We start from the raw sequence: 97,565 nt of genomic DNA on the forward strand, positions 1-97,565 counted from the left end.
GCAACCTGCCCACCGCTCTGTCTTTGAATGCTTGTCCGTATCGTGCCAACTGGCTTCTCGCTCTTCGCCCCCGGGGTGAAACACACGGCAGCGGGCCGGCGCCTGAAGGCACCTGCAAGGCTGTGCATTTGTGGACGATGCGCTGCGCGCACCGGCCCGCTTGCCGTGGACAACGCTTCGCGTTGCCCACCACGCAGACCTTCGACCACAACTACACAGCCTCCTACTACCTTCATGAACTCCGAACACCGGAGTCCTATCGAGGCGACAACTATTCTGACGCGGGGGGGCCTGTTGCAGGCACTGCTACGGCATCGGCCATCAGTACCAGTACACGCTGGCGGAATACAACGCCAAGCGCGAGAAGTGGCTGAACGACAAGAAGGAGGCAGCCGATTTCCCGGAGCAGGGCGGCGTGGGGTACGACGCGCGGAAGCCGCCGAACCAGGAATGCCCCGAGTGCTTCGGTGCGGGGCAGTCGCGCACGGTGCTGAAAGACACCCGCCAGATGTCGCCCGGGGCACCGACCATGGGAAGCTGGAGGACGCCAGTGCCTGAGCGCCGTTCCAGAGTGCCAGATGCCTGCCAGGTGGGCACGCTCGTCGCGCCCATCCTAATCGGCGGGCTGCCGGGCTTCCTGGCGGGCGTCGCTGCCTTGGTCGGCTTGGCCGTGTCGCTCTGCCGGCACGACCGCGTGCAGGAGGCGCAGATGCGCAAGCGGATGGAGACCATCGTCACCAAGGCTGGAGAGGCAGCACAACTCGCCGCAGCCGGGGAGATCGCCAGGATCAAGCCCCGCAACATCACCATCCGTCAGGAGTTGGACCGTGAAATTCAGACTCGTGTGGAGTACCGCGATTGCCGCCATGGCCCTGACGGGCTGCGCCTCATCAACGAAGCGCTTACCGGTCGAGCCGAGCCGCTGGTGATGGTGAGTTGCCCGGAAACTCGCCCCGCTGTCCGATGACACTTTCGGGGCAACTTCTACAAAATTGGTAGAGGTGGCTGGGCAATATCGGCAGTGTCGCGCTGCCCGCTCTACACACCGGTGGACGCTAAGCAAGTCCACGGCAAGTGGTGGCAAGATGTTACGATCGAAGCAGACTCTACCTGCTACTCACGCCATGATGATCGATCGTAAAAAAATCCTCTATGTGCTAGCACCGATTTTGTTATCCATAGTGGGGGCGGCTATATGGGAGTGGGCGGTACGTCCTTTGTTTGCGGTTATCGGCCTCTGGGCACTCGATGTTGCGACATTAGGATTGGATTCTCTTAGAAATGCAATCTATGAAGATGCAGCGCAAGGTCTCTATGAGAAAGCAAGCGCGAATACTTTAATTTTGCTATGGTCCGTAATTGTTGCCGTTCCAGGCTATTTTATTTCGTACACGATGGGCAAAAATCGCGCTTCCAAGTTGTACGGAAACATGTCTCCGGATGACCCCGTACTGATAAAAACAGTTGCCTTGCATAAAAGAGTGCTAATGGTTTTGACTGCATTGCTATTTATCGCGGGATTTATCAATCTCATTCTTTTTCAGCGGATGCTGTATGTGAATCGCGTAATAGGTCATTTCAATCAATCGTTCGCAATCGCAGCGCCGGCGATGTCGGAAAAGGATCGCTTGGATATTATTTCAAATTTCGCTTCTATGAAAAAGAGAGGTGATTATATTGCGTTGATTGATCAACTAGCCGCGACCGCGGAACGACATAAAAAGACGCTCCCCAAATTTTCGATCTACTAGCTTTGGGCAGATTGTTCCCATTTCTGGTGTCCTCCATCGGGAGGTGAGGTCACACGCCGTCTCACGCTGGCCTATTTATGAGTTGGACACGGTTCTGGCTCACCATACCCACCGTCAGTTGTTGAAGAAAAAGTCCGGCCGGCTGTGCCCAGCGTCGTACCAAGCTTGCCAAATTTGTCCGGTCATAACCACGACAGGATGAAACCGTGAGCACAACCGATGAAGATCGCCAGCGCCTGCTGAGCCCCGAAGAGCTGGTCGTCATGGCCGAGGACGACTACGACGCCGACGAACACAACGCGGCCGCGATGCGTGAGATTGGCCGCGGCGATCTGGACGACGAGGAGGAAGACGACGAGGCGAGGGGCGACGATAAGAAGGGCCGCACTGCCGCGCCCGCACCTGCGCCTGCAACTGCTCCTGCCCAGGCCGCAGCCCCTTCGCCAGTACCGGCCCCTGCGGCCGCGGAGGCTGACGCGTCTGCACCTGCTGCAGCGCCTGCGTCCGCCGAGGGTGGTGCGGCAACCGTCGGCGCCCGGCCCGCACCGGCTCCCGCACCGCATCCCACCTACATGGCCGAACTGCCCGCGGATTACGACGCACAGGTGGCCGCGAACAAGGCCGCGCTGACGGACCTGCGCACGAAGTTCGACGACGGCGCGGTGGACGCCGCCGAATACCACGGCAAGTTGGACGAGCTGCAGGAGCAACGCGCGGATCTCCGCGAAGCCAAGACGCGGGCCCAGGTGGCAAGCGAGATGCGGGAGCAGGCTGAGGCGGGTGCATGGCTGTCGGCCATCAACACGTTAGCCGCCGACGCCGCTACGAAGCCGGAGCTGGGGCCTGGTGGACTACGCGAAGGACCATGCGAAGGCGGCCGACCTGGACATGTTCTTGAAGGTCTTGGCTGCCGCGCCGGAGAACGCCGCGAAGCCGTATCACTGGTTCCTGGAGGAAGGCCACCGCCGCGTGGTTGCACTGCATGGCATCGCCACCGCGAAGCCGGCGGCAGTAGCCCCTGCCACGCGCAAGCCTGACGCCAGTGCGGTGGTCACCAACCTGGCGGATCTGCCAGGCGGCGGCGGTGATGCCGATCCCGTCGGCGACGAGTTCGCCGAGCTGGACAAGCTGACGGGCCTGGACTACGAACGCGAGCTGGGCCGCCTGTCGTCCGAGAAGCGCGAACGCTACCCGCTGAACATCATCGCGGCCCACAAGCGGTGGAGGTGACGGAGCACGGCTGGAGCTCTGTCTTGTAGGCTCGACCTTACGGGCGCAGCCGGCATTGCCCCGCGATCGTCGCGGCCGGTACGTCCTACGATTTGGACCGAGGCAAGGAGCTTTCCCTCCCTGCCCGCAACCCATCACCGAAAGGACTTCATCATGAACACCGATCAAATCAAGGGCAGCCTGAAGGAAGCCGCCGGCAAGGTTCAGCAAAAGACCGGCGAAGTGTTCAACAGCCCGGAGCATCAGGCGAAGGGCATGGCCAAGCAGGTGGAAGGCAACGTCCAGAAGAACTACGGCGATGCCAAGGAAAACATCAAGGACGCCACGAAGTAATCCTTCGTGGGCGAGGCGGACACGGCTCCGCCGCGATGGCCGGACGAGGCCCCGGTGCACGCCGCAGACGGCGTGCCCGGGGCCTTTTCATGTCTTGCGTCCTCGATGCCCCTCCCTCATGCCGGACTCGCGATGTGTTCGCTCAGGCATCGACGGCACTGGCGGCCGCCGCACCTTGTCCTGAGGTTGCGCGGGAACATTGGGGCCGGTGCGTCGGCCCGGGGCGTGCAGTCAGGTCCTGCCAGGCCGACTGGCGCGGCCGTCACATGGGCAGGTCAGCGAAGGAGGGGGCCGCGGACGCTTCGGTCTTCGGCGGCTGTTCGGCGGGCTGGCGGCTCCAGCGCCGCAAGCCGTCCCGGCCGCCCGCGGAGCGCAGAAGCAGCGCGCCGCCGATGGCGGCATGCAGTACGGCACGCGTGCGGCTGCGGGATACCAGGGCCCAGAAAAGCAGGCCCGCGCCCGCGATGGCCGCTGCAGTGTGTTCATGCGGGGCGCTGGCGCGGCTGTCGTCGTAATCGATCAGGTGGCGCACGGAGTGGCGGAGTTCGTCGTTCTGCATGGTGTGGTGTTCCTTGGCTGGGCAAGTGGAACGATCACCTTAGGTGACCGGCCTCCCTGGCGGAGTCGGTCCTTGTGCCGTGGGGCCGTAGGCTTCCACGCACGCAACCACTATGCGCGACTCCGCCTTCGGGACCGCGCCATTGAAAAGGCCCACCGGGGGTACCCGGTGGGCCTTGGGGTGCGCATGCCCCGCGTCACCCGGAACTGCATCGACCCGTGGGGCGATGCGGTCCCGGCCTGCGGGCCGGCTCGGAGTGTCGCTCAACGGTCGTTCTTGTGGCTTTGGCGGCCGGCCTGCGCATGCTGTTCGCTGCTGCCGCCACGGGTACCGCCGCTGTTCTGGCTGTTGCCGCTGTTCTGGCTGCCGCCACTGCTGTTCTGCTGGTTGTTGTTGCCGCCGCCGCCGTGGCTCATGCTGCCTGCGCGGCGTGCTTCCTCGGAGGTGAACTCGTGGGCATTGCCGCTTGCGTGCGCTGCGCGTCCGCCTTCAGCGGCGATCTCGCGTTGGCGCTCGGGGTCCATGCCGGCGAATCCGCGGCCGGAACCGCCACCCTGGTTGCCTTGGTTATTGCCTTGGTTGCCTTGATTGCCTTGATTCGATGCCATGTGATTTCTCCTTTGGAACATAACGAATGGTGAGTTGGAAGTGACCGCGCAGTGCAGCGCTGTCGATGAGGCAGGGGGCAACGGACATGCCATGCGCCGGACCGGCAGCACGGCATTGGCCGCTCTGCGGGAGGGTGCAGCCGTGGCCTGTTACGAAGGCGCAGAGGGAAACCGCGGCGAATGCATGGAAACGAAACAAAGGGTTTTGTCGGGCTGCGCGTGACGTCGCGGCCATGCACTCCGGCGCCGTGCCGGTGCGAGCACGTCCGGACCTCGCTGGTCATTTCTTCCGGCCGTGCGCGTTTTGCGGCAATGCTTGCAAAACACCGTCGGCGGGCCGTGCGAACCACAACCCGGCCCTGGTGTAACGCGGCCCTGGTGTAACGCGGGCCGTATCTTGCGCAGCTTCCTACGCGGCGTGCAGGGGCGACGGCAAATCATGGATCGCTCTCTTTCCCCCGATGAACAGCACACTACGCAAGGAGTTTTTTCATGGAAGCCACCACCACGGGTATGAATCGCACGGGCGCTTCGGCGTCGCCGGCCGGTGCGCAGGCGATGGAAGACGCCGTCGAGCGGTACTCGCCGCCCGGCCCCATCGATTTGTCGCAGGCCAGGGAAGTCCTCCTGCTGTACGCGCAGGAGGCCGGACCGCTCGGCGCGGTGCCGCCGCCCACGTCCCTGGGCGGAATGGTGCGCACGGGCGTGAGCAAGCTCATGGGCGAGCATCCGGAGATCCTTCTGGACAAGATCGGCGAACGCATCGCCTTCGAGCGCGGCGGCACCCGGCTCTACGACGCGCTGATGGTGAAGTACGAGGCCGCCGTGAATGCCGGCGCGAAGATCCCCACGCCGGCGGACGCGGTGAAGGCGGCAGGTGCCGGTACGGACGATGTCGCGCTGCAGGCGGACGCCTCGGCGCTGGCGACGCTGCAGCGCATCCGTGCGGAGGAATTGCAGCACTTCCAGATGCTGTGCGATGCCATGCGGCAGCTCGGCGGCGATCCGACGGCGCAGACGCCGTGCGCGGACGTGATCGCCACTGCGTCGATGGGATTGATCCAGGTGGTGTCGGACCCGCGCACCACGCTGGCGCAGGCGCTGTCGGCCATGCTGACCGCGGAGCTCACCGACAACGCGGGCTGGGAACTGCTGATACAGCTGGCGGAGCAGGCGGGAGAAACCGACCTGATCAGCGAATTCGCCCAGGCGCTGACCGAGGAGCAGCGGCACCTGGCCACCGTGCAGGCCTGGCTCCAGGCTCTGGTGGTTTCCGGACCGCTGCCGAGCGATGCGGTGTGAACAAGACCGTCCGCATCTTCCTCGCGCACTCTCTCCCAATCCATCTTTTCAAAGGACAACCCCATGACGATCCATCTTTTCCAGGACAAGGGCACCGCCCTGGAGCGCCAGCGCCTGAGCTGGAAGGACATGGTGGGCAAGCCCATCAGCAAGCTCGACGATGACGCCTTCACGCGCGTGCGCGCCATCCTCATGAACGGCGTCGAGCTCGATGCGCTGCGCACCAAGCAGGTCCTGCTGCGCATGAACGCCGATGCGCGGGTGGAGATCGCGCAGCTCATGCGCGTGGAGCAGCACCAGGCCACGACGATCAACTGGCTGATCGGCGCCGACCATTCACCGCTGGAGACCACGATCGGCTACGAACAGACGGCCATCGAGGTCACCGCGTCGGTGGCGAAACTGGAGCCCGACAGTTATCTCGCGCAGGGCTACCGCTACGCGCTGCTCGAGGATTTCGACCATCTCTACCGCTACAGCGCGCTGCTGGACCGGCTGGAAGGCAAGGACGCCAACAACATTACCCAGGGCTACACCGACATCGTGCCGTCGCGGCCCACCTGGGTGCACCATCGCGCTCCGGAGCACGACCTGCTGGAGCCTTACGGGCCGGACGCGGTGCTGGCGACCAAGCTGCACGCGCTCACGCTGACGGGCGGCGAGTACCAGACGCACGACTACTACATGAACATCGGGCCGCTGTTCTCCGACCCGGTGGCCCGGCAGCTCTATGCGGAGATCGCGTCGGTGGAGTCGCAGCACATCACGCACTACGGCTCGATGCTCAACCCGCACGAGACGCCGCTGGAAAAGCTGCTGATCGCCGAGGCCTGCGAGGTGTGGAACTACGCGGGTTGCGCGCAGCAGGAGAGCAATCCCCGCGTGCGGGCGATCTGGGAGATGTTCCTGGATTACGAACTGGGGCATTTCCAGGTGGTGCAGGAACTGTTCAAGCGCCTGGAGCGGCGCGACCCCGCCGAGGTTCTCGGAGACGGCGCGCTGCCGGCCTTCATCCGCTTCGAAAGCCATCGCGACTACCTGCGGCAGGTGGTCGATGCCGAGACCGACTTCCGCAAGGACGGCACGCGTTTCGTACAGACCCCCCAGGAAGAGGGCGAATCCTCGCTGGCCTACCGCGAAGCGGTGAACCAGGACGGTTCGCCGTCGCGCGCCGCGTCCGCCTCGTATGCATGGACGGCCGGGACCGAACTGGTGCGGGAGGCCGAGGCCGTGGAGGTGGTGGCTGCCGCGTAGCGGGACCGGTGGCCTGCGGGCCGGGCTCGACCTGCCCGGCCCGCAGGGCTATGCGCGCGATGACCGCAGGTGGGCCTGGATGAGGCGCTGCAGTTCCCGCACGTCCAGTGGCTTGACCATGTACGCGTCGAAGCCGGCATCCCGCGCCTGCTCGCGGTTGTGGTCCTGCCCCCAGCCGGTTGCCGCCACCAGCAGCATGCGGTCGCCGAACGGCTCGGCGCGCAGTGCCCGTGCCACGGCAATACCGTCGATGCCGGGCATGCCGAGGTCCAGCACGGCCACGTCCGGCGTCAGTTCACGCGCCTTGCGCAGTGCCTCGTGTCCGTCGGCCGCCGTAACCACGGCGCAGCCTTCCAGCAGGTGGGAGATGGACCAGGTAACGTCCTCGTTGTCGTCCGCCAGCAGCACGCGGGGCGAGGCAACGCCCGCGCTCTCGCCGCTCTCCGGTGTCTGCGCATGGGCACGGCCATCGGTGGAGGACTGGACGGGCAAGGGCAGTTGCACGGTGAAGCGGCTGCCCTGACCGGGGCCCGCGCTTTCCCCCCGCACGGTGCCCTGGTGCATTTCGACGATGTTGCGCACCAGTGCGAGACCGATGCCCAGGCCCTGGGTGTGCCGCGAGCCGGCGTCGGGGCTTTGCGAGAACATGGTGAACATGTCGTCCACGGTGTCCGGGTCCATGCCGATGCCGTTGTCTTCCACGCACAGGTGGAACCAGCCGCCTTCCGTCCATGCCGACAGCCGGACGCGGCCGTGATCGGGGGTGTACTTGGCGGCATTGCTCAGGAGGTTCGCCAGTACCTGGGCGATGCGCACGGGGTCCGCGTGGAGCAGGACGGCCTCGCCCGGAAGATCCTGCACGAATTCATGGCCCGCGGCCTGGATGGCCCCCAGCGTGGCTTCCAGCGCGGCCTCCACGATCTCGTCCAGCAATACGTCACGCTGCTGCAGCACCATGCGGCCGAGCCGCAGCCGGGACAGGTCCATGAGATCGTCCAGCAGCACGGCCATGGCACGCGCCTGGCGCTGCACGATGCGCGCCGCCTGGTCGCGGTCGGCCGGCGCGGCCCCTTCGGTGGCCAGCACTGCCGATGCGCCGGCGATCGACGCCAGGGGGTTACGCAGTTCGTGCGACAGCACTGCCAGGAAGCGGTCCTTCGTGGCGTCGGCCGCCTGCAGCGCGGCGCGGGCCTCCTCGTTTTCGCGCAGGGCCGTGAGCAGGTCTGCGCGGCTTTGCTCCAGCGCCTGCTGGCTCGCGCGCTGGTCGCTCTGGTCCCGTAGGATCTTGACGAAACCGACGACCGCGTCCGCGCCGTCGTGCATGGGCATCAGCGCACCGCTGGCCCAGAAGCGGCTGCCGTCCTTGCGCTGGTGCAGGCGGTCGTCGAGCGCGCCGCCGGTGGCCAGCGCCGTGCGCGTCTCGGAAAGCGGAGCTCCGGCGGCGCGGTCCTCCGGCGTGAAAATCATGTCCGCGAGCTGGCCCACGGCCTCGTTTTCGCTGTAGCCGAGAATGCGTTCGGCGCCGCTGTTCCAGGTGGTGATGCGGCGGTCCAGGTCGGTGGAGAAAATGGCGTATTCCACGGCGTTCTCGATGACCAGGCGCAGGCGTTCCGTGCTCTCGCGCAACGCATTTTCGGCGCGCTTGCGCTCGCTGATGTCGTTGCACACCACGATCGAGGCCGTGGGCCCGCCGTGCGCGTCGGCCAGATAGCTCACGCTGTTGTGCAGCCACAGCGTGCTGCCGTCCTTGCGCAGGCACCGCTTCTCGATGTGGAAGGGTTCGCCGTGTTCGGCGAGGCGCCGCATGAGGTGGGCGCTGAGCTGCCGGTCGGCAGGGTGGATGAGGTCGAGCAGCTGCGTGCCGATGAGTTCGTCGTGGCCGTAGCCCAGCATGTGGCTGTAGTGCCGGTTGACGAAGGTGATATGGCCTTCCAGGTCCGTTTGCACCACGCCCACGACGGCCTGGTTCACTATGGCGCTGAAGCGGTCTTCGGAGCGGCGCAGTGCTTCCTGGCCCTGCTTGCGTTCGGAGATGTCCACGAAGGTCAGCACCACGCCCGCGATGCGGTCGTCCAGCGTGCGGTAGGGCAGCATGCGCACAAGGTACCAGTTGCCGTCGCTGGCGCCCACCTCTCGCTCCACGAGCGCCAGGCGCTCGAGTACCCGCCGGGCATCCTCCGCCAGCTCCGGATACTGCAATTGCGTGCGCAGATTCGACAGCGGCCGCCCCACGTCGGTGGAGATGAGATGGAAGAGGGTCACTGCCGACGGAGTGAAGCGGGTGATGCGCAGATCCCGGTCGAGGAACACCGTGGCGATCGCGGTGGCGTCCATGAGGTTCTGCATGTCGCTGTTCGCGTGCCCCAGCTCGTCCACCTTGCTCTTGAGCTCGTGGTTGACCGTGGTCAGTTCCTCGTTGATCGACTGCAATTCCTCCCGGTTGGTTTCCAGTTCCTCGGTCGCGGAGCGCAGCTCCTCGTTCATGGCCTGCAGCTCCTCGTTGCTGGCCCGCAGCTCCTCGGTGGAGGCTTCGTATTGCTCGATGGTGCTGCGCAGCTGCGCGTTCAGCAGTTCCAGTTCCCGGTCCAGCTGCTCCGCGGCCGTGTCCTGCGGCACCTCGGCGGCGAGTGCGGAAGACGGCAGATCAGGCAGCGTGTACAGCAGGACGAGCGAAAGGCCCGCGCCGAGGTCGGGGACGGGCCGCACCTCGGGCGCGACCCGCACCGTGCCGCCGGCCGTCTCCACCGGCACCGCCGTCAGCCGCATGGGCTGTCCGGTCCGGCCGATGCGGTAGAGCGCCGCCCGCAGTTCGATGCGCAGCGCAGGGTGGATCAGCCGCATCAGGTTGCGCGAGAGTTCGCCGCCATGGAAGGCCAGGAAACGGCCTGCGGAAGGTGACATGTGCAGTATGTTCTGCTCGCCATCCACCAGGATGGAGGGCGGTGCGAGCTGTTCCAGCAACCGCAGGTGGACCTCGCCCCAGGGCAGTGCCTTTTCGCCCATGGCCCGCACGGCGGGGCGTTCGGCATCCGCGAAGTAGGGAACCATCGCGCCGGAATGCACGACAGGTCCCTGGTGCGCGGTGTGCTGCGCATGCAGGGCGACAGCGGCCGGCCCCAGGCTGCCGGGCAGCAGCAGATCCGTGTGCGCCGAGCTCTGGTGGCCGAACAGGCGGTGCAGCTTGTCGATCACGGAGAACCGGATGTCGCCGTCGTCCACCGATTCGGCGGAGCCCAGGAACAGCAGCTTGCCGGGCAACAAGGCGAAGTGGAAGGTGTCGAGCACCCGATGCTGCGCCTCGCGGTTCAGGTAGATGAGCAGATTCCGGCAGGAAATGAGGTCGAGCCGCGAGAAGGGCGAATCCCTGAGCAGGTCGTGGACCGCGAACAGCACGCTTTCGCGCAACTCCCGCCGCACGCGGTAGCCACCGCGCTCGCGCACGAAGAAGCGCCGCAGCCGCTCCGCGGATACGTCGCTCTCGATCGCTGCGGGGTAGAAGCCTTCGCGGGCGGCGCGGATGGCGGCGTCGTCCAGGTCGGTGGCGAAGATCTGCAGCACCGGCGCCGTGTCGAGCGTCCGGGCGTATTCCGTCAGCAGCATGGCGATGGAATAAGCCTCTTCGCCCGTGGCGCAGCCCGCCACCCACACGCGCAGCGTGTCCGCACCGGTTTTGCCCTGGAACAGCAGCGGCAGGTGGCTTTCCAGTGCAGCGAACGCGACGGGATCGCGGAAGAAATTGGTCACGCTGATGAGGAGATCCTGCAACAGCGCCCCAGCTTCGCCCGGCCGGGTGCGCAGGCAGTCCAGGTAGCCGGACATCGTACCGATGCCGTTCACCTGCATGCGGCGCCCGACCCGCCGCACGACGGTGGCTCGTTTGTAATCGCCGAAGTCGCGGCCCGTGCGGTGGCGCAGCAGCGTCAGCACCTCGCGCAGCGCCGTTTCGTCATCCGTCGCATCGCCGGCCGGTGACGGCGGCTCGGTGCCGTGCAGCGCCTCCAGGCGCAGCCGGGGAGCCATGCGGTGGTATTCCATCATGCGCCCGGCCATCTGGGCCGCGGGCAGCACCCAGTCGATCATGCCGGTGGCGATCGCCGAGCCGGGCATGCCGCTGGCATAGGCTTCCCCCGGGTCCTGGGCGATGGTGAGGCCTCCGCGCTCCTTGACGCGCTTGATGCCGATGGCGCCGTCTCCGTCCGCGCCGGACAGCACGATGGCGGTGGCACGCGTGCCGTGCGAGTCGGCCAGTGTCCGGAACAGCAGATCCACCGCCACATGCTGCTGCCGGCCCGGTGGCAGCGGCGCGAGGGCAAGCACGCCGTCGTGGACTTCCAGCACCTTGCGGGGCGGCACGACATAGACGGTGTCCGCCTCCATGGACACCGAACCGGTCACCTGCTGCACGCGCAGCGCCGTCGCACGCTGGAGCAGCTCGGCCAGCATGCTTTCATGCTCCGGGGACAGGTGCAGCACGACCACGAACGCCATGCCGGGGGAAGCAGGCATGGCCGCGAAGAAGTCGCGCAGTGCCTGGATGGCGCCAGCCGATCCACCCAGTCCGACCACCGGCAGTGCGGCGTCGCCGGATTCGGCGGCGCAGCCGTCTGCCGCACCGGCCTCGGCCTCCTCGGCGGGGTCCGGGGTGATCTCGTCCATCTCTTGTCCTTGTGAGAGCGCACCCGCGGTGCGTGCAATACGGCTGGGCGACGATGCTAGCGCAATCCGCGGTGCCGGCCGGTCAAAAAACGGGACAGGTGTGCAGCCTGCTCATCCATACGGGTGCGTTGGAAGTTTTTACAGGAATTCCACACTGCAGGGTCGGCGGAAGTGGCCGAAGCGCCCGTAGTCCTGGGCATGCCGTTTGCCCCCGCCGGGACATGGAGACCCACACGACGCCCCGTTCCCTGGACGCGTACGCCCACGCGCCTGCTCCCTCCGTTCCCGTGGCCCGCGAACCCTTGCGGTATCGGGAGCATGCCGGGCGCAGGGTGGGAATCCTGGTGTGGCCCAGCGGAGACGGATGGCGCGGCGCATGGTCCATGGGCAGCGGTGCCTGGTACGCGGTCCGCGGACGCTGGGGCAGCGAAGACCTGGCCGCCGAGAAGACGTTCATCGCGGCGCGATCATCCCTCGGGCAGGATGGTCTGCGGCGCCGCCGTCCATCCGCTACTCCGGCACATCGGCCTGCCGCGCTCTGCGCGGAGACGGAAGAGGCCGGTGAAAGGGGGCAGGCGCCCGCTTTGCGCGCTGCGTCCGAGCAGTGGAGCGAATTGCGCCGGGACTGGCAGACCGCCGAAATGCGGCTGGCGAGGCGGCAGTCCGCCATCTGCCTGGGCGAGGGCCCTGCGGAGAATGCGGAGGATGCCAAAAGCCTGCGCGACCTCGAGCGGGAAGCCGAAAGCGCGCGCCAGCGGATGGACGATTATCTGAACGTGGTGCTGCGCATGCTGAGGCCTCAGGCGGGCAATGCCTCGTCCTGACCCGGCTCGCGTCTGTCACATACCTCACTCGTCGATTGCCGCGCTCCAGCGGCTGCCCCAGTCGCGCGCCTGGTCGATCTCGCGCCGGTCTCGCTTGGTGGGGCGGCCTTCCTGCAGGGTGGCGGCAGGCTCGGGTGCGAGCCTGCGCATTTCTGCGGCCTGCGCGCGCGCGGCGATGCTCTCGGCCGTTTCCTCATACAGCTGTTGCGCGACGGGCGCGGGGCCGCGCATGGCGCTGAGCCCGCGCACCACCACCGTGCGAGGCACATGGCCCTGGCGCAGCGCCACGGTATCGCCGCTGCGCAGTTCCCGCGACGCCTTGGCGGCCTGTCCGTTCACCACCACGCGGCCCTTGCCGATCTCTTCCGCCGCCAGGGCCCGGGTCTTGTAGAAGCGCGCGCACCACAGCCACTTGTCCAGGCGCATCGATTCGGGAGGGGTCATGGCGGTATTTTCCCAGAGAACCTGGGTGTTCCGTACCCGGCAGGCCATCGTTCGGCGAAGATGGCTGACATGGTTTCAGCGCGGCGGTGGCGAGACTGGCCGGCATCGCCCGCCACCTGCCGGCCTGACCGGCCTCCCGCCATGCGCCCTTCATTCCATCGCCTTGCCCTCCGAATCACCGGCCATGGCCGGGTGGCCGCGTCCCTGCTGGTGGTGGCCGCGCTGGCCGGCTGCGGAGATACCGCCCGCCTGCCTGCCGAGGCAGGCATCGGCCCCCGGCCCGCGCTGCCGGAACCGCACAGGTCCCTGATTCCCACCGTGCACATCGCGCCCGCCAAGGGGTGGCCGGACGGGGGCGCGCCGCAGCCCATGGCCGGCCTGTCCGTGACGCCTTTCGCCCGCGGGCTCGAACATCCCCGCTGGGTGGTGGTGCTGCCCAACGGCGACGTGCTCGTGGCCGAGAGCGACAAGCCGGCACCCGAAGGTCCGCCCCCGGACGACGGGTGGGTCAAGAAAGTGCGCAACTGGGTCATGGGCAAGGTCATGGCCCGTGCCGGCTCCGGCAACCCGTCAGCCAACCGCATCACGCTCCTGCGCGATGCCGACGGGGACGGCGTGGCGGAAACGCGCAGCGCGTTCCTGCAGGGGCTGCATTCTCCTTTCGGCATGGCACTGGTCGGCAGCGAGTTCTACGTCGCCAACACCGATGCCGTCGTGCGGTTTCCTTATGCCCCGGGACAGACCGCCATCGCGGCCGCGCCGGCCAAGGTCGTGGACCTGCCCTCGCGGCCGCTCAACCATCACTGGACCAAGAACCTCATCGCCAGCCCCGATGGTGCGAAGCTGTATGTCACGGTCGGCTCCAACAGCAACGTGGCCGAGAACGGCATGGAGGCGGAAGCCGGCCGCGCGGCCATCTGGGAAGTCGATCGCGCCACGGGCGCGCACCGCGTCTTCGCGAGCGGCTTGCGCAACCCCAATGGCATGGGCTGGGAGCCGGGCTCCGGCAGGCTGTGGACCGTGGTGAATGAGCGCGACGAGATCGGCAGCGACCTCGTGCCCGACTACCTCACCTCGGTGAAGGAGGGCGGCTTCTACGGCTGGCCCTACAGCTATTGGGGCGGGAACGTGGATGTGCGTGTCCAGCCTCCACGGCCGGATCTGGTCGAGAAGGCCATCGTGCCGGATTACGCCCTGGGCAACCACGTGGCGCCGCTGGGCATGGCTTTCGCGGGGGGCGGCAGCCCGGCCGCTCAACCCGTGGCTCCGCAGCTCGCGCAGGGTGTGTTTGTCGGCCTGCACGGCTCATGGAACCGCAAGCCGCGCAGTGGCTACAAGGTGGTGTTCGTGCCGTTCAGGAACGGCAAACCCGACGGCATGCCCCTGGATGTGTTGACCGGATTCGTGAGCGGCGATGGCGACGCCTGGGGCCGGCCCGTGGGCGTGGCGCTGGACGGGCGGGGCGGCCTGCTCGTGGCCGACGACGTCGGCAACACCCTGTGGCGCGTGGCGGCGGCGCGGCCGTGACCGTCGCGGACACGGGGCCGCCCCATCCGTCCTGCATCATCTGCCAGACCGGCAGCTCCACCGCTTCATGACCGGTTCCGAGAAGTTAGGGTCGTATTCCACCGTGCAGGCGGTCACGTCCACAGGAAGTGCGCGTGTGGCGATGGCGGAGGTGCCGCCATATTCGCAGGCAACCCAGTAGGGCTGGTCCCGGCGCTCCAGTTCCCAGGTCGCCGTGGACGACTTGCCCTTTTTGCTCTCCTTGGCAGGGACCAACTGGGCTTTCTGCTCGGGCGGCCCTGCAAAGAACGACACCGTCACCAGTGGGTGGCTCTTGCGGGTGCCTTGGACCTGCCAACCAGGTTCGGCGGCAGGGTCCGGTGTTTGCTGTACCTGAAGTTGTGCTGGGCAGAGCATTGATGGCATTGTTTCCTGCCCAGCTTTTACCGGCCGAGCTGCATGTACTGAAGCCCCGGGTATAGCGATGGAGGCTGCAGCGAGCAAGGTGGGAACGAAGCGCATATTGGGGAAAATCGTCAAGTTGCCACGAAATTTCATCATCATTCCACGACAGAGAAAGCGTCACCGTTATTGCTGGGGTCAGCCCACCCTCCATGTTTGTTTTTGCCGAGAAAGGGCAATTTCCGCGCCTGGATCTTATTCACTTTGGACCACTGATCTATGACATAAATCCCCCCTGCGTCCTGCCCTACATACAGAGCAGCGTGGTTGCCCGATGCGTGGTTGGGATATCTGCCATTCACAAAAGTCGCTATTGCCGTGCCCTCGCGCAGAAGCATGTTTCCTTTGACAGGCGCACCTTCCCGCCATAGCGATGATGCCGGGGCTTTGGCATAGAACTTCACCAAAGCAACGCATTGCTTGGTGCCTACAGATGGTTTACCCTCCAAAGCTTTGGGCTGTTGTATGCGTATGGCATAAAAGATAATAAAAATAACGGAATGATAAGGCTGCTCTTTGTCTCATCATTGCGCAGGAGATTCTATTAATGAAATAAAGGCCTAACGTTGTTTTGTGTACAAATGGTGTCTGATTGTTTCTATGGATTGCTAGATGCAGATTAACAATGGTGGCAGCACCTGCGCACGCGTCTCTTTGAAGCGCTGCCCTTCCTCCACCAGCCAGTCCCGCACGCGCAGCATGGCAGGCCCCGCCTGGGGCGAACTCACGAAGGCGTAGCGCGCCCGGGAGAGCGTGCTCCAGGAACACAGCGGTACGAGCCGGCCGGCCGCCACGTCTTCGAGCACGAGCGCGGCACGACCCATGGCGATGCCCTGGCCGGTGATGGCTGCTCCCACCGCCAGCTGGGACAGGTTGAACTGGGGGCCGCCTCCCCAGTCCGGGCATGGCGCACCCTGCGCGGCGAACCAGTGCTGCCACTCCTCGAAGGTGTCGGCTCCTTCCCAGGCGCTGCCGTCGTGCAGCAGCCATTCCGGCCGCAGCCTGGCCGGCGCATCCCGCAGGTCCGGGTGGGCCGCTACGAAAGCCGGGCTGGCCACGGGGACCAGCCATTCATCGAGGAACCCGGTGGCGTCCAGGTCGGTGTACTCCTCCGGGTCGAAGCGGACGGCCGCCTCGACCCCGTCGCGCACCATGCGGGTGCGGTCGATGCGGTGGAACTCTCCGAACACGCGCAGCCCGGTGTCGGGGTGCCGGCGGAAGAATTCGCCCAGCCGTGGCGTAAGCCACTGCATGGCGAACGAAGGTGAGCAGCTCAGCGTGGCTGCAGCGTGGGCCGGGGTGGAGCGCCGCATCTGCGCGAGCGTGCCCTCGATGGCCTCGAAGCTTTCGCGCAGCACCACGGCCAGCCATTTGCCCTCCGGGGTGGGCACCAGTAACCGCGGGGTGCGCAGGAACAGGGGACGTCCCAGCCAGCGTTCCAGTTGCTTCACCTTCTGGCTCACCGCGCCCTGGGTGATGCACAGCTCCGCGGCGGCGCGTGTGAAGCTGCCCTGCCGTGCGGCCGCATCGAAACAGCGCAGCCAGGCCAGAACCGAATTGGACAGGCGTGAATCCATCAATGAAACTAATGCTGTCGTCAATATAAATGCATTGCACGGCCCATGGGCCGGCACAAGAATGCGTGCAACGCTTTCTTTACCGTTCCATGACCGAACTCACCCGCTCCGCGCTTCCCGCTGGTATCGATGCCCAGGAAGCCGCCATGCAGGCGCTGCGGCGCGCCGAGCCATGCCTCTGGTTCAATCCGCAGCGCAGCGCGGACATTCCCGCCACCATGCATGCAGAGGGCCGCCACATTAGTCTGCATGATACGCAGGCCGCCTCGGACAGGTTCCGGCGCTTCGGGGGCCTCCTGGCCCGGCTGTTCCCCGAACTCGAGGCCACGGGCGGGGGCATCGAGTCACCACTGATCGAGGCAGGCGCGCTCTCGGATGCCATGGGGCTGGAGCCCGGTTGCGGCCGGCTGTGGATCAAGGCGGACCACGGCCTTCCCGTGGCAGGCTCGATCAAGGCGCGCGGTGGCATCCACGAGGTGCTGGAATTCGCGGAAACCCTGGCCGTGCGTGAAGGGCTGCTGTCCCCCGGACAGGATTGCCGGGTGCTGGCCGAGCCCGCCGCGCGCGAGGTATTCGGACGCCACCAGGTGGCGGTGGGCTCCACGGGCAACCTGGGCCTGAGCATCGGCGTGGCGGCCTCGGCGCTGGGCTTCCGTGCGGCGGTGCACATGTCCGCCGACGCCAAGGAGTGGAAGAAGGAGCGCCTGCGCCGCCGGGGTGTCGAGGTGGTGGAGCATGCGGGCGACTACGAGCGCGCCGTGGCTGCGGGGCGCAGCCAGGCGCAGGCCGACCCGTTCAGCCATTTCGTGGACGACGAACGCTCCCTTTCGCTGCTGCTGGGGTACAGCGCCGCGGCCCTGCACCTGCGCGGGCAACTGGCGGAGCAGGGCATCGTGGTGGATGCCAAACATCCGCTGTTCGTCTATCTGCCTTGCGGGGTGGGGGGGGCGCCGGCCGGTATCACCTTCGGGCTGCGCCAACTGCTCGGCCCCCACGTGCACTGCTTCTTCGCGGAGCCCGTGCAGTCGCCGTGCTTTCTCGTGCAGATGGCCGCGCCGGCCGGCACGCATCCGTCCGTGTACGACCTGGGCCTGACCAACCGTACCGAAGCCGACGGCCTCGCCGTGCCGAGGGCGTCGCTGCTGGCGGCAGGGCTGATGCAGCCCCTGCTGTCGGGCATCTTCACCGTCCGCGACGACACGTTGTTCGAGCACCTCGTGCGGGTGCTGGATGCCACGGGCGAGCGTATCGAGCCCTCCGCCGCGGCGGGGTTCAGCGGGCCGGCCCTCCTCACGGGGTCGGACGGCGGCCGCCTTTGGCTGCGGGCGCAGGGCCTGGACGTCCAGCTACCCCAGGCCACGCATCTCGTCTGGACCACGGGCGGGCTCTTCGTGCCCGAGGCCGAGCATCAGCGTTTCGAGGCCCGCGGCCGGTCTCTGCTGGAGGCCGCCGCCTGACCGGCGCCCGCCATCCATCCGATCTTCCATTCAACCCCCGGAGAGAACACCATGAACCGCGCCAAGAGGATGCTGCTGTCCACCATCGCCTGTTGCCTGGGAAGCGCCGCGCTGGCGCCCGCCTTCGCACAGGAGACCTATCCCAGCAGGCCCGTCACCCTTGTGATCCCGTTCCCGCCCGGTGGCGCCACCGACGTGCTGGGCCGTGTCATCGGCAAGAAGCTGGGCGATGTGCTCGGCCAGAGCGTGGTGATCGACAACCGCGCGGGCGCCGGCACCGTGATCGGGGCATCCTATGTCGCCAAGGCCGCGCCGGATGGCTACACGCTACTGATGAGTTCCGGCACCACCTTCACCGTCAATCCGGCCGTGCGCGCCAAGCTTCCCTACGATCCCGTGAAGAGCTTCGAGCCGATCGGCATCACCGGCCGCACCGGGCTCATCCTGCTGGCCGGCAAGAGCGTGCCGGCCAATGGCGTCAAGCAGTTCGTGTCCCTGGTCAAGGCCGCACCGGACAAGTATTCCTATGGTTCCTTCGGTTCAGGCACCACCTCGCAGTTCGCCGGAGAGGCCTTCTTCCACCTGGCGGGCCTGAAGATCCAGCATGTTCCGTACAAGGGCAGCGCCCCGGCCATGGTGGACCTCATGGGCGGCCAGATTCCCTTCACGGTCGATACGGTCTCGGCCGCGATTCCCCAGCTCAAGGAAGGAAAGATCAAGGCCATCGCCGTCACTTCCGCCAGGCGTTCCTCGCTGCTGCCGGACGTGCCCACGCTGGCCGAGAAAGGCTACGCGATCGACATGGATACCTGGCTGGCGATGGTGGCTCCGGCCGGCCTGCCGCCAGCCGTGAAAGCCCGCCTGGAGCGCGCGCTGGCCCAGGTGATGGAAGACCGCGAAACGCGCGAGAAGCTGCTGGCCAACGGCTTCGAGCCGTCCTATGGTTCGTCCAGGGAGCTGGCTTCGCTCATCGAGAAGGAACTGCCCCTGATGCGCGCCGTGGCCCAGCGCGCCGGCATCACCGTCGACTGACCACCTGACCGGTTTTTCCGGTATTTTCAAGCCTCCAGGAGACAACGCCGCCTTCCAGGGCGGCGCACCACATGACACAGACCGCATCTTCCTCCGCTTCCCTTGTCGAGCTGACCGCCCCCGAGCTGCGCCTGCGGATCGCCCGCCGCGAAATCTCGCCCGTCGAACTGCTCGAGGCCTGCATCGCACGCATCGAGGCCCTCAACCCCTATGTGAACGCCATCACCGCCACCTGCTACGACCGCGCCCGGAACGAGGCGCGCGAGGCGGAGCGGGCAGTGCTGCGCGGCGATGTCCTCGGACTGCTGCACGGCCTGCCACTGGGCGTGAAGGACCTGGAGGCCACGCAGGGCCTGCTGACCACCTATGGCTCGCAGATCTACCGCGAGCACATTCCCGCGGAAGACAACGTGCTGGTCGCGCGCCTGCGCCGCGCCGGTGCGATCGTCACGGGCAAGACCAACATTCCCGAGATGGGTGCCGGCGCCAATTCCCGCAACACGGTATGGGGTGCCACAGGCAACCCCTTCGATCCCCGCCTGAACGCGGGGGGCTCGTCCGGCGGCTCGGCCGCGGCCCTGGCCTGCGACATGCTGCCCGTCTGCACCGGTTCAGACACCGGCGGCTCGCTGCGCATTCCCGCCGCCAAGTGCGGCGTGGTGGGGTTCCGGCCGTCGCCTGGCGTGGTGCCGAGCTCCCGCAAGCTGCTGGGCTGGACGCCGATCTCCGTCGTGGGGCCCATGGGCCGCACGGTGGAGGAGGCCTGCCTGCAGCTCGCGGCCACGGCGGGCATGTCGGCGGGCGATCCGCTCAGCTACCCGCTGGATCCTGCCGTATTCCTGTCCCTGCCCGAGGTGGACCTCTCCACGCTGCGCGTCGGGTACACGGAGGATTTCGGTGCCTGTGCCGTGGACGACGGCATCCGTGAGACGTTCCGCGGCAAGATCGCCGCGATGCGGCACCTGTTCCGCAGTTGCGATCCCCTGTCGCTGGACCTGGGGGACGTGCACCGCTGCTTCGACGTGCTGCGCGCCGAAGCCTTCGTGGCGGGCACCCGCGAGGCCTACGAGCGCGATCCCGCCAGCCTGGGGCCGAACACCCGCGCCAACTACGAGATGGGCGCTGCCATGACGCTCATCGACAGCGCCTGGGCGCAGGCGGAACAGACGCGCATCCTCGCGCGGTTCCAGAAGGCATTCGAATCGTTCGACATCATCCTTGCCCCGACCACGCCGGTATCCCCGTTCCCGTGGACGGAGCTCTACGCCAGCCACATCAACGGCGAACCCCAGGCCAACTACTACCGCTGGCTGGCCCTGACCTACGTCACCACGCTGACCACCCATCCCGCCCTCAGCCTGCCTTGCGGGCGGGATGGCCGCGACATGCCGTTCGGCCTGCAGGTGGTGGGCCGCTTCCGGGACGACCTCGGCACCCTTGCCATCGGCCGTGCGATGGAACAGTCCTTCGCCGGCATCGAGGGACTGCAGCGCCCGCGGCCGGCGCTGGACCGGCTGGCCCCGGTCGAGCCGGCGCTGACTTCCCTCGTCACCACTGCACCCGACGCACGCGATGCACGCGGCGAGCCGCGCCCGGACGGCTCGGGCAGCCGGGGGGCCGCCGAGGCGTCGGCGGTCTGACGGATTGCGGTCGATCGGCAGGAAAGGAATCGACATGACCGAACGGGTGGACTTCCTCGTGGTGGGGGCCGGCATTGCCGGCGCCTCGGTCGGCTGGGAACTCGCGCATGCGGCGCCGGGTGCCAGCGTGCTCGTGCTCGAGCGCGAACCCCAGCCCGGCTACCACACCACGGGCCGCTCCGCGGCGCTTTTCATGGAAACCTACGGCACGCCCCAGATCCGGGCGCTCACCCGTGCCAGCAGGGCGTTCTACGACCATCCTCCCGAGGGCTTCGCCGACGGCCCGATCCTTTCGCCCCGGGGCGTGGTGTACGTCGCGGGTCCGGACCAGCTCGACCTGCTGGATGCGGCGCTGGTGGACGCCCTGCAGCGTTCGCCGAACGTGCAGCGCGCCACCCGCGAGCAATTGCTGGAGTGGCTGCCGTGCCTGCGGCCGGAGGCGGTAGCGGCCGGCATGCGCGAGCCCGGCGCGGCCGACATCGATGTGCATGCCCTGCACCAGGGCTATCTGCGGGGACTGCGCCAGCGCGGTGGCCGCCTGCTGCCGGATGCCGGTGTCACCGCCATCGAAAGGGAGGCCGGCGCCTGGCACGTGCATCTCGCGTCGGGCGCCACGGTGCGGGCGCGTGCCATCGTCAACGCGGCCGGGGCCTGGGCGGACGAGGTGGCCGCCATGGCCGGTGTCCCGGCCATCGGCCTGGAACCGCGGCGGCGCACGGCTTTCACTTTCCCGGTACCGCCCGGCATGGACGCGTCCGGCTGGCCTGCGGTGGTGGGAATCGACGAGAGCTTCTATTTCAAACCCGATGCGGGGCAACTGCTGGGTTCTCCCGCCAATGCCGATCCGACCCACCCCCACGACGTGGTGCCCGAAGAACTCGACGTGGCGACCGGCATCTGGAATATCGAGCAGACGACGACCTTCCAGATCCGCAGGCCTTCGCACACCTGGGCGGGGCTGCGATCGTTCGTCGCGGACGGGGACATGGTCGTCGGCTGGGACAACCACGTGGACGGCTTTTTCTGGCTGGCGGGGCAGGGCGGCTACGGCATCCAGAGCGCCGCGGGTGTGGCCCTGCTGGCGCGCAACCTGCTCCTGGCCGAGCCGCTGGCACCCGCCCTGTCTTCCCAGGGCGTCGAGGCGGCCGCCCTGTCGCCAGCGCGGCTGCGCTGAACGCCTGCCGGAGAGGAGCGCTCAGGCGTAGGTGTTCACCTGGGTGCCGATGGAACCGGACGTGGCCAGCCGGGGCTGGGGCAGGGCTTCCAGCAACTGGGCCGCGGACGTCTTCTGGATGTCGATGGCCTTCTTCAGCACCGTCATGTTCACGGCATCCGAGGTTTTCTGGCTGGCCAGGGCTGCAGCGGTGTCGACGAGGGATTGCGAGAGGCCGACATCCATGGAAATCTCCTGCGCAGCCTCCTCGGAGGCCGGGTTTGCAAATGCTTCCCCGTTATCGGACGCTTTCCAGGCCGCCTTGAGTACTGTTACATCTTGATGGGCCGGTCTGGCGCGATGCCGGGGCGTCAGTCCAGGGCGCTCGACCCATAGGCGTCGCAGGCGGAAAGATCGGAATCGCTGCCCTTGGGCAACTGGCTGGCGGCGTCTCGTAGTGCGCTCCGCAGTCCTTCTTCCAGTACAGGATGGTAGAAAGGCATCCGCAGGAGGTCATGCACGGTGAGTTCCCGGTCCATGGCCAGCGCCAGCAGGTGGGCCATGTGCTCGCCCGCCGGGGCGCACATTTCCGCGCCCAGCAGCCGGCCTGTGTCCCGCTGGGCGTAGAGGCTCAGGCGTCCCTGGTTGCGCTGCGCCACGCGAGCCCGCCCCTGGCGCGCGAAATCGACGGTGCCGGTCACCGATTCGTCCCGCTTCAGGTCCTTGTAGCGCCTGCCGACGGTCGCCGCGTTGGGCTCCGTGAATACGATGGACAGCGGCATACGGCGACGGAACCCCCGCACTTCGGGAGCCAGCGCATTCAGCCCGGCGATGTGCCCGTCGTCCGCCGCCTCGTGCAGCAGGGGCCGGAAGTCGTTCGCATCTCCGGCCATGAACACCGGCAGATCGCCGACCTGCACCGTGCGCCGGTCCACCGGCGGCATGCCGTCCTTGTCCAGTTCCACGCCCAGCGTTTCCAGCCCGAGGTGCTCCACGTTCGGGCGCCGTCCCATGGCTGCGAGGACCTGGTCCACCACGACCGTGGCGCTGCCATTGGTGACCTCGATGCCCCCCGGCACCTCGCGCAGCGTCACCTCCGCGCCCACGTTCAGAACGAACTCCGATTTCAGCAGCCCGAGCAGCGCGTCGTTCACGGCGGGGTCGGAGAGGCCGGCGATTTCCTTGCGGCTCGAGAAAGCCGCCACCTCCACGCCCAGCCGGGCGAGCGCCTGGGCGATTTCCGCCCCCAGCGGCCCCAGTCCAATGATCGCCATGCGCGGCCCCAGGTCGCGCTGCTCGAACAGGGTGTCGGTCGTGAGGATGCGGTCCCCGAAGGCCAGCCATTCTTCCGGCACGATGGGCCGGGAACCTGTCGCGATGATGATGCTGCGGGTGTCGTACACGCGGCCATCCACCTCTACGCGGTGCGGGCCCATGAGCCGCGCGTGCCCGGCAATGCCCTGGGCGCCGATGTCGGACGCCTTGCGCGTACCCGCGACGAAGTCGTCGCGCAGCGCGCGGACCCGGTCCAGCACGGCCGGGAGGTCCAGCCCCAGCGACCGTCCCCCGCGGATGCCGAACGTATCGAAACTGTGGCGGCGGTGGAATGCGTCGGCGGCCTCGATGAGCATCTTCGACGGCATGCACCCCACGCGGGCGCAGGTGGTGCCCCACGGTCCGTCGTTCACGATCAGCACCCGCTCCGTGCGCTTGCGCACTTCGCGCAACGCGGCGAGGCCGGCGGATCCTGCTCCGAGAATGATGACGTCCAGCGTGTCGCTCATGGGCCTAGGTCTCCTGCTCAGGTGTGTGGCTCGGCAGGAAAGTGTCTGCGCCCGCATGCATGGCGGCATGTAGGCGGAAAGGCTGTCTTGCCTCGCCGCCGGGCCGCGCACACCTTCAGGCGGCGGGCCAGCCGGCCCGCCCCTGGGCGGCGTCGTCGATGCGCTGCCGGAACGTCCCGGCGCGCGACGCGGGAATCGTCAGGCGCAGCAGGACCAGCGATCCGTGCTCCACGTCCTGCAGCCTGGCCCCGGCGGCCTCCACCTCGCGGCGCACGAGCCCTTCCAGCGCGTAAGGCACCAGGCACTGCAGCATGGTCATGCGCTCCAGGGGCACCTTGTCCGCCAGGAGCAGGGCCTGGGCCACCGTGTCCGCGTACGCCCGCACGAGTCCTCCAGCGCCGAGCTTCACCCCGCCGAAGTAGCGCACCACGGTGGCGAGAACGCCTTCCAGGTCCTGGTGGCGCAATACCTCCAGCATGGGCCGGCCCGCCGTGCCGCCGGGCTCCCCATCGTCCACCGCCGCCGACTGGCCGCCGGCCAGAAGGGCCCAGCAGACATGGGCTGCGCCGGGATGGTCGCGCCGCAAGCCGTCCACCACCTGTTGGGCGGCTCCCCGGTCGGCAACGGGTTGCACGCAGCCGATGAAGCGGCTCTTCTTGATGATGAGTTCGCTGTGCGAAGGCTCTCGAAGTGTGTGCGGCATAGGGGGCGCAAGTGTAGGCCGCCGCCGGAGCACGGGGCATCCCCCGGGGATTGATGCACGTCAATGGCTTCCCTGGCCGCCTTTCCTACGATAGGCCATCGCCGCATCCGCGGCACTGACCGAAGGAGAAACCCGACATGGCAACACATTGGAAGGCACTGGCCCTGGCCCTGGCTCTGGCTCTGGCGCTGGCGCTGGGCGCCGGGGCATCCGCCCACGCGGCAGACTGCAGCGCCGAAATCGAAGGCAACGACGCCATGCAATTCAACAAGACTGCCATCGCCGTGCCCCAGAGCTGCAAGCAGTTCACCGTCAAGCTCAAACATGCGGGCAAGCTGCCCAAGACGGCCATGGGCCACAACTGGGTGCTCACCAAGGCAGCCGACATGCAGGGCGCAGCCAGCGACGGCATGTCGGCCGGGGCGGAGAAGAGTTTCGTCAAGGACGGCGACAAGCGCGTGATCGCCCACACCAAGGTCATCGGTGGCGGCGAAAGCGACGCGGTGACATTCCCGGTCGCCTCGCTCAAGGCGGGCGAGTCTTATGCCTATTTCTGCTCGTTTCCCGGCCACTCGGCGCTCATGAAGGGCACGCTGGCGCTTTCGAAGTGAAGCACGCCATGGCGGGGCGGTGAATGCCCCCTCCAGTGGCGCGAACCGCCTGCACCCCGCGTGGCTCGGACGCCACGACGGGGTGTTTTGTCATGGAGGAGGGGCTCCGGCCTACAGGCAACCGGTGACAGCGCACCTAAGCTCATCCGCTACGTCCCGCATGAAGACCACGCGACGTTACTCGTCGCTTCAGGAAGCCCGCCATGCTGTTCTTCAACCTGAGCCCATTCGCGCTGCCCCGTCCATTTTCCGCACTGCCCCTGCTGGGCGATGCCTCGGGCGCTTCACCCACCCCGGCAACCGCGGCACCCTCCGCTGCAGGGGATGGCTGCCTCCTGGTGTCGGCCTATGAAGACCCGCCCGAGGACCTCGACCAGAGGGTGCGTGCCGTGGGCGAGTGGTGAAGGGCCAGGCGCCTCGCTCCGGGGGCGTTCACGGTTTCGCAGGGCGGCGCCCCCGGGGCGTCATCCCTGGATCGCAGCGAGCTGCATCGGCTGGGGCAGGGCCCCGTGCTGCGGCTGCAGCTTGAAGATCGAGACGGCCTGCACGAGGTCCTGTGCCTGTTGCTGCAGGCTTTTCGCAGCCGCCGAGCTTTGCTCGACCAGCGCGGCGTTCTGCTGAGTGGCCTCGTCCATCTGGTTCACTGCGATGCCCACTTGCGCCACACCGTGGCTCTGCTCGACGCTGGCGGCGCTGATCTCTCCCACGATGTCGCTCACCCGCTTGATCGACGCCACCACTTCTTCCATGGTCTGCCCGGCCCGGTCCACCAGGGCCGATCCGGCTTCCACCTGCGTCACGCTGTCGGTGATGAGGTTCTTGATTTCCTGCGCGGCCTGAGCACTGCGCTGGGCCAGGCTGCGCACCTCGCTGGCGACGACGGCGAAGCCGCGACCGTGTTCGCCCGCCCGGGCTGCCTCCACCGCGGCATTCAACGCGAGGATGTTGGTCTGGAAGGCGATGCCGTCGATGACGCCGATGATGTCGGAGATGCGCCGCGAGCTCTGGTTGATTTCCCGCATCGTGCTCACGACCTGGTTCACGGCCTCTCCTCCCTGTTGTGCCACCCCGGAGGCGCCTTGCGCCAGCTGGTTGGCCTGCTGCGCGCTGTCGGCGTTGTGGTGCACGGTGGAACTGAGTTCTTCCATGGTCGCGGATGTTTCCTGCAGCGCGCTGGCCTGCTGTTCTGTGCGCATGCTCAGGTCGCTGGCCCCCGTGGCGATCTCCGCCGAGCCGATGGCGATGGAATCCGACGCGCTGCGCACCTGGGTGGCAATGCGCGCCAGGCTGCTTTGCATCGTGGCCAGGGAGGCCATCACGCTGCCCGCCGCCACGCCGCCGGCTCCGTCCAGCGGGACCAGATCGCCCTGGGCCACCCGCTGGGCGGCCCAGCCCAGTTCCGAAGGCTCTGCGCCCAGTGCGCGTGCCAGGCGGCGCGTGATGGTCACTGCCGAGGCGACGGCCAGGGCCAGCGCCACCAGGCAGGCCGCGAGCAGGGTGTTGCGCTGTTGGGCGAAGCTCTCGCCGGCTTCATCTTCCGCGGCCACGGCGCGCTTTCCGGCGTCGGCGACGAAATCTCCGGCCTTTCCCGTGAGCTGTGCCAGCAGAGGACGGCATTCATTGTTGATCTTGGTCACGGCAGCCTCGCGCTGTCCGGCCATGGCCATCCGCACGATGTCCCGGGCCACAGGGCCGTACACCGCCTCGATCCGCTCCAGCTCGCCCAGCAGTTGCCGCGTCGATCCGGGGGCCGAGAAATCGGCCGCGACCATTTTCTTGAGCCCGGCCAGATCTTTCTGGACATCCTCGTCGGCTCGCAGCACCAGCGCAAGTTCCTTGTCCACCTCTTGCCGTTCCGTGACGAGCACCAGATTGCGTACAGCGATCGCCCTGCGGTTGACGGCTTCGCGCAGATCGTTCGCGATGTTCGATTGTGCGTCGATGCCTTGCACGTATCCCGTGAAACTCTGGTTCGCGTTGCCCAGCGAACGCAGGGACATGACCGAAACGATGAGCACCATGACCACCAGGGCCCCGAACGCGATGCCGAGTTGGTTCTTGACTTTCATTGTGGCTTTGCGCATTGAGGGGGCCTCTGTAGAAGATGGGGGTCGCCGTTGAAGTAGAAAATGTAATAAATTATTGTTTTAATCGATAAAAATGATTTCTATGGACTGGATTGACATTTTTTTGGAAGGGGCTTTTGTAGTGTTTCCGAGGCAGGCAGGCGTCCCGTCCGTCAGGGAAACCATTTCGTTCCCGTGGTGGAAGGGAGGGACCGGGTACCCCAAGGGCCGTGCCCCTCTAGAATCCAGGGCCCCGCCCCCACGCCATTCCAATGAACGCCCCTGTTGACGTTTCCTTTTTCGCGCGCGCCGCCAAGCCGCTGACGAGCTACCGCCCCTATTGGGCGAAGCGTTTCGGCACGGCCCCGTTCCTGCCCATGAGCCGCGAGGAGATGCAGCAACTGGGATGGGACAGCTGCGACGTGATCCTGGTGACGGGCGACGCCTATGTCGATCACCCGAGCTTCGGCATGGCGGTGATCGGCCGCACGCTGGAGGCGCAGGGCTTTCGCGTGGGCATCATCGCCCAGCCCGACTGGCAGAGCGCCGAGCCCTTCAAGGCGCTGGGCCGTCCCAACCTGTTCTGGGGCGTGACGGCGGGCAACATGGATTCCATGATCAACCGGTACACGGCCGACCGGAAGATCCGCAGCGACGACGCCTATACGCCGGGCGACGTGGGTGGCAAGCGCCCCGACCGGGCAGCCATCGTCTACAGCCAGCGTTGCCGCGAGGCATTCAAGGACGTGCCCATCATCCTGGGCGGCATCGAAGGCAGCCTGCGCCGCATCGCCCACTACGACTACTGGAGCGACAAGGTGCGCCGCTCCATCGTGGTCGATGCCAAATGCGACCTGCTGCTGTACGGCAACGCCGAGCGCGCGCTGGTCGAGGTGGCGCACCGCCTCGCCGCGCGCGAGCCGGTCGAGCAGATCACCGACGTGCGCGGCACGGCCTTCGTGCGCCGGCCGGGCGACGAGACGGCCGCCGGCTGGTTCGAGATCGACTCCACCACGGTCGATGAACCGGGCCGTGTCGAGGCCCACGTGAATCCCTATCTCACGACCAGCGAGCAGGCCTCCGCGCAGGGCAGCATCTGCAGCAAGGAGGAGGGCGCTCCTGCGGCGCAGGATCCGAACCCCGCGGTCCAGCCCATCCAGTTCGTCGCGAACCCGGCGCTCAAGGCCAAACTGAAAGTGCCCCCGCGCGAAAAGAGCGTCATCCGGCTGCCCAGCTACGAGCAGGTCAAGAGCGACCCGGTGCTGTACGCGCACGCCAACCGCGTGCTGCACCTGGAAACCAATCCCGGCAATGCCCGCGCGCTGGTGCAGGCGCACGGGGAGGGCGCCACGGCGCGCGACGTGTGGATCAACCCGCCGCCCATCCCGCTCACCACGGCCGAGATGGACCACGTCTTCGACCTGCCGTATGCCCGGGGCCCGCACCCCAGTTATGCCGACGAGAACGGCAGCCACGACGGCGCGACGAAGATCCCCGCGTGGGAGATGATCCGCTTCAGCGTGAACATCATGCGCGGCTGCTTCGGCGGCTGCACGTTCTGCTCGATCACCGAGCACGAGGGCCGCATCATCCAGAGCCGCAGCGAGGACTCGATCATTCAGGAGATCGAGGACATCCGCGACAAGGTCAAGGGTTTCACCGGCACCATCTCGGACCTGGGCGGCCCCACGGCCAACATGTACCGCCTGGGCTGCCGCAGCCCCGAGATCGAGGCCGCCTGCCGCAAGCCCAGCTGCGTCTATCCGGGCATCTGCCAGAACCTCACCACCGACCACGGCCCGCTCATCAAGATCTACCGCCGGGGCCGGGCGCTCAAGGGCATCAAGAAGATCCTCATCGGCTCGGGCCTGCGCTACGACCTGGCCGTGAAGTCGCCCGAGTACGTCCGGGAACTGGTGCAGCACCATGTGGGCGGCTACCTGAAAATCGCACCGGAGCACACCGAGCAGGGCCCGCTCACCAAGATGATGAAGCCGGGCATCGGCAGCTATGACCGCTTCAAGCAGATGTTCGAGCAGTTCAGCGAAGAGGCGGGCAAGAAGCAGTTCCTGATCCCGTACTTCATCGCCGCGCACCCGGGAACCAGCGACGAGGACATGATGAACCTCGCCATCTGGCTCAAGAAGAACGGCTTCCGCGCCGACCAGGTACAGACCTTCTACCCCAGCCCCATGGCCACGGCCACGGCCATGTACCACTCCGGCCGCAATACGCTGACCCGGGTGCGGCGCCAGATGCGCGACGCGGCCGAGGAGTCGGTGGACATCGTGCGCGGAGAGAAGCGCCGCCGCCTGCACAAGGCCTTCCTGCGCTACCACGATCCGAACAACTGGCCCCTGCTGCGCGAGGCGCTCAAGGCGATGGGCCGGGCCGACCTGATCGGCAACGGCAAGCACCACCTGATCCCCACCTTCCAGCCGATGACGGACGGCAGCTACCAGAGCGCCCGGCGCAAGAACAGCACCACGGCGCCCGCCAAGGGGCCGGCACCCGGCAAGCTGCTCACCCAGCACACGGGCCTGCCACCCCGGGCGGGTGTTCGCGCCGGGCCGCGCGCAGGCGGGCCGTCGTCGGGCAAGCCCGCGGCCGGGCCGCGTCCGGGCGGTGCGGGGCGCAACAAACCCCGCTGACCAAGGCCGGGGCGTCCCGGTTGCCAGTCCGCACCCTGCGTTACGGCCGGGGCTGCGGCCCGGGCAGGCAGCCCTCAGGCCGCAGGCTGGGTGATGAGGTCTTCGATGATGAGGCGCCGGTAGAAGAACGCGGCGCTCGCGCCCAGCGGTTCCAGGGACGCCTGCAGCGATTCCGGGCTGTCGTCGTCGCGAGGGCGGATCAGCAGCCCGTGGTGGCCCTGTGCCGCCAGATCGGCGATGCGGCGCACGATCACGCCTTCCGCCCCAACGCTCGGCAGGGGGGTATCCGCATTGCCCAGGGTGCGCACCACGTGCTGGTGGATCGCGTCCGGCGGCGCATGCGACACATCGGTGTAGCCCTGGTCCGCCAGGGCCTGCGCCGCGTCGCGGCCGGACTGCTCCCCTGGAAAGAGGGCGAATACGTAGCCCGTGGGATAGAACATGCCGGTGGGCGACGTCATGTCGGGGTCGAGTGCGAACGGCTTCATGGGCTCACCTCTTGTGGGGCAAAGGATGCGCGCACGTGGTGCCGCGCGACTCCAGCGATTGGGCAATGCCGCGTTGCTTCCGCCAGGTAGGGCAACCCAGCGGCGTGTTGTCGGACGGCGCCGATGTCCGGCAGCCCGCGCCGGTCAGTCGAGGGTATGCAGGGGGATGTCCTCCTGCCGGGCCCAGCGGTCCAGCTCCTCCCGGCGACGATGGCGCAGGAAGCCGGCGATGGCTTCCCGGGTGGACGCATCGCGCGGGCCGGCATCCGGCGGCAGGCCGGCCGCGGCGCACAGCCGGGCCATGAAATGCGGCTCCAGGGCCGCCAGCGCCACCCGCCCGTCCGCGCATCCATAGACGCGGTATCCCGCGTGGGCGCCCCCCACGTCGCCGGCAGGGAGGGCCAGCCCCCAGGTCCTGGGCAGCGCCAGCCACCGGGCCGCTGTGGCGAGTGCGATCTCGTGTTCCGTGCCCCTTCCCGTGGAATGCCTGGCGAGCAATGCACGCGACACCGCCTCGGACGCCAGTAGCGCGCCCGCCATGTCCGCATGCAGGCTGGCGGGGAGCAACTCTCCCGCGGGCAGAAGCCCTGCCTCCGCCTGGTAGGTGAGATCGTGGCCCGGCGCTTCCGCGGCATTGCCCGGGCCGCCCACGATCCGGACCAGCGACAGCGCAGGGTGGCGGTCCTGCAATGTGGGCCAGTCCAGCCCGAGCCGTTGCAGCGCCGAGGGGCGGAACGAGGTGATCAGCACATCCGTGGCCGCCAGTTCCTGGTGCAGCAGCGCCTGTCCCTCAGGCGTTTTCAAGTCGGCCTGGAGCACGCGGACGCCGGCATGCAGCTCCGCATAGGCCTGCGGGCAATAGAGCGCCATGGGATCCGCGCTGGGCCTGCCCGAGGGCGCGGGCGGCTCGAGCTTCGTGCACGAGGCGCCCTCGTCGCGGCACCGCGCCAGGGCCGCAGGTCCCGGAAGGTTCAGGGCGATGCTGAGAATGCGGAAACCGGCCAGCGCGCCGTTGGAGTGGGGTAAGGAGGCCATGCCCCAGTATCGCCCGGACAGGGCAGGGAGGCATGCCGCGCCGTGCGCCCATGAAAAAGCCGCCCGGAGGCGGCTTCCTGCCCATGCTGGCGCCCGCGGGCGGGGTCAGATCACCTTGGCGATCGACTGGCAGACGTAGTCGATGTTCTTGCTGTTGAGCGCGGCCACGCACATGCGGCCGGTGTCGGTGCCGTACACGCCGAACTCGGTGCGCAGGCGCACCATCTGGTCCTTGGACAGGCCCGAGTAGCTGAACATGCCGATCTGCTGCGTGATGAAGGACATGTCCTGCTGCACGCCGGCGGCCTTGAGGCCGTCCACCAGCTTCTGGCGCATGGCCTTGATGCGCACGCGCATCTCGCCCAGTTCCTTCTCCCACAGGGCGCGCAGCTCGGGGTTGCCCAGCACCGCGGCCACCACCGCGCCGCCATGCGTGGGCGGATTGGAGTAGTTGGTGCGGATCACGATCTTCAGCTGGCTCAGCACGCGGGAGGCTTCTTCCTTGTCGGCGCACAGCACGGACAGGCCGCCCACGCGCTCGCCATACAGGCTGAAGCTCTTGGAGAAAGAGGTGGAAACGAAGAAGCTCAGGCCGGCGGCGACGAACTTCTGGATCACCGCACCGTCTTCCTGGATGCCGTGGCCGAAGCCCTGGTAGGCCATGTCGAGGAAGGCCGTCAGGCCCTGGGCCTTGACCACGGCCACCACCTGGTCCCACTGCTCGGAGGTGATGTCGTAGCCGGTGGGGTTGTGGCAGCAGGCGTGCAGCACGACGATGGTGCCGGGCGCGGCGGCCTTGAGGCTGGCCAGCATGCCTTCGAAGTTCACGCCGCGCTTGGCCGCGTCGTAGTAGGTGTAGGTATCGACCACGAAGCCGGCGTTGGTGAACAGCGCGCGGTGGTTCTCCCAGCTCGGATCGGAAATCAGCACCTTGGCGTCGGGGCTGACCTTCTTCAGGAAATCGGCGCCGATCTTCAGGCCGCCCGTGCCGCCGATGGCCTGCACGGTCGCAACGCGGCCGGAGGTGACGGGCTCGCTGCCTTCGCCGAACACCAGCGACTTGACGGCGTTGTCATAGGCGACGATGCCGTCGATGGGCAGGTAGCCGCGTGCCGAAGGCTTGTCCATCATGGCCTTTTCCGCGGCCTGGACGCATTGGAGCAGGGGCAGCTTGCCGTTGTCGTCGAAATACACGCCCACCCCCAGGTTGACCTTGTTGGGGTTGGTGTCGGCAGCGTACTGCTCGTTCAGACCCAGGATCGGGTCGCGCGGTGCCATTTCGACGGCGGTGAAGAGAGACATGGAGTTTCCTTGGGGTATCGACGAAGGATGTCGGAACGGGAGACCCGGCCTGTTGTACTCTGCCAGGTCGCCCCGATTTTAAGGGCTCCACCCTGAGCCAGCCCATGCCAAAACCCATCGAAACCATGCCGGAGGCGCGAGGCGAAGGCACCCTCGTGCGCTTTCCCGATTCGCCATTCGAGCTCTACCAGCCCTATCCGCCGGCGGGCGACCAGCCCACCGCCATCGATCAGCTGGTCGAGGGCGTGCGCGACGGCGAAGTCTTCCAGACCCTGCTGGGCGTGACCGGGTCCGGCAAGACGTTCACCATGGCCAACGTGATCGCCCGGCTCGGCCGGCCGGCGATCGTGTTCGCCCCCAACAAGACGCTCGCCGCCCAGCTCTACAGCGAGTTCCGGGAGTTCTTCCCGAACAATGCCGTCGAGTACTTCGTCAGCTACTACGACTATTACCAGCCCGAGGCCTACGTCCCGCAGCGCGATCTTTTCATCGAAAAGGACTCGGCCATCAACGAGCACATCGAGCAGATGCGGCTGTCGGCCACCAAGAGCGTGCTCGAGCGGCGCGACGTGGTCATCGTGGCCACGGTGAGCGCCATCTACGGTATCGGGGCGCCCGAGGACTACACCAAGATGCGCTTCATCATGCGCGTGGGCGACGAGATCAGCCAGCGCGACGTGATCTCGCGCCTGATCCGCATGCAGTACACGCGCAACGAGCAGGATTTCGCGCGCGGCACCTTCCGTGTGCGCGGCGACACCATCGACGTGTTCCCCTCGGAGCACAGCGAACTGGCCATCCGCATCGAATTGTTCGACGACGAGATCGAAACCCTGTCGCTGTTCGACCCGCTCACCGGTCGCGTTCGCCAGAAGATCCCGCGCTTCACCATCTACCCCAGCAGCCACTACGTCACCCCCCGCGACAAGGTGCTGGCCGCCGTCGAGACCATCAAGCTGGAGTTGAACGAGCGGCTGGCCCAGTTCGTGGCCGAGGGCAAGCTCGTGGAGGCGCAGCGCCTGGAGCAGCGCACCCGGTTCGACCTGGAGATGCTCAGCGAGGTCGGCCACTGCAAGGGCATCGAGAACTACACGCGCCACCTGTCCGGCGCCGCGCCGGGCGATCCGCCGCCCACGCTCACCGACTACCTGCCTCCCGACGCCCTCATGTTCCTGGACGAGAGCCACCAGATGATAGGCCAGCTCGCGGCGATGTTCAACGGTGACCGCGCGCGCAAGACCACCCTGGTCGAATATGGCTTCCGACTGCCTTCCGCGCTCGACAACCGGCCGCTCAAGTTCGAGGAGTTCGAGCGGCGCATGCGCCAGGTCGTCTTCGTGTCGGCCACGCCGGCCGACTACGAGAAGACCCACTCGGGCCAGGTGGTGGACCAGGTGGTGCGCCCGACGGGGCTGGTGGACCCCGTCGTGGAGGTGCGCCCCGCCACCCACCAGGTGGACGACGTGCTGCAGGAGATCCGCGTGCGTGTCGAACGCAACGAGCGGGTGCTGATCACCACGCTCACCAAGCGCATGGCCGAGCAGCTCACGGACTACCTGACCGACAACGGCGTGAAGGTGCGCTACCTCCACTCCGACATCGACACCGTCGAACGCGTGGAAATCATCCGCGACCTGCGGCTGGGGGCCTTCGACGTACTGGTGGGGATCAACCTGCTGCGCGAGGGGCTGGACATCCCCGAGGTGTCTCTGGTGGCCATCCTCGATGCGGACAAGGAGGGCTTCCTGCGCGCCGAGCGCAGCCTGATCCAGACCATCGGGCGCGCCGCGCGCAACCTGAACGGCCAGGCGATCCTCTATGCGGACCGCATCACCGAGTCCATGAAAAAAGCCATCGGCGAAACGGAACGGCGGCGCGCGAAACAGATCGCACACAACGAAGCCCAGGGGATCACGCCACGGAGCATCGTCAAGCAGGTCCGCGACCTGATCGACGGGGTCTATAGCGAGAAGACCGGCCGGGAGGCCGAGCGTCTCGAGCAGGAGGCCCTGCGCCGGGCCCAGGTCGAGGACATGTCCGAAAAGGATGTCGCCCGCGAAATCAAGCGGCTGGAAAAGCAGATGCTGGACCATGCGCGCAACCTGGAGTTCGAACAGGCCGCCCGGGTGCGGGACCAGCTGAACCGGCTGAAGGCGCAGGCCTTCGGAGCCAGCGGGGCCGACCAGGCGGCCTGAACGTAAGAAGAGGGCGCCGCCTGGGCGAAAAGGTGACTGATGGGTTTTGTTACCCGACAAAAACAATAGGGTTTTGTGCTATACTTGGGCGCAACACTCAAGAAAACAGCCCACGAAGAAGGGCTCCTGTGCTCCCCGTCCATGGGGCTTCGTGCGGGAGTGTAGGGGCGGAGACGAGCCGGCGACCTCTGCGGTATGCCCAGTGCCATCGGGTTCCGGCATTTCTATAACGGACAAGCTAGCAAAGGAGCTTGCGATGCGTCTCACTACCAAAGGCCGTTTCGCGGTCACCGCAATGATCGACCTGGCCCTCCGCCAGAACAATGGTCCCGTCACGCTGGCGGCCATCAGCCAGCGCCAGCAGATTTCGCTGTCGTACCTGGAGCAGCTCTTCGGCAAGCTGCGCCGCCATGAACTCGTCGAATCCACCCGCGGCCCGGGCGGCGGCTACACCCTGGCCCGCAAGGCGGCCGACATCACCGTCGCCGACATCATCGTGTCGGTGGACGAACCCATCGACGCCACGCAATGCGGCGGCAAGGAAAACTGCCTGGGCGAGGCGGGCCGCTGCATGACGCACGAGCTGTGGGCCTCCCTGAACCAGCGCATGGTCGAGTTCCTGGACTCCGTCACGCTGCAGAAGCTGGTGGACGACCAGATCGCCAAGGGCGTGCAGATCGAGGACAAGCCGGTGGTCCGCCGCGCCATTTCCACGACGCCGGTGGTCAAGCCCATCCGCGTGAATGCACCCAACTCCGTGTTCGCCCTGGGCAACGCATTCGCCAAATCCTGAACCCGACGGCCCGGGCGACCCCGGGGTTCGGGGTCGGCTCGGTCAGGGCCGCTCCCGTCGCCACGATTCGCCAGCCAGACATTTACTGAGCCAGCCATGGACATGACACCGCATTTCCCCATCTACCTGGACTATGGAGCCACGACGCCGGTCGATCCGCGCGTGGTGGACGCCATGATCCCCTGGTTGCGCGAGCACTTCGGCAACCCGGCGTCGCGCAGCCATGCGTGGGGCTGGGAAGCCGAGGAGGCCGTGGAAAAGGCGCGTGCCGACGTCGCGGCGCTCATCCAAGCGGATCCCCGCGAGATCGTCTGGACCAGCGGTGCCACCGAGTCCAACAACCTCGCCATCAAGGGCGCAGGCCATTTCTACAAGGGCAAGGGCAAGCACCTCATCACCGTCAAGACGGAGCACAAGGCCGTTCTCGACACGATGCGCGAGATGGAGCGCCAGGGCTTCGAGGTCACCTACCTGGACGTGCAGGAAAACGGCCTGCTCGATTTCGAAGTGCTGAAGGCGGCCATCCGCCCCGACACGATCCTGCTGAGCGTGATGTTCGTGAATAACGAGATCGGCGTCATTCAGGACATTCCCGCGATCGGCGCGCTGTGCCGCGAAAAGGGCGTCATCTTCCACGTCGATGCGGCCCAGGCCACCGGCAAGGTGGAGATCGACCTGCAGACCCTGCCGGTGGACCTCATGAGCCTGGCTTCGCACAAGACCTACGGCCCCAAGGGCATCGGTGCGCTCTATGTGCGCCGCAAGCCCCGGGTGCGCCTGGAGGCGCAGATGCACGGTGGAGGGCACGAGCGCGGCATGCGCTCCGGCACCCTGCCGACGCACCAGATCGTCGGCATGGGCGAGGCCTTCCGCATCGCCCGCGAAGAAATGGCGCAGGACCTTGCCAAGGTCCGCGTGCTGCAGAAGCGCCTGCTCGACGGGCTGACCGACATCGAACAGGTGTTCGTGAACGGCGACCTCGAGCGCCGCGTGCCGCACAACCTCAACATCAGCTTCAACTTCGTCGAAGGCGAATCGCTGATCATGGGTATCAAGGGCCTGGCGGTGTCGTCGGGCTCCGCGTGCACCTCCGCGAGCCTGGAGCCCAGCTACGTGCTGCGCGCGCTGGGCCGCAGCGACGAACTGGCGCACAGCAGCCTGCGCATGACGATCGGCCGGTTCACCACCGAGGAAGAGATCGATGTCGCGGTGTCCTCCATCCGCCACAACGTCGCCAAGCTGCGCGAACTGAGCCCCCTGTGGGAAATGTACAAGGATGGCGTGGACATCAGCTCCATCCAATGGGCTGCCCACTGATCCCGGCAGCCACGAAGAAGTGAAAGGCAGGTAGAAATCATGGCTTACTCCGACAAGGTCATCGACCATTACGAAAACCCCCGCAACGTGGGTTCGTTCGACAAGAGCGACGATTCCGTGGGCACCGGCATGGTGGGCGCTCCCGCCTGCGGCGACGTGATGAAGCTGCAGATCAAGGTGAACCCGGAAACCGGTGTGATCGAGGACGCACGGTTCAAGACGTATGGCTGCGGCTCGGCCATCGCTTCCTCGTCCCTGGTCACCGAATGGGTCAAGGGCAAGACGCTGGACGAGGCGGCGGCGCTCAAGAACGCCGAGATCGCCCAGGAACTGGCTCTGCCGCCGGTCAAGATCCATTGCTCCATCCTGGCCGAGGATGCGATCAAGGCCGCCGTGCAGGACTACAAGGCCAAGCACTCGGCCCTGGCGGGAGCCTGACCGGCCATGGCGATCACTCTCACGGAAGCCGCAGCGCGGCACGTCAGCCGGTACCTGTCCCGCAGAGGCAAGGGCCTGGGCGTGCGTCTGGGGGTGAAGACCACCGGTTGCTCCGGCCTGGCCTACAAGCTGGAGTATGTCGATGAGCCCGAGCCGGAGGACGTGATCTTCGAGGACCACGGCGTCAAGGTGCTGATCGACCCGAAGAGCCTGGCGTATATCGACGGCACGCAGCTGGATTTCGTGCGGGAAGGATTGAACGAAGGTTTTCGCTTCAACAATCCCAACGAGCGCGACCGCTGCGGCTGCGGGGAAAGTTTCCGCGTCTGAGCCGTCCGGCCCTCCGGGCGTTTCTGCCGGTGTCGCCGGCATGGACCATGACGAACCGCCATCGCAGGTGTGCTGGCGGTTTTTTTCTTGACATGAATCTGCAATCCGACGATTTCGAGCTTTTCGACCTGCCCAAGCGCTTCGCCCAGGAGCGCCCGGCGATCGATGCCCGCTGGAAAGCCCTGCAGCGGGAGGCCCATCCCGACCGCTTCGCGGCGCAGGGCGCGGCGGCCCAGAGGGTGGCGATGCAATGGTCCGTGCGCATCAATGAGGCCTACCAGCGGCTGAAGGATCCGATCCGCCGGGCGGCCTACCTGTGCGAACTCCACGGGGCCCCCATCCAGGCGGAGGACAACACGGCCATGCCGGCGGCATTCCTGATGCAGCAGATGGAGTGGCGCGAAGCCCTCGACGATGCCGCCGACGGGGCCGCCATCGACCGGCTGGAGGCGGAGGTGCGACAGGCCCGTGGCGACGCACTGGATCGCTGCGGCGAACTGATCGACGTGCGCCAGGACTATGCGGCCGCGGCGGGGGCTGTCAGAGGCCTTATGTTCATTGAGCGCTTTGCGCTCGACATCGATCGCCGCCGGGAGCAACTGGAACAATAGCCCCTTGCTTCTTCCGCAGGCCCGCATGGCCTCGCGCGTTTTCCATTTTCCGGAGCAGGGCGCCTTCGCGACCCACTTTACCCTCCGGCTTGCACGTTACCACCACCATGGCGCTTCTGCAGATTTCCGAACCCGGCCAGTCCCCGAATCCCCACCAGCGCCGCATCGCGGTCGGTATCGATCTCGGGACGACCCACTCCCTGGTGGCCGCCGTGCGCAATGGTGCCGCGGAGTGCCTGCCGGATGCCGAGGGCCGGTTGCTGCTGCCTTCGGTGGTGCGCTACCTGCCCCAGGGACGCCGGCAGATCGGCTACGCGGCCATGGACTCCCGGTCGGAAGACGCCGCCAACACCCTGGTGTCTGTCAAGCGCTTCATGGGCCGCGGGCTCAAGGATATCGACCATCCCGAGCGCCTGCCCTACGCCTTCGTTCCCGGCCAGGAAGGCGACATGGTGGCGATGCAAACCGTGGACGGGGTGAAGTCTCCCGTCGAGGTGAGCGCGGAAATCCTGGCCGAACTGCGCCACCGTGCCGAAGACACCTTCGACGAGGACCTCTACGGCGCGGTGATCACCGTGCCTGCCTATTTCGACGACGCGCAGCGGCAGGCGACCAAGGACGCCGCCCGTCTGGCGGGCCTGAACCTGCTGCGCCTCATCAACGAACCCACGGCTGCGGCCATTGCCTACGGCCTGGACAATGCCAGCGAGGGCGTCTATGCGGTCTATGACCTGGGCGGTGGAACCTTCGACATTTCCATCCTGCGCCTGACGCAGGGGGTGTTCGAGGTGATCGCCACCGGTGGTGATTCCGCGCTCGGCGGCGACGACTACGATGCCGTGCTGGCGGAGTGGGCGCTGCAGCGGCTGGGCATCCGGGCCGAAAGCGCGCAGGACAAGGCGGCAGCGCGCATCGCGGCACGGGCGTGCAAGGAAGGGCTGACGGCCGCCGAGAGCGCGCTGTTTTCGGCGCGTATCGGCGGCAACGAGGTCCGGCTGGACGTGCTCCGCGGTGATTTCGATGCCATCACGTCGGCGCTGACGGAGCGCACGCTGGCGGCGGTACGACGTGCCTTGCGGGATGCGCGCCTGCAGCGGGAGGACATCCAGGGCGTCGTGATGGTCGGCGGGTCCACCCGCATGCCGCAGATCCAGCGCGCGGTGGCCGCGTTCTTCGGCACCGAGCCCTTGAACAACCTGAATCCGGACGAGGTGGTCGCCCTGGGCGCCGCCATCCAGGCGCACCAGCTTGCCGGCAATGACCCGGCGGGCGACATGCTGCTGCTGGACGTGATCCCCCTGTCGCTGGGCATCGAAACCATGGGAGGGCTCGTGGAGCGCATCATCTCGCGCAACGAGACCATTCCCACCGCCAAGGCCCAGGATTTCACGACCTACAAGGACGGCCAGACGGCCCTGGCCATCCATGTGGTGCAGGGCGAGCGGGACCTGGTCGCGGATTGCCGCAGCCTGGCCCGCTTCGAGCTGCGCGGCATCCCGCCGATGGCGGCGGGAGCGGCGCGCATCCGCGTCACTTTCACGGTGGATGCCGATGGCCTGCTGGGCGTGAGCGCGCGCGAGCAGAGCACGGGTGTCGAAGCGCGGGTGGACGTCAAGCCGTCCTACGGCCTGTCCGACGACCAGATCGCGCGCATGCTGCAGGAAGGTTTCGCCACGGCGGGCGAGGACATGCGGGCCCGTGCGCTGGTCGAGGCCCGCGTGGAGGCGGACCGCATGCTCATGGCGACCCGCACGGCGCTGGAGGCCGACGGCGATATCCTTCCGCCGGGCGAGCGCCAGTCCATCGACGTGCTCGTGCAGGCATTGGAGGCAGTGCGCGAGCATGAAGATGCCTCCGCCATCGATGCCGCGACCCAGGCCCTCGCCAGGGGCACGGAAGCTTTCGCCGCCCGGCGCATGAACCGGGGCATCCAGCAGGCGCTGGCCGGCAAGAGCGTCCAGAGCCTCTGAGGCACCAGAACATCCTTTCAAGCCAGCCCACGACATGCCTGTCATCAAGATACTGCCCCATCCCGAATACTGTCCTGCCGGCACGGAGGTAAGCGCGCCCGCGGGCACCTCGATCTGCGAAGCCCTGCTGGACAATGGCATCAAGATCGAGCACGCCTGCGACATGAGCTGCGCCTGCACCACCTGCCATGTGATCGTGCGGCAGGGCTACGAGTCGCTCAACGAGGCCGAGGAAGAGGAGGAAGACCTGCTCGACCGGGCCTGGGGGCTCGAGCCGCAGTCGCGGCTGTCCTGCCAGGCGATCCTTGCGCAGAAGGACGTGACGGTGGAGATTCCAAAGTACACGATCAACCATGCCAAGGAGAACCACTGATGCAGGCCCAGGCTGAATTCCGCCCGGTCGGTACCGCGGCATGTGCAGGAGGCCGGGCATGACGCGGCAGATCGTTCTCGATACCGAAACCACGGGCCTGTCCGCGGAGGGTGGCGACCGCATCATCGAACTGGGATGCGTGGAGCTGTTGAACCGCAAACTGACCGGCAACAACCTGCACCTGTACTTCAACCCGGAGCGCGACAGCCACGAGGACGCGCTGAAGGTGCACGGCATCAGCAACGAGTTCCTGAAGGACAAGCCCAAGTTCGCCGAGGTGGTGGACGAGATCCTGGAATACCTCCAGGGTGCTGAAATCATCATCCACAACGCGGCCTTCGACGTGGGCTTCCTGAACAAGGAGCTGGAGCTGACGGGTCGTCCCGCGTTCACCAGCTACGTCGAGAGCGTGACGGACACGCTGGTGATGGCCAAGGAGATGTACCCGGGCAAGCGCAACTCGCTGGACGCGCTGTGCGACCGGCTGGGCGTGGACAACTCCGGTCGTACGCTGCACGGGGCGCTGCTGGACGCGGAGCTGCTGGCCGATGTGTACATCAACCTCACGCGCGGCCAGGATGCGCTGCTGATCGCCGACGACGCGCAGGAGGGCGATGAAACCGCCGTGCGCCTGGCGCCCGTGGATCTTTCGGCCTTCACGCTGCCGGTGCTCCTGGCCAGCGAGCAGGAACTGGCTGCGCACGACGAAGTCCTGGCCCAGATCGACAAGGCCAGCGGCGGCAAAACTATTTGGAAAATTTCTTCGGACGGCCAAAAAGCTATGCCATAATCATGGGCTGCCGCAACAACGGCACTGGGGTGATTAGCTCAGCGGTAGAGCACTGCCTTCACACGGCAGGGGTCACATGTTCGATCCATGTATCACCCACCAGTTTTGATCCGGACGGGCTGCTTTCCAGGTGGTTCTTCCGTAAAGGGTGATTAGCTCAGCGGTAGAGCACTGCCTTCACACGGCAGGGGTCACATGTTCGATCCATGTATCACCCACCATTCCAGACCCCCTGCAGGCCCTGCCTGCAGGGGGTTTTTGCTTTGCGCGCGCTGGCGGCCAGGCGCTGCTCCCGGCGCCGGCGGCGGCGGCTCCTCGGCCACAATCCGGCTTTCTTCCTGCCAGACGCAAGGCTGCCGTGATCATCTACCACAACCCCTCGCACCGTCTCCACGCGCCGGTCCACGAGTTCTTCCGGGGCGAGCGTGTTCCCTGCTTCGAGAAGCCCGACCGCGCCGATTACGTGGAGGCCCGGCTGCGCCGGCAGGGTTACGCGCTGCGTGCTCCGGACACGGACAGCCAGGCCGTCCTGGCACGTGTGCACGCGCCGCGGTACCTGCGCTTCCTGCAGGACGCATGGCCGCAATGGCTGTCGCTGGATGAGCGCAATGCCGGCGTGCAGCCGTTTCCTTCGGTCTGGCCGGTGCGTACGCTGCGTGACGATGTCGAACCCGAGAACTTCGTCGCGCGGCTGGGCCTGTATTCCATGGACAACGGCTCACCCCTGTCCGAAGGCACCTGGGCGGCAGCCAAGGCGGGTGCCGATGCGGCCGCGAGCGCGGCGGCCGCGGTGGCGGCGGGAGCGCGTGCCGCGTTCTGCTGCACCCGTCCTCCGGGCCACCACGCCGGGCCCGACTTCATGGGCGGCTACTGCTTTCTCAACAATGCGGCCGTGGCGGCCCAGTGGCTGCTCGATGCCGGCACCGCCCGCCGCGTGGCCGTGCTGGATGTGGACTACCACCATGGCAACGGCACGCAAAGCATCTTTTACGATCGCTCCGACGTGATGTGCATCAGCATCCATGGCGACCCGCGGACCGAGTATCCGTTCTATCTGGGGCATGCCGACGAAACCGGCGCGGGCCCCGGCGCAGGCTTCAATTTCAATATCCCGCTGCCGGCCGGAACCGCCTTTCCCGACTGGCTCGGCGCGCTCGACCGGGCCTGCGCGCGTGTCGAGGAATGCGGCGCGCAGGCGCTGGTCGTGCCGCTGGGCCTCGACACGTTCGAGGGCGACCCCATCTCGCGGTTCACGCTGTCGTCGCCGGACTTCATCGAAGTGGGCGCCAGACTCGCAGGCCTCGGGCTGCCGACGGTCTTCGTGCTCGAAGGCGGATACGCGGCTGCCGAACTGGGGGTGAACGCAGTCAACGTGCTCGAGGGCTTCGAGCGCGTGGCGGGCGGTGCCGGACCGGAAGGGCGGCCATGAGCGACGCGGTCGAATGCGTCGTCATCGGAGCGGGTGTGGTGGGGCTCGCGGTGGCCAGGGCGCTGGCGATGGAGGGCCGGGAGGTGCTCGTGCTGGAGGCCGCAGGGGCCATCGGCACTGGCACGAGCTCGCGCAACAGCGAGGTCATCCACGCGGGCATCTACTATCCGCAGGGCTCGCTCAAGGCGCGGCTGTGCGTGCAGGGCAGGGAGCTCCTGTATGCCTACTGCGCGCAGCGCGGGGTACCGCATCGCCGGTGCGGCAAGCTCATCGTCGCCACGTCGTCTTCGCAGTTCGCATCGCTCGATGGCATCGCGGCGCGCGCGCGGGCCAACGGTGTGTCCGACCTGCAGCGCCTCGGCCGTGACGAGGCCGTGGCGCTCGAGCCGGCCCTCGCATGTGCCGGTGCGCTATTGTCGCCCAGCACGGGCATCGTGGACAGCCACGCGCTCATGCTGGCACTGCAGGGGGATCTGGAGCACGCTGGCGGCATCGTGGCACTCAACTCCGCTTTCTCCGCGGCGCAGTGCGGGTCGGACGGTATCCTGCTGCAGGCCGAGGACGGCACGAAGCTGCTCGCCCGCTGTGTCATCAACGCGGCCGGTCTGCAGGCGCCGGCGGTGGCTCGCCGTTTCGCGGGCATGCGGCACGACATGGTGCCGGCGGCCTACTACGCCAAGGGAAGCTACTTCTCGTACTCCGGCCGGGCACCGTTTTCGCGGCTGGTCTATCCCGTGCCCGAGGCGGCAGGCCTGGGCGTGCACCTGACCCTCGATCTCGGAGGGCAGGCCAGGTTCGGCCCGGACGTGGAATGGGTCTCGGAAAGCGGCGATCTGGCGGTGGATCCCGCACGTGGCCAGGCGTTCTATGCAGAGGTGCGGAAGTACTGGCCGGCTTTGCAGGACGGGGCGCTCCAGCCTGCCTACGCGGGCATGCGTCCCAAGATCCACGGACCGCACGAGCCGGCCGCGGATTTCGTGGTCCAGGGCCCGGGGGTGCATGGGGTGCCGGGGCTGGTGCATCTGTACGGCATCGAATCGCCCGGGCTCACCAGTTGCCTGGCGATCGCGGAATACGTCACGGCCGCTGCGCGCGGCTGAGGGCTCCGCGGCGGGCTGTGGCTTCGCGCTTCATCGTGGCCGGTAATATGGGACATCCGCCTACAGCCGACCTGGGAGGGGCGGATTACCTTTGGGTTCTGCTATGAAAGGCTTGTTTATGACCTCTGCATCCGAAACCTTCTCCAATGCACAACAAGAACTGGAAAGGCTGGTCACCGACCTGCGCGGCCTGCTGTCCAACAAGGACCTGGACAGCGTTCCGGAAATCCGCCAGCTGCGCCGCCGGCTGGACGATGGCGTGAACACGGTGCGTGACTCCGCCGTGCGCGCAGCGCAGGAGGCCGCCAACCAGGCGAAGGAAGCAGCCCGCGTGGCGGACCGCTATGCGCACGACGAGCCCTGGCGCGTTGCCACGGCGGCACTGGCCGCAGGCGCCCTGGTCGGCTTCCTGCTCGCCCGGCGCTGAGCGGGGCAGGCGCTCGCCACGCCGGGCGCCGCCATCTCTCTCCTTCTGGCTGGGCACGCACGGCACCCGGCCTTTTCACTGCATCGAAAGGTCCTCATGAATTGGTTGGCGCTACTGGGATTGGAAGGGTGGGTTGCGCGCATCCGTGCAGCCACCATTGAAGGTGCCATCGCCGCAGAGGACCGCTGGGATCTGGCCCGCCTGGAATGGGCCGAGGAAAAGCGCCGGTTGGCATGGATCGTGGTGCTCGTCGTCGCCGCTGCAGGGCTGACCGTGATCGCGCTCATCCTGCTTTCGCTCGCCATCATGGTCCATTTCTGGGATTCGCCGGACCGTGCCATGGTGGCGTGGATCGTGGCCGGCTCCTGGCTGGCGCTGTGGGCGGTCACGCTGATCAGTCTCGTGACCACCGCCAGGCAGGCCGGCAACGCTTTCGCCCTCACGCGCCGCGAACTGCGCGAAGACTGGCGGCAGATCAAGGAAAGGCTGTAATCCCGATGTCCGCACCGCACGCTTCCACGGCCGGCGAAACCGACTTCCGGCCGGCGCTCGGCGATCTGCACGCCACCCCCGAACAACGCAAGATCCTCGAGCGCATCGCGCTGCAGCGCGAGCGCCTGCACAGCCGCCGTCTCGCGCAGCAGCAGGCCGCGGCATTGCGCGCCCAGCAGGGGGCGGAAGGCGGCCCGCGGCCGCTGGACCCGGATGCTCCGCTGGTCGAGCGGGTCATCTGGTTCGCGCGGCAGCATCCGATCATGGTGGTGGCCGCCGCCGGGGCCGCGGCTGCCGTGGGCCCCAGCCGCATCATCCGCTGGGCGGGTGTGCTGATGCCCCTCGTCATGAAAATGAAGCGTTGATCGGCGGCGCTGGCTATTCGCCACGCGCGGTCTGCGGATGGGACAGGCCGCGGGCTACGCGGCCGCAGCCGGCCTGTTTCCGTGCGCTCAGGCTGGGCGCGGCATGGCGCGCAGCGCCTTGGCGACCTGGGGAACCAGCGCGGGGCCCCGGTAGATGAGGCCGGTGTAGATCTGTACCACGTCGGCGCCCGCGCGGATCTTCTCGACCGCGTCCTCGGCGCTGAGGATGCCGCCCACTCCGATGATGGGGAAGTCCTTGCCCAATGCATGGCGCAACTGGCGGATGACGCGGTTGCTGGCTTCCCGCACCGGCGCGCCGCTCAGGCCACCGGTTTCCTCCGCATGCCGCAGCCCCTGCACCGCATCGCGCGAAATGGTGGTGTTGGTGGCGATGACGCCGTCCATGCCATGGCGTTGCAGCGTGGATGCGATGACAGCCACCTGCTCCTCGGCCAGGTCGGGGGCGATCTTCACGAAGATGGGAACGCGGCGAGGGCGCCCCGTGGCTTTTTCAGGCTGCCGGGCCAGCGATTCCCGCCGCTCGGCGATGGCGCCCAGCAATCCGTCGAGGGCTGCGTCGCTCTGCAGCGCGCGCAGGTTCTGGGTGTTGGGGGAGCTGATGTTGACCGTGACGTAGTCGGCGTGCGGGTACACGCCTTCCAGGCACAGCAGGTAGTCGCGCGTGGCGTCCTCGATCGGCGTGGTGGCGTTCTTGCCGATGTTGAGGCCCAGCAGCATGGGGCGCATGCCGGGGCGTGCGTGGTGGTTCGACTGCCGCACGTTGTGCAGGAAGGCGTCCAGGCCTTCGTTGTTGAAGCCGAGGCGGTTGATGAGGGCGTTGGCTTCGGGCAGACGGAACATTCGCGGCTTGGGGTTGCCGGGTTGGGCGCGCGGAGTGACGGTGCCCACTTCGACGAAACCGAATCCCATGGCACCCAGGGCGTCGATGCAGCGCGCGTTCTTGTCCAGCCCTGCGGCCATGCCCACGCGGTTGGGAAAGGTGAGGCCCGCGAGCTGGACGGGATCGGACACCTGCTCGCCGCTCCATGCCCACTGCAGGGGCGTGCGCTGGCCGCGCGCGAGCATGTCCATGGTGAGTTCGTGGGCAGCTTCGGCATCCATGCCGAAGAGGAAGGGGCGGGTGAGGGCGTAGGGGATCAGGGACATGGGGATAATTCGGGCTTCACTCCGATTCTCTCCCATGACCACTCCCGCACCCCTTTCCCAAGATGAACTCAAAGCCCTGGTGGGCCAGGCCGCGCTGAAATACGTGGTGCCCGGCGACATCGTCGGCGTCGGCACGGGCTCGACGGTGAACCAGTTCATCCATGCACTGGGTTCGATGAAGGACCGCATCCGGGGCGCGGTGTCGAGTTCCGAGGCCAGCACGCAGCGGCTGCGTGCGCTGGGCATTCCGGTCTTCGACGCCAACGAGGTGGAGTCCCTGTCCGTCTATATCGATGGCGCGGACGAGATCGATCCGCGAGGCCACATGGTCAAGGGCGGTGGCGCTGCACTCACGCGCGAGAAGATCGTGGCGGCCCTGGCCCGGCAGTTCGTATGCATCGCCGACGTCTCCAAGCTGGTGGAGACGCTGGGCCGGTTTCCGCTTCCGGTCGAGGTGATTCCCATGGCGGCGCAGCAGATCGCGCGCCGTTTCGCCGCGCGGGGCGGGCAGGCGGTGTTGCGCCGGGGGGCGGACGGACAGCCGCTGGTGACGGACAACCAGCAGTACATCCTCGACGTGAAGGGCCTCTCGATCCAGGATCCGCTGGCGTTCGAGTCGGAGGTCAGCCAGTGGCCGGGCGTGGTGACGGTGGGCGTCTTCGCCCATCAGAAGGCCGACGTGGCGCTGATCGGTGCGCCGGAGGGTGTCCGGACTTTCACGTACTGAGAGGGGGGCAGCCGGCGCGTCCGGCCCACGGCCGTTGCGCACCGTTACCCATGCACGTCAGAACTGGATGCCGGCGGGGTTCGCAGGCGAAGGCGCAGGCGGCGCGGCTGGTCGTTGTACCGGAGCGGGCGGTGCGGCAGGTGGCGCTGCCGGGGCCGGCGTGGCAGGCTTGGCGCTGACCAGAGGCGTGGCAGGCGGCCGCCGGTAGTTCGGGGGCAGTTGCGACTGCTTGGGGTACGCCGCGGCATCGAGGTACTGTGTCCACTCGGTGTCGGAGAAGCCGCTGAGCTGCTGCGATCCGATGGTGGCGAAAGGCAGTGCGGTGGAGCCGCTCAGGCGCTGCAGGGCCTCGGCGTCCTCGTTGGTGTTCACGGTGCGCTCGGTGAAGGGCACGCCGCGGCTCGTCAGCAGATTACGCGCGCTTGTGCAGGGCGCGCAGTCGTTGCCGGTGTAGAGCGTGACGGGAAACCGCGAAGCGACCTGCTGCAATTCATAGGGCAGGCCGCTGGCAGAGGTACCGACAGGCTTGCCGTTCACCGTCGCCGGTCCCGATTGCGCGTCCGGCGCCCGGTCGGAGAAAGTCACCTTGCCGTCCGGGCCGACGATGCGATAGACGTTCTGGGCGGTAGCGGGCAGCGCGGCAGCCGCGCTGGCCAGGCACAGCGCAGCCAGGCGGACTGCGGGGGGCAGGGATGGCATGGGGGCGTGTCTCCTCGGGCGTGGGACGTTTCAGCGGGGTGTCAGGCGGTGGTCGTCAGGCGGGCTGGGCCATGCCCTGGTGGCGCAGCAGGGCGTCCAGGGACGGGGCCCGGCCGCGGAAGGCCTTGAAGGACTCCATGGCCGGACGGCTGCCGCCGGCTTCGAGGATGGCCTGGCGATAGCGCCTGCCGGTTTCCGTGCTCGGCAGGCCGTCGGCGCCGGCGGTTTCCTCGAAAGCGGCATAGGCGTCGGCGCTCAGCACTTCCGCCCACTTGTAGCTGTAGTAGCCGGCCGCGTAGCCGCCCGCGAAGATATGGCTGAAAGTGTGCGCACTGCGGCTGAAGGCCGGCGGCTGCAGCACGGCGACTTCCTCGCGCACCCGGTCGAGCAGGGGCATGAAATCCTCCGAGGGATCGTGCTCGGTGTGCAGCAGCATGTCGAACAGCGCGAACTCGATCTGCCGCAGAGTGGCCATGCCGCTCTGGAAGTTCTTGGCGGCCAGCATCTTGTCGAAGAGCTCGCGGGGCAGGGGGGCGCCGGTGTCCACGTGGGCGGTCATGTGCCGCAGCACGTCCCATTCCCAGCAGAAGTTCTCCATGAACTGGCTGGGCAGCTCCACCGCGTCCCACTCGACGCCGCTGATGCCGGATACATCGCGCTCGTTCACCTGCGTGAGCATGTGGTGCAGCCCGTGGCCGAATTCGTGGAACAGGGTGATCACGTCGTCGTGCGTGAGCAGCGGCGGCTTGCCTTCCACGCCCGCAGCGAAGTTGCAGACCAGGTGGGCGACGGGCGTCTGCAGCCGGCCGGTGTCGGGGCGCAGCCAGCGCGTGCGCACGCCGTCCATCCAGGCGCCGCCGCGCTTGCCGGTGCGGGCCGGCTGGTCCAGGTAGAACTGGCCGACGAGCTCGGTCCCGCGCTCGATGCGGTAGAACTCCACAGCCGGATTCCAGACCGGGGCGGTGTCGCGCCGGATGGCCACGTCGAAGAGCGTCTCGACGATCTTGAAGAGGCCGGCCAGCACCTTCGGCGCGGTGAAGTACTGCTTCACCTCCTGCTCGCTGAAGGCGTAGCGCGCTTCCTTGAGTTTCTCGGAAATGTAGGGCCAGTCCCAGGACTGCGGATCGGCGATGCCCAGATGCTTCGCGGCGAAATCGCGCAGGTCGGCGACGTCCTTTTCCGCATAGGGCCGCGCGCGCCGGGCGAGGTCGCGCAGGAAGTCGATGACTTCGCGGGGGGAGTCCGCCATCTTGGCGACGACCGACACCTCGCCGAAATTCGCGTAGCCCAGCAGTCGGGCCTCTTCCTGGCGCAGGGCGAGGATTTCGCGGATCAGCGCGGAGTTGTCGAAGCGGCGCGCATCGCCCTCGGCCTGGTCCGAGGCCCGGGTGACGTAGGCGCGGTACAGCGTTTCGCGCAGGGCGCTGCTCTCGGCGAACTGCATCACCGGCAGATAGCAGGGCATCTTGAGGGTGAGCTTGTAGCCTTCCTTGCCATCCGCCTGGGCTGCAGCGAGCGCCGCCTGGCGCACGTCGTCCGGCAACCCGGCCAGTTCGTCCTCGCGGGCGTAGTAGGCGAAGGCGTCGGTGGCGTCGAGTGCGTTCTCGCTGAACTTCTGCGACAGCTCGGCCTGCCGCTCCTGGATCTGGGCGAAGCGCTCCTTGGCTTCACCCTGCAGTTCGGCGCCGGAGAGCACGAAATTGCGCACGGCGTTCTTCCAGGCCTGGCGCTGTTCCGGATTGAGCGTGGCCGGGTCGATGGCCTTGTACTTCGCGTAGAGGCGCTCGTCGGCCCCCAGGCGCGTCCAGAACTCGGTCACCCGCGGCAGGACCTCGTTGTAGGCCGCGCGCAGCTCGGGCGTGTCGGCAACGCTGTTCAGGTGGCTGACGTCGCCCCACGCTCGGCCCAGCTCCTCGATCGCCACGTCCAGCACGCGCGAGATGGCTTCCCAGGTGGCGGGGAAGTCCGGGGCCGTGACGGTGTCCAGAGCAGTGTTCGCGCGCGAGAGCAGGGCGTCCATCGCAGGAGCCACGTCGGCGGGCGCGATGCGGTCGAACAGCGGGAGGTCTTGGAAGTCGAGGAGGGGATTGCTCATGCGCGTTCAGATGGCGGCGGGGACGATGGGTTCAAGCGGCTTGCGCAATCTCTTCGATAGCCTGGCTCGATGGTATCGGTCAGCCGGCTGCGCGCTCGGCGGCTTCGAGGGTGTTCACGAGCAGCATCGTAATGGTCATCGGGCCGACCCCGCCGGGAACGGGGGTGATGTGGCCCGCGACTTCGCGCACCCCGTCGAAGTCCACGTCGCCGCAGAGCCTGCCTTCGTCGTTGCGGTTCATGCCCACGTCGATGACGACGGCGCCGGGTTTGACCATGTCGGCCGTCAGCACGTTGCGGCGGCCCACGGCGGCGACGATGACGTCCGCCTGCAGCGTCTGGGCCTTGAGGTCGGCGGTGCGGGAGTGGCACACGGTGACGGTGGCGTCCTTGGCCAGCAGCATCAGCGCCATGGGCTTGCCCACGATGTTGCTGCGGCCGATCACCACGGCGTGCTTGCCGCGCAGGTCGTAGCCGATGTGCTCCAGCATCTTCATGCAGCCATAGGGCGTGCAGGGCCAGAAGCCGGGCATGCCGGTCATCAGGGCACCGGCGCTGGCGATGTGGAAGCCGTCCACGTCCTTGGCCGGAGAGATCGCCTCGATGACCTTCTGCGCGTCGATGTGGGCGGGCAGGGGCAGCTGCACCAGGATGCCGTGGATGGACGGGTCGTTGTTCAGCGCGTCCACGCGGGCCAGCAGTTCCGCCTCGGACATCGCGGCGTCGTACTTCTCGAGCACCGAATGCAGGCCGCTTTCCTCGCAGGCCTTGACCTTGTTGCGCACGTACACCTGGCTGGCGGGGTTGTCGCCCACCAGCACGACGGCCAGGCCCGGCGTGGTGCCGCGTTCCTTGAGCAGCGCGGCGCGGCGGGCCACGTCGGCGCGGAGTTGTCGGGAAAGGGCGTTGCCGTCGATCAGTTGGGCGGTCATGGCGGAAGGGGATTACGGTGCGTTCGATGCGAAAAAGGCCGCCGGCCCCGGCAGGGCGCCGGTGGACCGGGCGGCCGTTGCGGAGGCGGTCAGGACTTGGGCGCGTTCTGGCCCAGGGCGATCTTGAGCAGGTCGGCCACGGTGTTGGCGTTCAGCTTTTCCATGATGTTGGCGCGGTGCGCTTCCACGGTCTTGATGCTGATGCCCAGGTCGTCGGCGATCTGCTTGTTCAGGCGGCCGGCGACGATGCGCTCGAGCACCTGCGCTTCGCGCCCGGTGAGCTTGGAGAGCAGGGCGTCGCGGCTGGCGGCCTGCTGGTGGCCGGCGAAGGACTCGCGGGCCCGGTCGAGCATGCGGTCCACGAGGCTGACGAGTTCGTCCTCGTTGAAGGGCTTCTGGATGAAGTCGAGCGCGCCCTTCTTCATGGTGTTGACGGCCATGGGCACGTCGCCATGGCCGGTGATGAAGACGATGGGCAGGGGGGACTTGCGTTCGAGCAGGCGGTCCTGCAGTTCGAGCCCGGTCATGCCGCCCATGCGGATGTCAACGATCAGGCAGGCCACTTCGCGTGGATCGTAGCGCGAGAGGAAGGATTCGGCGGAGTCGAAGCAGCGGACGCGGTAGTCCTTGCCCTCCAGCAGCCATTGCAGCGAGTCGCGCACGGCCTCGTCGTCGTCCACGACGTAGACAGTACCTTTTTTGGGAGTCAAACTCATGCGGGAGTCCTTGGGGTAGATGCTTTTGCTACAGAATTCGTAGTGTCATCCGCAGGCTGGGCGAGCGGAAGCCAGAAGGAGAATCGGCAGCCGGTGACCTCCGGGCCATTGTAGATGTTCTCCGCCTGCATGCGGCCCTGGTGCGATTCCACGATGCTGCGGCACAGGTTCAGGCCGATGCCCATGCCTTCCTGCTTGGTGGAGAAGAAGGCCTCGAAGAGGTGTTCCAGCACTTCCGGGGCCAGTCCCTTGCCGGTGTCCTGCACCGCGAATTCGATGCCGTCCTGGCTGTCCAGCGGGCGCGGCACCACGCGCAGTTCCACACTGCGGCGGGCTGGCGGGCGCCCGGCCTGCTGGATGGATTCCGCGCCGTTCTTCATGAGGTTGATGAGCACCTGCTCGATCAGGATGGTGTCGGCCATCACGGGCGGCAGGCGCGCGGCCACGTAGTGGGTGAGACGCACGTTGTGCCGGCGCAGCTCGATGTCCGCGAGTTCCACTGCCTCGCTGACCATGTGCTGGACGTCGGCGAGGGTGCGGTTGGGTTCGCTCTTCTTCACGAACGCGCGGATGCGCTGGATGATCTGGCCCGCGCGCTGCGCCTGGTGCGCTGTTTTCTCCAGCGCGGAGAGGAGGGCGTCCTCCGTGATCTGCTGGCTCTTGATGCGCGAAACCATGCCGCTGCAATAGTTGCTGATGGCCGTGAGCGGCTGGTTCAGCTCGTGCGCCACGCTGGAGGCCATCTCGCCCATGGTGATCAGGCGGCTCACCGACTGCGCGCGCTCGGCCTGGCGCGCGGCCTGCTCCTCGGCCTGGCGGCGCGGGGTGATGTCGGTGGCGATCACCATCTGGGCCAGGCGGCCGTCCACCCAGTTCAGGTAGCGGGAGCGCACTTCCAGCCATTTGCCGAGGTCGGGCAGGTAGATCTCGGCGTTCTCCGAGCGCGCGTCGGTGAGCGTATCGGTGGGCAGGCCCATGAGGGCGTCCTCGTCGTCCATGCTGCCCGCGCTGGAGCTGCCGGCCGGCAGGACGCCCGCCTGGGCGACGAGCTGCAGGTGCCCGCCGGTCTGCGAGCCGAACCACTGGCGGTACAGCTTGTTCGCGAAGAGCAGCTCCTCGCTGCCCAGGGGCGCGACGGAGACGGAGGCGTCCAGCGATTCCAGCACGATGGTGAAGCGCTCATGGGACGCCGTGAGCTGTTCGCGCACGCGGTTGGGCTCGGTGATGTCGGTCATCGAGGTCATCCAGCCGGTCTGCTGCCCGTGCGCGTCGATGAGCGGCGACACGTACAGCCGCGCGTCGAAGAGCGTGCCGTTCTTGCGTTTCACCCGCACCTGGAAGCCCCCGACCGTCTGCTTGCCGCTGAGCTCGTCGCGCAGCTTCGAATGCAGCACTTCGTGGTCGGCTTCCGGCCAGTAGGTGTAGGGCGGGGACTGGCCGATCAGGTCCTCCGCGTTCCAGCCGGTCATCTGGCAGAAGGCGGCGTTCACGTAGGTCATGCGGCCGTTCATGTCGAGCGCGCGCATGCCGGTGACCATGGAGTTTTCCATCGCGCGGCGGAAGTTGGTTTCGGCCACCAGTGCCTCCTGCGTGCGCAGGCGGCGGCGGGTGTGGCGCCAGTTGGCGATCAGCATCCAGGCCGTCATGGCGCTCAACGTGCCCACGAGCCAGAAGAGGCCGCTGCCCACCACCCCCAGGGAAGTGCGGTAGGCCTGCGCGCGCAGCACGAGGCCGTTGCCCACGGGGGACACGAACACTTCGTACTGGTTGGCGCGGGTGGCCCAGGGCTGCCAGGGCGAAGCGCGCCCGCGCGGCGGCAGCGGCGTGCCGGCCAGCAACTGGTCGCGGCCGTCGAGCATCGTGACCGCGTAGCGCGCGAGCACTTCGGTGGGCGTGCCGTAGCGCAGCAGGCTGTCCACCGAATATTCGGCCAGCACCACGCCCGTGAACTTGCCCTGCGCCACGAGGGGCACCTGCAACTGCAGCAGGGGCGCGGCCTCGCCCCGTCCCGGGTCGGCCAGCGGCTGCGCGTACACGGGCTGCTGCAGGTCGCGTGCGATGCCGAAGGTGTCGGCCGTGTCGCCATTGCGCAGTACCTCGCCCGCCACGCGCAACTGGCTGCTGGGCAGCGTGGGCGCCGCATGGCTGGCCCGGATACGGCGGTGGTCGTCGATCCAGGTGATGGCCTGCAGTTCGGGGTACTGGCTGATCAGCCCTTCCGCGCGGGACACGAAGTCCGCGCGTTCGAGATCCTGGTTGGAGAGGTCGCGCGCGATGCGCATGATCTGCTCCTGGCGCTCCAGCAGGCGCAGGCGCACGCGTTGCTGCGCGTACTCGACATCGCGGCGCAGCGCCTCCTGTTCGCGCTCGCCTTCTTCGGCGCGCAGATACCAGAAGGCCGCCACGATCGCGGCGAGGAACATGAGCACGGCAGCCAGCGGCGCCAGAGCCGCCAGGCGGTCTTGCCGGGTAGGAGAAAGGCTGCGCCACCAGGTGCGCCACCAGCGGGCCGGCACGGTGACCACGGAAGGCTCCGCCGGGACGGCGGGCACGGGGGAAGGGCGGTCCATGCCGGGGAGTGTAGGGGAGCGCCCGGGACCGCCGGATGGGGGAATGTGCGGGTGCAGCATTTTTTCATATTGTGGTGTTGGAGCGCGCCATTCGAAATGTCGCGAAAGTGTGCGAAAATTCGCCGGATTTACCCCCCAACGCCAGCGACTTATCAAGGAGACAGGCATGACTGCTCAGACCGACCCTCAGGCCGGAAAAACCGCGACGTCCGCCCCCGATACCGACCAACAGGAGACCCGCGAGTGGATGGACGCACTGTCTGCCGTGATCGACCGCGAAGGCGCTGAACGGGCACACTTCCTGCTCGAGCAATTGCTCGAACACGCGCGCCAGAGCAGCATCGACATGCCGTTCTCCGCCAACACGGGCTACGTGAACACGATCGAGCCCAGCCAGGAGGCACGCTGCCCCGGCAATCTGGAAATCGAAGCGCGCCTGCGCGCCTACATGCGCTGGAACGCCATGGCGATGGTGGTCAAGGCCAACCGCCACCATCCTCCCGAAGGCGGCGACCTGGGCGGCCACATCGGCTCCTTCGCCTCCCTGGCCAACATGTTCGGCGCAGGTTTCAACCACTTCTGGCACGCAGAGAGCGAGAACCACGGCGGCGACCTGCTGTACATCCAGGGCCATGTGTCCCCCGGCATCTATGCGCGCGCCTACCTGGAAGGCCGCCTGACCGAGGAACAACTGCTGAACTTCCGCCAGGAAGTGGACGGCAAGGGTCTCTCCAGCTACCCGCATCCCAAGCTGATGCCCGAGTTCTGGCAGTTCCCGACGGTCTCGATGGGCCTGGGCCCGCTGATGGCCATCTACCAGGCCCGTTTCCTCAAATACCTGCAGGCCCGCGGCATCGCCAACACCGAGAACCGCAAGGTCTGGGTGTTCTGCGGCGACGGCGAGATGGACGAGGTGGAATCCCTGGGCGCCATCGGCCTGGCCGCGCGCGAGAACCTCGACAACCTGATCTTCGTCATCAACTGCAACCTGCAGCGCCTGGACGGCCCGGTGCGCGGCAACGGCAAGATCATCCAGGAGCTGGAAGGCGAATTCCGCGGCTCCGGCTGGAACGTGATCAAGCTGCTGTGGGGCAAGGGCTGGGACGACCTGCTGGCCCGCGACAAGGACGGCGCGCTGCGCAAGATCATGATGGACTGCAACGACGGGGACTACCAGTCGTTCAAGGCCAATGACGGCGCCTACGTGCGCAAGAACTTCTTCGGCCGCGATCCGCGCACGCTGAAGATGGTCGAGCACATGAGCGACGACGAGATCTGGAACCTGCGCCGCGGCGGCCACGACGCGCAGAAGGTCTATGCGGCGTTCAAGGCGGCCAACGAGCACAAGGGCCAGCCCACGGTGCTGCTGGTGAAGACCGTCAAGGGCTTCGGCATGGGCAAGATCGGCGAGGGCAAGAACACCGTCCACCAGACCAAGAAGCTCGGCGACGAGGACATCAAGGCCTTCCGCGACCGCTTCAACATTCCGATTCCCGACAGCCAGATCGCCGACCTGCCGTTCTACAAGCCGGCCGACGACACCCCGGAAATGAAGTACCTGCACGAGCGCCGCAAGGCCCTCGGCGGCTACCTGCCGCACCGCCGCACGAAGGCCGACGAGAGCTTCACCGTGCCGTCGCTGGAAACCTTCAAGGCCGTGCTCGATCCCACGCCCGAAGGCCGCGAGATCTCGACCACGCAGGCCTACGTGCGCTTCCTCACGCAGCTGCTGCGCGACCAGGCCATCGGCCCGCGCGTGGTGCCCATCCTGGTGGACGAGGCCCGCACCTTCGGCATGGAAGGCCTGTTCCGCCAGATCGGCATCTACAACCCGCACGGCCAGCAGTACACCCCGGTGGACAAGGACCAGGTGATGTACTACCGCGAGGACAAGGCCGGCCAGATCCTGCAGGAAGGCATCAACGAGGCCGGCGGCATGTCCAGCTGGATCGCCGCGGCCACGTCGTACAGCACGAACAACCGGATCATGATCCCGTTCTACGTGTACTACTCGATGTTCGGCTTCCAGCGCGTCGGCGACCTGGCCTGGGCGGCCGGCGACATGCAGGCGCGGGGCTTCCTGCTGGGCGGCACGTCGGGCCGCACCACGCTGAACGGCGAAGGCCTGCAGCACGAGGACGGCCACAGCCACATCCTGGCCAACACGATTCCGAACTGCATCAGCTACGACCCGACCTTCGCGCACGAAGTCGCCGTCATCATGCACGACGGCCTGAAGCGCATGGTCGAGCGCCAGGAGAATGTCTTTTACTACCTGACGCTGCTCAACGAGAACTACGCCATGCCCGGCCTGCAGCCCGGCACGGAAGAGCAGATCATCAAGGGCATGTACCTCTGCAAACAGGCGCCGGCCCTCAAGAAGGGCGCGCCCGCCGTGCAGCTGCTGGGCAGCGGCACGATCCTGCGCGAGTCGTTCGTCGCCCAGGAACTGCTGGAGAAGGACTGGGGCGTGGCCGCGTCCGTGTGGAGCTGCCCGAGCTTCAACGAGCTGACGCGCGACGGCCAGGAGGCGGAGCGCTGGAACCTGCTGCACCCCACGGAAACGCCGCGCACGTCGTTCGTGGAGGAGCAGCTCGGCAAGACCGAGGGCCCGGTGATCGCTTCCACCGACTACATGAAGGCGTACGCCGAGCAGATCCGTCCGTTCGTGCCCAAGGGCCGGACGTACAAGGTGCTGGGCACCGACGGCTTCGGCCGCAGCGACTTCCGCCGCAAGCTGCGCGAGCATTTCGAGGTGGACCGCCACTACATCGTCGTGGCCGCGCTCAAGGCCCTGGCCGAGGATGGCAAGCTGCCCGCTGCCAAGGTGGCCGAGGCCATCCAGAAGTACGGCATCCAGGCCGACAAGGTGAACCCGCTGCACGCCTGACCCCACCGGAGACAACAACATGGCACTGATTGACATCAAGGTCCCGGACATCGGGGATTTCGACGCCGTCGGCGTGATCGAACTGCTGGTGAAGCCCGGCGACACGGTGAAGGCCGAGCAGTCGCTCATCACCGTGGAGTCCGACAAGGCTTCCATGGAGATTCCTTCCAGCCACGCCGGCGTGGTGAAGGAGGTCAAGGTCAAGATCGGCGACCAGGTGAGCGAAGGCTCGGTGATCGTCGTGGTCGAGGCCGAAGGCGAGGGCGCGCAGCCCGCGGCGGCGCCTGCCGCGAAAGCGGAAGCGCCCCCACCCGCATCGGCCGCGGCGTCCGCGCCGGCACCTGCTGCGCCCGCGGCCGCCCCGGCTGCCGCCGGCCCGATCGATGTGAAGGTGCCGGACATCGGCGACTTCAAGGACGTGGCGGTGATCGAACTGCTGGTGAAGGTCGGCGATACGGTCAAGGAAGAGCAGTCGCTCTTCACCGTCGAATCGGACAAGGCCTCCATGGAGATTCCGTCGCCCGCCGCCGGCGTGGTGAAGGAGCTGAAGATCAAGATCGGCGACAAGGTGAACGTGGGTGACCTCGTGGCCGTGCTCGAAGGCACCGCGGGCGCGTCCTCGGCGGCACCTGCCGCTGCCGCTCCGGTGGACCGCGCCGCTTCGCAGTCCGAGCCCGACACGCGCGCCCCGCGCCAGCTGCCGGCCGAGGAGGCCGCCCCCCAGGCGGGAGCGCAGGCATCCTCGCCGTCTCCCGCGCCCGCGCCGCATGCCCCGGGCGCTGCGCCCATCGGCTTGCCGCATGCATCGCCTTCGGTGCGCAAGTTCGCGCGTGAACTGGGCGTGCCGCTGGAAGAGCTCAAGGGCTCCGGCCCCAAGGGCCGCATCACCCAGGAGGACGTGCAGGCCTTCACCAGGCAGGTGATGGCGGGCGGCGTGCAGACCAAGGCCCAGGCGGCCAAGCCACCTGCCGGCGGTGGCTCCGGCGTGGGCATGGACCTGCTGCCCTGGCCGAAGGTGGACTTCGCCAAGTTCGGTGGCGTGGAGCGCAAGGATCTCTCGCGCATCAAGAAGATCAGCGGCGCCAACCTGCACCGCAACTGGGTGATGATTCCCCACGTCACCAACAACGACGAAGCCGACATCACCGAACTGGAAGCCTTCCGCGTCTCCACCAACAAGGAGAACGAGAAGTCCGGCGTGAAGGTGACGATGCTCGCCTTCGTGATCAAGGCCGTGGTGGCCGCGCTCAAGAAGTTCCCCGAGTTCAACACCAGCCTGGACGGCGACACGCTCGTCTACAAGCAGTACTTCCACATCGGTTTCGCGGCGGACACGCCGAACGGCCTCGTGGTGCCCGTGCTGAAGGATGCCGACAAGAAGGGCATCCTGCAGATCAGCCAGGAAATGGGCGAGCTCGCCAAGAAGGCCCGCGACGGAAAGCTCGGCGCGGCCGACATGCAGGGCGGCTGCTTCTCGATCTCGTCGCTCGGCGGTATCGGCGGCACGCACTTCACGCCCATCATCAACGCGCCCGAAGTGGCCATCCTGGGCCTCTCGAAGGGCCAGATGAAGCCGGTGTGGGACGGCAAGCAGTTCGTGCCGCGCCTGGTGCTGCCGCTGTCGCTCTCCTACGATCACCGCGTGATCGACGGAGCGTCTGCCGCGCGCTTCAACGCCTACCTGGGCCAGGTGCTGGCGGATTACCGCCGCATCCTGCTGTGAAAGGAAACCCGACATGGCAGTGATCGACATCAAGGTGCCCGACATCGGTGATTTTTCCGAAGTGGGCGTGATCGAAGTGCTGGTGAAAGCCGGCGACACCATCAAGGTGGAACAGAGCCTCATCACCGTCGAATCCGACAAGGCATCGATGGAGATTCCGTCGAGCCATGCCGGCGTCGTCAAGGAGGTGAAGGTGAAGGTCGGCGACAAGGTCGCCGAAGGCTCGGTGGTGCTGACGCTGGAGGCCGCGGATGCGGCTGCCGCTGCGGCACCGGCGCCCGCATCCGCGCCCGCGGCGGCTGCAGCGCCTGCCCAGGCTGCTGCACCGGCCCCCAAGGCCGCAGCCGCGCCGGCTCCGGCCGCGGCGAGCTTCGGCGGCAATGCCGACATCGAATGCGACGTGCTCGTGCTGGGCGGCGGCCCCGGCGGCTACAGCGCCGCCTTCCGCGCGGCCGACCTGGGCCTGAAGGTCGTCATCGTCGAGCGCTATTCGACGCTGGGCGGCGTCTGCCTGAACGTGGGCTGCATCCCGTCCAAGGCGCTGCTGCACGTGGCGGCGGTGATCGACGAGGTGAGCCACCTCAAGGCGGCCGGCATCGAGTTCGGTGCACCGAAGGTGGACATCGACACCCTGCGCGGCCACAAGGAAAAGGTCATCGGCAAGCTGACCGGCGGCCTGGCCGCCATGGCCAAGATGCGCAAGGTGACCACCGTGCGCGGCGTGGGTCAGTTCGTGGGCGCCAACCACCTGGAGGTGGAGGAAACCACCGGCGCCAGGGGCCAGGAGAAGACGGGCGGCAAGAAGGTCGTGGCCTTCAAGCGCGCGATCATCGCCGCCGGCTCCCAGGCCGTGCACCTGCCGTTCATGCCGAATGATCCGCGCGTGGTCGATTCGACCGGCGCACTGGAGTTGAAGGAGGTGCCGAAGCGCATGTTGATCCTGGGCGGCGGCATCATCGGCCTGGAAATGGGCACCGTCTATTCCACCCTGGGCGCGCGCCTGGACGTGGTCGAGATGATGGACGGCCTGATGCAGGGCGCCGACCGCGACCTGGTCAAGGTGTGGCAGAAGATGAATGCCCACCGCTTCGACAACATCATGCTCAAGACCAAGACGGTGGGGGCCGAGGCCACGCCCGAGGGCATCAAGGTCACGTTCGCCGCGGCGGAAGAGGGCGGCAAGGCGCCCGAGCCGCAGGTCTATGACCTGGTGCTGCAGGCCGTGGGCCGCACCCCCAACGGCAAGAAGATCGGCGCCGAGAAGGCCGGCGTGGCCGTGACCGACCGCGGCTTCATCGACGTGGACGTGCAGATGCGCACCAACGTGCCGCACATCTTCGCCATCGGCGACATCGTGGGCCAGCCCATGCTGGCGCACAAGGCGGTGCACGAAGCGCATGTGGCGGCCGAGGTCATCGCCGGTGAACTGACGGGCGACAAGGCGCTGGCCTCCGCTGCGTTCAACGCCCGCGTGATCCCGAGCGTGGCCTACACCGACCCCGAAGTGGCCTGGGTGGGCCTGACCGAGGACCAGGCCAAGGCCCAGGGCACCAAGGTCCGGAAGGGCCTGTTCCCCTGGACGGCCTCCGGCCGCGCCATCGCCAACGGCCGCGACGAGGGCTATACGAAGCTGCTGTTCGACGATTCGCCCGAAGCCCATGGCCACGGCAGGATCCTGGGCGGCGGCATCGTGGGCACCCATGCCGGCGACATGATCGGCGAGATCGCCCTGGCGATCGAGATGGGCGCGGATGCCGTGGACATCGGCAAGACCATCCATCCGCACCCGACGCTGGGCGAGAGCATCGGCATGGCCGCGGAGATCGCGCACGGCTCCTGCACGGACGTGCCGCCGCAGAAGAAGTGAAAGACGGGTGGCGCAGTGAATCGCTGCGCCGCTTTAATGGACACTGGCCGAGTCCGTGCGCCACCTGAAAGCCGGGCTGCGTATCGAGCAGGGTCGCAGCCCGGGCACGGTGCGACCCTCAACCGGATTCTGGGCGTGGCAGGCCCAGCCGGCTGACCGACCCGTTCAGCGGCGCAGCGAAATGGCAGCGTCCGTCGCTGTCAGGTAGCCCACTGCGGCCGAGAAGCGGTTGTTGTAGTTCTTGCGCACCAGCGGGTCGAGCGTGTCCTTGACCTTGCCGTGGACCGACTGCCAGTCGCCCGGGTGCTGGAAGTTGCTCATGATGTAGGTCCAGCCGTTGATGCTGTCCACCGCGTGCAGGCCGGTGGATTCGGCGCCGGCCGGGGTGGAGAGCACGCGGCTGAGCGTTTTCGTGTCCACGTTGTACGCCCACAGGAAATTGTTGACGTGGTCGGTCGTGTCCTCGCCGATGAACAGCGTGCGCATGCCTTCCGAGAACTTGATGTTGTCGGGGCTCGCGATCTTGTCGGGGTGGGCCGTGTTGCCCAGAGCGTCTGCTGCGATGTCTTCACCCATCAGCAGCACGCGGGACTGCTTGGGCACCCAGTCGCTGTCGATGGCGTTGCCGGCGCTGTCCTTCTGGCCGCCGGCCAGATCGTGGGCCAGGATGCCGCCCGCGTTGACGCGCCTGGGGAAGGCCACATTGTGCGATTCCACGTAGCCATTGCCGCCGACCACCATGGAGTCGCGGATGCTGGAGACCACGGAATAAGCCACCTTGTCGCGCACGTTCACCGTCACGCCTTCGCTCTTGGTGAGCGCCAGGCTGCCGCCCACCAGGGCTGCGTAGCGGTGCGTTTCCAGGAAGGCGGCGGCCTTTTCCATGCCGGGCTTCAGACGCACCCAGCAGTTGTTGTTCTTGTTCAGCATGATCCGCGTGTAGCTCGGATCGTTCGGGTTGGTCGTGGTGGAGTCCATGATGTCTGTCGGCTTGATGCCGCTGTTGATCATGGCCTCGATCTCTGCGCTGGTCGCGCTGCCCAGCCTGATCCACTGCATGGCGGCCGTGCTGGTATCGGTGAGCTTTTCGGTCCAGTGCGCGACATAGAGCGTGCCCGAGGACAGGTCGCGCGCCTTGTCTGCCACGAACATGAACCAGCCGCCGTTGGTGGCATCGTCGCCCATCAGCGCGGTGCGCTCATCGGGCATGACCTGGATCAGTTCGTGCGAGATGCGGCCCAGGCAGTAGTGCTTCCTGATGCTGCCCGTGCCATCGGGGTTCACGGTCACTTCGGGGATGTGGCCGTAGTGGTAGGGGTTGGCTTTGGAGGCATCGCCGTACAGGTTGGCGCTGAAGCGGTCGATCTTCACCGTGGTGGCTCCGCCCATGCCCTGGCGGAAGGCGTCGGGCTCGTACTCTTCGCTGGAGAGATGCGTGCCCCAGGGGGAGATGCTGGCGCCGCAGGTCACCCACAGGCCGTGGACGGCAGAGGTGTCCACATTGTGGTACTTGACCAGCGACAGCCTGCCGGTGGCCGGGTCCTGATCCAACGTCAGCACGGCGATGGGCGAGGGCAGTTCGGCCCACAGCTGATCGGTTTTGTCGGCGTTGGCCAAGTTGGTGTCGGTGTATTCGAACTGCACCACGGCGAAGACCGGATTGCCCTTGACGCCGTCCACTTTCGCGTTGGGCACCGTCAGCAGCGAAGTCCCGTCCGGGCAGTCGGAGAAGAACTGGCGCTCCTTGCCGGGCACCGACGCGTCGATGATGGGGCGGTTGTTGATGTCGTAGATACCGCCGGCGACGAGGGTGCCGCCCTTGCCATCGGGCACCTTGTCACCGGTCAGGAAGAACGGCTGGTAGGCCAGCTGGAGCAGGTGGCTGCTGCCGTCGCTGAAATCGACCTTGAGTTGCGAGCCCACCGTGCAACTGGCCATGGCGGCGGCCTGGCTCAGGTCGGGCGCGGCCATGCCGACGAAGGATGCGGAGGTCATGGTGGCCGTCGGACTGCCATCGCTGCCGCCGCCGCAGCCCGCCAGGGCGGTGGCGGCAAGCGCGCCGCCGAGGGGCAGCATGGGGGTGCCGGCCAGCAGTTTCAGCAGCGCGCGGCGCTGCAGGGAAGGCGTGGAGGATGCGTCGGAAGGACGTGGGAGTTCGCGGTCCATGGATTCTGTTGTAGATCGTTTCAGTGGGGATGCCATTCACCCGGCGCCATGGAAAAAAAAGCATGGAAGCGGATGAGCTGGGAATGTTCGCCGGGATCGGTGACTCGACAGTGACAGCGCACAGGTGCCGCCCGGGATGCCTTCGGCGCCCATCCCTCCGTACCGCTTAGGCTCCGGCATTCGGTCGCGGCATATCATCGGCAACGCCCCTGCGCGTGCTATCCATCCCGCTGCGCGGCACCGGCCGCGACCCGGGCATGACAAAAGGAGACATGTTCCATGCGATTGAAATCCTGCGCGGCCGCGGCGCTGCTGGCCCTGTCGGGCGCCGCCTCGGCCGCCTGGCCCGACAAGCCCATCACCCTCGTCGTTCCCTTTCCCCCGGGCCAGGCCACGGACATCTTCGCGCGCGCCCTGGCGGAGAAGCTCGGCGCGCGCCTCGGCCAGCCGCTGGTGGTGGACAACAAGGCCGGTGCCGGCAGCAACATCGGCACCGAGCAGGTGGTGCGCTCGAAGCCCGACGGCTACACCCTGGTGATGGCGGGCAGCGCGATGGCGGTGAACCAGACGCTCTACCGCAAGGTGAATTTCGACCCGCGCAAGGACCTGCAGGGCATCAGCCTGGTCGCCAAGGTGCCGCTGGTGTTCCTCGCGAACCCGGGCTCGGGTATCCGCAGCATGCAGGATCTGGTGGCCCGGGCACGGGCCGAGCCCGGCAAGCTGAGCTATGCGAGCGCGGGCATCGGCGGCACGCAGCACCTGAGCGCCGAGATGGTGAAGGCGCGCGCCCGCATCGAGATCGAACACATTCCCTACAAGGGCAGCGGTCCCGCGCAGGCCGACTTCCTGGGCGGGCAGGTGCCGCTGATGGTGGATTCGGTCACGGCGGGCCTGGCGAACATCCAGGCCGGCAAGGCCGTGCCGCTGGGCGTGACCTCCGCCACGCGCACCAGCCAATTGCCCCAGGTGCCCACGATCGCCGAGAGCGGCCTGCCGGAGTTGAAGGGCTTCGAGGCCGTGGGCTGGCTGGGGCTGATGGCGCCCAGGGGCACGCCCCGGCCCGTGGTGGATCGCCTGAACCGCGAGGTGGTGGACATCCTGAACAGCCCGGACATGCAGAAGTTCATCCGCGACCGCGGCTCCGAACCCGCGCCGACCACGCCCGAGGCGATGGACCAGTTCGTCGCCAGCGAGATCGTGGAGTGGGGCAAGGCAGTGAAGCAGTCCGGCGCCGCGGTGGATTGACGGCGCCTGCTCGGCACGGAGGAACGTCGCTGGCGTGCCTTCTCACGGAGTTTCCGTGCAGGGTGCCTTGGGCATGTGGGCCTGCAGCTGGCGCAGCGCGCCGCAGAGCCGCTGCGACCGGGTCGTGGCCGCAGGCCCTTGCGCCTCTGCGGTTTCGATGTCTGCCTCGATGACGGCCTGGGCCCGCTGGGCGAGCGCGTGCCATGCGGGCGGGTCCAGCAGCTGGTGCGCCGCCTGCAGCAGATCCATGCCGGGAGCGTAGGCGGCCGCGAGCTTGCGTACGGAGTTCAGCGCAAAAGGGGGACACGCCAGGGCCTGGACAGCCACCGAGCGGGCCACCGAGCGTGGCGAGTGTCCCGTGGCGCCATGCCGCCATGCCAGTGCTGCAATCCATGCGGCGAAGAAATAGATCATCCCCGCGGCAGCCAGTTGCACGGCGTCACCCGGCCACACGAAGAGCGCTGCCGGCAGCAGCAGGTACAGGGATGCACCCAGCCCGTAGAGCGGCAGCGCGAAATGGCGAAAGCTGTCCGCATGCGCCCGGAGGCGCTGAACCGCAGCGTCGTCGCCCGGCAACCGGACCTGGTCCGGTTGCCAGCCAAGCGGGTACACGGGCTGGTGCGGCGACAGCAGCGCCGGCCAGGCCAGATAGGCCCAGCGGACTTCGAAGCCCTGGGTGGCCAGCATGCCGCGCCAGCGCGTGCGGCCTGGGCGGCGCACCAGTCCGGCGCCCTCGGCCAGGGAGACGCAGGCGTCGTACGCATGGAACGCGCAGATGGCCAGCATGACTTGCGCCTCGGGGCTGATCAGCGGGAACACGGCGGACTTTCGGACATCGGTGCTGCGATGGATGGGCAGGCGACGGGGCGCAGGGGCCGCCCCTTGCGCCGTCAGGCGTCCTTCTTGCGGCCGAAGAGCTTGCCGATGCCCGCCAGCAGGCCGGCCGCTCCGGCCAGCAGCAGCTTCCAGAACCCGGCGATGAAGCCGCCGATCACGGCCCACAGCCCCTTTTTCGTGGCGACCGCGGCGGCGCCTCCCAGTACCAGGGCGCCCAGCCCGATCTGGGCGATCTTGTCGCCGTTCCTGAATTCGGCATAGGACTGGCCGCTGTTGTACTTGAAGCCGGTGAGCACCTGCTTGAATTCCTCGGTGTCCCGGGCGAGGGCGTCGGGATCGGACACGAGCACCGCGCTCATCACCCCCGTGCGCCCGAGGATGCGCGAGGTGTAATTGATGGCTTTGTGGCCGCTTTCGTCGCGCAGGCGCAGGCCCCATTCCAGCCGCTTGCTCTGCGTGTCGTAGTGCGGTTCGACCTGCCAGCCCTCCGTGTAGAGCGCCTCCATTCCCAGCTTCTCGCGCTGCTTGTTGCTCTGCACATCCGATGCCTTCATGGAGGACAGCAGTTCCGCGGCATTGATCTTCTCGTCGTCCTTGACGTAGCCCGTGTCGTCGAAGGAGAACACGGCAAACCATTTCAGGGTGCCGGGCGCGATCAGGTAGTGGTCGGGCGACGGCGGGTTCCCGTAGAGTTCCAGCAGCTTGGCCGTGTCCTTTTCGCCGAGGAAGCGGTAGCCGGCTGGAATCCGGATCGTGGCCTGGCTGCCGATCTCGCCTTGCCCCTGGTCGATCCAGTGGAGCGCTTTTACTTTTGCCTCGATCTGTGCATGCCGGTCCGGTTCCGTGCCTTGCGCCCAGGCGCCGATGGACAGGCCTATACCTACGATGGCCGCGGCCAACTGTTTTTTCATTGCTCTTCCCTTGTTATGCATTGGTTTTGGATGAGGGCGGATCCCGGGAGTCGCCTCGTGGAACGGGCCGTGGCCGGCCCGCGCCGCCAGCACTGTATCCGGTATGGCCGTGGCAACTGCAGCGTTGTGTATCGCACCCGTGCGCCACGGCAGCAGGAGCGTTTGCCGGATGCCGCGCTGCAGCGATATGAAAATGCTAGCGGCCCATCAAGGCACAATCGATGCCCCAGCCACTTCTGGTCCGGAACGCGCCGCGCTTTCAACGTGCGGAGAGCGACGGTCCCCATCTTCCATGCAAGCCCTGCTGCATGCCATCGCCCAGATGGCACCCTGTCCGGATGCACGGCGTATCTTCCACGGCCGGGGCGGCCTCCGCCCGGGTTGCGAGCACTGGTCGCTGGATGCGTATCCGCCTGCCTTCGTGCTCACGAGCTTCCTGCCGATGGAAGAGGACGCCCTGGCCGCCATCGGCGCGACGCTGCAGGCCCGCTGGGCGGAGATCGCTCCCGGGGAGCCGCTGTGCTGGGTGTTCCAGTGCAGGTGCCCGGGAAAGACCGGGACGCGCCTGATGACCGGCGAGGTGCCGGACCCGCATGCGGTCACGGAGCAGGGCGCGCGTTACCGGGTGCATGTGCTGCGGGGCCAGAACCATGGCCTGTTCCTCGACATGGCAGAGGGCCGGCGCTGGGTGCGCGAGCACGTGGCGGCGCGCCGGGCCGCCGGCGGGCGCGGGCCGCGGGTGCTGAATCTTTTCGCCTACACCTGCGCTTTCTCCGTCGCGGCTTTGCAGGGCGGGGCGGCGCAGGTGGTCAATGTGGACATGGGGCAGGGCGCGATCTCCATCGGGCAGCAGAACCACCGGCTCAACGGGCTGGAGCAGGGCGCGAGCTTCCTGGCGCACGACGTGTTCACGAGTTGGGGCAAGATCGGCCGCGGCGGACCCTATGACCTGGTCATCGCCGATCCGCCGAGCTACCAGAAGGGCAGTTTCGTCGCGACGAAGGACTACGCACGGCTCATGCGGCGCCTGCCCGGCCTGCTCGCACCCGGAGGGCATGCGCTGCTGTGCCTGAACGCGCCCGAACTGGGCACGGACTTCCTCCTCGGCCAGATGCGCGAGCAGGCGCCGGAACTGCGCTGGATGGAGCGGGTCGCGAACCCGGCGGTGTTCGCGGACGTGGATGCCGAGCGGTCGCTCAAGGTGATGGTGTTCGCGCTGGATTGATCCCCGCCGGCCGGACCGCCGCCCCATGCGCCGTGCAGGGCCGGCGCGAGGGGAACCAGCCCGGCAGGAAAGACTCCCATCCGCAGGATGCCGGGGCCGCTTCCGCGGACCCGGTACCATCGCGCCCGCGGAATGTGCATCGGCAGCGTTGCCGTGCCTGTCCCTTTCGCCGGGCCCGCCTGCCGCGATGCCGCGCCAGGCCGGCCCAACGCCCGCCCGCTGCGCCAATGGGTATTTACCTCCTGACCGTGTGATTGCTTCCCTGCTCGCTTCCCTGCGCTCCTGGTTGTCCAGCGGGCCGTTTTCCTCGCTGACCCGCCGCGCTGGCGCCGCGCTGCGCTGGTTCCTTGCCCGGCGGCCAGCCCGGATGCTGCTGTGGGCGCTGGCCGCGGTGCCGGCCGCGCTGTTGGTTTACACGCTGCTGCTCTGGCCCTTCACGCCCGCGATCAGCGACATCCGCAAGGCCAAGACCGAGCAGCCGGCCCAGCTCGTGTCGGCCGATGGCCGCCTGCTGGCCGAGTACCGCTGGGTGAACCGGGAATGGGTGGCGCTGGAGGACATCGCACCGTCGGTGGTGGATGCGCTGATCGCCACCGAGGACCACCGCTTCTACGACCATTTCGGGCTGGACTGGCGGCGCACCGGGTCGGCCCTGATCCGCACCCTGGGAGGCAACAAGCAGGGCGGATCGACCATCACGCAGCAGCTGGCTCGCAATCTCTACCCCGAGGACGTGGGCCGCGCCCCCACGCTGACGCGCAAGCTCAAGGAAGCGATCACGGCGCTGAAGATCGAGGCGCTGTATTCCAAGGACGAGATCCTGGAAACCTATCTCAACACCGTGCCTTTCCTCTACAACGCCTACGGCATCGAGATGGCGGCGCGCACCTATTTCGACAAGTCGGCCGACAAGCTCACGGTGCTGGAGAGCGCGACGCTCATCGGCATGCTCAAGGGCACGAGCTACTACAACCCGGTGCTGAATCCGGAGCGCGCCCAGGCGCGGCGCAACGTGGTGCTGGCGCAGATGGAAAAGCGCGGCAAGCTGTCGTCCAGGGATTTCGATACCCTGTCGAAGCGGCCCCTGCGCATCCGGTTCGAGCGCCAGCTGGAGGCCGCGGGCCCTGCACCCCATCTGGCCCAGCAACTGCGCAAGCAGCTCATCGACTGGGCCGACCGCAATGGATACAGCCTGTACGCCGACGGCCTGGTGATCCGCACGACCATCGATTTCCGGTTGCAGACCCTGGCCAACCAGGCGGTGGCCCGGCAGGGCCGTCAGCTGCAATCCGTCGCCGACGGGGCGTGGGGACCGCGGGTCTGGAATGCCAGGAGTCCCCTGGTGCAGACCTTCGTGCGGGAGTCGGCCCAGTACGCCGCTGCCGTGGCCAAGGGCATGTCCGAAGACGACGCCCTCAAGTCGCTGCTGGCGGACGCGGACTTCATGCGCAAGCTGCGCCAGGACAAGACCCGCGTGCAGGCGGGCTTCCTGGCGATGGATCCCCGCACCGGCCAGGTCCGCGCATGGGTGGGCAGCCGCGATTTCGCGCAGGATCCATTCGACCACGTGCAGGCGGCGCGGCGGCAGCCGGGCTCGACCTTCAAGCCCTTCGTCTATGGAGCCGCCTTCGCCAAGGGGGCCCTGCCCACCGATACGCTGATCGACCAGGCCGTGGAGATCCCGCTGGGCGGCGGCCGGATGTGGCGTCCCACGGACGAAGGCGCCGCGCCGAGCGGCGAGCCGATGACGCTGAGCGACGGGCTGGCCTATTCCAAGAACACGATCACCGCGCAACTGATGCAGCGGGTCGGACCGGAACGCGTGGCCGACCTGGCGCGCGCCATGGGCGTGCGGGAGTCCCCGCTGGATGCCGTGCCGTCCCTGGCGCTGGGCACGAGCCCTGTCACGCTCAAGGAGATGGTGGCGGCGTACGGGACCATCGCCGAGGCGGGCCGCTACATCGCGCCCACGGTCATCACGCGCATCGAGGACAAGAACGGCAAGGTGCTGGAGGATTTCAGCCCGGCGGTCCCGGAGCGCGTGCTGGGGCTGGGCCCCGCGCAGATGCTGCGCAATGCGCTGCGCGCCGTGGTGGACAAGGGCACGGGCGCCGCCATCCGGTCGCGCTACGGCATCACGGCGGACGTGGCGGGCAAGACCGGCACGACGCAGGACGCCGCGGATGGATGGTTCCTGCTCATGCATCCGCAACTGGTGGCGGGCGCCTGGGCCGGCTTCAACGACGGCCGCGTGACGCTGCGCAGCGACTACTGGGGTCAGGGCGCGCACAGCGCGCTGCCGATGGTCGGCGACGTCTTCCAGCAGGCCTTGCGCTCGCGCGTGATCGACCCCGGAGAGAAATTCATCGACCAGGAGGAAAGCAGCTGGGTCGGCCAGGCGGTGGATGGCGTGCGGCAGTGGGCGCTCTCCGTCTATGACCTGTTCGGGCGGCGCACCGATGCGCAGGCCGGAGGCGCGGGGGCGGAGCCGCCGGCGAGAGCGCCCGTGCCGTCTGCCAGTGCACCTGCCAGCGCACCCGCGGATACACGGCCCGAGATCACCGAGGCGCCGTTGACGCCGCTGCAGGATGCAACACCCAGCGCGCCGTATGTTCCCCCGGCCGAGGTGGACCTGCCTGCGGAGAATGCGGGCTCTGCGCCGCCCCCGGCCACCCCGGGCGGCAGCGGAACGCTGCCGCCGGTGACCACCGACCCGCCCGGGTCCACGGTGCCGGGCACTGTGCCCGGGGCCTCGCCCGGGCCATCCGGTGGCGTTGGTGGTGCGGGTGGCTCGAATGGTCCGGACGGGACCGGTGCTGCGCCCAGCGTCGAGGTTGCGCCCGTCCAGCGCGGCACCGTCGTGCCGGGGAGCGCGCAGCAGCCGTTCTTCGTCGAATCGCGCCCTTGAGCGCTGTAAAGGGCGCTGCGGTTCCGCGGAGCGGATCCGCGCCGTCGGGACCGGCCGGGCACGTTCCCTGCAATACCCGGCGCGGTATGCTGGCGCGGCCGTGGCCGGGCGGAGTCCCTGCGGATCTCCGGAGCGCGGCATTTGTCCGGGACCGCCATCCCTTTTGCAACGAACCCTCGAAGGCCCCTCGCATGCAGCGCACGTCCGCCGCCACCCTCATCGCCACCGCCGCCCTGGCGGCCGCCGGCTTCCTGCAGGCCGCCCATGCCGGGCCCCGGCTCGACCGGATCATGGACACCAAGGTGCTGCGCGTCGGCACGCCCGGCGACTACCGGCCCTTCGCCATCAAGGCCGATGGCGGCTATGCCGGCCACGACATCGATGTGGTCGAGGCCATGGCGAAGGAACTGGGCGTGAAGATCGAATACGTGCCCACGAGCTGGCCCAACCTGATGAAGGACATCCAGGCCGACAGGTTCGACGTGGCCGTGGGCGGCATCACGCGCAATGTCACGCGCATCCGCCAGATCGAAATGCTGCCGGGCTACGCGCCGTTCGGCAAGGTGGCGCTGGTGCGGGCCTCCGACAAGGACAGGTTCCGGGCCCTGGCCGATCTGAACCGGCCGGGCGTGCGCGTCATCAAGAACCCGGGCGGCACCAACGAAACCTTCGTGCTGGAGAACCTCAAGGCGGCCGATGTCAGCACGCACGACAAGAACGCCGAGATCCCCGCGCTCATCGCCGAGGGCAAGGGCGACGTGATGATCACCGAGACGTACGAGGCCCTGCACTACGCCAAGGCCGACCCGCGCCTCCATGCGGCTTTCGTCGCCGCGCCGCTCACGCCGCAGAACACCCTGGGATTCATGCTGCCCAAGGACGACGCGGACTATTCGCGCGTGATGGAGTTCGTCTGGGGCCTGATGGAAGCCCGCGGCCAGCTCAAGCAGGCGGCCGACAAGTGGCTCAAGTGAACGTGCGGGCGGGTCTGCCGGCCTGAGCCGTTCAGCCTGCCATCCACTGCGCCGTGCGTACGGCCAGTGCGGCGGCATCGGGCCGGGCGGCCGGGTCTTCGTGCAGGCAGACTGCCGCCAGCGCCGGAGCGCCGCCGTCGGGCAATGGTCCATCGGCATGGGCGCACAGTTCGGCCAGCAGCACGCCGAAAGCCCGCACGTCCATGCGGCGCAGCGCATCGCCCAGCGCTCCGGGCGGCGCGAACGCGGCGGCGCCGAAGTCTCCCAGCAGGCCGGCCGCCTGGCCGGCAGGTGCATGCGGACGCCACAGCAGGTTGTGCGCATACAGGTCGCCGTGCACCAGCCCCCGGCCATGCAGATGTGCCAGCGCGGACGCCACATCCGCCGCGATGCGCAATGCCACGAAGGCAGGCAGCCGCAGGCCGGCCGGATAGACATCGCGGGTGCAGCTCTCGAAGCTGGGCGGGCCGGCCAGCGTGCGGTAGTTCGTGGAGATGCGTTCCATCACCAGGCCCTGCGCGCCGTCCGGGTGGCCATCGAGCCGCCCCAGCACCGGGATCAGCCGCGGATGCCGTCCGGCGGCCAGGCTGGCTGCCATCTCGGTCAGTGGCCAGCCATCGCTCGTGACCTCGCCCTTGAAAAGCTTGACGGCCACCTCACGCCTGCCGGCGGCGCTCTCCAGCCGGCCCGCCATGATGCGACCGGAGGCGCCTTCCCCCAGCAGTTCGCCCAGCTGCAGGCAGCTCCAGTCCACATGGCCGGCGGCCTGGCTGCAGCGTGCGAGCTCCTCGGAGGCTTCGTTGAACGCGTTGCCGCCGATGGCCAGCCAGGCGAGCCGCGGCAGGCCGGCCAGCCAGCCGGGGAGGGCGTCGAGCCGGTTGGCGGCAACGCGCAGCAGTTCCAGCGACGCGCACTGCCGCAGCGTATCGGGCAAGGTGCGCAGCAGGTTGCCGGCCAGCATCAGCTTCTGCAGCCGGGGCCGCTGCCCCAGGGCGTCGGGCAACTCCGTGATGGCGTTGTCCGTCAGGATCAGCCAGCGCAGCCGCGCGGGCAGCGACCGGGCCGGCACGTGGGCGATGCGGTTGGCCTTGAAGCCCACCATCTCCAGTTGCGGGCAGTCGCCCAGGGCAGCGGGCAGCTCGGCGAAGCGGTTGGACGAGGCGAAGAACACCTTCAGCCGGTGCAGCCGATGCAGGTCATCGGGCAGCGCCGAGAGGCGGTTGCCGGAGAGGTCCAGCACCTCCAGCGTATCGGCCAGGTCGAAGATCTCGCGTGGAAAATGCTCCAGGCCGGCGGCGATGCGCAGCACGCGCGCACCCGCGAGGTCGCCAGCGCGCAGGCGCTGCAGGTCATCGGTCATGGTGTCCGGGATACCGGGCCGCAAGGCCCGGGTGGGTCAATCGATATCGACGCAGTGCATGCCGAAAGCGCCCGAGCGGCGGTCGGCGAAGTATTTCTCGAGCGTCACCTTGACCGTGCGGAACGCGATCTCGTCCCACGGGATCTCGTCTTCCGCGAAAAGCCGGGCCTCGATGGTCTCGTACCCGGGGTCGAACTGGTCGCTCTCCAGGCGGGCGAGGTAGAACAGGTGCACCTGCCCCACGCGCGGCACGTTGAGCACCGAGAAGAGCGGGCCCATGGTGATCTGCGCGCCGGCCTCCTCGTCGGTTTCGCGGGCCGCGCCCTCGGCGGTCGTCTCGTTCAGCTCCATGAAGCCTGCCGGCAGCGTCCACTTGCCCCAGCGGGGCTCGATGTTGCGCTTGCACAGCAGCACCTTGTTCCCCATCGCGGGCACCGTGCCGACCACGTTGAGCGGGTTTTCATAGTGGATGGTGTGGCAAGCGGGGCAGACGGCGCGCAGCTTGGTGTCGCCGTCGTCGGGCACGCGGTACTCCACGGCGGCCCCGCATTCACGGCAGTGCTTGATCGGCCTGCGGGTGGTCATGTTCAGGCGATTTCCACGCGCAGGGAGCCCAGTCCGTCGACGCCGCCTTCCAGCACGTCGCCGCGCGCCACCGCGCCCACGCCTTCGGGCGTGCCGGTGAAGATGAGGTCGCCGGGCTGCAGTTCCCAGGCGGCGGACAGGTGCTCGATCGTTTCGGCGATGTTCCAGATCAGCTGCGCGACCGTGCTGCGCTGTCGGTCGGCACCGTTCACCTGCAGCCAGATGGGGGCCCTGGCCACGTCGCCCGCCTGCGCGGCCGGCGTGATCGGGCCGATCGGCGCGCTGTGCTCGAAACCCTTGCCGATGCACCAGGGGCGACCCTGCTTCTTCATGTCGTTCTGCAGGTCCCGGCGGGTCATGTCGAGGCCGACGGCATAGCCGAAGATGTGCTGCGGGGCATCGGCCGCGCGGATGTCGCGTCCGCCGCGGCCGATGGCCACCACCAGTTCGATCTCGTGGTGCAGGTTGGCCGTCAGGGTGGGGTAGGGCATGCGGCCCGTCTCGCCCGCTTCCACCGCGACGATGGCGTCCGCCGGCTTGAGGAAGAAGAAGGGCGGCTCCCGGCCGGTGAAGCCCATTTCCTTGGCGTGCTCCTCGTAGTTGCGGCCGACGCAGTAGATGCGGTGCACCGGAAAGCGGTCTGCGGTGCCCGCCACGGGCACGCTGGGAATGGGCGCAGGAGGAATCACGTAGTTCATGGATGTCAGGCCTTGTCTCGGTGGGGTGCGGTGGCCCGTGCGCGCCGTGCAGGCGCCGGCAGGCCCCGGCCAGAGTGTGCCATGCACGGACGTTATGCTTGGCGGACCATGAAGCTGTTCAACTATTTCCGCTCTTCCGCGTCCTACCGGGTGCGCATCGCCCTGGCGCTGAAGGGGCTGCCCTACGAGTACGTGCCGGTGCACCTGGTGCGCGCGGAGCACCGCGCGCCCGGCTACGCGGACCGCGTCGGGGATGCGCTCGTGCCGGCGCTGGAGCTGGACGACGGGAGCACGCTCGTGCAGTCGATGGCGATCATCGAATACCTGGACGAAACGCATCCGCAGCCGCCGCTGCTGCCCGGCGACGCGCTCGGCCGGGCCCACGTGCGGGCACTGGCCCAGATGGTGGCCTGCGAGATCCACCCGGTCAACAACCTGCGGGTGCTCAAGTACCTCACCCAGACGCTGGGGCACGACGAAGCGGAGAAGACCGCCTGGTACCGCCACTGGGCGCGCGGTGGCCTGGAGGCGTTCGAGCGGCAGCTCGGCCTGCTGGCCCGTGCCCGGGAGGCAGCGGGGCTGCCGCCGTCGCGGCTGTGCTGGGGCGATGCCCCGACGCTCGCCGACTGCTGCCTGGTGCCGCAAATCTTCAACGCGCAGCGCTTCGAGGTCGATCTGGCCGGGCTGCCGCGCACCATGGCGGCCTGGGAGGCCGCGTCCGCGCTGCCGGCATTCCAGGCGGCCCATCCCTCCGCATGCCCCGATGCCGGGGGCTGACGCCTTGCCGCCCGAGGTTGCTTCCCTGCCGGAAGGCTGGCTGCGGCCCGACTGGCCCGCGCCCGCCCACGTGCACGCGGTGTGCACGGCACGGCCGGGCGGCGTGAGCCGGGGCGCCTGGTCCGCGTTGAACCTGGGCGACCACGTCGGCGACGATCCGGATGCCGTCCGGGCCAACCGGCAGCACCTGCGCGCCCGCCTGGCGGACCTCGGTGGTGGGGCCGCGGTGGCTCCGACCTTCCTGCGGCAGGTGCACGGAACGGCCGTGGCGGACCTGGACCGCGGCGAGCCGGACGGCACGGAGGCCGACGCCTGCATCGCCCGCCTGCCGGGCCGGGCCTGCACCATCATGGTCGCGGACTGCCTGCCCGTGCTGCTGACCGACCGCCGGGGTTCCGCCGTGGCGGCAGCGCACGCCGGCTGGCGCGGCCTGGCCGGTGGCGTGCTGGAGCAGGCGCTCGCGCGCCTGGATGCGGAAGGCGGCGTGCTGGCGTGGCTGGGCCCGTGCATCGGTCCGACCGCCTTCGAGGTGGGCGAGGAGGTCCGGGAGGCGTTCTGCGCACAGGATGCCGGGGCGGGCACGCATTTTTCCCCGCAGAGCGGGGGCAAGTACCTGGCCGACCTGCCCGGACTGGCACGGCGGCGGCTCGGCGCGTTGGGCGTGGCGGGCGTGTGGGGCAACGACGGGGGCGACGGCTGGTGCACCGTGCGCCAGGCCTCACGGTTCTTTTCGCACCGCGCCTCCATGCAGCGGTCCGGCAGTACCGGCGGGCGGTTCGCCGCCTGCATCTGGCTCGGATCGCGCGGCGGCTGAGGCCGCGCCCGCCGGCGGCGCTTCCCGGCCCGCACGGTGCGCGGCCTCTTCCCCCTCGCGCTGCTCCCTCTCCCGCAGGGCGCGCTTGCGGGCCGGGGTGCCGAGGATGTAGGCGACGATCGAGATGGGCACCAGCCCGTAGAGCACGAAGGTCACCGCCGCGCCCAGCAGGCTGCCCTGCGGGCTGGCGGCCTCGGCGGCGGCCATCATCACGGTGACGTACAACCAGCCGATGATTACCAGATACATGGGCCGTCTTTCCGAAAACTGAGCTATATCGTGAAAAAGCGAAAGCGGCATTGCTTCCGGGCGTGGCGCTCGGCAACAATGCCAGGGCCGTGGTGCGATTTCCCCCGAGGCGCCGCCGCGATGGCATGATGGATGCTGCGAGGAGACACGTTCATGGATTTTGACGCAGGCTGGGCCGGCAGCGCCCGGCAGATCCAGCAGAAACTGAGCGAAAGCTGGATGCAGGCGCTGGAGGCCTTCCGGCAGGCCGGTGGTTCCGCCGCCCCGGATGCCGGTGCCGCGCAGGCCCGTCCGGCCATCACCTTTTCTCCGGACAAGCTCGCCAGCCTGCAGCAGCAGTACGTGAAGGAGGCATCGGAGCTCTGGAGCCAGGCGCTCCAGCCGACCACCATGAAGGACCGCCGGTTCAGCGCCCCCGCATGGGCCGAAAGCCCCATGGCGGCCTTCGCCGCCGCGTCCTACCTGCTCAATGCCCGCACCCTGATGGGGCTGGCCGACGCGGTGGAGACCGACCCCAAGACGCGTGCGCGCATCCGCTTCGGCGTGGAGCAGTGGATGGCTGCCATGGCGCCCAGCAATTTCCTCGTCTTCAACCCCGAGGCGCAGAAGAAGGCCATCGATTCCCAGGGCGAGAGCCTGGCCAAGGGCATCGCCAACCTGCTGCACGACATGCGGCAGGGCCACGTGTCCATGACCGACGAAAGCGTCTTCGAGGTGGGCCGCAACGTGGCCACCTCCGAGGGCGCCGTGGTGTACGAGAACGCGCTCTTCCAGCTCATCGAGTACAAGCCGCTCACGCCCAAGGTGCACCAGCGCCCGCTGCTGGTGGTGCCGCCCTGCATCAACAAGTTCTACATCCTCGACCTGCAGCCCGAGAATTCGCTCATCCGGCATGCGGTGTCCGAAGGGCATCGCACTTTCGTGGTGAGCTGGCGCAACCCGGACCAGTCCCTGGCGAACGCCACCTGGGACGACTACATCGAGGACGCGGTGCTCCGTGCCATCGACACCGTCCGCGAAATCTCTGGCAGCGACCAGATCAACGCGCTCGGCTTCTGCGTGGGCGGCACCATGCTGGCCACCGGCCTGGCCTTGTTGGCAGCCCGGGGCGAGGAGCCCGTGGCCAGCGCCACCTTCCTCACCACGTTCATCGATTTCGCCGAAACCGGCATCCTCGATGTCTTCATCGACGAGAGCTTCGTGCATTTCCGCGAACTGCAGATGGGGCAGGGCGGCCTGATGAAGGGGCAGGACCTCGCCTCCACGTTCAGCTTCCTGCGGCCCAACGACCTCGTCTGGACTTACGTGGTGGGCAACTACCTGAAGGGCGAGACGCCGCCTCCGTTCGACCTGCTCTACTGGAACAGCGATTCGACCAACCTGCCCGGGCCGTTCTACGCCTGGTACCTGCGCAACCTCTACCTCGAGAACAACCTCTGCAAGCCCGGCCGCCTGACCGTGTGCGGCGAGCCGATCGACCTGAACCTCGTGGACCTGCCCGCGTACATCTACGGCTCGCGCGAGGACCACATCGTCCCGGTCGATGCCGCGTACGCGTCCACCCAGGTGCTGCCCGGCGACAAGCGCTTCGTGATGGGGGCCTCCGGCCACATCGCGGGCGTCATCAATCCCCCCGCCAAGAAGAAGCGCAGCCACTGGATCCGCGAGGACGGCGTTCTGCCCGCCACGCTGCCCGAATGGCTGGACGGTGCGACGGAACTCCCCGGCAGCTGGTGGACCGACTGGGCCGCCTGGCTGCGCGGCCATGCCGGCCCGCTCGTGGCCGCGCCCAAGCGCTACGGCAAGGGCGCGCGGTTCCAGGCCATCGAGCCGGCACCGGGACGCTATGTGCGCGAGCGGGCCTGAGGCGCCGCGCCACCCCTTTTCCCATCATTACCTTTGAGGATCGACATGGAAGACATCGTCATCGTTTCGGCCGTCCGCACGGCCGTGGGCAAGTTCGGCGGCGCGCTCGCCAGGACCCCGGCCACCGAGCTGGGCGCCATCGTGATCAAGGAGGCGCTGGCCCGTGCCAACGTGCCGCTGGACCAGGTGGGTGAAGTGATCATGGGGCAGGTGCTGACCGCGGGCGTGGGCCAGAATCCCGCGCGCCAGGCCATGATGAAGGCCGGCGTGGCCAGGGAAACGCCGGCGCTGACCATCAACGCCGTCTGCGGTTCCGGCCTGAAGGCCGTGATGCTTGCGGCCCAGGCAGTGGCCACGGGCGACAGCGAGATCGTGGTCGCGGGCGGCCAGGAGAACATGAGCCTCGCGCCCCACGTGCTCAACGGCTCGCGCGAGGGCCAGCGCATGGGCGACTGGAAGATGACCGACTCGATGATCGTGGACGGCCTGTGGGACGTGTACAACCAGTACCACATGGGCATCACCGCCGAGAACGTCGCCAGGCAGGAGGGCATCTCCCGCGAGCAGCAGGACGCGCTCGCCCTGGGCAGCCAGCAGAAGGCCGCCGCGGCGCAGGATGCGGGCCGCTTCAAGGACGAGATCGTCGGCGTGAGCCTGCCCCAGAAGAAGGGCGATCCCATCGTCTTCGAGGCCGACGAGTACCTCAACCGCAAGACCAATGCCGAGGCACTGGCAGGGCTGCGCCCGGCCTTCGACAAGGCCGGCACCGTGACGGCCGGCAATGCGTCCGGCCTCAACGACGGCGCGGCCGCCGTGGTGGTGATGAGCGCGAAGAAGGCCGCGGCCCTGGGACTGAAGCCGCTGGCGCGCATCGCCGCCTACGCCACGAGCGGCCTCGATCCGGCCACCATGGGCCTGGGGCCCGTGCCCGCGACGCGCAAGGTGCTGCAGCGTGCCGGCTGGACAGCGGCCGACGTGGATCTTTTCGAGCTGAACGAAGCCTTCGCCGCGCAGGCCTGCGCCGTCAACCAGCAACTGGGCATCGATCCTGCCAAGGTGAACGTGAACGGCGGCGCGATCGCCATCGGCCACCCCATCGGCGCCTCGGGCTGCCGCGTGCTGGTGACCCTGCTGCACGAACTGCAGCGCCGTGGCGCCCGCAAGGGCGTGGCTGCGCTCTGCATCGGCGGGGGCATGGGCGTCTCGCTCGCGGTGGAGCGGGTCTGAGTTGTCCGGACGGCCCGCCGTACTGCAGCCGCACGTGGTGCGGCTTTTTTGCAGGCTTCGGCGGCGGGCGCCATCCGGCGGCCACGCCCGTCCAGGAGCCTCGCGCACCCGGCAGCGGCTGGGTGTTTTCCTCAACGATGGGGCGCGGAATCTTGGGTAGAGTGGTTGCGTGAATCGTTGACTAGGAGATAAATCGCATGAATCAGAAAGTAGCGTATGTCACTGGGGGCATGGGTGGCATCGGAACGGCCATCTGCCAGCGGCTGCACAAGGATGGCTTCAAGGTCATCGCGGGCTGCGGCCCGACCCGGGACCACGCCAAGTGGCTGGCCGAGCAGAAGGCCCTGGGCTTCACGTTCCACGCGTCGGTCGGCAACGTCGGCGACTGGGATTCCACGGTGGCGGCCTTCACCAAGGCCAAGGCCGAGCACGGCAGCATCGACGTGCTGGTGAACAACGCCGGCATCACGCGCGACCGCATGTTCGTGAAGATGTCCCGCGAGGACTGGGACGCGGTGATCGAGACCAACCTCAACAGCATGTTCAACGTGACCAAGCAGGTCGTGGGCGACATGGTGGAAAAGGGCTGGGGCCGCATCATCAACATCAGCAGCGTGAACGGCGAGAAGGGCCAGGCCGGCCAGACCAACTACTCGGCCGCGAAGGCCGGCATGCACGGCTTCTCCATGGCGCTGGCGCAGGAACTCGCCACCAAGGGCGTGACGGTGAACACCGTCAGCCCGGGGTACATCGGCACCGACATGGTCAAGGCCATCCGGCCCGACGTGCTGGAGAAGATCGTCGCCACCGTGCCGGTCAAGCGTCTGGGCGAACCCAGCGAGATCGCCTCGATCATCGCGTGGCTGGCGTCGGAAGAAGGGGGCTACGCCACCGGGGCCGATTTCTCGGTCAACGGCGGCCTGCACATGGGCTGACGCCCTGGAAAATCCCCGGACGAAAAAGAACCCCGCCTCGGCGGGGTTTTTTGAGTGGGGATGAGTAAGAAAGGAATGGAACGAAGGTCAGGGTACGCGCCCGCCGGGCTCGGCAGAACCCGCTGGGGATTCTGCCTGTGTCCGACTGCTGTCTGGTGCCCGCCTTTTTCAGAAACGGCCGGGAGCGCGCTTGCGGTCGCGTTCGTCTTCAGGCCATGCGGACAGGATTGCAGAGGTGTTCATCGTTAGCTCCTTGATGCATCCACAACGCGGCGTCTTCCTGGAGCGTTGACAGTAGAACGAAAAAAAATGCAACCGGCCGAAGGCTTTTCTTCTGCTCCTGAAAAAAGAGCAAGAGGGTCTTGGGCTGTAACGGTGTTTGCAGGAAATTGCAGCGACCCGTTACAGCATTTTACTTGTCTGCTCCTTGTTCCAGGGCCTCGATGGATTCGGAAAGTTCCAACCAACGTTCCTCCAGTTGCCCGGTTTCGTCCCCGCAGGCCTTGAGGCGGCGGCCGCAGTCGGCGATCTCGGCGGGGGGCAGGGGCTGGCTCAGGCGCTGCTCCAGGTCGGACTTTTCCGAGGCCAGGACGGCCAGGCGCTGGTTGATCTGGTCGAGCTCGCGCCGCAAGGGGCGGGTTTTCTCTGCCAGCTGCTGCCGGGCCTGGGCCCCGAGCTTGCGTTGTTCCCGGGCATCCTTCGGTGCCGCGGCGGGAGCGGCTGCAGGTGCGGACACGGGCTGGGCCACGGGTGCGGGAGGCTGGGCGGCTGAGTCTTCCCGGGGCGCCGCCGGGGCGGACGCCAGCGCGCGGGCCTCGTCGCGCAGCCGCTTGGATTCGTCGAGCAGGTAGCGCTGGTAGTCGTCCAGGTCGCCGTCGAAGGGGCCTACGGCCCCGCGTCCCACCAGCCAGAATTCGTCGCAGACCGCGCGCAGGAGCGCCCGGTCGTGGCTGACCAGCATCACCGTGCCCTCGAACTCGTTGAGCGCCATCGACAGCGCTTCGCGCGTGGCGAGGTCCAGGTGGTTGGTCGGCTCGTCGAGCAGCAGCAGGTTGGGGCGCTGCCAGACAATCATCGCCAGCACGAGCCGGGCCTTCTCGCCGCCGCTCATCGTGCCCACGGACTGCTTGACCATGTCGCCCGAGAAGTTGAAGGTGCCGAGGTAGTTGCGCAGGTCCTGCTCGCGGCTGGGCTCGCGCGACTGGGCGCCCAGCTCCTTCGCGAGGCGGATCATGTGTTCCAGCGGGTTGTCGGCGGGCCGCAGCACGTCGAGTTCCTGCTGGGCGAAGTAGCCGATGGACAGGCCCTTGCCTTCGGTCACGCTGCCGGCCAGCGGCCGCATGGTGCGCGCGATGGTCTTGACCAGCGTGGATTTGCCCTGGCCGTTCGCGCCGAGGATGCCGATGCGCTGGCCTGCCAGGACCGAGCGGTTCACGTGGCGCAGGATGGTCTTGGGGGCGCCGCCGTCCTCGTCCAGGTAGCCGAAGGAGGCATCGGTGATCGCCAGCATCGGGTTGGGCAGGTTGGCGGGTTCCTTGAAGCTGAAGGTGAACTCCGCGCCCATGAGCACCGGGGCGATCTTCTCCATCCGCTCCAGCGCCTTGACCCGGCTCTGGGCCTGCTTGGCCTTGCTGGCCTTGGCCTTGAAGCGGTCGATGAATTTCTGCAGGTGGGCGATCTTGTCCTGCTGCTTGGCATAGCTGGCGGCCTGCAGTTCCATCTGCTGGGCGCGCAGTTCCTCGAAGCGACTGTAGTTGCCGCCGTAGCGCGTCAGGCGGGCGTTGTCGATGTGCAGCGTGACGGTGGTGATGGCGTCCAGGAACTCGCGGTCGTGGCTGATGACGATCAGGGTGCCGGCATAGCGCTGCAGCCAGGCTTCCAGCCAGACCAGGGCGTCGAGGTCCAGGTGGTTGGTGGGCTCGTCCAGCAGCAGCAGGTCGCTCGGGCACATGAGCGCCCGCGCGAGCTGCAGGCGCATGCGCCAGCCACCGGAGAAGCTGTTCACCGGCCTGCCCAGCTCTTCCACCTTGAAGCCCAGGCCGAGGATGAGCGCCTGGGCGCGCGGCACGGCGTCGTGCTCGCCGGCATCGCCGAGGTCCGCGTAGGCCTGGGCGATCGCCATGCCGTCGCCGGATTCTTCCGCAGCCTGCAGTTCGCCGCGCAGCGCGCTCAGGCGCGTGTCGCCGTTCAGCACGAAGTCGGTGGCGGACTCCTCCGTCTCGGGCATGTGCTGCGCCACCTGGGCCATGCGCCAGGTGGGGGGCATCGAGAAGTCGCCGCCGTCCTCGTGGAGCGAGCCGTTGAGCAGCGCGAAAAGGGTGGACTTGCCGGCACCGTTGCGTCCCACGAGGCCGACTTTCTCGCCGGGGTTGAGGGTGACGCTGGCGCTGTCCAGCAACACCTTGGCGCCACGGCGCAAGGTGACATTGTTCAGAAGGATCATGATCGAATCACGTCGGGCCGCCCGGGGGGCCCGCGACAAAGCAACCGCGCATGGTAGCGGATGCGGCGGAATGCGCCCGCGCGGCCTGCGGCGTGCAGTCCGGCGACGCAGGGTATGGGTCAGGCGGCGGAGGGCGGCGGGGCCAGCACCAGCGCTTCGCGCGTGAGCAGCAGTACCTGGTCCTCGCCCGCGCTGGTTTCCAGCCAGAAGGCCGGCAGGTGCGGGAAGGCGGCCTCGAAATGCGCGCGCTCGTTGCCGATCTCGAGGATGAGCACGCCGTCCTCGCGCAGCGCGGCCGGCGCATCCGCCAGCAGCCGGCGGACGAAGTCCATGCCGTCTGCGCCGCCCGCCAGTGCCAGTTCCGGTTCGGCGCGGTACTCCTGCGGAAGCGCGGCCATGCTGGCCGCGTTCACGTAGGGCGGGTTGCAGAGGATCAGGTCCCACGGGCCGGGAACGGCCGAGAGACCGTCCGAGAGGGCCAGCGCCACGCGGCCTTCGAGGCCGTGGCGCTCGACGTTGATGCGGGCGACATCCAGGGCGTCCGGAGACAGGTCCGCGCCGGTCACGCGCACGTCGGGGTAGGCCATGGCCGCCAGCACGGCGAGGCTGCCGTTGCCGGTGCACAGGTCGAGCACGTCGCGCGTGTGCTCCCCGAGGAAGCCGTCGATGCTGCCGTCCGCGAGCAGTTCCGCGATGAAGCTGCGCGGGACGATGGCGCGCTCATCGACATAGAACGGCACGCCCTGCAGCCAGGCCTCCCGCGTCAGGTAGGCCGCGGGCTTGCGGGTGGCGATGCGCTGTTCGATCAGCTCCGCGACCTGCGCCTGCCGGTCGGGCGCCACGCTGGCGGCATCTTCCAGCGGCGTGTCCAGCGGCAGGCCCAGGCGCCACAGCACCAGCCAGGCGGCCTCGTCGTGCGCATTCGCGGTGCCGTGTCCGAAGGCCACGCCGGCTGCATCCAGGCGCGCGGCCGCGCTCGCGACCAGTTCCGGCACGGTATCGCCGCGAACGGGGCCCGCGGGCGGGACGGGGTGGGGCGTCGTGCTCATGCTGCGGCGGCCTGTGCGTTCAGCCGCTCCAGCGTGCGGCGGTAGATGTTCTTGAGCGGTTCCACGTCGGCGATCACCACGTGCTCGTCGATCTTGTGGATGGTGGCGTTGGGCGGGCCCAGTTCGATGACCTGCGGGCAGACGCGGGCGATGAAGCGCCCGTCGCTGGTGCCGCCCGTGGTGGACAGTTCGGTGGTGATGCCGGTTTCGTCCGTGATCGCCTGCTGCACCGCGGCCACCAGCTCGCCGGGCGTCGTGAGGAAGGGCTGGCCCCCGAGCGTCCAGGTGAGGTCGTATTCGAGGCCGTGCCGGTCCAGCAGGTTGTGCACGCGGGTTTTCAGCCCTTCTGCCGTGGATTCGGTGCAGAAGCGGAAATTGAAGTCCACCACCACGGTGCCGGGAATGACATTGGTCGCACCCGTGCCGCCGTGGATGTTGCTGATCTGCCAGCTGGTGGGCGGAAAGAAGTCGTTGCCGCGGTCCCACTCCGTGGCGGCCAGTTCCGCGAGGGCCGGCAGCGCCTGGTGGATGGGGTTGCGGGCGAGCTGGGGGTAGGCGATGTGGCCCTGGATGCCGCGCACGGTGAGCTTGCCCGACAGGGTGCCGCGGCGGCCGTTCTTGATCATGTCGCCGGTCTTGCGCACGGAGGTGGGCTCGCCCACGATGCACCAGTCCAGCGTCTCGCCGCGGGCGGCGAGCTGCTCCACCACCACCTTGGTGCCGTCCACCGAGGGACCTTCCTCGTCGCTGGTCAGCAGGAAGGCCAGCGCGATGGCGGGTTCGGGCGTGGCGGCCAGGAACTCCTCCACCGCCACGACGAAGGCGGCGATGGAGGTCTTCATGTCGCTGGCGCCGCGGCCGTAGAGCCGCCCGTCCCGGTGGGAGGGCGTGAACGGCGGGCTGCTCCACTGCTCCGGCGGCCCGGTGGGCACTACGTCCGTATGGCCCGCGAACACCAGGGTCCGCGCGGGGGCGCCGCCGCCCGCCGCGGCGCGGCGTGCCCAGAGGTTGCTGACGCGGAAGCTGTCCGGCCCGCTGTCCATGCGCTCGCAAGTGAAGCCCAGCGGGGCCAGGCGCCCGGCCAGCAGTTCGAGGCAGCCGGCATCTTCGGGCGTGACGGACGGACGGGAGATGAGCTGTTCGGCCAGGATCAGGGTACGGGACATCGTGGACGCGGAGCGCGCTGGAACGCTCCTGGGGGAAGGTGGAAAAATGGCGCCGGCCGAGGCCCGGTGCACGGGCCCGGGCCGGCGCGCGGGATCACTGGGGCTTGACGTCCAGGACGATCTCGGTGAACGAGGGCTGGTCTTCGTCGTCCTGTGCGCCCGCGTCCTTGCGGTCGCGGGCGGCCTTGGCGGCGATCGAGAAGTCGTTCTGCAGGCGCCACATCAGGTTGGTGGGCGAATCCGCGTAGGCCAGGCCTTCCTTGCGGTCGATGCGGCCTTCGACGACCAGGCGTGCCAGGTCGTGCTCGAAGGTCTGCGAGCCCTCGGCCATGGATTTTTCCATGGCCTCGCGCACGCCGGAGAAGTTGCCCTGCTCGATCATCTCGCCCACGAGCTTGGTGTTGAGCAGCACTTCCACCGCGGGCAGGCGCTCGCCGGTGGGGGAACGCACGAGGCGCTGCGAGACGATGGCCTTCAGGGCGGAGGCCAGGTCGCCCAGCATGGTGGGGCGCACTTCCACCGGGTAGAAGCTGAGGATCCGGTTCAGCGCGTGGTAGCTGTTGTTGCCGTGCAGGGTGGCGAGGCACAGGTGGCCCGACTGCGCGTACGCGATGGCGGCGGACATGGTCTCGCGGTCGCGGATCTCGCCGATCAGGATCACGTCGGGCGCCTGCCGCAGCGCGTTCTTCAGCGCCGTCTGCAGGGACTGGGTGTCGGAGCCGATCTCGCGCTGGTTGACGATCGATTTCTTGTTCTTGAACTGGTACTCGACCGGGTCTTCCACCGTGAGGATGTGTCCCGTGAGCTGCGCGTTGCGGCTGTCGATCATCGAGGCCAGCGTGGTGCTCTTGCCCGAGCCCGTCGCCCCCACGACCAGCAGCAGGCCGCGTTTTTCGAGAATCAGCTCCCCGAGGATGGGCGGCAGGTTGAGGCTGGGCAGCTCCGGGATGTGCTGCGCGATGAACCGCACCACCACCGCGTAGCTGCCGCGCTGGCGCATGGCACTCACGCGGAAGCGGCCCACGCCCGTGAGCGGCACGCCCATGTTGAGCTCGCCCGTCTCCTCCAGCTCCTCGATGCGGTCCGGCGGCACGATCTCGGCCAGCAGATTCTTCGGCGCATCGAACGGCAGCAACTGGCTGTTGACGGGCACGCACTCGCCGTTGATCTTGATGAGGACCGGGGCGTTGGCCGAGAGATAGACGTCCGAGGCCCGCTTCTCGGCCATCAGCCGGAGAATCCGCTCCATCGTGCTCATGGGGTGTCCCTTGCGAAGGTGGTGGAAGGGCGGGTAGCCGCGGCCCGGCGGGTGCCGGAGGCCGCGGCGCCGGCTGTCAGTCGCGCAGCAGGTCGTTCAGGCTGGTGGTGGAGCGGGTCTTGGCGTCCACCTTCTTGACGATGATGGCGGCGTACATGCTGTACTTGCCGTCGCCCTTGGGCAGGCTGCCGCTCACCACCACCGAGCCCGCCGGCACGCGGCCGTAGCTCACGGTATCGGTGGCGCGGTCGTAGATGGGGGTGCTCTGGCCGATGTACACGCCCATGGAGATGACGGAGTTCTCTTCGACGATCACGCCTTCGACGATTTCCGAGCGCGCGCCGATGAAGCAGTTGTCCTCGATGATGGTCGGGTTGGCCTGCAGGGGTTCCAGCACGCCGCCCAGGCCCACGCCGCCGGACAGGTGCACGTGCTTGCCCACCTGCGCGCAGGAGCCGACGGTGGCCCAGGTATCGACCATGGTGCCTTCGTCCACGTACGCGCCGATGTTCACGTAGCTGGGCATGAGGATCGCGCCCTTGGCGATGAAGCTGCCGCGGCGCGCCACGGCCGGCGGCACCACGCGCACGCCGGTGGCGGCCATCTCGGCGGCCGAACGGCCCGCGAACTTGGTCGGAACCTTGTCGTAGAAGCCGAGGCTGCCGGCCTCGATCAGCTCGTTGTCCTTCAGGCGGAACGACAGCAGCACGGCCTTCTTGATCCACTGGTGCACGGTCCACTGGCCGACGCCCTCGCGGGTGGCCACGCGCAGCTTGCCGGCATCGAGTTCGGCGATCACGTGCTCGACGGCGTCCTGCACCTCGCGCGGGGCGGCGGAGGGCGAGAGGCTCGCGCGGTTCTCCCAGGCGGTGTCGATGATGTTCTGCAGTTGTTGGGTCATGGTCCGTTCGGGAATCAGGGATGGGATTGGATGAATTGCACGATGCGGCGCGCGGCTTCGAGGCATTCCTCGACCTCGGCCACGAGCGCCATGCGCACGCGGCCGGCGCCGGGATTGCGGCCGCCGGATTCGCGCGCGAGGTAGCTGCCCGGCAGCACGGTCACATTGTATTGAGCGAGGAGGGCGCGGGCGAATGCCGCGTCGTCCATCCCCAGGCGCTCGGGCACGCGGGCCCACAGGTAGAAGCCGGCATCGGGCAGGGCGACGTCCATCACCTGCGCCAGCAGCGGCGTGACCTGCTCGAACTTGCTCCGGTAGAGGGCGCGGTTCTCTTCCACGTGCGCCTCGTCGCTCCAGGCGGCGATGCTGGCGCCCTGCACGGCCGGCCCCATGGCGCTGCCGTGGTAGGTGCGGTAGAGCAGGAAAGCCTTCATCAGGGCCGCGTCGCCCGCCACGAAGCCGCTGCGCAGGCCGGGCACGTTGCTGCGCTTGGACAGGCTGGTGAAGGCGACGAGGTTGCGGAAATCCGTGCGGCCCAGGCGCGCCGCGGCTTCCAGGCCGCCGAGCGGCGGGCCGCCCTGGAAGTAGATCTCGCTGTAGCACTCGTCCGAGGCGATCACGAAGCCGTGGCGGTCGCTGAGCGCGAAGAGCTTTTCCCACTCGGCCATCGGCATCACGGCACCCGTGGGGTTGCCCGGCGAGCAGACGAAGAGCAGTTGCGTGCGCTTCCAGACGTCTTCGGGCACGGCATCCCAGTCCACTGCGAAATTGCGTGCCGGGTCGCTGGGGGCGTAGTACGGTTGCGCGCCCGACAGCAGGGCGGCGCCTTCGTAGATTTGGTAGAAGGGATTGGGGCAGACCACGGTGGCGCCTTCGCGCGTGGGGTCGATCACCGTCTGGGCGAACGCGAACAGGGCCTCGCGGGAGCCGTTCACGGGCAGGACCTGGGTCGCGGCGTCCACCGCGATGCCGTAGCGCCGGTGCAGCCATTGCGCGCAGGCTTCGCGCAGGCGGGGATCGCCCGCGGTGGCGGGGTAGCTGGCGAGGCCGCCCAGGTGGTCCGTCAGGGCCTGCTGGATGAAGGCCGGCGTGGGGTGGCGGGGTTCGCCCATGCCGAGGCTGATCGCCGGGAGGCCGGCGGGGGGCTGCACCCCCGCGAAGAGCTGCCGCAGCCGCTCGAACGGATAGGGCTGCAAATGGGTGAGCAGGGGATTCATGGGTCGCCATTATCGGGGCTGCGCGGGAGGCCGCCGGGTCCGGCTCGGCGTATTCCCTCCTTGTCAATCCTCCGTAAGTGCCCGCCAATACCATCCGGGGACATCACGATCCATAACGAGAAAGAGGAGACAAGAGCATGGCTGCCTTCCTGCCGCTGCGCCCGGGCGTCCGGCTTCTGCGCGGACTGCGGATTCCCGCCAAGCTGGCGCTGTGCACGGGCGTGGCGCTGGCGGCGCTGGGCCTCACTGTGTGGGCCTGCGCCGGCGGGGGCGTGGTCACGGGCGCCGGGGTGGCCTTCGCGTGCGGCCTGGTCCTGGTCTATCTCGGCCTGGCGCTGGCGGCAGGGCTGTCGGAGGACCTGGGCCGCGTGGCCGAGGCCATGGAGGCAGCCGCGCGCGGCGACCTGTCCCGCGCCGTGCCGTCCGGCGGGCGGGACGAACCGGCGGTGCTGGCGCAGTCGCTGGCCCGCATGGTGGTGACGCTGTCCTCCATGGTGGCCGACATCCGCAGCAATGCGGCGCTGGTCGCGCATGCCGGCCACAGTCTGGCCGTGGACAACCGGGCCCTGGCCGAGCGCACGGAGCAGCAGGCCGCGAGCCTGGAGCAGACCGCCGCCAGCGTGGAGCAACTGGTGGCCGCCGTGCAGCAGAACGCACAGACGGCGCAGGCGGCGGACCGGCGGGCGTCGGAGCTGCGCGCGGCGGCCGACGAGGGCACGCAGGCCATGGGCCGCGCGGTGGATTCGGTGCAGGCGATCCAGCAGGGCGCGCGGCGCATGGCGGAGATCACCGGCGTGATCGATTCCATCGCGTTCCAGACCAACATCCTGGCGCTCAATGCGGCCGTGGAAGCCGCCCGCGCGGGCGAGCAGGGACGCGGCTTCGCGGTCGTGGCGGCGGAGGTGCGCACGCTGGCCCAGCGCTCGGGCCAGGCGGCGCGCGAGATCCGCGACCTGATCGGCGATTCCGTGCGGCAGGTGGAGGCGAGCGCCGCGCTCATGCGCGCCGCGGGCGACGGCATCGGCGGCATGGCCGAGGGCATCCGCGGCGTGGCCGCCCACGTGAGCGAAATTTCGGGCTCGGGCGCCCAGCAGAGTGCCGGCCTGGCGGAGATCAGCGCGGCCGTGCAGCAGATCGACGGGGTCACCCAGCACAACGCGCGCATGGTCGGACATGCCGTGGCGCAGGCCGAGGCGCTCGGCAGCCGCGCCGCCACGCTGGCGAAGGCGGTGCAGGCCTTCCGGCTGCAGCAGGGCACGGCCGACGAGGCGCAGGCCCTGGTGGCGCGTGCCGCGGCGCAGCGCGCGGCCGCCGGCTCGCGGGAGGCCTTCCTGCGGCAGCTGACCGATCCGGCCCAGCCCTTCCATGACCGGGACATGTACGTTTTCGTGCTGGACCGGGCCGGCACCTACCTGGCTTTCGGCGGCAATCCCGCCAAGGTGGGCACCCGGGTGCAGGACATCCCCGGCATCGATGGCGCGCGGCTCGTGGAGGACATCGTGGCGCAGGCCGAGCGCGCGCCCGGCTGGGTGGAGTACGACATCACCAACCCGGCCACGGGCAAGGTGCAGACCAAGATGTCCTATGTGCAGGCACTGGAGGGCGCGTACCTGGGCTGCGGCGTGTACAAGTCGCTCGCGGCCCGGGCATGAACCGCGGCGCGGGTACCGGCGGGTGCCCGCGCCGTGGTAATCATCGCGATCCGCCGCCCCGGCGCTCGCGGGCGCGTGCCAGGGCCGCGGCGATGGCGGCGCGGCGGTCTTCGGCGGACGGCTGGATGCTCGAGGCCGGCGGCGCGGGGCGGGTGTCTTCCTGCAACGGGGCGTGCCCGGGCTGGATCGCAGGCGCTGCGGTGGCACGGCCCGGTTCCAGGGCGGAGGCCGTTGGGGCCCGCTCCGCGTCCGGGGCCGCGCGCAGGCGGTGCGCCTGGTAGCGCTGCCGGGCCTGGCCTGCCTGCGTGGCGGACCACGCGGCCCATCCCGTGGCATCGCCAGTGGCGTTTTCCATCGTGATGCAGTCCACCGGGCACACGGGAATGCAGAGCTCGCATCCCGTGCAGTGGGCCTCGATCACGGTGTGCATGCGTTTGTGGGTGCCCAGGATCGCATCCGTGGGGCAGGCCTTGATGCACAGGGTGCAGCCGATGCATGCCAGCTCGTCGATCACGGCGAGGCCGCGTGGGGCTTCGGCGCCGCACTGCGGGTCGAGCGCCAGCGGCGCACGCCCGGTGAGCGCCGCCAGCCGGGCGATGCCTTCGGCTCCGCCCGGCGGGCACCGGTTGATGTCCGCCGTTCCTTCGGCGACCGCATCCGCGTACGCGGCACAGTCGGGGTAGCCGCAGCGGGTGCACTGAGTCTGCGGCAACGCCGCGTCGATCCGGGCCGCCAGGACGCGCGTGGCGGCAGCGGGAGGGGGCGCCGTCAAGCCTTGTTGGGCGCGCTGCGCCGGCTGCGCGTCTGCGGTGCGGCGGTGGCGGTCGGCAGTTCCTCGGACAGCAGGTCCGCGGGCGCTGCGGCGGCTCCGGTGCGGCGGCGGGGCGCGTCTTCGCTGGGCACGGAAGCGCTGTCCACCGTGGTGGCGGGCTGCGGATCGTGGGCGAGGATGAAGTCCCGCACCTGCGGATAGACGATCTCGCGCCAGCGGCGGCCGCTGAAGATGCCGTAGTGGCCCGCGCCCTTGACCTCGAAGTGGCGGCGGTCCTTCTCGGGGATGGCCGTGCACAGGCTGTGCGCGGCTTCCGTCTGGCCCGAGCCGGAGATGTCGTCCAGCTCGCCTTCGATGGTCAGCAGGGCGGTGGTGCGGATGTCCTGCGGGCGCACGCGCTCGGGCTGGCCTTCGGGCGAGCGCACATCCCAGGTGCCATGGACGAGGCTGTAGTCCTGGAAGACCGTCCTGATGGTCTCGAGGTAGTAGTCCGCATCCATGTCGAGCACGGCGTTGTATTCGTCGTAGAACTTGCGGTGGGCCTCGGCGCTGGCATCGTCGCCCTTGATCAGGTCCTTGAAGTAGTCGTAGTGGCTCTTGGCGTGGCGGTCGGGATTCATGGCCACGAAGCCCGTGTGCTGCAGGAAGCCCGGGTACACGCGGCGCCCGGCGCCGGGGAAGCTGTCCGGCACGCGGTAGATGACGTTGTTCTCGAACCACTCGAAACTGCGCTGCGTGGCGAGGTTGTTCACTGCCGTGGGGGATTTGCGCGCGTCGATCGGGCCGCCCATCATGGTCATGGACAGGGGCGTCTTCTCGCCGCGGCTGGCCATGAGGGAGACGGCCGCGAGCACCGGCACCGTGGGCTGGCACACGCTCATCACGTGGCAGTTGTCATAGCGGGACTGCAGCAGGCGGATGAATTCCTGCACGTAGTTCACGTAGTCGTCCAGGTGGAATTCGCCGTCCGCCAGGGGCACGAGGCGGGCGTTCTTCCAGTCGGTGATGAAGACCTTGTGGCCCTGCAGCATGGTGCGCACGGTATCGCGCAACAGTGTGGCGTAGTGGCCGGACAGCGGTGCCACGATCAGCACGGCGGGCTGGCGCTTGATGGTCTCGAGCGTGGTGGGGTTGTCGCAGAAGCGCTTGAAGCGGCGCAGCTCGCAGAAGGGCTTGTCCAGCTCCACCCGTTCATGGATGACCACCTCGTGGCCGTCCACCTGCACGGTGGAGATGCCGAACACCGGCTTCTCGTAGTCCTTGCCCAGCCGGTACAGCAGGTCGTAGCCCGCGGACATGCGCTGGGCGTAGGTCGTGTGGCTGAACGGCGAAACCGGGTTGCTGTAGATCTTGGAGACGGTCTGCGCGAGTTCCGCGAACGGCTCCATCAGGGAACGCTGCGTTTCGTAGAGGTTGTAGAGCATGGGACGGCTCGGCGAAAAAATGTTGCAGTGCAATATAGCAGCAGTTCGCGCCGGGCGTGTGGCGTGAAACTACGGATGCGGAGTCGCCAATGCGACAACCCTGGATGCCCGTCCGATAAAGAAGGGGTGCTATGGTTTCAGTAGCTGTAAGCTGAGGTAACCACGCCGCCGGCGCGCCTTTTGGCCCGGAAAGAGGTCATCCGTGGTCGCGCAGCCACGCTTCGAACGCCTCGCGCGAGCTGTTGCGCAGCGCCCGCCGGAAGGTGGTGCGGTCGCCCAGGTAGAGGCAGTGTCGTATCACGGTGTAAGCGTTGAAGCTGGTCTGCGGGTTGGCTTCCTCGAAGTGCTGCTTGTAGCGCTTCACGGTGCCCAGCGTGGCCCGCAGCAGGGTGTTGAAGCGCGCGCGGGTGATGCCGGGCGCCCATCCCCGGATGTCCGCCACGAACAGGTCCACCTTGCGTGGATCGAAATCGCTGTCCTTGAAGAAATGGTTGGCGATCTTCAGGAAGGTGAAGGCGTTGAGCTCGCTGCCGGGCGCTGCCGGCCGCTCTTCCTGCGGCCCGGCCGCGGCGGCCTCCGGCTCGGCCGCGTCCGGGGCTTCGGTTTCGTCCGGGGCATGCCGCAGCCCGGCCTCGGTTTCGTCGCGGATCTGGCGGAATTCGCGGTCGGCCAGCTCGAACAGGGCCGAGAGCACGTTGATGCGGCGCTTGAGCTGGCCCGGAATGGCTTTCTTGTACTTGATCTTGTGGTCCAGCACGCTCCAGGAGTCCTGGATGATGGTGCGGACCTGCAGTTCGAACGGCTGTGCGGCGTAGGCGGCATGCTCCGGCAGGCCGGCCTGGGCGGCGTTGAGGCGCAGATCCAGGTGCAGGCCCTTGTAGCCGAAGGAGCCCTCGGTGCTTTCCATGGCCGACACCTTGTCGGTCACGTCGATCACGTCGAAGTGCGACCGCACGGCCTGGGCCACTTTTTCCAGTTCGTCCTCGTAGAGGCAGACCACCCGCACCCCGATCAGGTCGGTGATGTAGTGCCGGATCTCATAGGGAGTGTTGCTTTCTTCCAGCACCGCACGGTATTTGCGGGAGAACTTCGCGATACATTCCAGACGGTCCTTGACCCGGCCTTCCACCTTGGTGATGTCCAGGTGGGGTGTGCGCGAGAGGATGGACTGCAGCAGGGCGATGTAGGAAGCGCAGGCATATTGCAGTGCGGGCAGCTCCTGCTCGTAGAAGGCTTCGAAGCCTCTTTCTTCCCTGGAAAAATCGAGCGACGGCATGAAAAAGGCAAAAGTACCGAAAAGAAGGCGGCGCGCGGCGGTGGCGGTTCCCCGTCCGCAGGGCGAAGGATACCGCCTGCCGGCGGGTGGGTGCTGCGATCCATGCCGTGCACCGGTGCGCGCCGGTGCCCTGTTGCCCTGCGGGGGCTTGCCAGCGCAAGCCGGCCGTGCCACGCTGCTCTGCGCATGAGCCCCTTTCCATTCCTCCGTCGTCCGGGCCAGCCCTCCCCAGGCAGCCCGGCGCGGTTCTGGCACGTGCGCCTCGCGTTCGCGCCGCTACTGTCGGCGGCGCTGCTGGGAATCACCTACCTGTACTGGCACCATGCCGATCAACTGCAGGAAACCCGGCGCCGCCAGAACTTCGACGCGGCGGCCGAGCGGGTGGTGTCGGCGCTGCGCGACCGCATGGGCGCCTATGAAATGGTGCTGCGCGGCCTCAAGGGCTATGTGGACGGCTCCACGGCCATCGAGCAGCGCGAGTTCTCGGCCTACGTCCATGCGCTGCAGATGGACCAGACGCGCCCGGGGCTGCAGGCCCTGTGCCTGATCGAGCAGGTCCCGCACGACAGCCTGAGGCTGCATGCCCAGGCGATGCGGGCGCAGGGGCTGGACCGCTACGAGGTGCGCTCGCGCGGGGACCGCGGCGCCTATGCCGTCATCACCCGGGTGGAGCCGCGCACCCGGGGCAACCTGACCGCGCTGGGCTTCGATGTCGCCAGCCTGCCCGCCGCCCGCGAGGCCCTGGACCGCGCGCGCGATTCGGGCGCCCTGGCGCTGTCCGGCCTCTGGAGCGTGGGGGGCGACGACGATCCCGGTCTCATGATGTTCCTGCCCGTCTATGCCGGCGGGGGAACGCCGGCCACGCAGGAAGCGCGGCGCGCGGCCATCCGGGGCTGGGTGGCGGCGCCGTTCCGCGTGGCGGCCGTGGCCGGCGCCCTGCTGGGCGAACTGGACCCGGGCGTGTCGCTGCGCATCCAGGATGGCCTGGCTGGCGGCGGTGCCGATGCGGACGTGGGAGAGCTCTACAACTCCCGCGACGCGGCGGAGCCAGCCCCGCACCTGTCCGGCGAGCGGCTGCGGGCGGCGCGCGTGCTGATCGTGGGCGGCCGGCCCTGGACGCTCACCATGGAGCCCCTGCCGGCGTTCGACCACCGCCTGGGCCGTGACAACTACGCGCTCATCGCCTGGCTGGGGGCGTTGTTCAGCGTGCTGGCGGGCTGGTTCATCGCCATGCAGGCCACCGGCCACCAGCGCGCACTGGCCCTGGCCCAGTCGATGACGAGCGAACTGCGCACCGCGCGCGACAACCTGGAAGGCATCCTGCAGGCCGTTCCGGACCTGCTGGTCGAACTGGACGCCGGTGGACGCATCCATTACCACCGTTCGGCCCGGTCCGACCTGTCGGCCGAACCCAGCCAGGCATTCGAAGGCCGGATGCTGGCCGAGGTTCTGCCGCCGGGCGTGGCATCGGAGTTCATGCAGGCACTGCGCGAAGCCGAATCCCAGGGGGTGTCGCTGGGCCGGCAGTACCACCAGGACACTGCCATGGGGCAGCGCTGGTTCGAACTGTCCGTGGCGCGCCGGCTCGGTGTGGACTCCGCCGCAGGGCAGGGCGGCGGCGCATCCCGCTATGTGGCCCTGGCCCGGGACATCACGGCGCGCCGCGATGCCGAGGCGGCCATGCACCGCATGGCGTACTACGACGCGCTGACCGGCCTGCCCAACCGGCGCCTGCTGTTCGAGCAGTTGCAGGACGCGCTGGACCAGGCCCGCAGTGGCGGGCGCATCGGCGCCCTGTTCTTCATCGACCTGGACAATTTCAAGCAGCTCAACGATGCCCGGGGGCATGCGGCGGGCGACCGCCTGCTGGTGCAGGTCGCACGGCGGCTGGAGCGCCTGCTGCAGGGCTTCGGAAGCGTCGTGCGCATCGGGGGCGACGAGTTCGTGGTGCTTATCCCCCGCATCGCCAACGGCATGCAGGCCGGCGTGGATGCCGCAGGGGCCATGGCAGCGCGGCTGCGCGAGGGGATGGAAGCACCATACGACCTGGGCAGCACCTACTATTCCGTCACCGCCAGCACGGGGGTGACGCTGTTTCCCAAGGCCGGCGAAACCGTGGAGGATCTTCTGCGCGAAGCCGACACCGCGATGTACCGCGCGAAATCGTCCGGCGCCCACCGCGTGCGATTCTTCGAGGCCGACATGCAGGCGGCCGCGCAGGAGCGGCTGTCGCTGGAGCAGGACCTTGCGCAGGCGATCGCCGACGATGCGCTCGAGATCCACATCCATCCCCAGGTGGACCGGGACGGGGCCGTGTGCGGCGGCGAACTGCTGCTGCGCTGGAGGCATCCGGCCCACGGCAATGTGTCGCCCGCCCGCTTTGTCGCCATCGCGGAGGAGTCCGGCTTGATCCTGCGCCTGGGCGCGCGCGTGATCCGCCGCGCCTGCGATGCCCTGGCGCAATTGCACGCGGCGGGCCTGGACATGACGATTTCCGTCAACGTGAGCGCCCGACAGTTCCGGCAGGAGGACTTCGTGGCCTACGTGCGCGACGCGTTGGCCTACAGCGGCGCGCCGGCGTCCCGGCTCATCCTGGAAGTCACCGAAACCCTGCTGGTGGAGAACTGGCAGGATACCGCGCGTCGCATGGCGGAACTGGTGCGGTTCGGGGTGCGCTTTTCCATCGACGACTTCGGGACGGGCTATTCGAGCCTGGCCTACCTGAAGCGGCTGCCGCTCTATGAACTCAAGATCGACCGGAGCTTCGTGCTGGACGCGCCGGTGAACCCCAACGATGCGGCCATCGTGCGCGCCATCCTGTCCATGGCGCAGCACCTGCGCCTGCGTGTGGTGGCCGAAGGGGTGGAAACCGAGACCCAGGCGGAATTCCTGGCCCGGCACGGCTGCGACGCGATGCAGGGCTATCTGTACGCCCACCCCCTGCCGCTCAAGGAGTGGATCGACACGCAGGTGGGTGCAGCGGCGGTCTGAACCGCGGCCTGCGGTATTCAGGCGGCCAGGGCGTCCGCCGCCACCCGGGGCGGCGTGCGCGCGATGGCCATCACCTCGTGCGCGGGCAGGTGCTTGAGGCGGTGGTCGCTCCAGACCTGCCGCCACCGCCGCGCGCCGGGCAACCCGTTGCGCAGGCCCAGCATGTGGCGCGCGACGGAGTACCAGGAGGTGCCGTGCTGCGCCGCCTCGCGCGCCATGTAGTCCACCATGGCCTCTTCGGCGGCCTCCCGGGTGAGTCCGGACGCGGCATCGCCGAAGTACAGCGCATCCCAGCGGGCGAGCCACCAGGGGTTGTGGTAGGCCTCGCGGCCGATCATCGCGCCGTCCAGCCCGCCGCCCAGGGCTTCCTGCACTGCGGCATCGGTCGCGAGTCCACCGTTGATCGCGATCACGAGATCCGGGAACTCGGCCTTGAGCCGGTGCACCACGTCGTAGCGCAGCGGCGGGATTTCACGGTTCTCCTTGGGAGACAGGCCTTCGAGCCAGGCATTGCGCGCATGCACGATGAACACGCGGCAGCCGGCCTCGGCCACGGTGCCCACGAAATCCCGCACGAAGGCGTACTCCTCGCTGCGGCCGATGCCGATGCGGTGCTTGACGGTGACGGGCACGCTCACCGCATCCACCATCGCCTTCACGCAGTCGGCCACCAGGCGCGGCTCGTTCATCAGGCAGGCGCCGAAGGCCCCGCGCTGCACGCGCTCGCTGGGGCATCCGCAGTTGAGATTGATCTCGCCATAGCCCCAGCGCTCGCCCAGACGCGCTGAATGCGCGAGGTCGCCCGGCTCGCTGCCGCCCAGCTGCAGGGCGACCGGGTGCTCCTCGGCGTTGAAGCGCAGGTGCCGCTCCACGTCGCCATGCACCAGCGCGCCGGTTGTCACCATCTCGGTGTAGAGCAGGGCATGGCGGCTCAGCAACCGGTGGAAGTAGCGGCAGTGGCGGTCGGTCCAGTCCATCATGGGGGCTACAGAAATCCGCCAACGGCCAGCTGCATGGCTGGTTTGTTTAGAATCAATAGCTTGCGAGGAATTTTGTAACATTGTTGGCTTCCTATTTTCCGCTTTCCCGCACCATTCCGCCCCATTTTTACGGCCGCGGTGCTACATTGAGTGCTACACAGACGGCCATGTAGCACTACAAAAATGGGCACGATCACGCAACGAGAGAAGAGTAACGGAACCTTCTTGAACCGCCCCGGTTTTCGCGGAGGCCGATTGGCTTGAGTCAGGCCTGTGTGGCCTGCTGCTCAAGATTACGATAGTAGTTGGCCTTGAACTCGGCTGGCGGCACGTAGCCCAGCGGGGCCATCAGTCGATGGTTGTTGAACCATGACACCCATTCCAAGGTCGCCAGTTCGACGGCCTCGCGGGTCCTTCAGGGCGCCCGGCGATGGATCAACTCGGCCTTGTACAGCCCATTGATCGTCTAGGCCAAGGCGTGGTCGTAGGAGTCGCTCTTGCTGCCCACTGAAGGCTCAATGCAGGCCTCGGCCAAGTGCTCGGTGTAGCGAATGCTGACGTATTGCGAGCCGTTGTCGCTGTGACACACGAGCGAGCTTTCCTTGCCGGGCTGGCGGGCGTACAGGGCCTGCTCCAAGGCATCGGCTACGCAAGTCCGTGTGCATGCTCATGCACACCCGCCAGCCCACGATGCGCCTTGAGAACACGTCGATCACGAAGGCCACATACAGCCAGCCCTGCCAAGTCGAGACATACGTGAAGTCGCTCACCCACAGTTGGTTCGGACGCTGCGCATTGAACTGACGATCGGCTCGACCCCGTGCTGCTGGCGGTACCGATCCACGAAGGCGTACATCACTTCAGCCGGCGGTCGAGCTCCCCCCCGCGTCAGAATAGTTGTCGCCTCGATAGGACTCCGGTGTTCGGAGTTCATGAAGGTAGTAGGAGGCTGTGTAGTTGTGGTCGAAGGTCTGCGTGGTGGGCAACGCGAAGCGTTGTCCACGGCAAGCGGGCCGGTGCGCGCAGCGCATCGTCCACAAATGCACAGCCTTGCAGGTGCCTTCAGGCGCCGGCCCGCTGCCGTGTGTTTCACCCCGGGGGCGAAGAGCGAGAAGCCAGTTGGCACGATACGGACAAGCATTCAAAGACAGAGCGGTGGGCAGGTTGCTGCCACCGCACAGCGCCACGCCCGACGAGCTGGCGCGTGAGATCGGCG

83 protein-coding genes, 2 tRNA genes and 1 pseudogene are annotated in these 97,565 nt (G+C 67.9%); 47 read left to right on the forward strand and 39 right to left on the reverse strand.

Annotated elements, in window-relative coordinates:
* The first annotated feature begins 589 nt into the window (after positions 1–589).
* From BLR99_RS22610 to BLR99_RS13610, 5 genes are all read left to right on the forward strand, one after another.
* A complete protein-coding gene (locus BLR99_RS22610) occupies positions 590–967 on the forward strand; it encodes a hypothetical protein (protein WP_017438271.1) in 378 nt (125 codons plus the stop codon).
* Between the two features lie 157 nt (positions 968–1,124).
* A complete protein-coding gene (locus BLR99_RS22615; RefSeq protein WP_138919886.1) occupies positions 1,125–1,751 on the forward strand; it encodes a hypothetical protein in 627 nt (208 codons plus the stop codon).
* A 206-nt stretch (positions 1,752–1,957) separates the two neighbouring features.
* Positions 1,958–2,788, forward strand: a complete 831-nt coding sequence (locus BLR99_RS13605; protein ID WP_011795518.1) for a hypothetical protein — start codon at positions 1,958–1,960, stop codon at positions 2,786–2,788.
* On the forward strand, positions 2,721–2,981 hold the full coding sequence (locus tag BLR99_RS23470; RefSeq protein WP_228193801.1) for a hypothetical protein: 261 nt from the start codon (positions 2,721–2,723) through the stop codon (positions 2,979–2,981). The genes BLR99_RS13605 and BLR99_RS23470 overlap by 68 nt, the downstream gene beginning before the upstream one ends.
* Positions 2,982–3,134: 153 nt before the next feature.
* Positions 3,135–3,314, forward strand: a complete 180-nt coding sequence (locus BLR99_RS13610) for a CsbD family protein (RefSeq protein ID WP_011795519.1) — start codon at positions 3,135–3,137, stop codon at positions 3,312–3,314.
* A gap of 262 nt (positions 3,315–3,576) precedes the next feature.
* On the opposite strand, the gene BLR99_RS13615 is transcribed toward BLR99_RS13610, so the two are convergent.
* Together BLR99_RS13615 and BLR99_RS13620 are read right to left on the reverse strand one after the other, a co-directional pair.
* The gene (locus BLR99_RS13615; RefSeq protein ID WP_011795520.1) at positions 3,577–3,873 is read right to left on the reverse strand and encodes a hypothetical protein; all 297 of its coding nucleotides are present in this window, start codon (positions 3,871–3,873) and stop codon (positions 3,577–3,579) included.
* Positions 3,874–4,136: 263 nt separating this feature from the next.
* Positions 4,137–4,481 (reverse strand): KGG domain-containing protein, encoded by a 345-nt coding sequence (locus BLR99_RS13620; RefSeq protein WP_011795521.1) that lies wholly within the window; start codon positions 4,479–4,481, stop codon positions 4,137–4,139.
* Positions 4,482–4,973: 492 nt separating this feature from the next.
* Here BLR99_RS13620 and BLR99_RS13625 point away from each other — a divergent pair, with 492 nt between their 5' ends.
* Together BLR99_RS13625 and BLR99_RS13630 are read left to right on the forward strand one after the other, a co-directional pair.
* Positions 4,974–5,783, forward strand: a complete 810-nt coding sequence (locus BLR99_RS13625; protein ID WP_011795522.1) for a ferritin-like domain-containing protein — start codon at positions 4,974–4,976, stop codon at positions 5,781–5,783.
* Between the two features lie 63 nt (positions 5,784–5,846).
* The gene (locus tag BLR99_RS13630; RefSeq protein WP_011795523.1) at positions 5,847–7,037 is read left to right on the forward strand and encodes a hypothetical protein; all 1,191 of its coding nucleotides are present in this window, start codon (positions 5,847–5,849) and stop codon (positions 7,035–7,037) included.
* Positions 7,038–7,085: 48 nt separating this feature from the next.
* Here BLR99_RS13630 and BLR99_RS13635 read toward each other — a convergent pair whose 3' ends face one another.
* Positions 7,086–11,693: a PAS domain S-box protein gene (locus BLR99_RS13635; protein ID WP_011795524.1), complete on the reverse strand. Its 4,608-nt coding sequence runs from the start codon at positions 11,691–11,693 to the stop codon at positions 7,086–7,088.
* 287 nt (positions 11,694–11,980) lie between these two features.
* Between BLR99_RS13635 and BLR99_RS13640 the strand changes: the two genes are divergently transcribed.
* Positions 11,981–12,517 (forward strand): hypothetical protein, encoded by a 537-nt coding sequence (locus tag BLR99_RS13640; protein ID WP_228193800.1) that lies wholly within the window; start codon positions 11,981–11,983, stop codon positions 12,515–12,517.
* A gap of 24 nt (positions 12,518–12,541) precedes the next feature.
* On the opposite strand, the gene BLR99_RS13645 is transcribed toward BLR99_RS13640, so the two are convergent.
* Positions 12,542–12,961 (reverse strand): RNA-binding S4 domain-containing protein, encoded by a 420-nt coding sequence (locus BLR99_RS13645; RefSeq protein WP_011795526.1) that lies wholly within the window; start codon positions 12,959–12,961, stop codon positions 12,542–12,544.
* Positions 12,962–13,102: 141 nt separating this feature from the next.
* Here BLR99_RS13645 and BLR99_RS13650 point away from each other — a divergent pair, with 141 nt between their 5' ends.
* On the forward strand, positions 13,103–14,488 hold the full coding sequence (locus BLR99_RS13650) for a PQQ-dependent sugar dehydrogenase (protein ID WP_011795527.1): 1,386 nt from the start codon (positions 13,103–13,105) through the stop codon (positions 14,486–14,488).
* Positions 14,489–14,524: 36 nt separating this feature from the next.
* Here the strand turns inward: BLR99_RS13650 and BLR99_RS13655 are convergent, their stop codons facing one another.
* The 3 genes from BLR99_RS13655 to BLR99_RS13665 form a co-directional block, all read right to left on the reverse strand.
* A complete protein-coding gene (locus BLR99_RS13655; protein ID WP_228193799.1) occupies positions 14,525–15,031 on the reverse strand; it encodes an STY0301 family protein in 507 nt (168 codons plus the stop codon).
* Complete coding sequence (locus tag BLR99_RS13660; RefSeq protein WP_491896679.1) at positions 15,028–15,423, reverse strand: BPSL0067 family protein; 396 nt, start codon at positions 15,421–15,423, stop codon at positions 15,028–15,030. Before BLR99_RS13660 ends, BLR99_RS13655 begins: the two co-directional genes overlap by 4 nt.
* 114 nt (positions 15,424–15,537) lie before the next feature.
* Entirely contained in the window at positions 15,538–16,506 is a 969-nt protein-coding gene (locus BLR99_RS13665) for a LysR substrate-binding domain-containing protein (protein ID WP_017438623.1), read from the reverse strand.
* An 89-nt stretch (positions 16,507–16,595) separates the two neighbouring features.
* Between BLR99_RS13665 and dsdA the strand changes: the two genes are divergently transcribed.
* The 4 genes from dsdA (at position 16,596) to BLR99_RS13685 (ending at position 21,809) form a co-directional block, all read left to right on the forward strand.
* Positions 16,596–17,963, forward strand: a complete 1,368-nt coding sequence (dsdA, locus tag BLR99_RS13670) for a D-serine ammonia-lyase (protein WP_267884219.1) — start codon at positions 16,596–16,598, stop codon at positions 17,961–17,963.
* 51 nt (positions 17,964–18,014) lie between these two features.
* Positions 18,015–18,995: a Bug family tripartite tricarboxylate transporter substrate binding protein gene (locus BLR99_RS13675; RefSeq protein ID WP_011795533.1), complete on the forward strand. Its 981-nt coding sequence runs from the start codon at positions 18,015–18,017 to the stop codon at positions 18,993–18,995.
* Between the two features lie 71 nt (positions 18,996–19,066).
* The gene (locus BLR99_RS13680) at positions 19,067–20,635 is read left to right on the forward strand and encodes an amidase (RefSeq protein ID WP_011795534.1); all 1,569 of its coding nucleotides are present in this window, start codon (positions 19,067–19,069) and stop codon (positions 20,633–20,635) included.
* A 34-nt stretch (positions 20,636–20,669) separates the two neighbouring features.
* Positions 20,670–21,809 carry an NAD(P)/FAD-dependent oxidoreductase gene (locus BLR99_RS13685; protein WP_011795535.1) on the forward strand — a complete coding sequence of 380 codons (1,140 nt, stop codon included), beginning with the start codon at positions 20,670–20,672 and terminating at the stop codon, positions 21,807–21,809.
* Between the two features lie 21 nt (positions 21,810–21,830).
* Here the strand turns inward: BLR99_RS13685 and BLR99_RS13690 are convergent, their stop codons facing one another.
* From BLR99_RS13690 to BLR99_RS13700, 3 genes are all read right to left on the reverse strand, one after another.
* On the reverse strand, positions 21,831–22,034 hold the full coding sequence (locus BLR99_RS13690; RefSeq protein WP_017438359.1) for a YjfB family protein: 204 nt from the start codon (positions 22,032–22,034) through the stop codon (positions 21,831–21,833).
* A 125-nt stretch (positions 22,035–22,159) separates the two neighbouring features.
* Entirely contained in the window at positions 22,160–23,572 is a 1,413-nt protein-coding gene (locus BLR99_RS13695; RefSeq protein WP_011795537.1) for a dihydrolipoyl dehydrogenase, read from the reverse strand.
* Between the two features lie 115 nt (positions 23,573–23,687).
* Positions 23,688–24,275, reverse strand: a complete 588-nt coding sequence (locus BLR99_RS13700) for an IMPACT family protein (protein ID WP_017438360.1) — start codon at positions 24,273–24,275, stop codon at positions 23,688–23,690.
* 137 nt (positions 24,276–24,412) lie between these two features.
* On the opposite strand from BLR99_RS13700, the gene azu reads away from it, so the two are divergent.
* Positions 24,413–24,886 carry an azurin gene (gene azu / locus BLR99_RS13705; protein ID WP_074687283.1) on the forward strand — a complete coding sequence of 158 codons (474 nt, stop codon included), beginning with the start codon at positions 24,413–24,415 and terminating at the stop codon, positions 24,884–24,886.
* A 203-nt stretch (positions 24,887–25,089) separates the two neighbouring features.
* Positions 25,090–25,290, forward strand: a complete 201-nt coding sequence (locus tag BLR99_RS13710; protein WP_017438361.1) for a hypothetical protein — start codon at positions 25,090–25,092, stop codon at positions 25,288–25,290.
* A gap of 60 nt (positions 25,291–25,350) precedes the next feature.
* Here BLR99_RS13710 and BLR99_RS13715 read toward each other — a convergent pair whose 3' ends face one another.
* Positions 25,351–26,970, reverse strand: coding sequence for a methyl-accepting chemotaxis protein (locus BLR99_RS13715; RefSeq protein ID WP_011795540.1), 1,620 nt, complete (start codon positions 26,968–26,970; stop codon positions 25,351–25,353).
* Positions 26,971–27,224: 254 nt separating this feature from the next.
* Between BLR99_RS13715 and BLR99_RS13720 the strand changes: the two genes are divergently transcribed.
* Complete coding sequence (locus BLR99_RS13720) at positions 27,225–29,603, forward strand: YgiQ family radical SAM protein (RefSeq protein ID WP_011795541.1); 2,379 nt, start codon at positions 27,225–27,227, stop codon at positions 29,601–29,603.
* 74 nt (positions 29,604–29,677) lie between these two features.
* Here the strand turns inward: BLR99_RS13720 and BLR99_RS13725 are convergent, their stop codons facing one another.
* The 3 genes from BLR99_RS13725 to BLR99_RS13735 all read right to left on the reverse strand — a co-directional run bounded on the left by BLR99_RS13725 (position 29,678) and on the right by BLR99_RS13735 (position 32,428).
* Entirely contained in the window at positions 29,678–30,091 is a 414-nt protein-coding gene (locus BLR99_RS13725) for a hypothetical protein (protein ID WP_011795542.1), read from the reverse strand.
* A gap of 144 nt (positions 30,092–30,235) precedes the next feature.
* Positions 30,236–31,126 (reverse strand): CoA transferase, encoded by an 891-nt coding sequence (locus BLR99_RS13730; RefSeq protein ID WP_011795543.1) that lies wholly within the window; start codon positions 31,124–31,126, stop codon positions 30,236–30,238.
* Positions 31,127–31,231: 105 nt separating this feature from the next.
* On the reverse strand, positions 31,232–32,428 hold the full coding sequence (locus BLR99_RS13735) for an amino acid aminotransferase (RefSeq protein ID WP_011795544.1): 1,197 nt from the start codon (positions 32,426–32,428) through the stop codon (positions 31,232–31,234).
* Positions 32,429–32,532: 104 nt separating this feature from the next.
* Between BLR99_RS13735 and uvrB the strand changes: the two genes are divergently transcribed.
* The 16 genes from uvrB (at position 32,533) to BLR99_RS13815 (ending at position 45,058) form a co-directional block, all read left to right on the forward strand.
* Positions 32,533–34,623 carry an excinuclease ABC subunit UvrB gene (gene uvrB / locus BLR99_RS13740; RefSeq protein ID WP_011795545.1) on the forward strand — a complete coding sequence of 697 codons (2,091 nt, stop codon included), beginning with the start codon at positions 32,533–32,535 and terminating at the stop codon, positions 34,621–34,623.
* A gap of 256 nt (positions 34,624–34,879) precedes the next feature.
* A complete protein-coding gene (gene iscR, locus BLR99_RS13745; protein ID WP_011795546.1) occupies positions 34,880–35,416 on the forward strand; it encodes a Fe-S cluster assembly transcriptional regulator IscR in 537 nt (178 codons plus the stop codon).
* A gap of 96 nt (positions 35,417–35,512) precedes the next feature.
* Positions 35,513–36,733, forward strand: coding sequence for an IscS subfamily cysteine desulfurase (locus BLR99_RS13750; protein WP_011795547.1), 1,221 nt, complete (start codon positions 35,513–35,515; stop codon positions 36,731–36,733).
* 39 nt (positions 36,734–36,772) lie between these two features.
* Entirely contained in the window at positions 36,773–37,171 is a 399-nt protein-coding gene (gene iscU, locus BLR99_RS13755) for a Fe-S cluster assembly scaffold IscU (protein ID WP_011795548.1), read from the forward strand.
* A gap of 6 nt (positions 37,172–37,177) precedes the next feature.
* Positions 37,178–37,501: an iron-sulfur cluster assembly protein IscA gene (gene iscA, locus BLR99_RS13760; protein WP_011795549.1), complete on the forward strand. Its 324-nt coding sequence runs from the start codon at positions 37,178–37,180 to the stop codon at positions 37,499–37,501.
* 92 nt (positions 37,502–37,593) lie between these two features.
* On the forward strand, positions 37,594–38,112 hold the full coding sequence (gene hscB, locus BLR99_RS13765; RefSeq protein ID WP_017438073.1) for a Fe-S protein assembly co-chaperone HscB: 519 nt from the start codon (positions 37,594–37,596) through the stop codon (positions 38,110–38,112).
* A gap of 107 nt (positions 38,113–38,219) precedes the next feature.
* Complete coding sequence (hscA, locus tag BLR99_RS13770) at positions 38,220–40,082, forward strand: Fe-S protein assembly chaperone HscA (protein ID WP_011795551.1); 1,863 nt, start codon at positions 38,220–38,222, stop codon at positions 40,080–40,082.
* A 34-nt stretch (positions 40,083–40,116) separates the two neighbouring features.
* Positions 40,117–40,455: an ISC system 2Fe-2S type ferredoxin gene (gene fdx, locus BLR99_RS13775; protein WP_011795552.1), complete on the forward strand. Its 339-nt coding sequence runs from the start codon at positions 40,117–40,119 to the stop codon at positions 40,453–40,455.
* Between the two features lie 58 nt (positions 40,456–40,513).
* Entirely contained in the window at positions 40,514–41,245 is a 732-nt protein-coding gene (gene dnaQ / locus BLR99_RS13780) for a DNA polymerase III subunit epsilon (protein ID WP_011795553.1), read from the forward strand.
* A 27-nt stretch (positions 41,246–41,272) separates the two neighbouring features.
* A tRNA-Val gene (locus tag BLR99_RS13785) sits at positions 41,273–41,347 on the forward strand.
* Positions 41,348–41,391: 44 nt separating this feature from the next.
* Positions 41,392–41,466 (forward strand) — tRNA-Val (locus BLR99_RS13790).
* A 137-nt stretch (positions 41,467–41,603) separates the two neighbouring features.
* Positions 41,604–42,674, forward strand: a complete 1,071-nt coding sequence (locus BLR99_RS13795; RefSeq protein ID WP_017438072.1) for a histone deacetylase family protein — start codon at positions 41,604–41,606, stop codon at positions 42,672–42,674.
* Positions 42,671–43,774 carry an NAD(P)/FAD-dependent oxidoreductase gene (locus BLR99_RS13800; protein WP_017438071.1) on the forward strand — a complete coding sequence of 368 codons (1,104 nt, stop codon included), beginning with the start codon at positions 42,671–42,673 and terminating at the stop codon, positions 43,772–43,774. The genes BLR99_RS13795 and BLR99_RS13800 overlap by 4 nt, the downstream gene beginning before the upstream one ends.
* A gap of 118 nt (positions 43,775–43,892) precedes the next feature.
* On the forward strand, positions 43,893–44,201 hold the full coding sequence (locus BLR99_RS13805; RefSeq protein WP_041827401.1) for an ElaB/YgaM/YqjD family protein: 309 nt from the start codon (positions 43,893–43,895) through the stop codon (positions 44,199–44,201).
* 96 nt (positions 44,202–44,297) lie between these two features.
* Positions 44,298–44,693, forward strand: a complete 396-nt coding sequence (locus BLR99_RS13810; protein WP_011795557.1) for a phage holin family protein — start codon at positions 44,298–44,300, stop codon at positions 44,691–44,693.
* A 5-nt stretch (positions 44,694–44,698) separates the two neighbouring features.
* Entirely contained in the window at positions 44,699–45,058 is a 360-nt protein-coding gene (locus tag BLR99_RS13815; protein WP_011795558.1) for a hypothetical protein, read from the forward strand.
* An 87-nt stretch (positions 45,059–45,145) separates the two neighbouring features.
* Here BLR99_RS13815 and BLR99_RS13820 read toward each other — a convergent pair whose 3' ends face one another.
* A complete protein-coding gene (locus BLR99_RS13820; protein WP_011795559.1) occupies positions 45,146–46,225 on the reverse strand; it encodes a quinone-dependent dihydroorotate dehydrogenase in 1,080 nt (359 codons plus the stop codon).
* Between the two features lie 34 nt (positions 46,226–46,259).
* On the opposite strand from BLR99_RS13820, the gene rpiA reads away from it, so the two are divergent.
* Complete coding sequence (rpiA, locus tag BLR99_RS13825; RefSeq protein ID WP_074687285.1) at positions 46,260–46,952, forward strand: ribose-5-phosphate isomerase RpiA; 693 nt, start codon at positions 46,260–46,262, stop codon at positions 46,950–46,952.
* A 57-nt stretch (positions 46,953–47,009) separates the two neighbouring features.
* Here the strand turns inward: rpiA and BLR99_RS13830 are convergent, their stop codons facing one another.
* The 5 genes from BLR99_RS13830 to BLR99_RS13850 form a co-directional block, all read right to left on the reverse strand.
* A complete protein-coding gene (locus BLR99_RS13830; RefSeq protein ID WP_011795561.1) occupies positions 47,010–47,651 on the reverse strand; it encodes a glutaredoxin family protein in 642 nt (213 codons plus the stop codon).
* Between the two features lie 55 nt (positions 47,652–47,706).
* Complete coding sequence (locus BLR99_RS13835) at positions 47,707–49,746, reverse strand: M3 family metallopeptidase (protein ID WP_011795562.1); 2,040 nt, start codon at positions 49,744–49,746, stop codon at positions 47,707–47,709.
* 79 nt (positions 49,747–49,825) lie between these two features.
* Positions 49,826–50,677, reverse strand: coding sequence for a bifunctional methylenetetrahydrofolate dehydrogenase/methenyltetrahydrofolate cyclohydrolase FolD (folD, locus tag BLR99_RS13840; RefSeq protein WP_011795563.1), 852 nt, complete (start codon positions 50,675–50,677; stop codon positions 49,826–49,828).
* An 89-nt stretch (positions 50,678–50,766) separates the two neighbouring features.
* Entirely contained in the window at positions 50,767–51,393 is a 627-nt protein-coding gene (locus tag BLR99_RS13845; protein WP_011795564.1) for a response regulator transcription factor, read from the reverse strand.
* Positions 51,390–53,963, reverse strand: a complete 2,574-nt coding sequence (locus BLR99_RS13850; protein WP_017438235.1) for a PAS domain S-box protein — start codon at positions 53,961–53,963, stop codon at positions 51,390–51,392. The genes BLR99_RS13845 and BLR99_RS13850 overlap by 4 nt, the downstream gene beginning before the upstream one ends.
* A gap of 166 nt (positions 53,964–54,129) precedes the next feature.
* Between BLR99_RS13850 and aceE the strand changes: the two genes are divergently transcribed.
* From aceE to lpdA, 3 genes are read left to right on the forward strand one after another with little or no spacing between them, the layout of a single operon-like run.
* Positions 54,130–56,853, forward strand: coding sequence for a pyruvate dehydrogenase (acetyl-transferring), homodimeric type (gene aceE / locus BLR99_RS13855; protein WP_011795566.1), 2,724 nt, complete (start codon positions 54,130–54,132; stop codon positions 56,851–56,853).
* Between the two features lie 19 nt (positions 56,854–56,872).
* Positions 56,873–58,576: a dihydrolipoyllysine-residue acetyltransferase gene (gene aceF / locus BLR99_RS13860; RefSeq protein WP_074687287.1), complete on the forward strand. Its 1,704-nt coding sequence runs from the start codon at positions 56,873–56,875 to the stop codon at positions 58,574–58,576.
* A 13-nt stretch (positions 58,577–58,589) separates the two neighbouring features.
* On the forward strand, positions 58,590–60,443 hold the full coding sequence (gene lpdA / locus BLR99_RS13865) for a dihydrolipoyl dehydrogenase (protein ID WP_048857404.1): 1,854 nt from the start codon (positions 58,590–58,592) through the stop codon (positions 60,441–60,443).
* Between the two features lie 165 nt (positions 60,444–60,608).
* On the opposite strand, the gene BLR99_RS13870 is transcribed toward lpdA, so the two are convergent.
* Complete coding sequence (locus tag BLR99_RS13870) at positions 60,609–62,609, reverse strand: PhoX family protein (protein ID WP_017438459.1); 2,001 nt, start codon at positions 62,607–62,609, stop codon at positions 60,609–60,611.
* Positions 62,610–62,888: 279 nt separating this feature from the next.
* Here BLR99_RS13870 and BLR99_RS13875 point away from each other — a divergent pair, with 279 nt between their 5' ends.
* On the forward strand, positions 62,889–63,854 hold the full coding sequence (locus BLR99_RS13875; RefSeq protein WP_017438460.1) for a tripartite tricarboxylate transporter substrate binding protein: 966 nt from the start codon (positions 62,889–62,891) through the stop codon (positions 63,852–63,854).
* 42 nt (positions 63,855–63,896) lie between these two features.
* On the opposite strand, the gene BLR99_RS13880 is transcribed toward BLR99_RS13875, so the two are convergent.
* Both BLR99_RS13880 and BLR99_RS13885 read right to left on the reverse strand, forming a co-directional pair.
* The gene (locus BLR99_RS13880; protein ID WP_017438461.1) at positions 63,897–64,673 is read right to left on the reverse strand and encodes a hypothetical protein; all 777 of its coding nucleotides are present in this window, start codon (positions 64,671–64,673) and stop codon (positions 63,897–63,899) included.
* A gap of 71 nt (positions 64,674–64,744) precedes the next feature.
* A complete protein-coding gene (locus tag BLR99_RS13885; protein WP_011795571.1) occupies positions 64,745–65,602 on the reverse strand; it encodes a DUF2167 domain-containing protein in 858 nt (285 codons plus the stop codon).
* Between the two features lie 292 nt (positions 65,603–65,894).
* Between BLR99_RS13885 and BLR99_RS13890 the strand changes: the two genes are divergently transcribed.
* From BLR99_RS13890 to BLR99_RS13900, 3 genes are all read left to right on the forward strand, one after another.
* Positions 65,895–66,827 carry a class I SAM-dependent methyltransferase gene (locus BLR99_RS13890; protein WP_011795572.1) on the forward strand — a complete coding sequence of 311 codons (933 nt, stop codon included), beginning with the start codon at positions 65,895–65,897 and terminating at the stop codon, positions 66,825–66,827.
* Between the two features lie 367 nt (positions 66,828–67,194).
* Positions 67,195–69,735 (forward strand): transglycosylase domain-containing protein, encoded by a 2,541-nt coding sequence (locus tag BLR99_RS13895; RefSeq protein WP_011795573.1) that lies wholly within the window; start codon positions 67,195–67,197, stop codon positions 69,733–69,735.
* Between the two features lie 191 nt (positions 69,736–69,926).
* Positions 69,927–70,709 carry a transporter substrate-binding domain-containing protein gene (locus tag BLR99_RS13900; protein WP_011795574.1) on the forward strand — a complete coding sequence of 261 codons (783 nt, stop codon included), beginning with the start codon at positions 69,927–69,929 and terminating at the stop codon, positions 70,707–70,709.
* Between the two features lie 31 nt (positions 70,710–70,740).
* Here the strand turns inward: BLR99_RS13900 and BLR99_RS13905 are convergent, their stop codons facing one another.
* Genes BLR99_RS13905 through BLR99_RS13915 form a run of 3 tightly spaced genes read right to left on the reverse strand, consistent with a single transcriptional unit; the run spans position 70,741 to position 73,352 of the window.
* Positions 70,741–72,069 (reverse strand): leucine-rich repeat-containing protein kinase family protein, encoded by a 1,329-nt coding sequence (locus BLR99_RS13905; RefSeq protein WP_041827404.1) that lies wholly within the window; start codon positions 72,067–72,069, stop codon positions 70,741–70,743.
* 36 nt (positions 72,070–72,105) lie between these two features.
* Positions 72,106–72,654, reverse strand: coding sequence for an NUDIX hydrolase (locus BLR99_RS13910; protein WP_011795576.1), 549 nt, complete (start codon positions 72,652–72,654; stop codon positions 72,106–72,108).
* Between the two features lie 2 nt (positions 72,655–72,656).
* Positions 72,657–73,352 (reverse strand): fumarylacetoacetate hydrolase family protein, encoded by a 696-nt coding sequence (locus BLR99_RS13915; protein ID WP_011795577.1) that lies wholly within the window; start codon positions 73,350–73,352, stop codon positions 72,657–72,659.
* Between the two features lie 108 nt (positions 73,353–73,460).
* On the opposite strand from BLR99_RS13915, the gene maiA reads away from it, so the two are divergent.
* Complete coding sequence (gene maiA / locus BLR99_RS13920) at positions 73,461–74,129, forward strand: maleylacetoacetate isomerase (protein ID WP_011795578.1); 669 nt, start codon at positions 73,461–73,463, stop codon at positions 74,127–74,129.
* Positions 74,116–74,943, forward strand: a complete 828-nt coding sequence (pgeF, locus tag BLR99_RS13925; protein ID WP_046059566.1) for a peptidoglycan editing factor PgeF — start codon at positions 74,116–74,118, stop codon at positions 74,941–74,943. The genes maiA and pgeF overlap by 14 nt, the downstream gene beginning before the upstream one ends.
* Here the strand turns inward: pgeF and BLR99_RS13930 are convergent.
* On the reverse strand, positions 74,848–75,192 hold the full coding sequence (locus tag BLR99_RS13930) for a hypothetical protein (RefSeq protein WP_011795580.1): 345 nt from the start codon (positions 75,190–75,192) through the stop codon (positions 74,848–74,850). The two genes, pgeF and BLR99_RS13930, sit on opposite strands and share 96 nt — an antisense overlap.
* Before the next feature lie 153 nt (positions 75,193–75,345).
* Between BLR99_RS13930 and BLR99_RS13935 the strand changes: the two genes are divergently transcribed.
* The 3 genes from BLR99_RS13935 to phbB all read left to right on the forward strand — a co-directional run bounded on the left by BLR99_RS13935 (position 75,346) and on the right by phbB (position 79,220).
* Positions 75,346–77,058, forward strand: a complete 1,713-nt coding sequence (locus BLR99_RS13935; RefSeq protein ID WP_046059616.1) for a PHA/PHB synthase family protein — start codon at positions 75,346–75,348, stop codon at positions 77,056–77,058.
* Positions 77,059–77,103: 45 nt separating this feature from the next.
* A complete protein-coding gene (locus BLR99_RS13940; protein ID WP_017439202.1) occupies positions 77,104–78,285 on the forward strand; it encodes an acetyl-CoA C-acetyltransferase in 1,182 nt (393 codons plus the stop codon).
* Positions 78,286–78,482: 197 nt separating this feature from the next.
* Positions 78,483–79,220 (forward strand): acetoacetyl-CoA reductase, encoded by a 738-nt coding sequence (gene phbB, locus BLR99_RS13945; protein WP_011795583.1) that lies wholly within the window; start codon positions 78,483–78,485, stop codon positions 79,218–79,220.
* A 412-nt stretch (positions 79,221–79,632) separates the two neighbouring features.
* Here the strand turns inward: phbB and BLR99_RS13950 are convergent, their stop codons facing one another.
* The 6 genes from BLR99_RS13950 to dapC form a co-directional block, all read right to left on the reverse strand.
* Positions 79,633–81,663 (reverse strand): ABC-F family ATP-binding cassette domain-containing protein, encoded by a 2,031-nt coding sequence (locus BLR99_RS13950; protein ID WP_011795584.1) that lies wholly within the window; start codon positions 81,661–81,663, stop codon positions 79,633–79,635.
* 119 nt (positions 81,664–81,782) lie between these two features.
* A complete protein-coding gene (gene prmB, locus BLR99_RS13955) occupies positions 81,783–82,712 on the reverse strand; it encodes a 50S ribosomal protein L3 N(5)-glutamine methyltransferase (protein ID WP_011795585.1) in 930 nt (309 codons plus the stop codon).
* Positions 82,709–83,878, reverse strand: coding sequence for a succinyl-diaminopimelate desuccinylase (dapE, locus tag BLR99_RS13960; protein ID WP_011795586.1), 1,170 nt, complete (start codon positions 83,876–83,878; stop codon positions 82,709–82,711). The genes prmB and dapE overlap by 4 nt, the downstream gene beginning before the upstream one ends.
* 94 nt (positions 83,879–83,972) lie before the next feature.
* A complete protein-coding gene (locus BLR99_RS13965) occupies positions 83,973–85,136 on the reverse strand; it encodes a PilT/PilU family type 4a pilus ATPase (protein WP_011795587.1) in 1,164 nt (387 codons plus the stop codon).
* A gap of 76 nt (positions 85,137–85,212) precedes the next feature.
* Positions 85,213–86,037, reverse strand: a complete 825-nt coding sequence (gene dapD, locus BLR99_RS13970) for a 2,3,4,5-tetrahydropyridine-2,6-dicarboxylate N-succinyltransferase (RefSeq protein ID WP_011795588.1) — start codon at positions 86,035–86,037, stop codon at positions 85,213–85,215.
* A 14-nt stretch (positions 86,038–86,051) separates the two neighbouring features.
* Positions 86,052–87,254 carry a succinyldiaminopimelate transaminase gene (gene dapC, locus BLR99_RS13975; protein ID WP_011795589.1) on the reverse strand — a complete coding sequence of 401 codons (1,203 nt, stop codon included), beginning with the start codon at positions 87,252–87,254 and terminating at the stop codon, positions 86,052–86,054.
* A gap of 137 nt (positions 87,255–87,391) precedes the next feature.
* On the opposite strand from dapC, the gene BLR99_RS13980 reads away from it, so the two are divergent.
* Positions 87,392–88,906: a methyl-accepting chemotaxis protein gene (locus BLR99_RS13980; protein ID WP_074687289.1), complete on the forward strand. Its 1,515-nt coding sequence runs from the start codon at positions 87,392–87,394 to the stop codon at positions 88,904–88,906.
* Positions 88,907–88,946: 40 nt separating this feature from the next.
* Here the strand turns inward: BLR99_RS13980 and BLR99_RS13985 are convergent, their stop codons facing one another.
* The 3 genes from BLR99_RS13985 to BLR99_RS13995 form a co-directional block, all read right to left on the reverse strand.
* Positions 88,947–89,678, reverse strand: a complete 732-nt coding sequence (locus tag BLR99_RS13985) for an RnfABCDGE type electron transport complex subunit B (protein WP_011795591.1) — start codon at positions 89,676–89,678, stop codon at positions 88,947–88,949.
* Positions 89,675–91,102 (reverse strand): polyhydroxyalkanoate depolymerase, encoded by a 1,428-nt coding sequence (locus BLR99_RS13990; RefSeq protein ID WP_011795592.1) that lies wholly within the window; start codon positions 91,100–91,102, stop codon positions 89,675–89,677. Before BLR99_RS13990 ends, BLR99_RS13985 begins: the two co-directional genes overlap by 4 nt.
* A 196-nt stretch (positions 91,103–91,298) precedes the next feature.
* Positions 91,299–92,378 carry a GTP pyrophosphokinase gene (locus BLR99_RS13995; protein ID WP_011795593.1) on the reverse strand — a complete coding sequence of 360 codons (1,080 nt, stop codon included), beginning with the start codon at positions 92,376–92,378 and terminating at the stop codon, positions 91,299–91,301.
* Between the two features lie 186 nt (positions 92,379–92,564).
* Between BLR99_RS13995 and BLR99_RS14000 the strand changes: the two genes are divergently transcribed.
* Positions 92,565–95,369: a bifunctional diguanylate cyclase/phosphodiesterase gene (locus BLR99_RS14000; RefSeq protein WP_074687291.1), complete on the forward strand. Its 2,805-nt coding sequence runs from the start codon at positions 92,565–92,567 to the stop codon at positions 95,367–95,369.
* A 17-nt stretch (positions 95,370–95,386) separates the two neighbouring features.
* Here BLR99_RS14000 and dusA read toward each other — a convergent pair whose 3' ends face one another.
* From dusA to BLR99_RS23290, 3 genes and pseudogenes are all read right to left on the reverse strand, one after another.
* A complete protein-coding gene (gene dusA / locus BLR99_RS14005; RefSeq protein ID WP_170838048.1) occupies positions 95,387–96,430 on the reverse strand; it encodes a tRNA dihydrouridine(20/20a) synthase DusA in 1,044 nt (347 codons plus the stop codon).
* Between the two features lie 184 nt (positions 96,431–96,614).
* Positions 96,615–97,164 (reverse strand): annotated as a pseudogene (locus BLR99_RS14010) (IS3 family transposase); the annotation flags it as partial.
* Positions 97,165–97,209: 45 nt separating this feature from the next.
* Positions 97,210–97,565 (reverse strand): hypothetical protein (locus BLR99_RS23290; RefSeq protein ID WP_211481583.1); only part of this gene is annotated, 356 nt, incomplete at its 5' end.

It is taken from the genome of Paracidovorax citrulli, from assembly GCF_900100305.1.
Taxonomy (GTDB): domain Bacteria; phylum Pseudomonadota; class Gammaproteobacteria; order Burkholderiales; family Burkholderiaceae_C; genus Paracidovorax; species Paracidovorax citrulli.

What these genes read in the sequence shown, in the direction of transcription:
- BLR99_RS13805 (WP_041827401.1), top strand. Translation starts at nt 43,893, where the DNA reads ATGACCTCTGCATCCGAAACCTTCTCCAATGCACAACAAGAACTGGAA.
- dapE (WP_011795586.1), bottom strand. Translation starts at nt 83,878, where the DNA reads ATGTCCCGTACCCTGATCCTGGCCGAACAGCTCATCTCCCGTCCGTCC.
- iscR (WP_011795546.1), top strand. Translation starts at nt 34,880, where the DNA reads ATGCGTCTCACTACCAAAGGCCGTTTCGCGGTCACCGCAATGATCGAC.
- BLR99_RS13625 (WP_011795522.1), top strand. Translation starts at nt 4,974, where the DNA reads ATGGAAGCCACCACCACGGGTATGAATCGCACGGGCGCTTCGGCGTCG.
- dapD (WP_011795588.1), bottom strand. Translation starts at nt 86,037, where the DNA reads ATGACCCAACAACTGCAGAACATCATCGACACCGCCTGGGAGAACCGC.
- BLR99_RS13700 (WP_017438360.1), bottom strand. Translation starts at nt 24,275, where the DNA reads ATGCCGCACACACTTCGAGAGCCTTCGCACAGCGAACTCATCATCAAG.
- BLR99_RS13950 (WP_011795584.1), bottom strand. Translation starts at nt 81,663, where the DNA reads ATGATCCTTCTGAACAATGTCACCTTGCGCCGTGGCGCCAAGGTGTTG.
- phbB (WP_011795583.1), top strand. Translation starts at nt 78,483, where the DNA reads ATGAATCAGAAAGTAGCGTATGTCACTGGGGGCATGGGTGGCATCGGA.
- BLR99_RS13630 (WP_011795523.1), top strand. Translation starts at nt 5,847, where the DNA reads ATGACGATCCATCTTTTCCAGGACAAGGGCACCGCCCTGGAGCGCCAG.
- iscA (WP_011795549.1), top strand. Translation starts at nt 37,178, where the DNA reads ATGGCGATCACTCTCACGGAAGCCGCAGCGCGGCACGTCAGCCGGTAC.
- aceF (WP_074687287.1), top strand. Translation starts at nt 56,873, where the DNA reads ATGGCACTGATTGACATCAAGGTCCCGGACATCGGGGATTTCGACGCC.
- BLR99_RS13890 (WP_011795572.1), top strand. Translation starts at nt 65,895, where the DNA reads ATGCAAGCCCTGCTGCATGCCATCGCCCAGATGGCACCCTGTCCGGAT.
- BLR99_RS13850 (WP_017438235.1), bottom strand. Translation starts at nt 53,963, where the DNA reads ATGGACCGCCCTTCCCCCGTGCCCGCCGTCCCGGCGGAGCCTTCCGTG.
- BLR99_RS13730 (WP_011795543.1), bottom strand. Translation starts at nt 31,126, where the DNA reads ATGGCCTCCTTACCCCACTCCAACGGCGCGCTGGCCGGTTTCCGCATT.
- fdx (WP_011795552.1), top strand. Translation starts at nt 40,117, where the DNA reads ATGCCTGTCATCAAGATACTGCCCCATCCCGAATACTGTCCTGCCGGC.
- uvrB (WP_011795545.1), top strand. Translation starts at nt 32,533, where the DNA reads ATGCCAAAACCCATCGAAACCATGCCGGAGGCGCGAGGCGAAGGCACC.
- rpiA (WP_074687285.1), top strand. Translation starts at nt 46,260, where the DNA reads ATGACCACTCCCGCACCCCTTTCCCAAGATGAACTCAAAGCCCTGGTG.
- BLR99_RS13800 (WP_017438071.1), top strand. Translation starts at nt 42,671, where the DNA reads ATGAGCGACGCGGTCGAATGCGTCGTCATCGGAGCGGGTGTGGTGGGG.
- BLR99_RS13815 (WP_011795558.1), top strand. Translation starts at nt 44,699, where the DNA reads ATGTCCGCACCGCACGCTTCCACGGCCGGCGAAACCGACTTCCGGCCG.
- aceE (WP_011795566.1), top strand. Translation starts at nt 54,130, where the DNA reads ATGACTGCTCAGACCGACCCTCAGGCCGGAAAAACCGCGACGTCCGCC.
- BLR99_RS13610 (WP_011795519.1), top strand. Translation starts at nt 3,135, where the DNA reads ATGAACACCGATCAAATCAAGGGCAGCCTGAAGGAAGCCGCCGGCAAG.
- pgeF (WP_046059566.1), top strand. Translation starts at nt 74,116, where the DNA reads ATGCCGGGGGCTGACGCCTTGCCGCCCGAGGTTGCTTCCCTGCCGGAA.
- BLR99_RS13715 (WP_011795540.1), bottom strand. Translation starts at nt 26,970, where the DNA reads ATGCGCAAAGCCACAATGAAAGTCAAGAACCAACTCGGCATCGCGTTC.
- hscB (WP_017438073.1), top strand. Translation starts at nt 37,594, where the DNA reads ATGAATCTGCAATCCGACGATTTCGAGCTTTTCGACCTGCCCAAGCGC.
- BLR99_RS13735 (WP_011795544.1), bottom strand. Translation starts at nt 32,428, where the DNA reads ATGTCTCTCTTCACCGCCGTCGAAATGGCACCGCGCGACCCGATCCTG.
- BLR99_RS13725 (WP_011795542.1), bottom strand. Translation starts at nt 30,091, where the DNA reads ATGAAGCCGTTCGCACTCGACCCCGACATGACGTCGCCCACCGGCATG.
- BLR99_RS13900 (WP_011795574.1), top strand. Translation starts at nt 69,927, where the DNA reads ATGCAGCGCACGTCCGCCGCCACCCTCATCGCCACCGCCGCCCTGGCG.
- prmB (WP_011795585.1), bottom strand. Translation starts at nt 82,712, where the DNA reads ATGAGCACGACGCCCCACCCCGTCCCGCCCGCGGGCCCCGTTCGCGGC.
- BLR99_RS13870 (WP_017438459.1), bottom strand. Translation starts at nt 62,609, where the DNA reads ATGGACCGCGAACTCCCACGTCCTTCCGACGCATCCTCCACGCCTTCC.
- BLR99_RS13690 (WP_017438359.1), bottom strand. Translation starts at nt 22,034, where the DNA reads ATGGATGTCGGCCTCTCGCAATCCCTCGTCGACACCGCTGCAGCCCTG.
- BLR99_RS13830 (WP_011795561.1), bottom strand. Translation starts at nt 47,651, where the DNA reads ATGCCATCCCTGCCCCCCGCAGTCCGCCTGGCTGCGCTGTGCCTGGCC.
- BLR99_RS13980 (WP_074687289.1), top strand. Translation starts at nt 87,392, where the DNA reads ATGGCTGCCTTCCTGCCGCTGCGCCCGGGCGTCCGGCTTCTGCGCGGA.
- dnaQ (WP_011795553.1), top strand. Translation starts at nt 40,514, where the DNA reads ATGACGCGGCAGATCGTTCTCGATACCGAAACCACGGGCCTGTCCGCG.
- BLR99_RS13810 (WP_011795557.1), top strand. Translation starts at nt 44,298, where the DNA reads ATGAATTGGTTGGCGCTACTGGGATTGGAAGGGTGGGTTGCGCGCATC.
- BLR99_RS13845 (WP_011795564.1), bottom strand. Translation starts at nt 51,393, where the DNA reads ATGAGTTTGACTCCCAAAAAAGGTACTGTCTACGTCGTGGACGACGAC.
- BLR99_RS14000 (WP_074687291.1), top strand. Translation starts at nt 92,565, where the DNA reads ATGAGCCCCTTTCCATTCCTCCGTCGTCCGGGCCAGCCCTCCCCAGGC.
- hscA (WP_011795551.1), top strand. Translation starts at nt 38,220, where the DNA reads ATGGCGCTTCTGCAGATTTCCGAACCCGGCCAGTCCCCGAATCCCCAC.
- BLR99_RS13965 (WP_011795587.1), bottom strand. Translation starts at nt 85,136, where the DNA reads ATGAGCACGATGGAGCGGATTCTCCGGCTGATGGCCGAGAAGCGGGCC.
- iscU (WP_011795548.1), top strand. Translation starts at nt 36,773, where the DNA reads ATGGCTTACTCCGACAAGGTCATCGACCATTACGAAAACCCCCGCAAC.
- maiA (WP_011795578.1), top strand. Translation starts at nt 73,461, where the DNA reads ATGAAGCTGTTCAACTATTTCCGCTCTTCCGCGTCCTACCGGGTGCGC.
- lpdA (WP_048857404.1), top strand. Translation starts at nt 58,590, where the DNA reads ATGGCAGTGATCGACATCAAGGTGCCCGACATCGGTGATTTTTCCGAA.
- BLR99_RS13940 (WP_017439202.1), top strand. Translation starts at nt 77,104, where the DNA reads ATGGAAGACATCGTCATCGTTTCGGCCGTCCGCACGGCCGTGGGCAAG.
- BLR99_RS13635 (WP_011795524.1), bottom strand. Translation starts at nt 11,693, where the DNA reads ATGGACGAGATCACCCCGGACCCCGCCGAGGAGGCCGAGGCCGGTGCG.
- BLR99_RS13835 (WP_011795562.1), bottom strand. Translation starts at nt 49,746, where the DNA reads ATGAGCAATCCCCTCCTCGACTTCCAAGACCTCCCGCTGTTCGACCGC.
- BLR99_RS13820 (WP_011795559.1), bottom strand. Translation starts at nt 46,225, where the DNA reads ATGTCCCTGATCCCCTACGCCCTCACCCGCCCCTTCCTCTTCGGCATG.
- BLR99_RS13675 (WP_011795533.1), top strand. Translation starts at nt 18,015, where the DNA reads ATGAACCGCGCCAAGAGGATGCTGCTGTCCACCATCGCCTGTTGCCTG.
- dsdA (WP_267884219.1), top strand. Translation starts at nt 16,596, where the DNA reads ATGACCGAACTCACCCGCTCCGCGCTTCCCGCTGGTATCGATGCCCAG.
- BLR99_RS13695 (WP_011795537.1), bottom strand. Translation starts at nt 23,572, where the DNA reads ATGAGCGACACGCTGGACGTCATCATTCTCGGAGCAGGATCCGCCGGC.
- BLR99_RS13915 (WP_011795577.1), bottom strand. Translation starts at nt 73,352, where the DNA reads ATGAACTACGTGATTCCTCCTGCGCCCATTCCCAGCGTGCCCGTGGCG.
- folD (WP_011795563.1), bottom strand. Translation starts at nt 50,677, where the DNA reads ATGACCGCCCAACTGATCGACGGCAACGCCCTTTCCCGACAACTCCGC.
- BLR99_RS13620 (WP_011795521.1), bottom strand. Translation starts at nt 4,481, where the DNA reads ATGGCATCGAATCAAGGCAATCAAGGCAACCAAGGCAATAACCAAGGC.
- BLR99_RS22615 (WP_138919886.1), top strand. Translation starts at nt 1,125, where the DNA reads ATGATGATCGATCGTAAAAAAATCCTCTATGTGCTAGCACCGATTTTG.
- BLR99_RS13645 (WP_011795526.1), bottom strand. Translation starts at nt 12,961, where the DNA reads ATGACCCCTCCCGAATCGATGCGCCTGGACAAGTGGCTGTGGTGCGCG.
- BLR99_RS13905 (WP_041827404.1), bottom strand. Translation starts at nt 72,069, where the DNA reads ATGACCGATGACCTGCAGCGCCTGCGCGCTGGCGACCTCGCGGGTGCG.
- BLR99_RS13680 (WP_011795534.1), top strand. Translation starts at nt 19,067, where the DNA reads ATGACACAGACCGCATCTTCCTCCGCTTCCCTTGTCGAGCTGACCGCC.
- BLR99_RS13665 (WP_017438623.1), bottom strand. Translation starts at nt 16,506, where the DNA reads ATGGATTCACGCCTGTCCAATTCGGTTCTGGCCTGGCTGCGCTGTTTC.
- BLR99_RS13615 (WP_011795520.1), bottom strand. Translation starts at nt 3,873, where the DNA reads ATGCAGAACGACGAACTCCGCCACTCCGTGCGCCACCTGATCGATTAC.
- BLR99_RS13895 (WP_011795573.1), top strand. Translation starts at nt 67,195, where the DNA reads ATGCTGCTGTGGGCGCTGGCCGCGGTGCCGGCCGCGCTGTTGGTTTAC.
- BLR99_RS13750 (WP_011795547.1), top strand. Translation starts at nt 35,513, where the DNA reads ATGGACATGACACCGCATTTCCCCATCTACCTGGACTATGGAGCCACG.
- azu (WP_074687283.1), top strand. Translation starts at nt 24,413, where the DNA reads ATGGCAACACATTGGAAGGCACTGGCCCTGGCCCTGGCTCTGGCTCTG.
- BLR99_RS13935 (WP_046059616.1), top strand. Translation starts at nt 75,346, where the DNA reads ATGGATTTTGACGCAGGCTGGGCCGGCAGCGCCCGGCAGATCCAGCAG.
- BLR99_RS13990 (WP_011795592.1), bottom strand. Translation starts at nt 91,102, where the DNA reads ATGCTCTACAACCTCTACGAAACGCAGCGTTCCCTGATGGAGCCGTTC.
- dusA (WP_170838048.1), bottom strand. Translation starts at nt 96,430, where the DNA reads ATGTTACAAAATTCCTCGCAAGCTATTGATTCTAAACAAACCAGCCAT.
- BLR99_RS13910 (WP_011795576.1), bottom strand. Translation starts at nt 72,654, where the DNA reads ATGACCACCCGCAGGCCGATCAAGCACTGCCGTGAATGCGGGGCCGCC.
- BLR99_RS13995 (WP_011795593.1), bottom strand. Translation starts at nt 92,378, where the DNA reads ATGCCGTCGCTCGATTTTTCCAGGGAAGAAAGAGGCTTCGAAGCCTTC.
- BLR99_RS13720 (WP_011795541.1), top strand. Translation starts at nt 27,225, where the DNA reads ATGAACGCCCCTGTTGACGTTTCCTTTTTCGCGCGCGCCGCCAAGCCG.
- BLR99_RS13685 (WP_011795535.1), top strand. Translation starts at nt 20,670, where the DNA reads ATGACCGAACGGGTGGACTTCCTCGTGGTGGGGGCCGGCATTGCCGGC.
- BLR99_RS13710 (WP_017438361.1), top strand. Translation starts at nt 25,090, where the DNA reads ATGCTGTTCTTCAACCTGAGCCCATTCGCGCTGCCCCGTCCATTTTCC.
- BLR99_RS13875 (WP_017438460.1), top strand. Translation starts at nt 62,889, where the DNA reads ATGCGATTGAAATCCTGCGCGGCCGCGGCGCTGCTGGCCCTGTCGGGC.
- BLR99_RS13885 (WP_011795571.1), bottom strand. Translation starts at nt 65,602, where the DNA reads ATGAAAAAACAGTTGGCCGCGGCCATCGTAGGTATAGGCCTGTCCATC.
- BLR99_RS13655 (WP_228193799.1), bottom strand. Translation starts at nt 15,031, where the DNA reads ATGATGATGAAATTTCGTGGCAACTTGACGATTTTCCCCAATATGCGC.
- BLR99_RS13650 (WP_011795527.1), top strand. Translation starts at nt 13,103, where the DNA reads ATGCGCCCTTCATTCCATCGCCTTGCCCTCCGAATCACCGGCCATGGC.
- dapC (WP_011795589.1), bottom strand. Translation starts at nt 87,254, where the DNA reads ATGAATCCCCTGCTCACCCATTTGCAGCCCTATCCGTTCGAGCGGCTG.
- BLR99_RS13930 (WP_011795580.1), bottom strand. Translation starts at nt 75,192, where the DNA reads ATGTATCTGGTAATCATCGGCTGGTTGTACGTCACCGTGATGATGGCC.